Here is a 115,343-nt window from a genome sequence, read left to right on the forward strand (position 1 = left end):
GAGCAATAACAGCAGCAGTGATATCAATGAACAGGTTTATTTTGCCCTATCTCAAGCGGGAATAGACAGTCTAGCGATTATAGAAGGATTGGCGACCAGCCCTGATGGCCAATTGTGGCAAGTCACGGGTAGCGATGTGGTGTCAGCGCTAGCACATAGTGCAAAAAACACCACAATCTCAAGTGCCAGTTTAACCTCATCGACCATCGATTTAAGCCAGCTGCTTAATGGTCAGCCCACCATTATGATGAGCCAAAGCCAAGCTAAGCGCATCGCCCCTAATGGCGACTTCACGCTTAATAACATTAAGCTTAATGTGCTACAGGTCGACGACAAATTGGGGTTGGGTAGCGCCTTATTAATGGATATGTCTCTGGCGCAGCCCCTGCTGAACATGCAGGGAAAATTAAGTTATATCGCGGTATTTGCTCCTACGACAACGGCCACTGAGGTACTTTCGCCCGATAACCCTCCTTCGTTTGAGCAATCTATTAAGCAAACGTTATTAGCCGCCGGTATCGATACCAACCGAATCAATATCACTACAGTAGACACAGGTGAGGCACTAGGCGCTTTGACCGAGAGCTTTCATTTAAATTTAAATGCCATGAGCATGTTAGCATTTGTTGTTGGGTTATTTATTGCCTATAACGGGGTTCGTTATAGCTTAATGAAACGGCAAAAGTTATTTGTCCAATTAATGCAGCAAGGTATTGATAAATTCAGCTTAATGATCGCGCTTTTGTGCGAATTACTCATATTGGTACTGATTGGCTGCATCATTGGCTTTATTACTGGTTTACAACTTTCACAATGGCTGCAGCCCATGGTTGCGCTGACATTAGAACAACTTTACGACGCTCGATTAATGCCTGGAATATGGCAATGGTCATGGTTTTTACAAGCTTTTGGCTTAACCTTGGCTTCGGCAATGGGCGCCTGCATCCCCATGTTAACCAACTTGATAAACACTCCTTTAGCCCAAGGCACCCATAAACAAGAGCGCCACTACCGTCGTTTACATCGTAAACAATTCTACCTTGGTGTCGTCATGTTACTTGGCGCGTATCTGCTATTTAATCTGACTGAAAATTACCGATATAGTTTAGCTTTACTCGGTGTCGTCACTATTGCGATTCCTTTATTACTGCCCCAATTATTGGGTAGCATGCTCACTCTTATTACGCCCTTATTTCCTAAAGGCCTATGGCAATATGGGGTTGCTGAAACTAAAGATATCATTGCTCCATTATCGTTAGCTATGATGGCGATGTTGTTGGCTATTTGTGCCAATATCTCTATGAACACCTTAGTAGGTAGCTTTGAAATCACCTTAAAACAATGGTTAAACGCCCGTTTACATGCCGATTTATACATCATACCTAATCCAAGCGACATGAGTAAACTGGAGGGTTTTTTACAACAACAACCCAAAGTCACCGGGGTTTATCAGCAATGGAAAACCTCAGCAATAATAAGTTCTGCAGCTCTGAGCTCATCAAGGACGCCTACTGCAGAAATTGAGCCGACATCGACCAATACTCCTATTTCGCTGATTAGCCGTGATATATACTCGCTCAAAAACACCACTATTTTTAAAGGCCAAATACCACAATTCTGGCAAGATTTTGGCGCGAACAACAGCATAATGATAAGCGAACCATTAGCCATTAAATTGAACCTACAACTTGGCAGTAAGGTACAAATTGACCGTTTAACCGCCTCATCTATGACAGTGGGAGCCATTTATTATGACTATGGTAATCCCATGGGCGAAGCCATTATCCATCACCTCACTTGGCAAACGAATAAGCTACCTATCAAGCCTATCAGCTTAGCGATAATTTATGCTGGCGAGCTAAACGAGATACAGCAACAACTCACTCAAACCTTGGGGATTTCATCCGCTCAAATGTATAGCCAGCAAGGCATAAAATCACAAGCCATCGAGATTTTCAAGCGCACCTTTTCAATTACTGTGGTGTTGAATAGCCTCACATTACTGGTCGCAGCTATTGGTTTGTTTAGCGCGTGCATCATGTTAACTCAAGCACGGCTGGCGCCATTAGCCCGCTTATACGCTTTAGGTGTCAACCGCCAGCAACTGCGGGTAATGGTGTTATCCCAAATGCTGATCATTGTATTTTTAACCTGTTTACTAGCCATGCCCACAGGTGCACTATTGGGCTATTTGTTGATCAACAAAGTGACCCTACAAGCCTTTGGTTGGACGATAGCCATGGTATGGGATTGGCAAGCTTATGCTCAAGTAGTGCTGATTGCACTAGCCAGCAGTGTCATTGCCGTGTGCCTGCCTTTGTATTGGCAAACCCGCAAACCATTGATATCAAGCCTGCAGCAGGAAGTCTTATGAATAACGCCAAGCAGATCACCTTATATGCCAAGCTTAGCACACTGCTGATCGGCTTAATGATACTGATAAGTGGCTGTTCAGACCCGTCATCTGAGCACACGTCATCCACCATAGCCAATATGACCGCAAGCCAAAGTACGGGATATCAACAAGTATTACCCGATCACAATTTAGTGTTTCCAGCGGATCATCTAGCCCATGATGGCTTTAAAATTGAATGGTGGTATTTAACGGCCAATTTAACCACCACTAAAGGCGAGGACGTAGGGGTACAATGGACCCAGTTCCGTATCGCGCTGGCACCAAAAACACCATCGTCTACTGCGCAATCACCTGCGCTGCCATCCCCCGAGTTATCAATGAATCGTCCTCCTGCATGGGCAACGGATCAGCTGTATATGGCCCACGCCGCAGTCACATCTGCAGCTGAACATTTAATCGCCGAGAAATGGTCGCGCGCTCACCCTCAACTTGCTGGTGTTGAACCGCAACCATTTCAAGTGCATTTACAAAACTGGCAATGGCAGAGTCAATCTAACGACCTATTCCCAGCCACGCTCAAGGTAAACAATGATCAATTTAGCTACCAATTACAGCTAAACAGTCAACAACCTCTGCAATTACAAGGCAAGCAAGGTTATAGCAGTAAAAGTGCCGACCAAAGTGTCGCGTCTTACTACTACAGCCAGCCCTTTATCGATGTCACAGGCCAAATTACCCGTCATGGTGTTACCGAAAAAGTCAGCGGTAAAGCTTGGCTTGACCGCGAATGGAGCTCACAATTTTTAACCAAAGCCCAACAGGGCTGGGACTGGTTTTCACTGCGTTTAGACGATGATTCAACACTGATGGTGTTTAGGCTGCGCGGACAAACTAACAAGGATAACTTTTACAGTGCCAGAAGAATGTTTGCCGATGGCAGTGGTCGCAATATCAACAGTAAAGATAATCCCAATGATATCTCAATGGAACCGACTCAGTGGCAACAAACAGCATTAGGCTATCATCCTATTGCGTGGCGTATTGGCATCAAGAGTGAAGCAATAGACATTACCGCCCAAGCACTCAACCCTAACAGTGACATGTTAGTGTCGACCTCATATTGGGAAGGCCCTATTACCATTGCCGGCAGTCACCAAGGAAAGGGATATATGGAGTTGACTGGTTATCGCTAACGCCACGCAGCGTCCTAGCAACTAGGTTCTAGTGTCGCTTTGCTGCTAGAGACCGCTTCGCTGCTAAGATTTTATAGGCTCTATGCTTCAGCTTTTTCGTTTATTCGCTTGTTATCGTATGTCATCACTTGCTATCTCTAGACATCGCTCGTTATCGTATGTCATCGCTTGCTATCTCTGGACATCGCTCGTTATCGTATGTCATCGCTTGCTATCTCTGGACATCGCTCGTTATCGCATGTCATCGCTTGTTATCCCTGAACATCGCTCGTTATCGCTCGTTATCGCTTGTTATCCCTGGACGTCGCTTGTTATCGTATGTCATCGCTCGATATCGCTTGCTACCTAGATGTTATAGGATCTAGCCACGCAGCGTCCTAGAATCTAGGCTTTTAGTCGCTTAATACCTATTAAGAGCATAACCTTTACTGCTGTAAAGCCATATAATATACCCACTCCCTTTTTATCTCCTCGCATATATTAGCTTTCATCACCTAAAAACCCTGCATTTCAAGCATGAGAAGCTTTACAAGCAAACTCTAAAACAGCATATCCCTAATTATAGAAATGAGATTTACATCACGCTGAAAAATGTGACCTTGCACAACTATTAACCACTATACCCATTCGGAGGTATACCCATGTCGTTAGTAAGGTCTAGACTCACTCTATCACGTCACCTCCAATGACTATCACGAAACAAGAACAACATTCTAAGAGTGAGGAACACCATGAGCATCAGTCGTCGCGAGTTTTTAAAAGCCAACGCCGCTGCCGCAGCAGCGTCGGCCGTGGGTATCGCTATTCCAATTAATATCGTTCAAGCAGCTGAAGGTAAAAGTGAAATAAAATGGGATAAAGCCCCATGTCGCTTTTGCGGTGTAGGCTGTAGCGTTTTAGTGGGAACACGAAATGGTAAAATTGTTGCCACCCAAGGTGACCCAGAAAGCCCTGTTAACAAAGGCTTAAATTGTATTAAAGGTTATTTCTTATCCAAAATTATGTATGGCAAGGACAGATTAACCTCGCCATTACTCAGAATGAAAGATGGTAAGTATGATAAAGAAGGCGATTTTACCCCTGTAAGTTGGGATGTTGCTTTTGATACGATGGCCGAAAAATGGAAAGCCAGTATTGCCAAAAAAGGCCCTACATCAGTCGGCATGTTTGGTTCGGGTCAATGGACTATTTGGGAAGGCTACGCGGCATCTAAGCTCCACAAAGCGGGCTTTTTAACCAACAATATTGACCCTAATGCACGCCATTGTATGGCATCTGCTGTGGGTGGCTTTATGCGTACCTTTGGTATTGATGAACCTATGGGTTGCTATGATGACTTAGAAGCGGCTGATCACTTTGTATTGTGGGGCGCCAACATGGCAGAAATGCACCCCATCTTATGGGCGCGCCTAACTGATCGTCGATTAAGCCATAAAGATGCCCGCGTACATGTGCTTTCTACCTATGAAAACCGCAGCTTTGACTTAGCAGACAATGCCATGGTGTTTAAGCCGCAGACAGACTTAGTCATCTTAAACTATATTGCCAACTACATTATTCAAAACAAAGCAGTGAACAAAGACTTTGTCAGCAAACACACTAAATTTGCTTTAGGTACCACTGACATTGGTTACGGCCTGCGCCCAGAACACCCGTTGGAAAAGAAAGCCAAAAATTCAGGTAACGGGAGCTCTACACCCATTAGCTTTGAAGACTATGCCAAGTTTGTCAGTACTTATACAGCTGAATACGCGTCAGAAATGAGCGGCGTTCCGGTTGAAAATCTAGAAATTATGGCAAAAGCCTATGCCGATCCTGACATTAAAATAATGAGCTTATGGACCATGGGTATTAACCAACATACTCGTGGTGTGTGGGCCAACAATATGCTCTACAACATTCACTTGTTAACCGGAAAAATAGCCACTCCAGGCAACAGTCCATTTTCACTAACAGGTCAACCATCAGCGTGTGGTACTGCCCGTGAAGTAGGGACGTTCTCGCATCGTCTACCTGCTGATATGGTAGTAAAAAATCCTAAACATCGTGAAATCACTGAAAAACTATGGCAAGTCCCAGCGGGTACCATTCCCGCCAAACCTGGGTACCATGCAGTACAGCAAAGTCGCATGCTCAAAGATGGTAAATTAAACTGTTATTGGACCATGTGTACAAATAATATGCAGGCAGGCCCTAACATTAATGATGAAATTTACCCTGGTTTTCGTAACCCAGAAAACTTCATTGTGGTCTCAGATCCCTACCCGACCATCACCGCAATGGCTGCTGACTTAATTCTGCCAACCGCAATGTGGGTTGAAAAAGAAGGCTCATATGGTAATGCGGAACGTCGCACTCATTTTTGGCATCAGCTCGTACCAACACCTGAAGGGTCTAAGTCAGATTTATGGCAGCTGGTTGAATTCTCTAAACGCTTTAAAGTTAGTGAAGTCTGGCCAGCAGAGTTAATCGCTAAGCAACCTGAGCTAGCCGATAAAACCTTGTATGAAGTACTATTTGCCAATGGCGTAATCAATAAGTTCCCAGTAAGCGATTGTAAAGGTACTTATAACGATGAAAATGAACACTTTGGCTTTTATCTACAGAAAGGTATTTTCGAAGAATATGCTCAATTTGGCCGCGGACATGCACACGATTTAGCCGACTTTGACACTTATCACCAAACACGAGGATTACGTTGGCCGGTCGTCAATGGTAAAGAAACCACTCGTCGCTTTGTTGAAGGCAGCGATCCCTACGTTAAAAAAGGTGAAGGCTTCAATTTTTACGGTAAACCAGATGGTAAAGCCGTTATATTTGCATTGCCTTATGAACCCGCTGCAGAAGAGCCTAATGAAGAGTTTGATCTGTGGATGTCCACCGGGCGAGTACTAGAGCATTGGCACACAGGGTCAATGACCGCTCGAGTACCGGAACTGCATAAAGCCATGCCAAGTGCTCAGGTCTTTATGCATCCAGCAGACGCTAAGGCGCGCGGTTTAGCCCAAGGAGATGAAGTTACCGTTGCCTCTCCGCGCGGTGAAATCAACACCAGAGTGGAAACCAAAGGCCGTAATAAGCCGCCAAGAGGCGTGGTATTCATGCCATTCTTCGACGCCAAGCAATTAGTGAACAAGCTGCTGTTAGATGCAACGGATCCCTTATCAAAAGAAACTGACTTCAAGAAGTGTCCAGTGAAAATATTTAAAGCTTAATACGCCTTTTATATTCACTGCTGCTGTCATTGGGTGATTCAGCCATGACAGCTATGATGCTCAATTTCTACATTCATTAGGATGTAACGGAGATGAAAATGAAAAAACTACTTAGCGTCGCGGCCATACTATTAAGCCTTAACGCCTATTCTGGACAGCAAGCTTTAGCAGACAGCACCCCTGTTCAAGTAGAGTCTCGTGCAGGTAACGTCGCCATAAACGACAATTCGCCAGCCGATGCTATGGCAACTTATCCTACTCGAGGAAAAGCTATCCCACGCAGCTTTGCTCAGCAACCGCCGCTGATCCCTCATAAAGACAGCTATCGTATCACCACAGATAAAAACGGCTGTTTGACATGCCATGCTTGGGACAAAGCCAAAAGAATGAAAGCAACGCCAGTGGCAAAATCACACGTAGTCGATGACAAAGGCACATTAAATGGCATGAACTACTTCTGTGTACAGTGCCATGTTGCCCAAGCAAACAATAAACAGGAACTAGTGGAAAACACATTTACAACCAAGTAAGCCGCGAGGACATTACGTCCTTCTAGCCTCAATTTAAAAAAGCCACTTCTATTGAAGTCAATGCCGATCGTTTAAGAGCACTTGACCGATCCTGCAGATGAAAGATAATCCCTACCAGTATTCTGGTGGGGATTTTTTATGTTTGTGCAAGAGCTTGAGTTAGTTCATGAGTCTGTTGAAGAAAGCGGGTCTTACGGTTCTGTAATGGAGGCGATTGATTCAGATTGGATCGAACAATCACTCCTTTCAGCTAACAAGGCGAGTATCCGTAATCGCCGTCTGCCTGCCCAGCAGGCAGTCTGGCTAGTACTCTGGATGGGGTTAATTCGTAACCAGTCCATCAAAGAAGTCTGTAGCTCGATGGATATTGCACTTCAATCTGGAGACTCAACTTGGTCTCGCGTAGCGCCGAGTGTATTGACGGATTGCCGACGACGCTTAGGTGAAGCGCCTATGTCGTACTTATTTAAATCCACTGTCTCAGCTTGGCTTGAGCAAGCGTTGGGGGAGAATAACGCGCTAGGGCTTACCACCCTTGCCGTTGATGGAACCGTGTTTCGTTGCCAAGATTCTGAAGAAAATGCCAATGAGTTTGGTTTTATTTCAAACACACACAAACCCTATCCTCAACTTCGATTAGTCAGCCTTATATCGACTGAAACCAGAATGGTATTAGGTGCTGCCTTTGATGGCTGCCACGTAGGAGAGGTCACGCTCGCACAGCGTTTAGTTCAAGATACCCCTGATAATTCCTTAACCCTATTTGACCGTTGTTATTTCTCTGCTGACTTATTAGGGGCTGTTGATCTTTGTTTGAATTTTGTGCGAAGAAGGTAATCTCGTATAATTCACTTCGCCAAAAACAAATACAACGAGATTACCATGCCCCGATTAATGCTCACTGATGAGATGTGGTCGAAGCTAAAAGCTATTCTGCTTGATGATAGAGTTTATAACAAGCAAGAGCATCGATTTACGATGGAAGGTATCCTTTACCGATTGCGTGTTGGCTGCCCTTGGCGAGATTTACCTGAATATTTTGGCTTATGGAATACCATTTACCGTCGATTTTTACTGTGGTCAAGAAAAGGTATTTTACTTAGGCTGTTCAAAACATTATCGACTAATAGTGATACTGAATGGGAATTTATTGATGGAAGTTATGTAAAAGCCCATCAACACAGTTCAGGTGCATCATCTGATGAAAATCAAGCAATTGGGTTAAGTCGTGGTGGTAATACAAGCAAAATCCATCTCGCGGTAGATAGCTATGGTTTACCGATAGAATTCATTGTTACAGGTGGAGAAGTTCATGATAGCAAAGCAGCTAATGCCCTTATTGAACTATTGCCACAAAGTCATTTTATTATTGCAGACAAAGGCTACGACAGTGAAGCGATTAGAGATAAAGTGCGTGAATGTGGTTCAAAGCCAGTGATCCCTAGAAGACAAAATTCGAAGCAAGGAAATGGCGATATCGATTGGTGTTTATACAAATATCGGCATTTAGTTGAAAATGCTTTTGCTCGGCTCAAGCATTTTAGAGCGATAGCTACCCGCTATGATAAATTGAAAATTAATTTTGAAAGCCTGCTGGCTCTAGCTTGCTCTATAATTTGGCTGCCAATGTGAAAGATCAACAGCCCCTAGTAAACTGGCAAAGCTCTGGAGTACAGCGACATTGGCTGACACCCGTAAAGTCAAAGATGCGCTACGAGGTAGTCGAAGAGTTTGCGAATAATGACTTGCTCATTGATATGCCCGTCTCCCCACAGGCGAGAAAGAAAAATCCGGAGCTCCCTGAAACATGGCGCGCCCGTTTTATCGCTTATCAAGAGCCAAAAGGTGAAATAAAAGGATTTGTCACCTCATTGATTGACCCTGTTCAGTATCCGCTGGACAAGCTGCTAAATATCTACTGGCAACGCTGGGAAATAGAAGAAGGATATGGCGAACTTAAGCAAACCCAGCTGCAAAGCAAGGTGACGTTACGGAGCAAATTTGTTGAAGGTGTTAAGCAAGAATTGTGGGGAGTGCTTATCGCTTATAATCTGGTTCGTTTAGAAATGACAGCGATAGCAAAGGAAGCTAAGGTCGCGCCAACCCGTATCAGTTTTACCGCTGCAATAAGCTTGATAGATACACAATTAAGGTGGCTTGCTTTATCACCAGATGGAAAGCTGCCAGCGAAACTGAAGCAAATGCGAGCCGATATAAAACACTTTATCCTGCCAGATAAAAGAAAGCACCGAACGTATCCACGCTCAGTGCTCTACATACCCAGTCGCTATCCACTTAGATATAAACAATAGTGCTTATCCGAATAGCATTACTTCTATTGAAGTGGCTTTTTTATCTATTCAAAATGTGCAGATAATGCTGTCAACCCGCATAGCAAAAAGTGCTAAAAAAAAACCAGCCTAAGCTGGGTTTATTGTTTGAGATTTGTGCTGGGCAGACTGCGCACTCGGTTCTGCTGCAGTTTGTGATACATTATATGATTGGATCTCATCTTTCTCAGGCATCGCCGCTTGCCATAATGCGCCGACCCATAAACTTGAAGTTGATTTCATTGCCATTCCTCATTTTTGTTAACGAGTTCAAAGTAATCTTTTATGCTTCATAGGTAAAATGAATAATTATCATAGAGTGGATTCTATTTAAGCATGAATACTCCAATCAAGAACTTGCAGAGTTTTCTGACTTTAGTTGAAACTGAAACTTTACCCGTGCGGCAGAAAAAGGCTTTATAACCCAACCGACACCGATCAAAATCATCCAGCTTTTAGAAAACAATTTTGGTGAGTAATTACTTATTAGAAACAATCAACAGGTTGAGCTAACTCAGGCAGGGCAATGACTTAAGCAATGCCACGGCTGTTGAAGTGGCATTGTTACTGATTCAGCATTAGCCGCTAATACGGTTAACCAGCATCACAAAAAAGCTAAAAAAAACCAGCCTAGGCTGGTTTTTTTATTTTGATGTTTTGTGAAATGGGGTTTCTGGCACCGTTCGAGCTGTCTGCGTAACCGGTAATGCTTGGGCTTCATTTTCAAGCGGCATGGCGGCTTGCCACAACGCACCGACCCATAAATTAGAAATTGATTTCATTGGTTGTTCTCCGTGTCAGTTAACAAGTCCAAAGTAATCTTTTATGCTTCATCCGTAAAATGAATTAATACTATAATATGGATTCAATTTAAGCATGAACTTTTTAATCAGTAGCTTACAGAGCTTTATGACGCTAATTGAAACTGAAAACTTTACCCAGGCGGCAGAAAAAGGCTTTATGACTAACCCGACACTCACAAAAATCATCCAGCGTTTAGAAAACAATTTGGGTGAGAAATTGCTGATTAGGAACAATCAAAAGGTTGAGCTAACTCAGGCAGGGCAATGACTTGAGCAATGCCACTTCTGTTGAAGTGGCATGGTTAACCGATCCAGCATTGGCCGCTAACACGGTTAACTAGTATCACAAAAAAGCTAAAAAAAACCAGCCTAGGCTGGTTTTTTATTTTGATGTTTTGTGAAATGGCGTTTCTGGCACAGTTCGAGCTGTCTGCGTAACCGGTAATGCTTGCGCTTCATTTTCAAGCGGCATGGCGGCTTGCCACAACGCACCGACCCATAAATTAGAAATTGATTTCATTGGTATTCCTCCGTTTTGTTAACTAGTTCAAAGTAATCGTTTATGCTTTATCCGTAAAATGAATTAATAACATAATATGGATTCCATTTAAGCATGAATATTCCAATCAAGAACTTGCAGAGTTTTCTGACCTTAGTTGAAACTGAAAACTTTACCCGAGCGGCAGAAAAATGTTTTATGACTCAACCGACACTCACAAAAATCATCCAGCGTTTAGAAGACAATATGGGTGAGAAATTGCTGATTAGGAACAATCAAAAGGTTGAGTTAACTCAAGCAGGGCAATTGTTTGAAAAAAGTGCCAAGGAGATTTTGGGTCATTGGCATCGACTTCAAGAAGATATTAACAACCTCAATGGCTTAAAAACAGGACTATTACGGCTTGGCGTCTGCCCTATGATGAGCAGTTTAATTACCAGCTTGTTGACCAATTATCGGCAGCAATATCCTGGGATTGAAATACAGATGTACGAGTATGGCGGCTTTGGTTGCGAACAAGCACTATTGAACAACAGTCTAGATATTGCGTTTACCGCACTGCCGACAACCCATAAAACAGAGTTATCGAACCAACCACTGACTAAATATCCCTTACTTGCATGCTTACCCGAAGGACATCCACTCACAGATAAAGTGGAGATACGCTGGCAAGACTTTGAATCTTATCCATTCATTCTTTATAACGAAGATTTTTCATTAGCAAAGTTAATTAACCGTTTAAGCCGTGAAGCTGGGGTGCAACTCAATATAGCCTTTAGAACGGGTCAATGGGATTTTTTAGCCGCGATGGTTGAAGCAAACTTGGGCGTCGCGATTTTACCCGAACCCATTTGCCAACGATTAAGTAATAGCAGACTGGTATTTAAACCGATGCATCCCGCAATGACTTGGGATCTCGCATTAATATGGCGAGAAAACTTACCCTTAACCCCGCCAGCAAAAGCGCTATTAGCGCTCAGCAGAAACAGTTATGAATAACATCTACTCTTATATCATAACTGTTTTTATATCGTAGCAAGGGCATAAAAAAAACATAAAAAAACCGCTGCCTAGGCAACGGTTTTTTTTAGTCAATTGAAACGAGAATTACTTCTTAGTTTCAGCAGCCTTACGCTCTTTAACTTGAGCAACAACTTTCTCAGAAACGCTGTTTGGACATGGTGCGTAATGAGCAAATTCCATAGAGAATTGACCACGACCAGAAGTCATTGTCCGTAATGAACCAATATAACCGAACATTTCTGATAACGGTACGTCAGCTTTAATACGAACACCTGTAACACCAGCATTTTGATCTTTGATCATACCGCGACGACGGTTAAGGTCACCAATAACGTCACCAACGTTGTCCTCTGGGCTGAATACGTCAACATTCATGATAGGCTCAAGAAGTTGTGCACCCGCTTTAGGCATAGATTGACGGAATGCGCCTTTAGCGGCGATTTCAAACGCGATAGCTGACGAGTCAACTGCGTGGAAAGCACCATCTTGAAGTTCAAGTTCAACGTCTAACACAGGGAAACCAGCGATAGTACCTGTATTCATCATGCTTTTGAAACCTTTCTCAACAGCAGGCCAGAATTCTTTAGGTACGTTACCACCAACAACTTTAGAGGTGAACGTGAAGCCAGTGTTTTGCTCGCCAGGGCGAATAACGTAATCAATTTTACCAAACTGACCAGAACCACCAGACTGTTTCTTGTGCGTGTAGCTATCTTCGATTTCACGAGTAATAGTTTCACGGTAAGCAACTTGAGGCTCGCCTACAATTAGGTCTACACCGTAAGTACGTCTAAGAATATCAACCTTAATGTCTAAGTGAAGTTCACCCATACCTTTAAGGATAGTTTCACCAGAATCAATGTCAGTTTCAACACGGAAAGATGGATCTTCTGCAATCATTTTACCAATAGCGATACCCATTTTCTCAGAACCGCCTTTATCTTTTGGCGTTACAGAGATAGAAATAACAGGCTCAGGGAATACCATGGCTTCAAGCGTACAAGGGTGCTTAGGATCACATAACGTGTGACCCGTTTGTACGTTCTTCATACCAACAATAGCGATAATGTCACCCGCTTGAGCTGAATCTAATTCGTTACGCTCATCGGCTTGCATCTCAACCATACGGCCAACACGTTCTGTTTTACCAGTAAACGAGTTAAGGATGTTGTCACCCTTCTTGATTCGGCCAGAGTAGATACGTACGAAGGTTAATGCACCAAAACGGTCATCCATAATCTTGAACGCTAACGCTTTAAATGGCGCATCAACATCAACAATGGCGAACTCACCATTTTCGTTACCGTCTTCGTCAGTTAGAGGCTGTGGATCAACTTCAACTGGATCAGGAAGATAATCAATAACTGCATCTAATAATAACTGCATACCTTTGTTTTTGAATGCGCTACCACAGTATGTTGGGAACACAGACATTGTACGAGTACCCGCACGGATACAGCGCTTAACGTCTTCAATAGATGGTTGAACACCATCCATGTAAGCTTCTAATAGAGCATCATCCTGCTCAAGAGCTGTTTCGATTAACATTTCACGGTATTCTTCAACTAGGTCAACCATATCAGCTGGAACAGGTTGAATTTCGTAGTTTTCTGGTAAACCAGATTCATCCCAAACGTGAGCTTCACGAGTCAGTAGGTCAACAACACCAATGAATTCGTCTTCAATACCGATTGGTAAAACCATAACCAATGGGTTAGCCGCTAATACGTCTTTAGTTTGCTTAACAACACGTAAGAAGTCAGCACCCATACGGTCTAACTTGTTTACGAAGATGATACGCGCAACTTCAGAATCGTTAGCATAACGCCAGTTTGTTTCTGACTGAGGCTCAACACCGCCTGAACCACAGAATACACCGATACCGCCGTCAAGCACTTTTAGCGAACGATAAACTTCAACAGTGAAGTCAACGTGGCCTGGAGTGTCGATAACATTAAAACGGTGGTCTTTCCAGAAACAGCTTACTGCTGCTGACTGAATGGTGATACCGCGCTCAGCTTCCTGTTCCATGAAGTCTGTGGTTGATTCACCATCATGTACTTCACCGATCTTATGGATCTTACCGGTTAGCTTAAGGATACGCTCGGTGGTCGTGGTTTTACCCGCGTCAACGTGAGCGAAGATACCAATGTTTCTGCATTTGGATAATTCGGTCATGATTCAACTTTAATGATTAGTTTAAGAAGTAGACGGAGCATGCGAAAAAGGACCTACACACCGCACATCAGGTTATTAAGGCGCATATTGTAAATTGGAACCTTGCTGGGCGCAAATAGCTGGTGCAATATTTATTTGTTTTTAGCAAAAAAAAACTCAATAAATGCCAGTAATAAGATATAAAACAAACGATTAAAAAATAATAGTTTATTTTTTAATCGCCTCAGTAATTTCAACTAAAAATGTAAAATTGTAGCCTAAATGGGTAAATCGACATTTTTAGGCCAATATTATGCTGACAATGAACATACCACGACAACAAATAAGTATTTATTAACCCATAAAATGAGTTTCGCTAAGGCCACAAACATCAATCAATAGGGTATTTTTATCTAGGCACTACAATATTGATTACGTCCAGACTGCTTCGCTTTGAATAACGCCGCATCGGCTCGTTCAAAGCAAGCTTGGATCGGTTCATTATCACCCAGCAAGGCAATCCCGAAACTGCAGGTCACGTTAATATTGTTATAAAAATGAAAATAAGTAAGCTCATCGGTAATTCGTTGGCAAAGCTCTGCGGCATCGTGCAACTGTACATGCTGACAAACGACCACAAACTCTTCACCGCCCCACCTTGCCACAACATCAAGTTCTCTTACTGAAGCTTGTAGCACTTGTGCTACTTGAACCAAAATTTTGTCGCCGATAGCATGTCCATGCATGTCATTTATCGCTTTAAAAAAATCGATATCCATGATGATCAAACTGATATTGTTGTTCTGAGGTGTTTTTTCCTGAGGTTGCCTCGCATCCTCTAAAAAAGTTTGGTTAAAATATTGACGATTATACAATTTTGTCAGTGGATCATGTTGAGCCAAAAAATCGAGATCACTATTTTTTTCCTCAAGTTCTAATTGTAATTTTTGTAATTGCTTGTTGTTTACTTCTAAATGAACATTGTACTTGCTGACACACATGGTTCGGTAAAGTAGAAATAAAATAAACATCCCCAGAGCAGTCACCACTTGGATCACTAGGCTGTAATCAATGTCTTCAATAACAGTAATATTATGCCATTTCTTATAAATTGAAATATGCTCAGCTTGGGAAATTTTTGCCAGTCCAGCGTTAATTCGTGGCAGCAAATCTTGCTTTGCATGAGTAACGCCAATGCGTAACTCATCTTCAGGACCACCCCAGCCCGCTATTTTTAGCGAGGTTAACTCGTGTTGTTGAATATAGGCGTTAACAGAAAACATCGATCCTACAAAAACATCCGCCTCACCGTTAGCAACTCTCTCCAATCCTTGTCGCTCATTATCAGTCAATATGGTGTTGATAGTGGGGTAAAATCGTTGGATATATTCCACTAGACGATAATCTTTGGGTATAGCCAATAAGCGATCACCAATATTTTCAAATCCTTGTAAAAAAGGTTGGGATTTTAATGACACCAAGACATTTGGCGATTTAAAAAAAATATCGCTAAAAGAAAGATATGCGTCGCGTTTGGGTGTTTGATTTAAAATGGGGGTTAACTCGCATGCACCTTTTTTAAGTAATTCTAAACTCTGTCGCCAAGACGAGGTAGGCACTAACACAAAAGTGAAATCGGTATAATCTGTTAATAATGCTAAATAATCAGATGAAATACCAGTATGACGGCCATCGATAATGGCTTCATAAGGTAACCAATCTGGATCAACACAATAGCGGATGATATTACGGTTTTTTGAGTTGGTAAAAGACTGGCTCTCGGGCACCGAAGCACTGGCATGCTTAGTGTTAATCAAATTAATGAATATCAACAGCGTTACCAATAATACGCTAGAGAACTCAAGCCAGCTCAATCTTCTCAATAGTATGATCCAACAATTATGGCTCAACAATATAGTTGAACAGGAAAGTGAATATGCTATTTAGTGTAATACAACATACAAAAGTATGACAAAAAAATACCCGCTAAATAGCGGGTATTTTACTCAACAATCAATCGTACGTATTACGCTTCGATAGGCGATATCACAAACAGGAGATCACCTTGTGAAACTTGCTGGCCATTGCTATTCAGAATACGTTCAATGCGATACTTTTGATCTTCAGGATATAACACACCCGTTTGACGATTAAAGCCCGCTAGGGTCAATTGAGAGAACATTTTCATTGCTTCCATCAATGCCAATGTTTGCTCAACCGTGACAATGTCACCTTCTTTAACAAAGTCTGCTTCACCAGGTGCTGGGGAGGTATAGAAAATTCCCGCACCTTGTGCCAATACTTTCAATTCGTTGCTTTCGCCAACACGTAATGATTCAGAATCAACCTTAATCGCTTCTGCAGCCGCTTCCATTTCAGCAATCAGTGCTGGAATGTCCAACTCTGCCATTAAACGTGGCAAGTAGTTAGTGTCATACACCCCTTCATTGAAGGTGGGATCTTTAAGGATAAGCTTCAGCAATGGAATGTTAGTCGCAATCCCTTTAATCACTACGCTATCAAGATACGCATACATCTTAGCCACCACATCAGCACGGTCAGTACCTCGGATAATGATCTGTGCGATTAAGCTATCATAGTATGGCGATACTTCTTTGCCAGCTGCTGCAATCGAAATAATTTCAACATCATCACGCTCAGGCAATACACATTCAGTGATGTTACCCGGATTAGGAATAAGCTGAAGAATACCATGGCTATCGAGTGCCGCTTTTTCCGCCGTCACACGCACTTCCATAGCGTAACCTTGGTCAACTGGCTGTAGTTTTTCAATTGAACGACCCGCAGCAATATCAAACTGCGCGCTAACAATATCAATACCCGATGTCGCTTCCGTCACCGGATGCTCAACTTGAAGACGAGTATTCATCTCCATAAAGTACACTTCGTTTGCATCTAAGTTATAGATAAACTCAACAGTACCAGCGCCCATGTAATCGGTAGCATCACCTAACGCACGAGTGTATTCCATCACGCGTTGTTTCAGCTCCTCAGGCAACATGGTTGATCCTGATTCTTCAATCACTTTTTGGTTGTTACGTTGTACTGAACAGTCACGAATACCTAATACTTTGCTATTACCAAACTGATCACGCAGTAGTTGGACTTCAATGTGGCGCAATGAGGTAACGTATTTTTCTAAATACAAGTCACCATTACCAAACGCAGCAGCGGCTTCCGTCGCGGTTTTCTGGAAGAAACCAATCATGTCCTCAGGACGTTTAACGACCTGAATACCTTTACCGCCTCCACCTTGGACCGCTTTTAACAGCACTGGATAACCAATTTCAGACGCCACGTTGACCGCTTGTTCTGCGTTACTCAAAATACCATGACTACCTGGCACAACAGGGACATTTTGCGCTTGCGAAGTATGAATAGCGTTAGACTTGTTACCCATAGTGGTCATTGAATGCACGCTAGGACCGACAAAGTTAACCCCATTGTTGACACATAACGCCGCAAACTGTGGACTTTCTGATAAGAAGCCAATACCTGGGTGCAACGCGTCAACGTTTTCATACTCAGCAACTTTTAATACTGAGTAAGCATTTAAGTAACTTTCATCTGAGGTATTACCGCCAATACATACAAGCTTATCAGTGTCTTTAAGCATATCTGCTGGAACAGATGTCATGTCCGGATCTGAGGCCACCAACACCACATTAATGTTGTTGTCGTGTGCTTTACGGATTAATTTAACGGCCGTACAACCACGCGCATGCACCAGCACTTTATTAATAGGCTTCATCAATGCACGAGGATCGTCTTGTTCAATGACTTTTTCTAACTCAATCACTTCAGGCACTAAGGTAGACAATGCTTTGCTGATCACTTCGTCTATTTTCATCGTCGGTAATGGCATGAGTGGATCAATACCATACAACTGGGTGTCTAAGGTATCACTAAATGGATTATGGACTAACCCCGTCATTGCACCTGGCACTTTAGATAAATAGTTCGACAATGTTGCCGTTGATGGTAAGTACGCAGGTACCACCATTTGACCAGCAAACGGCATATTGGTACCAGATAAATAGTACGTCTGCACTAAAGGATGGGTGACAAAACTGGCTTGAGCACCACCGGTACAATCACCAAAACCAAACATCAATACCGGTAATTCGTTATCACGAATAAAGCGCGTAATACGGTCATTCACTACCGCCATAGAGAACAATGCCGCAGCACCTTCTTTCGTTTGCATGCCACCAGAGCTGATAAAACAAATGACCGGTAATTTACGTTTCGCACATTCAATTAATAGTGAACTGAATTTTTCAGCACTGGCCATATCAAATGCACCCGCTTGGAATGCTGTATTTGAAACCGCAACACCTACACGTAACTTACTGCCGTTATTTTTAAAATCAGCCAGACCGGTAATTAAACCACAAGGGCGGATCTTTCTATCAATAGCATCTTCAATCGATAACCGGAAACCGGGGAAATTAAGTAAGTTAGCTGACATTTTGTCGGCATCAATTTCATCAAACTGAGTAAAGAACTGTTTGATAATATTTTCCCAGCCCATCTTGCCTTGCTTTTTCTCTTCACGAAGTACTTTTTGGATAAGTAAGTCTTGGTAACCCATGGTTAAACGGTTCCAAAAATCCTTACGACGACCAATACGTACAGGGTTAATCGTCCCCGTGTATTTATCGTGCTCGTCTTCACTGTCAAAGTACTCTGGTAATAAGCGCTCGAAGAAATAAGTTAAGATAACGAAAAGCGAATCGTTTAATTGTGGGAAACCGACACTCTTCCATTGCTCTACACGCGTTAACAATTCAGCACGATTCGATTGATCCATAAAGTATTTTAACCACTTATAGAACTTGCTCTTGTCGTTAGCGTTATCACTATTAGATAAGGCATTATCAATCGATTTATGGAGTAACTTGTCCACTGATTCACGAGACAAACTTTTTGACATCATGGCTTCTTTGGAAATTGACGCCAAACTGCCGACCACATTGTCATAAAGTGCATTGAAGATAAGCACGTTATGACACTGCCAAATAAAGTCTTCACGTAATTCGTCATTAACGACAATGTCCAGCACAGTAAGCTGACTAAGTTCAGGCCATGGAGCTTGTGTTGTAGACTTAGGCAATGACTCTAAATGCTTAATTAAACCATTGAAATTGTTAGCCGCGTTACTTTTCCAACGATGGTATAATGACCAACCAATATTAAATAACAGTGCTTTACGTGCTTTTTTGTAGTTCTCTTTTGGTTCACCCAAAATAAAACGTGTAATTACGTTACGTTCGGCAGAAATATCTTTACGTTTAGCGCTAAACGTACCCCATAATTTATTCAGTTCTTCATCGTAAACTAACTTGTCAGGGTTGGTTAACCACGCTTGGAACACGCGTTCCTGTTCTTGCTTAATACGCGCTAACAAATCACCTTCTGGCACGCTCACTTTTGACAAGCGACCATACTGTTCTTGTGAGATTGAATGAATACGGCTACGTAAAGTCAAATAACGCAGATATCGATATGCACTACCAAAAATATTGTGATACATAGTCGGATTATTGGCGACAGACAAGCGGGTATTATTTTCAAGCGTAAGTAAATTAGCCGACGGCGCTAAGAAACGCTGTAAACTTCGACCATAATGTTCTTTTAAATCAGCAGACTCGCGTACAAAATCCATCGCAGCACGTTCAACGGCTTCAATAGCACTGATAATCGCACGACGGAAATTATGCTGGCGCTCATCTTTATCTGATGGCGTAAAGTCGATAATACCGTCAATACAGCCCGCGGTATAAAGCTCTTCTGGCGATACCCCGACAGACTTAGCACATTCTTGCCATGACAAGTTGTACTTACGCGCAATGCTTTGTAAGCCTTGCGGCTGGATAGTATTAAAAATACCGTCGCGTACAGATAATAAAATATTGGCTGCAGCTAATGGAATCGCACCACCTGAATAGCCCGCACCAATCACAATACCGACTGTCGGTACACCAACGTTAGCACTTTCAGCGATGGCTTTTGAAATGGTATGAGCTTGATTTTGGCTGTTGGCAACTTCACCAGCATCGGCACCAGGAGTATCAATTAAATATACTATTGGCATCGACAATTCTGCAAAATGACGGATCGCCTTACATGCTGCAAGATGATGTTCTGGCATCCACGCACCGTTTGCGGTCGTGCGCTCTTGGGCAATAAAACCGATACGACGAGTACGAGTGCCAAAGTTTAATTCCACTTCAGCACGATAAAACGGTCCAATATGACTTTCAGCAATAATCTTGCCTTTTAAGTCCGCGATCATACGCTTCGCGCCAGGGCGGTTTTTATCCAAAGTGGGTTGGATAACTTTATTGACATAACCATCAACATCTAAAGATGCCAAACTTTTTAAGTTTGATTGAATTGCATCTTCAGTTAATAATCCTTTTACTTCTTGAGATACACTCTGCTTGTTATGAGCAGGAAATAATGAAAAATCTTTAGCCAAGTGTTCTGCTTGTAAGAAAAGTGGGTCAGCCGATAGTGCTTGAGTCTTGTTAGCGGGCTGCTTTTTGCTGGTCATCCTTAGATCCTCTGCTTATATAGCCTCTGAAAATTTTTTTTAGCTCGTAAATATAACTTTGTTAATGGGTAAATTACCATATAAACTAGCTTGGACGCTTTGTTCCATAATTGAGACAGTGAGGTTTGAATGCCCGATTTGAACGGTATGATGCTGTTTGCAGCCGTTGTTAGAGCAAAAGGATTCTCTCAAGCAGCCCGAGAGATCGGACAACCTAAATCAACCATTAGTCGAAAAGTTGCTCAATTAGAAGAACAACTCGGAGTGCGACTACTCCAAAGAGACACCCGAAATTTAAGTCTGACCCAAGTTGGCGCATTATTTTTTCAACACTGTGATTCCATTAGCCATGAAATTGAAGCCGCCAAAGCCACTATTGAAAACACCCATAATGATATTTCTGGATCGTTACGGATAGCAATTCCGGTGTCATTTTCACAAGATGTCATTGGCCATTTATGCTCAAGTTTTATGCGTCTTTACCCCAATATAGAACTGGATATTCAATTTACTGACAGTGATGTCGGTCTTGTGGGTGAAGGTTACGATATTGCCATTAAATATGGTCCATTACAGTCGTCAGATCTTGTTGCTCGATTGTTATTTGAACGCCAACCTATTCTGGTCGCTAGCCCTGGTTATATAAAAGAATTCAGTAGCCCTGCTACACCGCAAGAATTAACCCAGCACAACGGTATTTTACTTGGCACCACCTTATCGGCCCCCATTTGGCCATTAGGAAAAGGCAATCGTAAAATAATGGCGACCTTTAAACGAAAAGTACGAGTCAACAGCGCCAGTATGGTAAAACGCTTAGCGTTGGATAATTATGGCATTGCCATGCTATCTAACACGAGCTGCAAGCAAGAACTCGCAACGGGGAGCTTAGTGCCTATTTTACAAGAATGGCCAATGGAAACCTTTAAAGTTTATGGGGTTTATTCAAGTCGGCGCCAATTAGCCAGCAACATTAGTGCTTTTTTAGACTTTTTCACCAAACGTTATACCAGCCAAGAATCATTGCATTCAATGATGAGTTAAGGATATATAATGGTGACGCCTTACCGAGAGCGTCGCTTCGCGACTGATAGGTTCTAGGAACTCGCAAGCTCGCCAGAGGGCGGTGCTTCGCTCCTTCTAGATGCTAGGTTTTAGGTCCTAGGATCTAGCAGCCGTAGGCGCCCTATTCCTAGCACCTTGAACGCTGTCACTTCTGGACATGCTCAATCCTGCATTTCGAAATCGTTTAGGTATATCACCTCAAACGGCTTAAAATAGGCTGCTTGAGGTGATACCGATTGACTGATAAAGAATGCCAATTCCTTTTACTAAATTAAAAACGATAAGGAAATCGCACGCTAATTTGATAATCTGGGGAGTCTTCAGTTAACCCGGAGCCTATTGAGGTCACCATGGATAAATTAGGTGACAAGGCTAAGGTAGCGCCAATACCCAAATTCGCGGTATTGGTGTCAGTTCGAGGGATTTTCTGCCATTCTCCACCTTCTGGTCTTTGTTTAGTTTTACTGTAAAACCGTTGATTAAAGCTCATACTCAAACTCATTCGCTCGGAAACAGCAAAAGCTAATCCCACGCTGTAATCAAGATAATTACCTAAATCAATTTCACCAGGGCTTAACCCTGTCGCACCGGACAAGTCATCAAATTCCTCTGTAAAGCTAACACCATAATTTAAATTAAAAAATACAATCGCAGGATCAAAGGTTTTTGCTAAGCTAAACCCTGTAGACACGCCCCAAACACCAGAACCCGTTGCCATTTCAGTTGGGTAGGTCAAATTGCCAGAGTCTGATGTTTCAAGCGGGATCCCAAAAGGATCTTTTCCGGTTGGAGCGCGAACCCTGACGTTCCACACCCAATCGGGCCAGTCTACTGATTCAGCATTCATTCGATAATAAACTGCGCCACTGATATCACCAATTTGACCACCACTAATTTTAGCGGTTTCATATCGTTGACTCGAGTTGCCCTCCCCCACAGAGTCATACTGAGTCCAGCGATACAGGTACGGTAAACCGAGCTCAAACTGCCAGTTTTCATTTAAAGTATAGCGGGTGGTGAGATCAAGTTGCGTAGTATTAGTGCGAATACGATCTAAATTTAAATTACCCAAAAAAATGGCATCAAGTGCTAAAAACCCTCTAAGAATTAGATCTTTACGACTGTAGTAGCTATAGGTAAATGAGGGCTCGACGGTAAATTTTCGAGAGAAAACATTATGCGCTTCTTGTAATACGTCATCAGTACTTCTTGCTCTGTCTGGCGTTTTTTTTCGCTTTGCAGTGCTACTGGCGACTACAGCTTGTTGACTTGATTGAGCGCTTGGTCGTTCAACTGATGGGGGGGGATGAGGCGTTTGCTGTGTCGTAGAGGTGACATTTGTATTGCTGGCTTGGCGGCTTAATGCCTCTTGCTTGAGCACCTGTTGTGCCATCTGATTAATGGCTTGTTGCTGTAACTTAATTTGTTGATTTAACTGAATCAGTTTTTGTTTAAGTGCTGCAATATCTTGTTCAGATAAGGTCGATTGCGAGACAGGTTGAGGATGAGTATCTGCAGCATACGCAGGTACGGCCCATATTCCAGGCAGTATCACTGCGATAGCTGAGGTCCATTTCTTATTCATATATACGTCCTTGGCTTGTACAGAGTAAATCAAAATCCCATAGATGTTAAATCACTGATTTGCCTACCAAGTATATTCGACTCTATCGGTCCAACAGGCATACCATCGTACCTTAGTGTAGACTGATTTATCACTCCGTGATTGAGTCCATTAATAAAAATGCTCTGCACTAACTGGCCGTTGCCATCTTGATAGCTAATTCCTTGGCTCGCATTACCCGAAACCAAGTCAACTTGATAACCAATCGTATTAGCATTAGCCGAAAAAGTAGTGCTGCCATTATGGCTAACAAGCGTTGTCCCCACTGCAACATTGATCCCCTGCAACAAGGGCGTCAAATGACCTTGGGCCATGTCGAATTCATTAACTGCTAGGTTTTCATCGCCGGCGATTTGAATTCGTTGTTGTAACCCTGCCGTTTGCCCCAAGGTATCTAACTGAAACCCATTTTGACTATTAATAGCATTTGGGTCGCTAATAGTAATACTTATCGAGGGTTGATTATCAACTTGAGCAATTTCGATTTGCATACCTACTTGCTGTTGAATACCATTGTCTTGGATAAACTGCGTTTGCATTTGTAAGCCGAAATAATAATCTTGACCACTATTGATGTATTTGCCTTTCATTGAATCAAGTTCAAAGTCTGTTAGCACTTGGCTATGTTTAAACACTGACAGCGAAGGTGAACTGGCCATCACTGGTGCAGCGACAGTCAGTAGTAGCATCATGCATAATTTCATATCTTCCTCCTTAAAGCATATCTGAATAAGAAAAACCAAATTCGAGCAACTCTGCGTCCGTCAGTGGCGACAGAGGGTCGAGTGCTTTAAACGTTAATTTTGCTCTTGGGTGCAGCAAAGGATTATCACGTTGATAATCTTCTCCAATAACCACAAACACAACACCATTCCACTTCTGATTAAACTCTGCCATTGTCATGATCCGATTACCTAAAGCAGGATCGCCTAAATAGACATCTCCGCCATCATAACGTCGAAAAACCACAAAGTGGCTGTAACCACTATCATTAAGTAACACAATGGCAGGGATTTTGAGTAACGACATTTCAGCTTCACCGACTTTATATCCACGCCCTCTTAAACCTTGAGATTGCAGATACCGTTTCATATTAAGCAGTGAAAATCCTTGCTCTTGAACCAATGCCAGATCAGCATGCTCTAACATGCCAATTAACACTTTTTGCTCAGTAATCTCTTGACGATCATAGGCATATTTCAACAGGCTAGCTAGGCTGGCTGCACCGCAAGAGAAATCGGTTCTTTGTTGTATTACATGTTCAAACTTGCGCTCACGTATACTTTGAATAGGTTTAGAATAGGTTCCCATTCCTGGCACGACACCCGTTAATGGAACCTCTGCGGCATAATTGTAGTTAGTCAGACTCAAGCTGAAAATGATCAACAGTGCGATCATCAATTGGGTTATATTGCGCATAAGATGAATCAGGGGGTTGCCCCCCTGCCTTATTCATACCGTTTCATTTAGCATTATTCAGCCGAAATAACGGTTGACGGTCCAGTAATACTTGTCAAGGCTAAGTTGTTTGACTGTAAGTTTCCTGTACCACTCGCCAAGTTAACACCAATGTTACCGGATGCATTTTGGAAAGCACTGCCCCCTAGTAATGAAGTGTTATTAGACTTCTGCACGATAGTTTGGACAAAGAAAGGTAATTGGCCACTAACCGTACCATTTAGAGCAATATCACCCGCTTCGTCAAAGGTCATTACCTCTGAACCGGTTGGATTTTCAGTATCAAAATCAATATGGCCCACTACAGTTCCAGGAGGCACATTATGTGAACCAGCATCTGGACCTTCTTCTAGGATTATTTGAGGATAATAAGGCGTATTGAGCTCCGAAGTTCCCACGTATGTTCCAGAAGCACCTAAGGCAAGATTAACGGTGGCATATTCCACGCTATCCTGAACAACCCCGATGTTCATAGTGCCGTTATGCCCAGTGCTTTGCACATTAGACACGCTGGCTTCACCTAAACGTCCATTATAAGTCGACGCGGCCATATTATTGGCTTGAATATTGTTGTTACCAGCAGCAACGTTGACGCCAATATTACCTGTGGCATTCATAAACGAAGAACCCGCGATGGTTGATGTGTTAGTTGAGGCTTCATTCCAGACACCATTAAAACCACCCATTTGCGTATTAAAAATTTCAGCATCACCAGAGCCAAAAGCAAAACCTGCATCAATAGAAGCTAACGCAGCTGAATTACTTTGCGCATTAAAATCACCAGCTGCTTGGTTAACACCAATATTACCGCTGGCGCCTTCAAATGAACTGCCTGTTATTTTAGCATCATTATCATGATAGTAATTTTCAACCATATTTGCGCTAGTTTCTTGCACGTTTTCAACCACTGCCATGCCTAAACCGTTGGCTTTAATGGTACCTTCAATTTTAACTTTTCCTTCGTATTTAAGGTCTTTAGTTACATTGACGGCTTTATTTAATTCAACACTGCTGTCAGTATCTGTCATTCCGTTAGCGTATGCAGAACCACTCATTATGGCTGCAATACTTAATACTAGAGTGAGTTTTTTCATCTTCCATTCCTCCGATCGATGATTATTAATTCCCGCTTGGTAACTGCAACGAGAACTGGTTAATGGCAACATTATTATTGCCAGAAATTTGATTAACTTGCATCACGCCTTGCGCATCCAAAAAACTGTCTGGAGCAATTTCGGCCTGATAATATGATAATTGATAAGATGAAGGTGCCAATTGGCTCGACACTTGGGTTAGCGCGTCATCGTTTAACCCTTGACCCATGATGGTTTCAAGGGTTGAATCCATGGCAATACTGCCTATATTGGCTTGCATATTTTGCTCACCACTCACTTGATTAATACTTGCTAACCCTTGAAATAATGCAAAAGCTTGGCTGTCTATTACCGTAATGCGTTGCTTGTTGGGTTCTGATTGCGAAGTTAATTGCGGTGATAGGATGTAATTAATCGTTTGAATGGATGCACTGTGGCCTATAGCGTGGCTATTAGACTGAATATTAAAATCGCCAGCGGCTTGATTAATACTTGCCCGACCTGCACCTTGCATCACGTGTGAGCCAATGACACTTGAGTCATCAGCGTAAGATTGCGCAGCTAGCAATAACACACCAAGCGGTATTCCTCGCGTCAATGACAACGGCAATATATTGCGATGTAGTCTGCTAATAATATCCATAAAATATTCCTTCCATACTTGATACAAGGTTATAGCAACCCTTGTGCCAAAGATAAAAGTTTATATATTTCATGTAGATAGTAATTTTAAAATGAAGGGGAATTCTTAATATTAAGAATGTAAATAGCTAGATTATTGATATCTATATTAATTTTATTTTTAGCCTGAATCTTATTCTTAAGATTCGATAAGCAAACAATATGATTATCGCAATGTTAACAAGACTAGATCAGTTCTAAGTCATGCTTGTCCATGAGTCGATAAAAGGTCGCTCTAGAAATATCTAAATAACTTGCTGCTAGTTCAACATGACCATCTGCAATCAAGATTGCTTGTTGCAATGCTTGTTTTTCAGCATTGTCTTTTAAGGTTTTAAGCGAGAGCGCGATATGACGCTTTTTTTCGATATTGATTAACTCTAAGTTTTGAGCAGTGATCTGCTGCGTGTCGCTCAATACAACCGCACGACGAACACGATTAATTAACTCGCGGACATTACCAGGCCATGGATAATTTAATAATGCATGGCAAGCGGACTGCGACAATGGCTTAGTCGCAAGCCCATATTCATCCGAATACACCCGAATAAATCGATTGGCTAAACCGATGATATCATCACGTCTTTCTTTTAATCTTGGAGTTTCAATGGTAATGCCATTTAAACGATAGTAAAGATCTAAGCGAAACTTACCTTGATCAATAGCATTTTCTAAATTGACATGAGTAGCGGCTAAAATACGCACGTCAGCCGATTGCGGCATACTACCGCCAACGGAGTCATACAAGCCTTCTTGTAAAAAACGCAGTAAATTGACTTGTAGTTCAGCGGGTAAATCGCCAATTTCATCTAAAAATAATGTTCCGCCATTAGCCAGTGCAATTTTGCCCTTTCGGGAACTTGTGGCCCCCGTAAAGGCGCCTTTTTCATGACCAAATAACTCAGACTGAATTAATCCTGCCGCCATAGCGCCACAATTAACCGTAACAAAAGGTCCGTCTTTTCTGGCAGATAATTGATGTAACTGGGTCGCCACTAATTCTTTGCCCGTGCCAGATTCACCTCTAATAAGCACGGGGATATCGGTCGGGGCCACTCGCCCAACTTGACGGAATAACTGTCGCATGACGTCTGATTGATACGCAAATTGCTCGTTATCTTTACACTGTGATTCAAGCTGCGGAGCATGCTGCTGCTTTAATTTAGACAGACCGAGACCATGACCCAAGCACTTCGCTAATCTTTCAGGATCAATTGGACTGGTGTAAAAATCCCAAGCAAATTGGGCAATAAAAGTGGTAATTTCTGCAATGTCGAGTTGTGGTTTATTTATGAGTACAATGATATGGATCCTGGGATCTAACTCTCTCACCAGGTTAGTGATTTCATTTATAGTATTTTCTGTTCGAAGATCGATTAAGCACAGAGCACAATTAATAGGTATTTTATTTTTATTATACTTATCAATATAGTGAAGTTGAAAGTGTAATCCACAAAGCACCTCGTTTAGCTCATTACACCGAAAACCTGCCATTAATAATGGTTCCATGTTGATATCCTTCCGATACAGTGAACACAAAAGTGCTAACACAAGGTTAGCCAGTGCATTTTATCTATAGATATAACTGGATAATGTAACGTCTTAATCTCAGTTCGGGATAATAAACGTTTATCAAACAGTCCTTTGCTCCGCTAACTGTGTTGCATTGACTTGCAATAGACCGGCTATTGACGCGCCAATGCGCCTTGTTAGCAAAACAAATGACAGGTTTGATAAGAAATAGGCCAAACATTCTGATTTGGACTTACTTATCCCATCTATTAATCCGAGTTGAGGTTACTTAAATATAAACTCAGAGTAATCACTCATCGCTTATATCATCGGTAACGCAATAGATAACAAAGATAATCACTCATAAAAACTATCTTCATCTGACTCAATATTCATCCATGAGCAGAACGACACTTTGCCCGCTTTTAATCACCTTTGTAACGGTTTCTCACCCCAGATTAACCGCAACGATGACTATCTTCAGTGTCTCTGCTATATCCAGCCACATCTTTTTTATGATCTAAGTATGGTATAGATGCATCAATAGTATAGAAAAAATCAGTAATTATATTGATATCACGGTAAGTTTAACGGCCAGACAAATTATCAACATAAATCCATCACTCAAAAATGACCTACACGTGTACAAGTATTCAAAGTGCTATTAAATAGCCGAAACAACTGTGTTATAACTGTCACTTAGAATAAACGTTACCTAGCCTAGCGGGCAGTAACATCGTTAAACATAACCCCAATATGGATATCTAGGGCCCTAAAGGAACCATCATGATTAAACACAGCGCTTTTATAATGTTAAGTTCATTGGTATTAGCCACGCTATCGAATGCAGTTAATGCAGGACAACTCCAAAAAAACATTGAAGAGATGCGTGTATCAAAGGCTGGGCAAACAATGCCGCAGGTGGTTAATCGTTATCAAGCTATCAGTGATACTTTAGAGGTCAAGTTAGCCCAATCCAATGATGAGTTAGCCGTTACCGAAATGGCGGCGCATCAAGGACACAGGTTATGGCAGCAAGCCGTACGCGATGTACAATCGGGGCACAGTGACGATCGCTCGTTGTACTGGAGCCGTCTAAGTATGCGTAACGTTCTAAAGCAAGAAAGAGTCGGATTTAATGTTGCCGACTGGCAACGTGATATTTTGGTCAAAGCGGTTGAGAAATCGTCTCGCGGTTTTAGCGATATTGAATTTTTACCCGATACCCAAATTAATATTTTAGTGACCGGTTTCGATCCCTTTTTTCTTGATAGAAATATTGGCCAAAGTAATCCATCAGGCTTAGCGGCTTTAGCATTTGATGGCTATCGTTTTGAGATTAATGGTAAAAAAGCACAGATAGAAACCGTGATGATCCCTGTGAGATTTAGCGATTTCGACAATGGTATTATCGAATCGTTACTCACGCCCTTTTATCGTGAAAACAGTGTCGACATGGTCTTTACCATTAGCATGGGCCGGGAAAATTTCGATATCGAACGTTTTCCTGGACGTAACCGCAGTGCAGAGGCACCAGACAATTTAAATGTATTAACCGGCGCCAGTCACAGCAATCCTAAAGCGCCGTTATTTAACGGTGGCACTTCTTCCGATGGAAAATTAAATGGCCCTGAGTTTGTGCAATTTTCTCTGCCCGTTGAAGCAATGGCAGCGGTTAAAGGTCATTGGAGCGTCAATGACAATCATCAAATTAACACCTTATCTAGGGGGCAATTTAAGGCATCATCACTGGCTGAATTACAAAATGAAATTTCAGTTGAAGGTTCTGGTGGGGGCTATTTATCTAATGAAATTTCCTATCGCAGTATTTTACTTCGAGACCAATTTAACTTGAACTTACCCGTAGGACACATTCATACTCCACGTATTAAAGGCTACGACTCACAAGTAGAGTCAGACATCGTCGAGCAAATTCGTGCCATGATAGCCGCAGCGGCGAGCACTCTGTAATGTCAAAAGACTAATATAAAATGTCTATGCTTTGCTTGCTTGAGTCTCTCATTGAATATTCGTGTAGGTAAGTGAAGCATTTCATCATGTTTAAAAATATCTTCAATCTCACCCAGCGCGCGCACCAAGCGCTAACGCAAGACATCCATACAAAGGGGTCTTCGTTATCAGTAGGGCCTCGAACCCACCAATCGCCAAACACTGCCGTTAGCGATCCGTTACAACAGCAGATATTGGCCAAAGTCGAAGCAGACTACCAATTAGCAGAGCAATATTTCAAACGTCAATTTCCTCGTCCGAGCGTACATTTTAGCTTACGCGGAAAAAGCGCGGGGACGGCGCATTTACAAACCAATAAACTGCGCTTCAATCCTGTTTTACTAACTGAAAATCCAAATATTTTTATTAACGAAGTGGTACCACATGAAATTAGCCATTTGGTGTGTTTCCATCTATTTGGTAAAGTAAAACCTCACGGTAAAGAATGGCAAAGCGTCATGATGACAACATTTAGTATTACGCCAAAGACCACTCACCAACTCAATATCCAGTCCGTCAGTGGTCAACAATTTGAATATTTTTGCGGTTGTGGCAGTGTGCAATTAACCATAAGACGTCACAACAGAATTGTGCGAGGCCAGACTCAATATCGCTGTCGCCGTTGCCAACAAACATTAACCCCTTTTAGCACCTAACATTATCAATTGCGTCATCGCATGCGATGGATTAACATCAGCCAAAATGACAGGCTAAGCCTGCACTGTAATGATGTTTTTTGTTAATTTTAGGGTTTATTTTGCGCTTATCATCCACACTCTCTTGGTTCTTTTGGGTGTCGCTTCTGTGCGGCATTTTTTCATCCACACTTATCGCGGCAGAACATTCCAGCAGTTTCGGTCAAGCCAAAAAAATGGCTAAAAAGATTTACCAACAACACTTACCACTCAGCACCTTCTATTGCGGCTGCGATATCGCCATCGCAGGAAAATTATGGCAAGCGGATCATGCTAGCTGTGGTTATAAAGTTAGAAAACAAATCATTAGAGCCAACCGTATCGAATGGGAGCATGTGGTTCCCGCATGGGAATTTGGTCATCAACTGCAATGCTGGCAAGACGGTGGTCGAAAAAACTGCAATAAAAATAATGCTGCATTTAAAAAAATGGCAGCCGATTTACACAATCTTGTTCCTGCTGTAGGTGAGGTGAATGGCGATCGCAGCAATTTCCGTTTTAGTGATTGGGGCGGAAAAGCGGATCAATACGGGCAGTGTAAAATGATTATCGACTTTAAAGGCCGCAAAGCACAACCCCCCAAACAAGCAAGAGGGCCTATCGCTCGAACTTACCTTTATACCCGTGATCATTAAAAATGCTTGATTTTGTCCCAAATGGGATCATCATAGCCCCATGAAACAAATTACACTCTCGCCAGAACAAAAAGTAGCATTGGAAACTCGACATAAAAGCTCGAGTGATAGGCGTGAGTGTGATCGCATTAAAGCCATTTTACTACGCGATGAAAATTGGCCAACGCCAATGATTGCCCAAGCGTTACGTATTCACGAAACGACCGTAGTTCGATACATTGATGCCTATGCTCACGACCAAAAACTCACGTGTAATAGTGGCGGCTCCTTAAGTTATCTGAGTCAAGAGCAAACTGAACTATTGATTGCACACCTGTGTGAGGTGACCTACTTGCATAGCCATCAAATAGTCGCTTATATCTCAGAACAATTTCAGATTAAGTACACAGTGTCAGGCCTCAATAAATGGCTGCATAAACATCAGTTCAGCTATAAAAACCCTAAAGGGGTTCCTCACAAATTTGATGAAGACAAACAAACGGCTTTCATTGAATATTATGAGCAACTAAAATCCTCGTTAACCCCTGATGAACCGTTATTATTTATGGATGCGGTTCATCCGACCCAAGCCACAAAAATCACCGCTGGCTGGATAAAAAAAGGCGTTGATAAACCGATAGAAACGACGGGAAGCCGAACCCGTATTAACGTGGTTGGTGCAATCCGACTTGGTCACTTAACAGAAGCGGTCATTGAGCAATATAGCAAAACGGTTAACGGTGCATCCATCATCGATTTTTTAAACCAAATTAGAGCGCGTTACTCAACAAGTGGTGTTATCCATTTGGTGCTTGATGGCGCTGGATACCATCGAAATGCCTTAGTGGTTAAAGAGGCTAAAAATCTGAATATAACATTGCATTACCTGCCACCTTATAGTCCAAATTTAAACCCAATAGAACGATTGTGGAAGGTGATGAATAAACATGCGAGGAATGGGCAATACTTCGCAACGACAAAAGAATTCCGACGAAAAATCAATGACTTTTTTAGCATCACCCTCCCCGATATTGCCGATACACTCGGTGATACAATTAATGATAACTTTCAGAAATTAAAAACTGCAGTTTGAATTCACTTGAGTATATATGCAACAAACCTATGGTCTGCAAATCAGTAATAGCCAACAAAAGTTGTTTAACGCATGGAACAAAATGCAACCAATCAGCGCCACGGAATGCCAACGTGATACCTTAATCGCTGCTAACCAAGGTAATCATAATGATTTTGTATTCAAACAATGCCAAAATAACGGCTTAGTTCGTTAATTGACGATCAAGCTCCCCCTTGAACAATTGGTTAAATAAGGTCAACACTGATGAGAGTCCCACGCATTTTTCAGCCCCTAGACAATTTACAACAAGGGCAAACGCTTCAATTAGATGAGGATGGTGTCGCCCATATCGGCCGAGTATTGCGAATGGGCATAGGGGACCACATCAGCTTGTTTAACGGTGATGGTAATGATTACTTAGCTGAAATTATTGAAATAAGTAAAAAATCCATCACTGTCAACGTCTTAAGTTGTCAAGCTAACAACAACGAATCAACATTAGACTTGCACTTAGGTCAGGTAATTTCTCGTGGTGACCGAATGGAATTTACGATCCAAAAATCGGTTGAGCTAGGCGTAACAAGGATTACACCCTTATTTTCAGATCGTTGTGGTGTCAAACTTAATGGTGATCGCTTAGAGAAAAAACAACAACAATGGCAAAAAATTGTCGTCAGTGCTTGTGAACAATCTGGCCGCAGTATCGTACCGGTTGTTCGCCCTGCAATGACATTGGCGCAATGGTGTGAAGAATCTACCGAAGCCTTAAAACTGAATTTACACCCAAGAGCTTCACACGGCATTAATGGCTTACAGTTAACCGATCAACACCACAAAGTAAGATTATTAATTGGCCCAGAAGGCGGCTTATCTGACGAAGAAATTGCCATGACCGAAACTGAGCATTTTACCGATATTTTATTGGGGCCAAGAGTGCTGCGTACAGAAACCGCATCATTGACTGCTATTACTGCATTACAAGTTAAATTTGGCGATATTGGTTAACCCAAACCGATATCATCTTGGATATTATTAAGGATAAACACATGATTAAGCTCGGCATTGTTATGGACCCTATTAGCGACATTAACATCAAAAAAGATACCAGCTTCGCGATGTTATTAGCCGCACAGGCACGTGGCTACCAATTGTTTTATATGGAAATGCATGATCTTGCGATGGTCAACGGCAAAGCCATGGCCAACATGCGTGAATTATCGGTAAAGCAAGATGCTAACCAATGGTTTACATTAGGCGAGTCAATTGATACCCCGTTGGCAGATCTTGATGTGATCTTAATGCGCAAAGATCCACCATTTGATACCGAATTCATCTACGCCACTTATATGCTGGAACGGGCGGAAGAAGAAGGCGTATTAATCGTTAACAAGCCTCAAAGCTTACGTGATGCCAATGAAAAACTGTTTACAGCATGGTTTTCTGAGTTTACGCCAGACACTCTTGTGACCCGTGATGCTAAACGTATTCGAGCGTTCCACCAATTGAAGCAAGATATTATTTTAAAACCATTAGATGGCATGGGCGGCACGTCTATTTTTAGAGTGAAAAAAGATGACCCTAACGTCGGGGTCATTATCGAAACGCTCACCAGTTATGGCCAGCAGTTCGCAATGGCTCAAGCCTTTATCCCTGAGATAACTCAAGGTGACAAGCGTATTTTAGTGGTTGACGGTGAACCGGTTCCATACGCATTAGCGCGTATCCCGATGAAAGGTGAAACCCGTGGCAACCTAGCGGCTGGCGGCAGTGGAGTAGCCCAGCCATTATCAGAAAGTGATTGGAAAATAGCCCGCGCCATTGGTCCAGAATTGAAAAAACGAGGCCTTATTTTTGTTGGTTTAGACATCATTGGTGATAAGTTAACTGAAATCAATGTCACCAGCCCAACCTGCATTAGAGAAATTGAAGCCGCATATGACGTTGACATTACCGGCATGCTTATGGATGCCATCGAAGCCCGTATCAATCAGCAGAAATAGGATTAATCATGCATTTTCTATCTACCTACCAACGAATAATTAGCAGATTATTATTGGTCTCTAGCTTGGTCGTAACGGGTGCAATGGCTGATGAAGTCGTTATTTCGCCTATTGAGGCCAACACAACCAGTAATAATGTGCCGACTGTCGGTCCTTCAAGACCGACAAATATTGTTATTATGATTGGCGATGGTATGGGACCTGCTTACACCACGGCCTATCGTTACTATAAAGATAACCCTGAGACAGAAGAGATTGAACAAACGGTTTTTGATCGCTTACTCGTTGGTATGGCAAGCACTTACCCTGCTTCTGTCAGTGGTTATGTAACCGACTCGGCGGCATCGGCAACCGCATTATCTACTGGGGTCAAAAGTTATAATGGTGCTATTGCCGTTGATACCGAAAAACGCCCACTGACAACCTTAATGGAAAGAGCAAAAGCATTAGGCTTGTCAACTGGCGTAGCGGTTACCTCCCAAGTAAACCATGCTACACCTGCGGCATTTCTTGCTCACAATGAAAGTCGTAGTAATTATATTGATATCGCACAGGCTTATTTAACCACCGATGCTGATGTCATCCTTGGCGGTGGCCAGCAATATTTCACCCCAACATTGCTTGAGCAGTTCACCGCTAAAGGTTACCAACACATTAGTGAACTCTCCCAACTTGAGTCGGTTCATCACCCGAAAGTATTAGGGCTATTTGCCGATGTACAGTTACCTTGGGGGATTAATGATAAAAAAGCGCATAAACTCAGTCATATGACGCAAAAGGCACTCGATTTACTGTCGCAAAATAAGCAAGGTTTTGTGTTATTAGTAGAAGGCAGCTTAATTGATTGGGCGGGTCACAGTAACGATATTGCTACCGCGATGGGTGAAATGGATGAGTTTGCAGCCGCAATTGAAGTGGTTGAACAATTTGTTCGTCAAAGTAAAGACACCCTGATGGTTGTGACAGCCGATCATAATACCGGTGGGTTGTCAGTGGGCGCACACGACAAATACGAATGGCATCCTGAAGTACTGCATAAGGTTCAAGCTAGCCCAGATGTGATTGCCACGCGTGCTATTGCCGCAGAGGATTGGCAGACCATAACCGCAACACTATTGGGGTTTACCCCAAGCGAAGTAGAATACAGTCAATTGCAAACTGCACGTATGCAAGGTAATGAGCCACTTGCTATTGCACTGCGAAAATTAATTGATATTCAATCTAATACCGGTTGGACAAGTGGCGGCCATACCGCCATGGATGTTCAGGTATTCGCAGCGGGCCCCGGCGCCAGATTGTTTAGTGGCCATCAAGACAATGTTGATATAGCCAATAAAATGTTTAGCTTATTACCACAATCGGTACAAACGCCTTAATTGCTGCCTAACACAATCCCCGCTATCAAAGTGGGGATTGTGTTAATATCAGCAGGTATTTTATCACTAGCATTATGAGCAACCGACGTGTTAACAAATCCTTCTCAAGCCTTAATTAGAAACAGCAAATATTTTCATAAACATAATGTGTTAGTGCTCAACTATGAAGCTGATACTTTTGCGCATCAATGTCTTGAGTTTGCAGAGAATGTCACTGCCCTAGCGCTGGATTTTAATCATCACCTAACATTGTCATCCTATGCTAATAATAAATTGCAGTGCTATTTTGGCCATCAGCTGCCTGACTCATTAGTTGATACAAAATTTGACACGGTTATTATTTACTTTGCAAAAGCTAAACCGTTAATGGGTTACTTACTGCAACTTGCGGCGCAGCATTTACGTATCGACGGCCAATTAATGATTGTGGGTGAGAATAAAGGTGGGATTAAATCAATTGATAAACTCACGCCTGATTATTACTCCCCCCCCATCAAACAAGATAATGCCCGTCATTGTTTAGTGTATGTCAGTTATTTAACTCAAGTAGCACCCAGGCTATCAATCAGTGATTGGGTAAGCCAATATTCATTAGATACACCACAAGGTAAACTGCAAATTTGCAATGTGGTAGGGGTCTTCAGTGAAAAGCGTCTCGATCAGGGCACCGAACTATTACTGTTGCATTTACCAAACAACTTACACGGCAGAGTCCTCGATTTTGGTTGTGGTGCAGGGGTCATTACGGCGGCATTGCTAAAAGCCAATCCAAAGCTAGCCATGGAATGTATTGATATCAATGCGATGGCATTGCTGTCATGTGAATTAACCCTTGCAGCCAATAATATGCACGCAAAAATCTATCCTTCTGACGGATTTAATCAAATTACCGGTAAATTTGATGGCATTATTTCCAACCCACCGTTTCATGATGGGTTAACCAGCACCACCGACATTGCGACCCAGTTTGTTAAATCCAGCGCAATCAGTTTGGCGCCTAAAGGCGTCTGGCAAATTGTTGCTAATCGCCACCTGCCCTATGCTGATACCATTGCGACTCATTTTGGTAAAGTGAATGTGTTGGCTGAAAACAATAAGTACAAATTATATCTCCATCAACGTTAATCCCAAGATCGAACCTCCCGTGACACAGCTTCAGTTATGGACAACAAAGCGAGCTTACTGCTGGAAATGGAGATTAAAATCGGCTAAATTTACTGCAAGGTAAAATAGTAAACATTTTTGAATTTATGTCGTTACTATTTTATTTCCAGTATTGATCTGATATAAAAATAACAACAAAGGATGCTATGTTAGAGCCTTCACTAATCGCACTAAGCGCAGATAAAAGTAAAGCCGAATTACGCATAATTCCCAATACTCATGGTCCCGTGCTAGAAGAGGATATCAACGCCTTACTAACACAGGCAACTTTTGCAATGTTGTTTCCCATTGCCCCTGCCATTAATAAAGCGGTCACTGAAGTCAATGCGCTTTGCGGCCAAAATCTAGGGGATCACGAACTGTTTTTTGCGATAGCTGAACGTAAAGATGGTGCAGTGGACATCAATATCAATGACGATAAAATGCAAGCTAGTATGAAAATCACCTCAGCTTGGGGCGGTAAAGACATCACCCTATCAGACGTACTTAATACCCTCAAAAATCAAAAAATTAAAATGGGCTTAAGTAAACCTAACATTATGGGGTTAATGCAACGCTTATCGATTTTACCACCAGGGGAATGCTGTGAGGGCGTTATCGCCTGCGGTAAAGCGGCAGTGAATGGCGAAAATGCCACATTAACCCGTAAGGTAGCTCTGGCGCGAGAACGTTTATTACAACCTCAAGAACGTGAAGACGGCTCGGTCGATATGCGTAATTTAGGCGCATTAATTACCGTTAAGCCCACCGATATATTAATGATTAAGACCCCAGCAACCACTGGTAGCCCAGGATTCAATATCCATGGTGATGTACTGCAACAAATCACAGGTCAAGACAAACCCATGGAGCCCGGTACAGGCACCGGCTTACACCCTAAGGATCCAAACAAACTCATCGCCACAGTTCCAGGCCAACCGGTTGAAAACCGTCAAGGCATGCAAGTCGACGATATACTGCAAATTAAAGATGTTGATGTTCGCTTTGGCCATGTGAATTTTAAAGGTAGTATTTTAATTACCGGCGATGTGCATGAAGGGATGGAAGTCAAAGCCAGTGGTGATGTTACCGTCATGGGGTTTGTTGACTCAGCCACCATTGAAGCGCAAGGTGACGTTATTGTCAGCAAAGGCATCATTGGTCGGTTAATTAAAGACCAAGAGCTCAGTACCAAGATTACCGCCACCGGCCAAATTTGTGCCCAATTTGTACAATATTCTCATCTAGAAGCACAGGGCAATATTTTAGTCACTAAACAGTTGTTACACAGTCATTCAACGTCAGGAGGCTGCATTACCGTCAGTGATGCTCAATCACGACGCGGTGACTTAGTCGGCGGTAAAGCCACCGCGGCAAAGGGGATTAGGGCTATTGTGCTTGGCGCTAAAGCCAGTACCAAAACCGAACTATTTTGTGCTATGCATCAAGGTGAACTAAAGCTACAACTCAAAGAACTGGATGCCGGCATCAAAGGCATGGTTGTCGCCGGATTAGAACTCGAGGCCAGACTGCGTAAATTGCCCCCCAAAGCTGAATGGCAAAGTGATGCGGGTATGGTAGAGCAAGTCAAAATGATGCTTGACCAAAAGAAGCAGATGACCGAGGAGCAAACAAAGGAAGAAGTAGAATATAATCAAAATCTTATTGAAGTAGAAAATTACTATAATAATTACTTTATCAAAGCAGAAAAATACATTTTTAATAACGTGGAAATTCATATTGGCAATGCGTTTAATCGCACCCAACGCGAACATGCCTCATGTGTTGTTAAAAATGTGAATCAAGAAATTTCATACGATTACAGCAACCGTTAGCAGATTAAACCAACCCACATTGATTTACAGGTAACTATGCAACACATACATTGGCCCGCCATACTGCAATTTGATCAAGATGATGAATTAATGTATCTGGCAAACCACCAAGACTGGTTAAGCTTTATTTGCGCCAATCAATTTACCGTCTGCTTGCACGATAAACTGATCGACACCGCAGGTTGCATTTACCACATTGAAACCGCTGAACAAGTCGACGTTGCCAACAATAATGTGGCACAACTCCCCTACTTGGTGAAACAAGACCAGCAAATGAACGTACTGCAAATGTTGCCTCTTGTCCGTCAATTTGGCCAGTTTCAAGGCCATTGTTGCAGTGCAAAGATAATCTTTACGACCGTTGAACAAGGTATCGCCACCGTTGCCGAATTAGAACAGCTTTATTAAAAGCGTGACTTCCGCTTTAGATAACAGCCCATATCACAGCGTTTTTACTGTTATCAACCTTAACCTTACCGACGTAATGCTTAGCTTAATCACTCAGTCATAAACCTAAGATTAAAATTAAGATTAACGAATATAATTGTCGAACCCATTGAGCTAGTGACATCGCTCTGGCAAAATGCCCGATGCTCAACGTCCATAACCCCAGAGAATCCTTAATGGAATTATTAAATATTGAATGTCTAGGTAAACGTCTGCGATTAGAAGGCTCGATTGCGGGTTGGCAGCAACTTTATTGGGACAATCAACTGGTATCGCAAAAGTCTGCGAGTGCTTCCGACCAAGCCTTTCATATCCATTCATTTGAACTGACAACGCACACATCCGTCCCGACTGAAACCAATACTAACGATGACGAAACCGTTAAGCCAAGTATTGGTTCACTTCCAGTACGATTAGAAATCGATGTTAACTGGCAGCCATTCCAGCTTGATTACTGCTTATTAATTGATGATGAAACCATCACCCAAGGGCAAAGAACCGTTGAAGAGATTGAACGTCAAACCCCTGAAGTCGCCGCGGTAAAAACTCAAAAAATCAGTGTTGTTGGACTTGCATCATTAGGTTTTAAACTGTTAAAAAGTGCCAAAGTGGTTAAAGTCCTTTTTGCTGGAGCTAGTGTTGCAGCCTATTCTTGGCTATTTTCATTTCAATTTGCCTTAGCACTCATCGGTTGCTTAATGTTCCATGAATACGGTCATATTCGAGCAATGAAGCATTTCGGTATGAAAACAAAAGGTATCTATTTAATCCCTTTTGTTGGTGGCTTAGCGTTAAGTGATGAGCGGATCAACACCCGTTGGCAAGACGTGTATATTTCAATTATGGGCCCCACTTTTGGGCTGATTTTATCAATTATTTGTGTCGGACTTTATTGGATAACAGGTAACATATTCTTTGCTGGGTTAGCGGCATTCAATGCCCTGCTAAATCTATTTAATTTACTGCCCATTTTACCGCTTGATGGCGGCCATATTCTGAAAAGTATTAGCTTCTCCATGAACAGCTTAATTGGCCTGGTCGCCTGTGCCGCGGGTGCCGCTATAGGGGTCTTTATCAGCTATAGCTTAGGCTTAGCGCTTCTCGGCTTTTTGCTGCTTATTGGCAGTATCGAAATCATTGTCGAATGGCGTGGACGCCACCAAAGCCATTTATTACCCTTAGATCGTTACGGACAAATTTTCTCTACCGTATGGTATTTGCTCACAGTGGCAAGCTTAGTAGGTATTATTTGGTACTTTGCCGCTTCAGGCGACGAGATGTTGGCCATTCCACTGCAGATTTTAGGCAGCTAATTAACCGCCCATATAATGAGTTCCTATTACAACGTTTCTATTTCAGAGAACTCAAAACGGATAATAATAATGCCTGCAATATGCAGGCATTATTATAGCTGTTTTACAAAGCAACACCGAGAGGATTTAGTATCAAAACGGGGGGTTGATAACATCACATTAGTGGGTTATCGAAAACACCTTGGTCATCACCTTATACAGTTCAGTCCCTTGGTGAACTGACGCTGAAGCAAAGTGTAAAATTGGCACGCAATCCATGGGTAAACTAATGGCTTGATAAGCCTGTTCAGTGCCATAAAGATCAATGCGTAAAATATTCACCAATGGTTGCCCTGCTGCTAACGGCTCACCCAGTACCGCGCGATATTCGATTAAACCAGCTTTAGGTGCATGAAACTTTTTGTAGTCACATAAGTAACAACCAAATCGAGGCATATCTGCTGGAGTGACTTTTTCAGCAATCACACCACGATAACTTAAATAAGCCAATATGCCTTTGGCATCTTCTAACGCGTCGGCTAAATCAATTCGTTCTTGACTGGCGAGCTCTAAGGTAAATGCAGACACGGGTACCGAAAACTCACGACCTTGGCTCGCGGCATATTCGGTTAACTGCCACCATGGACAAAACGTGGCTTCATCCATCGCTCCGCCAAAACTATTAGGCATAATCAGCGTGTATGGGATCGAAAAAAATCTCGCCGCATCCGCATCATACTCAGGGCAATACAAATGCTTGCACGACTTAGGCCCAGTATGTAAATCAAGCACTATATCTGCTTGATGTGCCATGGTTTGTAAACTCACAGCCAACCGATGACCGGTAGAGAGCCCAAAAGGGAGCTCCAATCGAGCCTGACAAGCTCCAACCAACATTGAACGATAAGCCTGAAACAGTTCATTATCGTTTAAATGTTGATGCTCGGTATACCAAGCTTGCACCTTGATGTTGTGATCAAAATACTCTCGGTTCCAATTCACCCCAGTTATCGGATCAAACCGTCCTAAGGTAAACTCACCACTCTTTTGATTAATCCCTAATGGATTGGCCAATGGCGCAAGCGTAATATCACCTAGTACTTGATAACCTTCTAACAAGGTCATCAGTTGATAAATCACTGCATTTCCCTGCACTTCGGCACCATGAACATTGGCCTGAATATAAACGCTGGGCGAAAACAACTCACTGCCAGAGAATGTATATAACGGCACGGTCAATGCTTGCCCCGTCGCCAGTTCTCCGACCTGCACTGACGATTGTATTGCTTTAGTCATATGATGATACCAATCTCATTAAATATCTGGTCAGTTCAGAGTCTCTCAGGTTTTTCAATTCAAGGCGCATTGATGTAGAAATGGTTGTTCCCTTTTAAATCGATGCAACACAGAAGTGGAATACCTGAGAGACTCCATTCTGGCGGGTTTCAAAGTACTTTATGCTTCGTTAGATATTTTCAAAATACGACGGCATGGATGCTGGAGGTAGAGTAACGCAGGAGCTTGTTACCGAGAATAACTATTCGCTTCAATCATCTGCCTTGCCTACAGCACTTTGAACTCCCGCTGAAAGATCGCATATTTAATAGGATTGGTATTACTCAAACAGATTTTGATGCAAGGCATTAACCACTTGCGCCGCTTCCGACTCTGCCACTAGGACACATAAATTATGTGGGCTGGCGCCTTGGCAAATCATCCTTACATTATGGTTTTCCAGCACCTTAAATACGCGACTACAAACACCCGCAGTCGATGCAATACGATTACCTATAATGGCGATTAAGGCTAAGTTCTCTTCGACGCGAACACCACAATGCTGCGATAACTCTTGCAATAATGACTCACTTAACAAGCCGTGTCCGCTCGAATCAGAACCGGTTTTATCTAAGGTCAATGCCACGTTAACTTCAGAGGTGGTAATGAGATCCACCGAAATTTTATGTCGAGCTAAAGTCGCAAACGTTTCTGCTAAAAAACCCTGAGCATGTAACATTTGTAAGCTATGCAAGTTAAGTAATGTTTGATCGCGGCGCAATGCCACAGCTCTAAATACTGGGGTATCGTCTACTTGATGGCGGATCCAAGTTCCGCCCATTTCAGGGGCTTTACTTGATCCCACAAACACCTGAATTTTTTGTCTCACAGCCGGTAAAATGGTGGCGGGATGCAATACTTTAGCGCCAAAGGTGGCCATCTCAGCCGCCTCATTAAAGCTAATTTCGGCAATGGGACGCGCATTAGGGGCAAGCCGTGGATCAGTGGTATAAATACCGGCGACATCGGTCCAAATTTCAACCGCTGTGGCACGGAGCGCTTCAGCCAGTAATGCCGCCGAATAATCACTGCCACCACGGCCTAATGTTGTGGTTCGGCCACTGTCATCAGCTCCAATAAATCCTTGGGTGACAATGATATAACGAGCAAGTAAGGGTTTTAAAAAATCACCAGCAAGCGTTGAAATGACTTCAATCTGTGGTTCTGCACGGCCAAAATAGCTGTCGGTACGCAGCACCTGACGCACATCGAAATGATTTGAAGCGGTGCCTTTTTCCCGAATAACCGCTGAAAATAAAATCGATGAACATTGCTCACCCGTTGACAGCAATTCGTCCATAATCGCTTTGCTGCGATCAAGTTCTAACGATTCACTTAATACTGACATTCGGCTCAGAATTTTATCAATACTGGCCGCCACGTCTTGTGGACGGCCTAATTCATCGAGAATCGCATATTGAATTTGAGCAATTTGCTTAAGGAGTACTAGTCGTCGTTCATCGTTGACATTAGCTTGAGTCAGCTCAACTAATAAATTGGTGACACCACTGGAGGCACTCACCACCACGAGACGAGTGGCTTGGTTAGCCAAGACAATATTGGCACAACGACTCATAGAGGCGTAATCAGCAACCGACGTACCGCCAAATTTGGCTACGACTAATTCTGATGTGGCTATTTCAGGCACCACGGTTTCAAGAACAACAGTTTCAGAGATAATGCTCATACTGATGCCTCCGCAGTTTGCCAAAGACTAGAAAATAAGACGTGATTTACTAACATGATATACGCTCCGAACACACTACGTTCGAAGAGCCTGGTGCTAAGATAACGCACCCTTATAGAAGGGAAACAGCAATCATCACCAGAAGCTCTCCACCAAAAAAAGGTGACAATCGTTAGGATTCAGCCTAAACGACCGATATCAATGTTCGCCAAACAAACTGATACCTCGGCGCTAATCTCCATCATAAGTTGTCATCGGACTGGCATCCTCTCACTTACTACCTAGTTAACGCTCCTCTTCTGTTTCTCCCGAAGGAGAGCTGTTGAAAATAGCAACAAATGCCCTAACAAGTCAATCAACAAACCCAGTAAAAAAACACTGTTTTGATAAAAATATCTTTGTTGTTAGATAATCTGTCGTAGCGATAGCGGATCTGTCATTGTTCTATATTAGAAAAAAGCCAATATATACGCAAAAAAAACCAAATAACGCAATTAATCGAGACAATATATATTTTATTGTCTCGATTAATGACTCAAAACATTCAGTAGCGATTAAGCGCTCTAAATTAACCCAGCGCTCATCCAGTATAGAAACTAATCTCTGGCAGTTCATTAACCAGCCGTAATCGCTGATTAAATGCGCCCATTTCAACGTCAGGTTTGATGGTATCAAGACACGCAACCAGAGATATCAAACCTTGATTAACGTAATAAATTGCATGTTGATTAAACTCTCTTCCTAGCTCAACAGCCTGTTCTTTATCAATAAAAACTGCCCAGCTTTTTTCCATATGTGACCAATCAGCGGCCGCACCGATTAAGGCACGATAGGGCCGATTATACTGTTGGATTTTAGATTGAAGCTGATGATCAAGTAAACGATTTTGACTCGGTGAGAGGCTAGTCCCCCGGGGGTTATGAGCGGTAACTATAGCAAATGGGAAATCATTAGAAAGGCGTTGGGTGAACAAAAAATGAGTCGTTTGATATTCATACCACAATGTATCGATAACATTTTCCATAATATTTTTTCGTTAATTAAGCCAAAATGAGTCTAACAATTAGGTTAGATATCGAAAAGATTTGCGATCTAATCACCAGTTTAATACTTAAAAATCATTTATTATTATCAACTTAGTAATATTAATCTTTTATATACTTGACTGTTATATTAATTTTTTAACATTTAATTTGTTAACAAATGCCTAAAACGAGTACAATAGCATCACGCACTATTAAATCATTGTAGCAAAGTTGGCTACATACACCTGAAAATCTCAGCATATATTGTTGTGAGCGTGAAGATTTATTGATGTAAAGTTTACAGTCGTACTAAATTTGTTCTACATTTGATAACACATTAATACGATTAAATAAGTTTGCGACAGGAAGGAACTATCTTTCTAAATGGCATTCATAGTAAGTAAGCCTAGGTGCAACAAATTTTACACCACTTTTTACACCATCATGCATAAGTGTAAACGCGTACCTTAGCGTAATGGCAATTAGTTAACGCAAGCAGACTCAGTAACCCGCATTAAGCGTTACGTCATCGAGTTTATAGAGAGTGTTTAATTCAGGGTAGACATAGATAAACACCCAAAAATATCGGAATAATAGCGCATATGTTAACGCGCTATTGCAATCTATTAGCACACCGTGGCTAGAATCGAATTTTATAAAATCAGGTATATATTATGCAAAATCCGCACATTTTAATTGTTGAAGATGAAGCAGTAACTCGTAATACATTGCGCAGTATTTTTGAAGCTGAAGGCTATGTTGTCACCGAAGCCAATGACGGCGCAGAAATGCATAGAGCCATGCAAGAAAACAAGATAAACCTTGTTGTTATGGACATTAACTTACCAGGTAAAAACGGCTTATTATTAGCACGTGAACTACGTGAAATTAATAACATCGGTCTTATTTTCTTGACCGGTCGAGATAATGAAGTTGATAAAATTTTAGGGCTTGAAATTGGTGCCGATGACTATATCACTAAACCATTCAACCCTCGCGAATTAACGATCCGTGCCCGTAACCTGTTAACTCGCGTTAATAATGCGGCGGCAGAGACCGAAGAAAAAGGTTCTGTTGAGTTTTACCGCTTTAACGGCTGGAGCCTAGAAATTAATAGCCGCTCTTTGGTTACTCCACAAGGTGAATCTTACAAGTTACCACGCAGCGAATTTCGTGCGATGCTTCATTTTGTTGAAAATCCAGGCAAGATTTTAACTCGTGCTGATTTACTGCTAAAAATGACCGGCCGTGAGTTAAAACCCCACGACCGCACTGTTGATGTAACGATCCGTCGTATCCGTAAGCACTTTGAAAGCTTACCTGACACGCCAGAAATCATCGCGACTATTCACGGTGAAGGCTATCGTTTTTGTGGCGACTTAGAAGCTTAATCCGCTTAAGTTAACCGTTTAAGTTAACCGTTTAAGTTAACCGCAATAAAAAACCAGGTGGGTCTCACCTGGTTTTTTTATGTCTGCTTTTTAACTAATCATTTAAAAAGATATCGCTTATTTCAACTGTTGATCTAAAAATGCCGCTAATGATTTATACAAATAATTACGGACTTTCTCACCGCGCATTGAATGCTTAGACCCCGGGTAATCCATCATCTGGAACAATTTACCTTCATCTTGTAATGCCTTATACACTCGAGTGCTGTTTTCAAACAGTACATTGTCATCAGCCATGCCGTGATACATCAATAAGCCCGACTGATAATCTTTGACGTAAGGTAAAATACTGCTGGCGTCGTAACCTTGTTTATTGGTTTCTGGGTTGCCCATATAACGTTCAGTGTAATGGGTATCGTACAAACGCCAATCGGTTACTGGCGCCCCTGCTATAGCGGCTTTAAAATAACCTGGCGCCTTAAACTGACTCATTAACGCCATGTAGCCGCCATAACTGTGGCCATAAATGGCAATGTTATCACCATCAACGAAAGGTAAACTGCGTAAATAATCTACCCCGACCTTTTGGTCACTCACTTCCGCATCACCCATATTTTGATAAATTACATGCTCAAATTGAGTACCTCGATGAGCCGAACCCCGATTATCTAACTGGAATACAACATAACCTTGCTGCAGTAAATACTGAGTAAAATAATCCGCTTCGCTCCAGCTATTGACCACTAACTGCGCATGCGGCCCACCGTATACCCTAACCACAACCGGATACTGTTTAGCTGCATCAAAAGGAACCGGTTTAAATAATCGATACTGCAGTGCTTGGTTATCTTCAGCGGTTACTTGACCAAACTCAGGCATTTGCCATAAACCCGCATAATCATTCAGAGGATGGTTGTTATCAATTTCATTTTGCTCAACCCAAGCTAAATGCTTGCCAGTATCATTGTGTAAACTTATTTGTGGCGGTTGCTGTAAGCTACTAAAGTAATCTAAATAAACCGGCTTTTTATCCGCAAATACTGCCTCATGCATACCTGATGCTTGGCTAATTCGCTCAATGGAGTCCATACCTTGTTTCAAGTTAACCCGATACAAATGACGCTCGACCACGCTGTTTTTACGACCGCTAAAATATACCCAGCCCGTGGCTTCATCGACAAATTCAAGCGCATCGACCGTCCAATCACCTTGGGTTAACTGTTTAAGTTGCTTACCTTGTAAGTCAAATAAGTACAGGTGATGAAAACCATCACGTTCAGAGCCCCAAATAAAGGCCGATTGTTGCTTGAGAAAGTGCAAGTCATTGTTTAGGTTAACCCAAGCGTTACTGTGTTCTTCGATCACCGTTGTTACTTGTTTCGGTTTGGTTATCGAAACTATGCGTAAGTCCAATGTTTGTTGATCGCGGCTTTGCCATTGAAATGACACCCGTTGACTGTCTGGCAACCAATCAACACGAGGTAAATACATGTCTTTTTGTTTGCCTAAATCAATCCAGTTTATGCTTCGATCTTTTAAGCTAACCACTCCCAACTCAATCTCAACGTTAGCTTTGCCAGCATAAGGGTAACGCTGCTCGGTTAATTTAATACCGTCGGCATAAATTTCATTACGGGTCACTAACTCAACACCCGTTTCATCGATTCGAGTAAAGGCAATAGCAGACTCATCGGGCGCCCACCAATATCCTGTCATGCGATCCATTTCTTCTTGGGCGACAAACTCTGCCATGGCATTTTTAATCGGCCCTTTACCATCGGTCGTTAACGCACTGACTTTGTGTGTGTCCAAGGCTAATATAAATAAATTTTGATCGCGTACAAACGACACAAAGTGGCCTTTAGGTGACAAACGCGCATCGGTGGCAAAGCCTGCTCCAATCGCTAATTCAACCACGTTATTCGTTGGAACATCAAATAAGTACAATTTACCCGCAGCCGGAATTAAAATATGTTGGCTGTCTTCAGACCAAAAATACTCCATGATCCCTTGGCCATAAATACGTTGGCGCTCACGGCGAGCTTTCTCTTCATCAGACAATTCCCCTGCGTCTAATTGTTCCGCATTAATCAACACGCTGCGCTTACCTGTCGCGATATCCATTTGCCATAAATCATAGAAATGCTGGTTATCAGCTCGACTCGATAAATAAGTCACCCGCTTACCATTAGGTGACAAGGCTAATCCACGAGGACTTGAACCTGCTAATGCCGGTGACGCATTAATACGCTCAATGGTCAGTGGCATATTATTACCTGGTATAGCAGTCAATGTCGCGGTGGTAGATGAGTTCATAATGCTGCCTTTAACGTTTGCTGTTACTGAAAAAACCGGGCTGGAAAAAAGAAGTGGCACGACAGATACTGCCGCTAAAGCATGATGCTTCCATGTTGTTGTCATTATTATTAATCCTTGGGCAATTCAATCCGCCCACATTTTGCCTTAATTTGCTCTAAAACCAAAACCCGACACAACAATCGCTGAAATTAGCGCTATTGTGGGGTATGATTTGCTGCATAATAATGTACAAAATCGACCTTAAACCTCACACATGTCATAGGAAATACCATGCAGACTTTGGCACAAACCCTTAGCGCACAATCCGTAAACTCGTCTTTAACCCAATTATTATTCACCTTAGCGGACACCTCAAAAGCCATTAGTGTTGCGGTTCGGCGCGGCGCCTTAGCAGGCGTTTTAGGCGCAACCGATCAAGAAAACGTTCAAGGCGAAACCCAGAAAAAACTGGATGTGATCACCAATGACATGCTTAAAAATGCTCTCAAAACCGATGGCCATGTTCGCGGTTTAGCCTCAGAAGAAGAGGATTACGTGGTTGAAGTTAATACTCAAGGTGAGTACCTAGTGTGTTTTGACCCGCTCGATGGCTCATCAAATATTGATATTAACTCATTAGTGGGCACCATTTTTTCAATCTTGCCAGCACCTACCGGTGCGCTAAATGAGCAAAGCTTTTTACAAGCTGGCCGTCAACAAGTGGCGGCGGGTTATGTATTATATGGCCCATCAACCATGATGGCGTTAACCACTGGCCAAGGCACCCAGTTTTATACTCTTGATCCCGACAGCCAAGAATTTTTACTCACCGATGATAACGTTCAAATCACCCCAGACACGGCTGAGTTTGCCATTAACATGTCAAACCAACGTTTTTGGGAAGCGCCAGTGCAAACCTACATTGCCGATTTATTACTCGGGGAAATAGGCCCACGCGAGCAATCATTTAACATGCGTTGGATTGCTGCAATGGTAGGTGATGTGCATCGTGTATTGTGCCGTGGTGGTATTTTTACCTATCCTACCGATAATAAAAATCCAGCCAGACCATTCAAATTGCGCTTAATGTACGAAGCTAACCCAATGGCATTGCTGGTTGAGCAAGCTGGCGGAAAAGCTTCAACGGGTTATGAAACGATTTTGGATATTCAGCCAACGGCAATCCACCAGCGTGTTGCGGTAATTTTAGGCAGCGCCAACGAAGTGGACACCTGCTTGAGCTACCACGGTATTGATTACAGCGAAGAGCCATCAATTGATTAATTAAGTATGTTATAGAAAAACCGCCTGTTGGCGGTTTTTTCATTTCTGCGCTGCAGTTGAACTCATTGATGATCTGACTGAAGCGAATAAACACAGTTAACCAAAATACAAATTTGAATCATTAGGCAAGAGTAAAGAAGCATTTCTTTACAATAACTTAAATACCCACTACGTTATTGAAAGGATATTAATAAAGGACTATAACGATGCCGCCCGCCAGATCATCGAATAAAAATAAATATATTGCGGCGTTTTTACTTTTACTGCTTATTAGCATGAGTGCTTATGCTTATCTGATGCCCACTAAAGCCCCAGCAATAGAAACTGGCACTATTTTAGTGCTTCCAGTGCAACTGGCAACAGGCAGCACAGACTCGCAATGGAATCCCTATGCCGCGATGGATGTGCTTATCAATCAGCTAAATGTCGGTGTTAGTTACCCATTACTGCAAACCGAAGATATTATCAATATCATCTCGCTTATCTCTAATGATCACTTGAGCCAAGCTGTCGATATTAAGCAATTAATGGCCGTCTCCGGCGCGGGATTAGTGATTGAATCCCGTATTACCAGCGCCAATAATCAATATCAATTAGCGTTTACATTACATCAGCAGCATAATACAGAAGCGGGCGTCGTTAACGCTTCAAGTATCGAGCAAGCTATATTAGCAACATCAAGCTTGATTACTCAGCAGCTCAATCCACAACACAATCCACAACACAACCCACAACACAATAAGACAGCAACTCAATACCATTCACGCTATAGTACACCGCTGTTGTTCAGTGCAATGACACAGCTACAACTTGGTGACACTAAGGCTGCTGAGCAGCACTTATCCAAGCTCATACACTCCACACCCGACAACTTAGTTGCCATGCGTCTACTGGCCAGCATCCAATTGCAGCAACATCAATATGAACAGCTTAATACCACATTGATAGCAGCAATCGACCAAGCTACACATCAGCAAGATGAGCGAGAGCTAGCCAGACTCAGATTGTTATTAGCGCAAAGCTACACCGAAACCGACAGGATAGAACAAGCATTAGGCGTACTTACCATTGCAAAAACCAATGCTGCTAAAGTGAAAGACTGGCTAACATTGGGCTATATTTCACAGCTTGCAGGCATGATAAACCAGCGCATAGGTCGTAATGATAAAGCCAGGGAGCAGTTTAAAAAAGCCATTGAATATCATCAAATGATGAACTATCCCATCGGGCAAACACAGGCGTTGAATGAATTGGCAGAACTTGAGGTGATTGAGTTCAACTACCCACAAGCTTACCGCTATATTAATCGCTCTTATGAACAAGTTGCTCATCGCGGTTTAGATCATTTAGAAAAGTCTACATTCAAGATTATGACCAAGATAGAAAATAAAATGCAGCATAGATAGCATCTACTATATTCGACACAACAGGTTCGTAAACATAAGACCTTAAACATAACACTTTAAACATAACACCTTAGACATAAAAATGGCCTGCTATGCAGGCCATTTTATTAATACAGCTAAACGAATCTTATACTTTCTCAGCTGCAATTTTTGCAGTCTCAAGCTGATGCGCTTGTTCAGTTTGATCGACAATGGTTAATACCGCAGTATCACCAACCACGTTACATGAGGTTAATACCATATCGATAATACGGTCTAGTGCAGCCACAATGACAAATGCCTCTACTGGTAAGCCTAATTGGTAAATCAGTACCCCAATCATCACCATACCACCACCAGGCACACCACCTGCACCCACTGACAATAAAAACACACTAAACAGTAACGACGGGATTTGATCATTGCTGATTGGCATACCAAAGGCGTTAGCCACAAAGAATATCGCAATAGTAATGTAAATCGACACCCCGCCCATGTTCATGGTTGCACCCAGTGGCACACCAAAACCAGCCACCGCTTGACTCACACCTAGCTTGTCAGTAAGGGTACGCATGGTTACCGGAATAGTGGCGTTTGAGCTAGCGGTAGACAATGAGAATAGTATTTGTTCTTGGGTTTTTTCTCTGAACGTTTTCGCTGAAATAGGGGTGAATAGGCTGACAGCAAATGGATATACGATAAAAATCCAAATCAATAATAGGGCTAAAATAAGCACTAAATATTCAACAACACTGACAAAAATTTCAGGTTCTAAGGTTGCACCTAATTTAAACATCAAGGCAAATACCCCGTATGGCGCTAAACTCATTACCACCGAAATTAAGCGCATCATGATTTTATTGGCAGTTTGAAACCCTTTTACCGCCCCCTCAACGGAATGCCCCAATGATTTGATCACGCCGCCTATTAATAGCGCCATAAAAATCACTTGCAGCATATTGCCAGAGGTGAAGGCTGAAAAAGGATTATTTGGCACTATACTGACAATTAACGACATTAAATCTGGCAGTTCTGTCGCGGTAATATCCAGCGAACCGCTGCTCGACATATCCACCCCTTTACCGGGTTCAAATACCATCGCGACGGTAAATGCAGCTAAAATGGCTATCATGGTATTGATAATATAAAAGCCAAAGGTTTTACCACCTAAACGGCCAAAGCTTTTTAAATCTTGTAACTCACACACACCGCAGACAATACTCACAAACACCAGTGGGACCACTAGCATCATGATCATATTGACAAACATAGTGCCGACACCACTTGCCAGACTCACTAATGTGCCACCAAAAAAAGCATTATCGGCTAATAAAAACTGCACAATACTGCCAAGCACAACCCCTAGAAATAGACCGATAAAGATCCGTGCTGAAAGTGATTTTGTCATTTTTTTTCCCTTCGAAATGCAACATCGGTTGCTATTTATTATTATTGCACCCAATCCTAGGTGTGTTTTATTATTCGAGCGCAGTGATATTGAGACATTGACACCGATAATTCAATCATCATTAGAACAAAGCTGACCACTTATACTCTGTATTAATTGAACACACCCACAAAGAGCATAATAAACAGAATGTTGACTATGATAAAACCTTGAATGATGAGTGTTGAACTGTGGTAAAAACCCACTTAACACAAGTTCAATGGTGCTTAATTAGTGGTGAGTACTTAATGGCTGATGGTCAACAATGATCATAGCGGCTAAAAGTGCAGTAACGACAATACGAGCTTTTTTGCTTGCATGTGCTGTTGCTTAATACTGACGTGATAACGCACAACCCAAGCTACTAGCTGGTCCCAATCCGCTGATAAACCTATGGCGTTGGCAGTATCATCATAGGTCAATGAGCCAAGCGAATGTTGATGTGATAAAGGCGGTTGATGAGTATGTGTCATCGGCGCCACATTGTTGTTAGCGGCCAATATCTTGGTCAGATAAGCTAACTGACGATGCTGCTTATGAAAGTCTGCCGTTGAATTAATTTGCGGCAACGCCAATAGTGTCGCCGGTGCACGGAGGGCTAATTGAGGCACAATGAGACGTTGGCAATGATCTAGGGTGTTGGCGATCATTAACCCAGCGGGATCCAAGTCGGTAAAGGCAATCACCTGTATTTTTGTCGGGTTAATTAAGTGTAAAAAGCGCTTTCGCCCTGCGGGAGAATAGTGATGGCTACCACGATATAACACCATACTATTGTCGATGATTGTCTGTAAATCTGGCGCAAATGAATAGCCAAACAGGTTATCAAAGCTGTCGAGGTTTTCGACCACAATTAGATTAGCGATATTCAGTCGCTGGCAAAGTGCTAGTGCACTATCGACTTTTAATCGCAGTGAACAATTATGCATCATCATTAAGTCGACCGCTGGATCAGCCACTAGGGCTTGAGCAATCCTAGAGGAAAGTTTGATTAATACGTAATCGGCTTCTGGGCTGATATTTGCGTATTTTTCATTGGCACTGTGGTGTGACATCTGCTGGCGGGCCATATCAAAATCAAGCGAGAGAATATCTAAACCCGAATCAATTTGAGCCATTTCACGCAGTAAAATATAATCGCTAGAGGTTAAATATAGGTGTTTTTCAGCGCCATCTGGCTCACCTATTTGCCACAGATGATATAACGTCTTCCAACTAGCATTGAAAGGCACACGCGGCAAACGTTGCTTTGCAGCGCGGGCCATTATGTGTAACTGACTTTTAGTTATGCTAGCCAAAGTTCAACATCATGAATAATGAAGTTACCGTTATACACAGGATCGGGATTACCTATGGGTTCGAGCTCAAAATAATTTTTATGCTCTTCAGCTAAACCGTCATAACCACCAATAACTTGATACAGCCAGCTTTCGGCGTCCCATTCGAGTTGTTTTTCAGTCAAATAACTTAAGGCTGATTGACGTAATCCTGAATCAATCACTTCACAGAAATATTCATCTACGGCTATTTTAAGTGGGTTTTCTGGGATATCAAAATCCTCACTGTCGCCCATCTCAAAGGTAACATTGTGTTCACGCAGCTCGGCGGGCAAGGCGTCACGGCGAATGGCTTTAACTTGTGCCACCAAACTCATCATTTCAAGTTCATGATGTGGATTAGCAACATCAACACTAGCAGGGGCTATGAGCGCTTCAGCACAATTAAATAAAACCGGAACAGCTTTATGAACCACATGGTTTTCGGGTTGGTAATCAGGATGCATGCTGGTGTGTAGTAACCAGCCTTTTAGTAATAGTGTGCGCCCTTGTATTTGCCTAAATCGCCCAAGTAACTCATACAATCTCGCTTGGACAATACTCAACTCTTGGGTGCATTGGCTTAAGGTTTCTTGCAAACTGATCATCAGTAAGCGGCGCAGTTCGCGAATATCACCAGCGATTTCGCCTAACTCGCTAAATTGAAACATCTCTAAGCCGTTTAGCAACTCTGAAACTTGGCTTTGGGCTAATTCGTTTTCACGGATTTTCGCAGTAATGGTGCCAACATAACCAAATTCGTTGTTAATTCGACTCCACAAGACCCGGATCGAATAACGTAGACTGTCGGTAAAGCTGTACACATGTTCATTTAAATCAGCTAAATAGGCTTCCGCAGCACTGAAATCCACATCACGGCGGGCTTCTTTATAATGATCGGCTAAGGTTTTTATTGTCGCCAGTGCTGAGCCAACGTTGGCATCAATCTGCCGATTACGTTCATCGCTTAAGGCTTCTTCTAATAATGCCCGCACCGAACGCTTTAAGCGCAGTTCTTGATCGGGTTCTGGGCGCCATAAAATGCCATTTTTTTTCAGTTTATCGATAACATTTGCATCATGAGCGGTGTCATTAATCGATCCCGCTAAATATGCGTCCATGATGACATCGGCATGCCGCCCGAGTTGTTTGAGCAGCTTTACCCCAGCTTGGTGTAAGTTGCTGCTCATATTAACTCCCTTTGGGTCGAGGTTTCGGCCTGAGATTCAAGACTTAAGCCTTCTGTTTCATCAATAAAGCGGATCACTTCGTATAAATAATCTAACTTGCCAGTGGCAATATAAATCTGCTTTTCACTATTGGGTTTGGTTAAATAACCTAGCTCCACTAACCGTTTAAACACCAATTTAATTTGACCATCAACGTTAGTGCTTATTGAGCCAAATAAACGATAATGGCTCAATTTAGTTAACTGCTCTCTAAAGGCTGGCGTATCCTCGATACGCGCTTGTAAATCGGTTAAGCGAATAGGCGCGCCTTCGCTCAGCGGTGCATCTTGGCCACTGGCTTCTTGCACTAATACTAGCCATTCCACTAAGGGAATAAGTCCTGAGCAAATGTCTTTAAATTGCGATGAAATAACTTTGCGCTCAGCCTCTCCTAACTGCAAATAGCCGCAAAAAAATACCTCACCTTCGCCAGCACTGCCAATGGTACGATTAATTTGGTTAAGGTAGGTTTCCACTCGGTCACGAGTACTATTGTTTTTAAGCGCACGCCAGCCATCTTCATTGGTTACTCGGCAAATAAATTCACCTCGTAATAATTGTTCTATTAACGCACCCGTCCCTACTAAGGTAGTTTCAGTCGATTCAGACATTAGATGTGCTCCTTGGCAGTGTCGGCACTATTGGTGTCAGTACTGTTCATTTCAATGCGAGTTCTGTCAGCATTCGCGCTACGCTGCGACAAACGCGCAGCTAATGGGTTGGCTTTGGGTTTAACTACTTGCAGTTTTTTAGTTTGTTTATTAATGATGTAACGGTTGGCAAACAGGTTTAGCACTTCGGACTCTGGGTTAGGGAACGCACCCAATACACTGATGTTATTGTTTTCACAGGCATCGAAGATTTTTTTCACGTTGGTGTGATGCAAAGTCCCTAACTCATCGATTGGCCAATGAATGGTCACATTGGCTTTGCCACGCAATAAACGAGTAAACGCCAATAAGAATTTACATAAAATCAAGTATGCCATACCGTGGCTAGACGACTCGTTTAATTGGCGATCGGTGCGAATAATTAAGTCGCTGTTACCTTCTTTTAAACGCAATTCAATTTCTAACAGTTTAGCAATGCCGCCGGTTAACGCTGCGCGGCCAATAATCTCTAACGCACGGCGCATTGAGTTAGTGTAGTGCTCGTCCGGTAGTTGGCTAAAACCATCTGCTTTCCACGCTTTAAAGGCTTTAACAAACACTTCAAGTTCAGGCCAAAACTCAAGTTCACTAATACGTGAGCGAATGCGTACCGCCGATTCAGAGATCCCATCAAGGAACAATTCTTCACCCACTTCACGGGTAATACGCGCACTTTGGCTGGCAATACGGCGATCGATATCCGTTAATACATCATAAAAAGCAGCAAGACTAATACCGAAGTTACGCCCTTGATCGCGGATAGTCCTTAATGACTGTGGCACCATTACATTCAATAATTGTCCGAGTTGGGGTACCAACTTACGGTAGTCGAGCAGGCGAATACCTTTGTCGTTGACAAAACTAGACTCATCACGGGCACGTTCCCAAAACTCCGCTAAACTTGAGCCTGATTTACTGGCAATGACCGAGTCAAAGTGATCAACATACTGTTTCACAGAGCCCATTAAGTAATCACGTTTTAGCAATAAATCCTCGCCTTGGCGTAAACGTTCACCAATACTGCCAGTAGCGTCATCATTATTGGCGGGTAATTTGAGCTCAGCTAACTTGCGCATTACCGCACGCAGCTTGGTGAGATTTTCAGACGCCTCAACTTGGGCGGCATCACAGGCTTTACGTTCGGTTTCTAAGCTGTCACGACGGTGTTTGATTTCAGTCGTTTTCGCTTTTAGCAGTTGCTCCAATTCCAGCGTTGCTCGCTTAACATCGGCTAATTGAGTTTGCACTTTAGGCTTTCGAACTAGCCAGGTATGTTGATACCAATCATCAAAACGCAGTACATCACTGCGACGCTGTTCGGCGTGACTAATATTGGCTTCAAGATCGCGAATTTGTTTTTTCAACGCCAAAATGGTGCCTTCATCAACACCACGAGACTTAAGCTCATTTTTATACCAGGTTTCACCGGCTTTTTGTTCGGTTTTAGCATTCGCACGGCGTTGTTCAATATTGGCTTTAATTTGCCCTAATTGATTATCAATGGCGCCGACAACCTCTTGCCAATAAGCATTTTTTTCCATTCGCGCTTCAAGCGCCTGCTCTTTTTGCTCACTTAACCAACCAAGATGTTGATTGCTAAGTAGCTTGAGTTCGTTATCAAGTTGCACTAATCTTTTGTTCGAATCGATTTTACGATCTGCAACAGCTTGATTGATTTTTTGTTGTTCGTTGCGTTTTTCATCAAACAGGCGGCGTAAGTCTTCACGGCTATTTTTGTAGGCCGTGCGGGCAAAGGTGAGCTCGCGAGTGATGCTATCAAGTGCCGCATTCATGGCAACCAGTTGATCTTCCGCTTCGGCATGCATTTCTTTTGCACTTTGCAGTGCTTCTTCAGCCTTGGCTAGGCGAATACGTAAGTCTTGCTCTGTGGCAGCGTACTCTGGCACATCAATGGCTTTAAGATCGAGATTGACCCCAAATAGCGCTTCACTGCTGTCTTTGGTTAAACTTGGGTGTAGGTCACTACGATGTAACAGCTCTGGCGCGATAACTTTACCAAAGGTGTGCTCCCAACCGTGGGCTTCTTTGCGCAAAAACTCCAACAAGGTATGCGACTGCGGGAACAACATATGGTGCAGTTCTTCTTTGGCATTTTCTCTATCACTGACGCGAATACTGGAGATGCGCAGTGCTTCGTTGGCTTGGTCGCGTTTGGCCCGTTGTTTACGTTCTTCTGTGGTTAAGCGGTCGACTTTTTGGTTACAGGTTTCTTGTTCTTCATCGGCTAAACTAATGCGCTCATCGAAAATTGCTAAGCGCATTTTTTCATCTTCAGTGTAGGTAACCCCAGCCACTTGATGTTTCAACTCTGCTGCCGTTAATTTGAGTTGATATTCTTGTTCGCTAAACTTAGCTTTACCCGCATCGGTTTGCTCACGCCATTGCAGTTCTAACTTAGCAAGATAGTCATTAGCAAGCTCGCGCTGCTTATCTCGCGCTTCACGTTGAGTGTCTTGTTCAAGATGTAACACTTCAAGTTCACGATGCAATTGTTCAGCTATTTTGCTACGACGCGCATTAAAGGCGGCTTCAATATCTTGGTGTTTTTCGGTTTGTAATTTATGACGCTCATTAAGGTTTTCAACATCACTGCGCCAATTAGGCAGATTATCTAAATCAGCTTTGGCTTGTTCAATGTCAGCATCTAAAAAAGCGCCATGCTGGTCTTCAATAGTATTGAGTTCATCTTCAAACTTGCCAGCGTCGCCTTTTGCTGCCGATAACTCTTGGTTTAACTCATCACGAACCTCTTTCCACTCTTCATCTAATAAACGTAACTTGAGGTTTAATTCTTTGCCATGAGATTGGTTGCCTTCTTGACGCTCAGCTTCAAGGGTTTCATCACTTCGATAGCCGCGGGATAAACTGGCTAAGCGTAATTCGGTACTTAATAGCTGATCAAATTCTTGTTCGAGCTTGTCGTATTCTGGACGGATTTGTTCAAACCCTTGCACCAGTTGGCTTTCACGGATCCAGATTTCAACATGCTGAGGATTAAGATGTGACGTGGGTGGATTAACGCCATCTTCTTCTAAAATGGCGGCGATCATTGATTTAACCGTTTCCATTTTACCCTCTTTCGAGTGCACGGCTTTGGCTAATTTTTCAATATGACGCAAGCTATGATCGCCGTCACACAGCGAAAATTGACGTGCGTAAGTCCGCAGCTCATTGCGGTTACTGCCGGTATTTAACAAGCTACGATCGTTTTGAATGATCGCGCGGAACTCTCGGGTATTTAATAGGTTAGTATGAGCAATGCCATCACGTTTTACTTCGCGACCTAACTCAGCCATTGAGTGACAAATAACAGTATCGCCATTACGTGACTTAATGTAATGCTCTAGTTCAAATCCTCGCGCAATAAAGCGGTAATTGACCCCTTTACCATCGCCAGCAGAAGCTAAAACAGCTTGATAAAGTAAACCGTCATCTTTTTGATATTCATAGATAATGTAGCTTGAGTCATGGGGTAAATACCAACGTTCAAAACTGTCACGCGTTGACGGCACCACACGGCTTGGATACTCGCCATAAAATACCGGCACCAAGCGTTGTAAGGTTGTTTTACCTGAGGCATTGGTACCACATATATTGGTGTGACCCTTTAATAACAGTTCGACAATACCCGGTAGGTGGGTATTAATTAACACGATTCTAATCAAGCTTGGCATGATAATCCTTTTCCAAACAGCTCACATTGCAGTGACGAAGAAGCAAAATAGGGCTGAAAAAAATAACGTCTATTTATTCAATTTACGTAAAGTAAAACAAACGCAGGCTGGAGGCAATTTTCAACGACAGAAATTGGCTTTATAATACGCTAAATAATTCAAAAATGACGGCTAACAATTCAGCAAATAGCCAGAAACTGTCGATGGATAATAACTGTATTCTCTAGGGTAACAGCAACAGCGCTGAGCAGAAGACTTTTGGGGCAAGGAATAAACACAAATACGCACAGATTTCTCCCCGGGTATTATCTATGCTACTGCGCTAGAAACCAGATATTTGATGTTCGATATTTGAAGTTTGAAGTTTGAAGTTTGATATTAGCCGTTAGATATTAGCCGTTAGATATTAGCGCTTATACAAGATTATTTATAAGCTTGTAAATTGTGAGCTTGCATGGCTCTGCTCATTAGCAACCATCAAGTCCTTGCCGCCCTATACTTCGGCCAAAAATACCAAGTTATTGGTAACATGTGCAGCAACCAAAAACGCTACTTTGTGGCAGAAGTTATATTGAGTATTAGTAATAATAGTAGTAATAGTACTACTACTGTCAATCTTAGGCTGGATAAAGCATAGCACTGCGCCGGGATCTTGAGCATAGCGCTCATTTTCTGATGATGTATTAATGGCCGCATATATGGTGCTAACCGATAATTAAGCCGCGACTTTTGGCTTTTGTATTACGTCACGAATGGCCTTGGTCGCGTCTGCGGTTTTAAAGGCTAATCCAGGTACTTGATCACAACGACGGCAAAATCTTATCGATGTTCACCGGCTCGAACGATTTCAATCACGGCGTTTGAGGCCTATAAACATGAAAAAAATAGCCCGTAAATGTGGGCTATTTTTTATTGGCTGAGATAACAAAGACCTCATATTACTCAATCAACAAAACCCTATGCGGCTTTAACCTCTACTTCTTCAGAATGTCTGATAAGGTAATCAAATGCACCTAGAGATGCTGATGCACCACTTCCCATAGCGATAATAATTTGCTTATAAGGGGTATCCGTCACATCACCTGCGGCAAATACACCAGGGATAGATGTTTGACCACGGCCATCAACAATGATTTCACCACGAGGAGTCATTTCAACCACCCCTTTTAACCACTCGGTGTTAGGTACTAAGCCAATTTGGACAAAGATACCTGCTAATGTGACTTGATTGCTTTCACCTGTAGTGCGATCTGTGTAAATCAAACTGGTTACGCGAGTGCCATCACCTTTGACTTCTGTGGTCATGGCCTGAGTAATAATGCTGATATTACCCATTGATTTGGCTTTACGCTGCAGTACGTCATCGGCACGTAACTTACTGTCAAACTCAAGCACGGTAACGTGTTCAACAATGTTTGCAAGGTCGATAGCCGCTTCAATACCTGAGTTACCACCGCCAATCACCGCAACACGCTTACCTTTATATAACGGGCCATCACAGTGTGGGCAATAGGCTACGCCTTTATTACGGTACTCTTTCTCACCGGGCACATTCATTTCTCGCCAACGTGCACCAGTAGCCAATACTATCGTTTTACTGCTTAGGATTGCGCCACTTTCTAGGGTTACATCAAACAAACCGTTTTGCGCTAAACTCAGCGCGCGTTGGTTTTGCATAATGTCGACATCATAATCCTTAACATGGGCTTCAAGGTTAGCCACCAGTTTAGGGCCTTCGGTTTTAGACACTGAAATAAAGTTTTCAATACCGACGGTTTCGGCGACTTGACCACCAAATTTATCAGCAACTATGCCGGTATTTAAGCCTTTACGAGCAGAGTAAATTGCCGCTGCTGCACCAGCAGGGCCACCGCCTACGACTAACATGTCAAAGACTGATTTTTGATTAAGTTGCTCTGCTTGTCTGCCTGCGGCATTTTTATCTAACTTGTTTAGTACTTCAACGATGCTAATCGCGCCGACAGAGAAGGCTTCGCCGTTTAAAAATACTGATGGAACCGACATGATATTGCGATCGCTCACTTCCTGTTGGAAAAGCGCTCCGTCAATCATCACGTTAGTAATATTGGGGTTAATTGCTGCCATCATATTGAGTGCTTGGATCACTTCAGGACAAGTTTGGCAACTTAACGAAACATAGGTTTCAAAATGATATTCACCAGGTAGCATACGGATTTGTTCAATGATCTCCGCATCCAACTTAATAGGATGTCCGCCGCTGTGTAATAACGCTAGCACCAATGAAGTAAATTCATGGCCCATTGGCAATCCTGCAAAGGTAATATTGGTTGCAGCTTGCGGGTTGATCACGCTCATGCTCGGTGTACGCTTACCTTGCTGATAAGTGACTGAGACTAAATCCGCTGAGTCAACAATATCTTGGGCTAAGCTGGTTAATTCTTGTGCTTTGTTTGAGTCATCTGCAGATACGACAAGTTCAACTGGGCGCTTGAGGTTTTGCAGATAGGTTTTCAGTTGACTTTTTACATTCGCATCTAACATAACAACTCCTAAAAATGGGCAATAATCGATGAATTAAAAAGTGCTAGTCAGTGCCGGGGGAACACCGACTAGCTGGAGATGATATTACTAACCTAAGGGTGAACTGAGCAGTTAGATTTTACCGACAAGATCAATTGAAGGAGCTAATGTTGCTTCGCCTGGCTGCCATTTAGCTGGACATACTTCGCCATCATGAGTAGCAACATACTGTGCGGCTTGAATTTTACGAAGCAGTTCTGCAGCGCTACGGCCAATACCTAGGTCATGAATTTCAGCTACTTTCACTTCGCCTTCTGGGTTGATGACAAAAGTACCACGTAGTGCTAAACCATCGTCTTCAATCATTACACCGAAGTTACGAGTGATAGCGCCTGTTGGGTCACCGATCATTGGATAAGTAATTTTGCCAATGGTGTCTGAACTTGAATGCCAAGCTTTGTGAGTAAAATGGGTGTCAGTTGATACTGAATACACTTCAACGCCCATAGCTTGTAGCTGCTCATAATGATCAGCCATGTCGCCTAATTCAGTTGGACAAACGAATGTGAAGTCAGCTGGGTAGAAAAACACTACCGCCCACTTGCCTAATAAATCTTGCTCTGTAACGTCAACGAAAGCACCATTATGAAATGCTGTAGCTTTAAAAGGTTTGATAGTGCTATTGATGATAGATTGTGTCATGTCATGCTCCATTTAGATTTACATTAAACCCGATACCAATATGGTTTCGGTGATGATAAGCAAACTGTGCTCGTCATCTGATGTAGCCATAATAGCGATGGAGAATCATTAAGTATAACGAATAAAAACTATCACCTTAATCGGTTTTTTGCATTAGACTATTTTTTTGAAAGCATATGTTTTGAGAGCATATCTTGGGCGAGATATATTAATCGTCAAAACCGACTAACGTCATAGGGCGATAGTCGGTTAATAATGTCGATTAATGATATTTTCAGGTGAGACTTATTCCCAGGGGCCGAATCGAGTTAGCACTCGGCTAATATTGATATCGAGCTTTTGTGAAAGCGCTTGCAGCTCTTGCTTATTATTGGCGGCAGCAAAACAATTGGCTTTATTGGTGGCAAACACCACCCAATTTCCACCGCCGGTTAAACAGGCAAAGACCTGGTTAAAATGCTCATGAAGAGTGTCACGCAATTGTAAATCTCGGCTGTGCTCTTTCCAACAATTTAACACTAAAAAACCATCGGTTTTAAGTAGCGATTTTGTTTGCTCAATAAATTGGCTGGTCAGTTGTTGCTTATCGACACCTTTGTCACTGTAGATATCGGCAAAAATCACATCGACTTTTTTGTGATCTGCTTGGGCTAAAAACACATAAGCATCTTGATGCACGACAGTGAGTTTTTTACTCAATGGCAGCTGAAAAAAACGCTTAGCGACTTCAATCACTTGTTGGCGCAATTCAACCGCGGTAATTTTAATCGCCGCATCAAAATGCCTGAGTGAATGCACTAATGCCCCACCCCCTAGACCTAAAATAATCACACTTTTGGGTTGTGAGAATAACAGCACAGCCAACATGGCCTGAACATAAGTATGTTGCGGTACATGAGGTTGACTCTTATCCATTTTACTTTGTTCATCATTATCACCAAATGACAACACCCGATAGTCACCATCATCGAGTACACAAAAATCACCCAATCTATCACCGTCGACGTGCAATACTTTATAATCAGACATACTTCACTCTGTGAGGAGTCTTGCCTATATACCCGTTCCACTTGAAGATGCTCGTTTCAGGAAACCTGAGCGAATCATAATCAAGGCACATTTTTTTGTTAAGGGTTGTTCCCTTAAAAACAAATGTAACGATGAGTATGTTTTGCTCAGGTTTCCCCAAAGGGCTGGTTTATAAACGCTTTATGCTACGTTATTGATTTCGACAATAGAATAACTATTCTCTTCAATCAATGCCTTGCCTAAAAGCGTTTATAATTCCAGCTGAATCCTGCATTTTCAGGTGGAACGGGTATACATGGCAGCAAGATTTTTCTACTTTAAAACCTTATTATACCCCAGAACGCACTAGGACGTGGCGGCGAAATTGTGCCTTCGCCACTCCATTTTAATCACCATAACCAGATAGGAAATCGACATGCTTAATCATTTATTGATGATCATTGTTTATTTGGCAGTGTTCTTTGTTGCCCAACGTCAGCTCAACAAATGGATCCATCTGCAAGCAGAAAAGAAACAAGTCAGCGAAGTTCGTAGTCGGCTCATTTCTCGTTTAATTTCGTATTTATTATTTTTTGTGACCTTGTCGATCATGGCGGTGTCACTGGGTTTAGGTTATCAAGAGGTATCGCTCTTTGTGTCGTCGGCCTTTGCAGTATTAGGCGTGGCCCTATTTGCCCAATGGTCGATATTGAGCAATATCACCGCTGGCGTATTGATCTTTTTTGCGTTTCCTTACCGTATCGGCGATCGAATAAAAATAGTCGATAAAGAAGAAAATATGAGTGGCATTATTGTCGAAATGTAAGCGCTCAATTAACCGCACATACCAATAATCTTCAAATGTGACATGATTATTTCCTAACTAAATCTAGGAAAATAATCATGTCAAAAAACGATAAAATACAATACTGGCAACGCATTTTTCAGCAGCAAACTGAAAGTAAATTAACCAAAGCTGAATTTTGTAAAACCAATGACTTAACCCTATCTACATTTTATGCGTGGACTAAAAAACTTAACCCGCATTCGTCATCAACTAAGCAAAAAGTGGTGCCGCTGATTTTTCTTGAAATTAAACCTGACCAGCCACTCACGCTGGCATTGCCCAACGGCTATCTGTTTTCTTTTCCAGCCTCATTAGCGCCAAGCAAATTACAACAATTTTTACGCGTGCTATCAGCATGACACCACATAAGCAGATTTATCTTGTTACCGGCCATACCGACATGCGTAAAGCCATTGATGGCTTATCTTTAATCGTCAGTGATGTATTGGAAATGGATCCGTTGAATCAAGCCTGGTTTATTTTTTGTAATCGCCACCGGGACAAAATTAAGATTTTATTTTGGGATACTAATGGTTTTTGGCTTTACTATCGGCGGCTAGAAAAAGGTCGCTTTAAGTGGCCTGGCGCTAACGACGAACAAGACGCGCTGACAATCAACCAGCATCAGCTAAATTGGTTACTATCAGGCTTATCGTTAGAAGTATCCCATGGGCATAAACCCTTAAATGGCCTGACAGTGAGGTGATCATCACTGGATCGCTAAATAGCGGTTGCATGATCAAATACAGCAGGCAAACTAGCGCTATCTATTGGTCTTGAACGCTAATTAATGACAACTGAACAGCCTGATAATATTGAACAACTAAAAAAAATGCTGGCAATGTTGCAGCATGAAAATCAGGTGCTCAATGCTAAAAATAAAGACTTGGAAAACCGCCTTAATATCGCTTTGGAACAATTGCAACTCAACCGCAATAAGCAGTTTGGTCAACGCAGTGAGAAAATGCCGAAAGGCACATTCAATGAAGCTGAGCAGGATCAATCCACAAATAAAAATGAAAATAAACAACAAGGTAAAACGGGTCGAAAACGATTACCTGAGCACCTTGAACGTGAAGAAAGATCTTATACTCTTGACAGCCCTATGTGCGATTGCTGTGGTCATGTGATGCGTGAATGCGGTGTGCAAGAAAGCGAACAAGTCAACATTATTCCAGAGAAGATCAGCGTCATTAAGCACAGGCAAACCAAGTATGCTTGCCGTGAATGTGAAACAACATCAACCAGTACCTCTGTCATTACCGCGCCTAAGCCTGCACAGCCGATCCCCCAGAGTATCGCCAGCCCTGAAGCGCTTGCGGCTGTGGTGACCGCCAAATACTGTGATGCCCTACCGCTTTATCGGTTAACCGACATATTTGCCCGTGGCGGTTTAAATATTAGCCGCGCTACACTGGCCAATTGGTGCATAGCCAGTGCCGAATTAGTTAGGCCGTTAATTGCTGCGATGAAAGCTAATCTACTCGCTCAATCAACGCTGTGCGCAGATGAAACAACGGTGCAAGTATTGGATGAACCAGATAGAAAAGCAGCAACTAAATCCTATATGTGGGTCTATCGCAGCAATGAATTTAGCGATAACCCTGTTGTTATTTATGATTATCAACCGAGTCGTGCACGCAGTTGCCCAGAAGCATTTCTAGCAGATTATGCCGGATATTTACAATGTGATGGTTACAGTGTTTACGACAATATAGAAGGAATAATGCCAGTCGGGTGCTGGGCACACGCCAGACGCAAATTCCACGATGCCTTAGCGGTGCAACCGAAGAAAACCGGCAAAGCAACAGTCGGTATCAATTATATTCAAAAACTGTATGCAATAGAAAAGCGGGCAAAAACATTACCGCCCGATAAGCGAAAATCACTCCGGCAGGAAAAGGCTGAGCCAATCTTAACATCGTTGCATGAATGGTTAGAAAAAAGCGAGAAAACAGTCCTGCCCAAAAGTAAAATTGGGGTAGCAATCAAGTACACATTGAATCAGTGGGAAAAACTGAGGCGTTACCTTGAATCAGGTGAATTAGGCATTGATAATAATGTCACTGAACGCGATATCAGGCCGTTTACGACGGGGCGGAAAAACTGGATGTTCTGCCAATCGGTAAATGGTGCAAAAGCCAGTGCTGCACTTTATAGCTTGGTGATGACTTGCCGTGCCAACGATATTAACCCGTACTTTTACTTCCAAAAACTTTTCACGGAACTGCCACAACGGGATAAATTTGCTGATTTAAGTGATTTATTACCTTGGCATGCCGATCTAAAAGCTTGATGATATCGGGCTCCACCGCTTAATTGACCGCTTACGTCGAAATAAGTTTGTTTCACGTATTGATCAAACGCGATGTCGGCGATGTAATGACTTACCCTAATAGCTTAATGCTCCAAAAAGCAGTGATTAAATTGCCCGAACCTCGAACGGCTAATACGTTTTCAACAAGCAACAAAACCAAAGCAAAGATTAATGCGAACCGGGCCAAATGGCTTAAGTAATCCCGAGGCCGCCACTTGATGATCTATACCCAAACGACCTCGATATGCTAGATCCAACATGTCGAGAAGTGACAAAATTCAAGGTTCTAGGAATAGCGCGCCTACGGCTGCTAGAGCGACCTTCGGCCGGCTAGGTTCGGGCTGTTTCAGACAAGATAGCAAGCGATAACAAGCGAACGCTGCGCTCAGGGATGGGACAGCTTCGCTGCTAAGATTTTATAGCATCTAGCCGCGAAGCGTCCTAGCAGCGCAGCGATCTAGGCTCTTGCTATAAGATTTTATAGCATCTAGCAGCGAAGCGACCTAGCACCTAGAAATAGTGATCTTAAACAGAGCGACGCCATTGTGTTCAATCACTGCCTTGTTCCGTTATCCTACGGGAGCTCTGAAACGAGCATGTTGAAGTGGCTTGGCTATATGTGTACTTAAGCTCAACGCAGACATGCAATAAGACTAGTTTAATACTCGATGAAAAAACGCCACGGCTTGTAAGTACATTTGCAAGGCTAAAGCGGCATCAAAACGTTCACCTTCATCGCGCATAAAAGCATGCTGGGCATTGACTTCAAGCCAAGTAAAGTTTGCATTCACCTGTTCAAGTTTTTGGTAAATAAGCTTACGGCCTTCTTTACTGACATGGGGATCTTGTTTACCAAAGACCATCACTAATTCGCCTTTGATGTCATCGGTACGGGTGAGTGAATCATTACCGACTGCACAAGGTAAGGTGTTTGAGTGGATATCGGTTGGGTACAAACAAAAAGCGCCACTGATGTCTGGATTTAATGCCGTACGATAAGCCAAATGGCCGCCAAGACAGACCCCCATCGCGCCCACTTTGTCACTGCAAAATGACTGAGCTCGGGCAAAATCGACTAGTGCTTGGGTGTCGCTGTCATGTTGCTCTAAGGGTTTAGCCCACTTATCTTGATTACCCTTATCTTTTCCGGCTTCATCATAAGCCAGTACCGTCCCAATAGGATTGAGCTCATGAAAGACTTCTGGTACCAGCACCACAAAACCATGCCCAGCCATAATTGTGGCAGAACGGGCTATCGGCGCAGTTTGCTGGAATATTTCTGAGTAGAAAATAATTGTCGCGAATTGGCCTTTAGTATCCGGGCGATAAAGCGTAGTGCGCATTAGGCCTGTGGCGGTTTTAATATCGTGAATTTCAGTGGTTGTAATCATAATATTCCAGTTATTTTACACTATCCCTAATACTGATTATGGCTGCTAAATGTTAAAATTGCCTATGTATTCACAGCCATTTCAGTTAACTCGAACAAATTAAAACAGCTCGTTATTACAAACTTGCCCAGCCGTCAACTGAGTCACATTGGTTAATGTTGTTGAAGCAATCGCGTTGAGAGCTTCTTCCGTTAAAAAGGCTTGGTGGCCAGTAAAGATCACATTATGACAAGCAGATAAGCGACGGAAGATATCATCTTGAATGATTTCATTTGATTTATCTTCGAAAAACAGGCCTTTTTCATTTTCATATACATCAAGCCCTAATGAACCAATCTGGCCATCCTTTAACGCTTCCATCGCGTCAAGTGCATCCAATAAGCCGCCTCGACTGGTATTAATCACCATCACGCCTGGCTTCATTTGACTAAAACTGACTTTGTTAAGTAAATGATGGTTATCTTTGGTTAACGGGCAATGCAAACTGATAATGTCGCATTGTGGGTACAGCGTATCTAAATCAACATATTCAACACCAAGGTCGACTATGACTTGATTAGGGTATGGATCATGGGCAATCACTTTACAGCCAAAGCCTAATAATATTTTAATGGTGGCTAAGCCAATTTTGCCCGTGCCTATGACTCCAACTGTTTTGCCAAACATATTAAAACCAACTAAACCCGATAAGGCAAAGTTAGCGTCACGAGTACGTTGATAAGCTTTATGAATTTTACGGTTTAATGTCAACATCAGGGCCACTGAATGCTCAGCGACTGATTCAGGTGAATAAGCAGGCACATTGACCACTTTCATCCCTAAGCGCTCTGCTGCCACTAAGTCGACATTATTAAACCCCGCACAACGCATGGCGATTATTTTTGTACCCCCTTTTGCAAGCTCAACTAATACCTCTTCGCATAAGGAGTCGTTGACGAATGCGCACACGACTTCATAGCCTTCGGCTAATTTTACGTTTTGCATGCAAAGTCGATAATCAAAGTATTCAATATCAAGATTAAAGGTGTCGTTAATACTATTAAAGTGACGAATGTCATAAGGCTTTGCGCTAAAAAATCCAATTCTCATAAGGTTCCAAATGCGTTAATGGCGCTACCGCGATCGTTTATAACAATTTACCGCAATAGTCGCGCTCAAAACAGGGGTTAATTGTATGTGAATTAACGGTTATTGTCGTCAATATCACAGTGGATAAAGATGAAATTGTGATCCACATTACCCCTTATGGATAGCACCGACAATAATAACGCGGCGATATTGTTTGCGTGATTAACGCCAATGAAAAAGCCTATCGATTGGATTGGATCGCGTCTGTCATTGCAATATCTAACCGCAACGCTTTTTCCGACTGGAGGTAACGGATGATACTTAATGCTCTTTAGCAAACATAACCGCTTGTTCACCTGCAATACGTCCAAAGATCGCAATATCATAAATGGCATTACCAACTAACCGATTCGCGCCACAAACAGCTCACATCATGTCAGCCATTTAGGATAAAACTCAGCCCCCGTTTTCTGGCGCCGCATTGGCTATCCCCATGACACAACCGGACACTAAAAAAGCCAGCACGGATGTGGACCATTGGTTCATCAACCTATTCTCAGTTCACTCTATTTGCAATGATTAAACTAGCGCCGATCTAAAGAGGTATGCCGTTGGCAAGAACACACCACAAAAGCCATCCTCTGCGGAGAGTTAATGCTATCAAGACTGAATAAAATGAGTAATGACACTGATATTGGAAAGAACTGCTGCTCATATCACTGTTTTTATGCATTGAAATTGTTAATGTTAGCGTAATGTTAATACTCTAGCGAAACTATGAATCATAAAAAAGATTTGCCTGTATCAAGCCTTCGATTTTGGATTGAACGAATAAGTAAAACCTCACTCAGGGCTTTACATATTATTGGGGTCGTGGGCAGTGGTGGTGGCATGATCTTCAATCTTGAACTATCTCTGTGGTTTAATTATTGGCTTATCGCAATCACATCTGGCGTATTATTAGTGAGTTGGGAGATCATTAGAGATTGGCGGTGGCTAATTCAACTCAAAGGAGTGTTAACCTTACTAAAAGTTATACTGTTAGGATTGTTTATTCAACTAAGCGAATGTAAATCGGAATTAGTCATCTTTATTATTCTATTATCTGTTATTGTATCCCATGGACCGGCTGGATTACGCCACTACTCGATAGTGCATCGGAAAGTGATTCAGAGCAAAAAAGAAATAAAAGGCTAACTTGCCACAATAGATGACTTTAAGGACATGGGATGTTCCCTTACCCAGATCAATATCGCGTTGCAATGCCGCCAATGACTACCGCTTTTATGGTGGTTTGGGCACTGACTAGTCACGCCATTTTTGTCGATGCTAGTCCGTTTTCACTCTATCCACTGCTGGTGCTATTTCCCGCAGTCATAGGCGCGCACCTGCATTTAATTTGGCTAGCAAAAGGCATGAGTCGTCTTGATCAATGTTTTTATGCATTGGTGCATATTCCGCTCGCGTTCGTAGTGTGGACATTCACCATCATGCACGTCAACGGCCATGCATTCTCTTAAATCGACGCTTTCGCCTTATCAGTAGTATATAATTCAATGCTTACACATCATAAGCCCTAACGGTCTCTCTGCCGCGAATTGAATCACGAGAACAACTATGGACGATTTCATTTACAACCCTCCAACCACTCCATGGCTAGATATTGTATATCAAGACAAAGATATTCTTGTCGCAAATAAGCCCTCAGGACTGCTATCGGTTCCAGGAAGGGAAGCCATTTACCATGACAGTATTTATTCTCGTGTTTTAGCACAACATCCTAATGCCCACATTGTGCACAGGTTAGACATGGCAACCTCAGGGGTCATTGTCGTCGCACTTCGGCGCAATGCTGAGCGTGAATTAAAACGTCAATTTCGGGATAGAGAAACTGCCAAAACCTATTTTGCTCGCGTTGCTGGCCATATGAAGCCTAATATTACTCAAGTCAATCTGCCTCTGATTTGCGATTGGCCCAATAGACCCAAACAAAAAGTTGACCATACTATTGGTAAGGCTTCTGTGACGTTAGTTGAAGTCGTAAGCTATGGCGCTAAATCAACACTAGTGAAACTCACTCCTATTACTGGACGTTCACATCAACTTCGCGTCCACATGATGGCATTAGGCCACCCGATCCTTGGTGATGGATTTTATGCCGATCCTTTAGCAAAAAGATTATCACCTCGACTACTTCTGCATGCGGCAGCATTATCAATCACTCACCCTTACTCACAACAAGCAATGCATTTTGAATCCGCCGTCACGTTCATGGCCCCTACGGCAGATCAATAGTAAAATTAAACATTGTTAATACCCATGCGAATTTTAGTAGCTATTGTGCATTGAAAGTCGTAAATTTATGGCCAATTAATGGTTTGTAAGGCTTAATACCGTGGATAGCTCATTTCAACGTGACGAATTAGACAATCGGATTCTTACCGCACTTATGCAAGACGCCAGAACACCTTTTGCGGAACTGGCAAAACGTTTTAATGTCAGTGCAGGAACGATTCATGTTCGCGTTGAAAAAATGAAACAAGCTGGCATTATTACTGGCGCACAAATCACCGTCAATCCAAAGGCACTCGGTTATGATGTTTGCTGCTTTATCGGCATCAATTTAAAGAGTGCTGGCGATTATCCAGCTGCGATTGCCAAGCTAAATGAATTAGAAGAAGTAGTGGAAGCCTATTACACCACCGGAAATTACTCGGTATTTGTAAAGGTAATGTGCCAATCTATCGATGGATTGCAGCATGTATTGATTAATCGTATTCAATCTATTGATGAAATCCAGTCAACCGAAACACTTATTAGCTTACAAAATCCCATCGTAAGATCAGTAAAGCCATAGACTATGGAGGGCTTTACTGTCCTCCAGCACCACACCCCCTCCAATAATTGTCAAACCTCACAAATCAGTATCAGACCTACATCACAAATTTACACACATATGTTAACAACTATTTACTGCATTATTGGGTTTTGGTATTACTTTTGTTATTTTTTTGTGCTACAAATACTTCCGATGCGCCACAGAGTGCAACACAAAAGCGAAAATAATCTAAACATCATCACTGAATATTCATCGTGTTACAGCGATACCCCACCCCCCACATTGAGTGATGTCTAAAAACAAGGAAGAAGTTGTGAAGACAAAATTAGCCCTAGCCATTTCAGCTGCACTGATATCAAGTGCTACTTATGCGAATACACAATATAGCTCTAACCAAGCAGGCATTGAACTTCTGTCAGCTGAAAAAAACAACAAACCAGTGGTCAAATATAACAGCGTCGTAGCTCCTCAACGTTATATTGTCGAATTAGCGTCGCCTGCAATTGCAAAATATCAAGGTGGAATTTCCACTTTAGTCTCAACAGCGGTTAAAGACAAAAACAGCAAACTAGACATTCAATCAGCTCCAGTTAAAAGCTATGCATCTCATCTGAAGGCCGAACAAGCTGCATTTACAAAAGCCCTTTCAAAGGTTGCTTCAAATGCTAAAGTTGAGCGTCAATTTAAGACATTATTTAACGGTGTAACTATTGTTGGTCAAGGATTAACCGTTGAACAGATTATGGCTATTCCAGGGGTTATATCTGTCTATCCTGAAGCTATGTACAGCACTAACATGGATGCTTCACATGAAATAATTAACAGCGAAGCGATGTGGAATGCTGTTGAGGGCATGGAAAATGCTGGTAAAGGTATTCGTGTTGCCATTATTGATGGTGGTATTCGTCCTGAAAACCCAATGTTCTCAGGAGAAGGTTTTGCCGCTCCTACAGCTATGATGCCAACTGATGACTACTGCTCAACTGTGGATAGTTCATTTTGTAACGATAAACTCATTGTTGCACGTTGGTCACAGCCTACATTCCCTGTATGTGCAGATGAATACATGAGCCCATTAGGGTTTGGTGGTCACGGAACTCACGTTGCAGGTACTGCTGTTGGTAATAAAGTAGAAACAACATTTAAAGGCATTGACGTTACATTATCGGGCGTCGCTCCAGCCGCGTATTTAATGGCATACAAAGCACTTTATTCTACAGAAGACTGTAGTGGTGGCAGTGGTTCTAACATCATGCTGATGGAAGCATTAGAACATGCCGTTAATGATGGCGCTGATGTTATTAACAATTCATGGGGTGGTGGCGCTGGCGCAGATCCTTCAAGTAGCCCATACAAAACAATGTTTGAAGCTGCAGAAGCTGCAGGTGTTGTGGTTGTAAGTGCCGCTGGCAATGATGGTAGCGCCCCTAAAACGGTAGGTTGCCCTGGTTGTATTGAGTCAGGTATTACAGTTGCTAACAGCACGACAGGCCGTTACTTTGCTAACAGCTTTAATACTGGTGGTGATGATTTATTAGCGATTCCTGGATCAGATACCATCATTGATATGGACATCTCTGGACCAGTTATTGCTGCATTTAATATTGATGCTGAAAACGCTGAAGGTTGTGATGTATTTGCTGCAGACTCATTTAAAGATGGTATTGCACTAATTTCACGTGGCATTTGTAACTTTAGTGACAAAGTGACTAACGCTGAAGCTGCTGGCGCAACTGCCGTTGTTGTTTATAACAACCGTACTGGTGCACCTATCCCAATGTCAGTACCGGGTATTACCTTCCCATCAGTTATGATTTCCCAAGATGACGGCATGGCGATTCTAGATTCAATGGGAGACAGTGCGACTCAAGGTACTATTGGCGCTGAAATTAAGCGTATTATGGTTAGTGGTCTTGCCGATACAATCAATCAGTCTAGCTCTCGTGGTCCAAATGGCAATGAGAACATTCTTAAGCCTGATCTAGCGGCTCCAGGAACTAACATTTTATCGGCTTTCTCACCTGATGACGGTGGAGAAGACTTTAATATGATTACTGGTACGAGTATGGCTAGCCCACATGTTGCAGGTGCTGCTGCACTTTTAAGTCAACTACATCCTACATGGTCAGCAATTGATATTAAAACAGCGCTGACATCAACATCTAAAATAGATGGGATTTTAGATGACGACGCATCTACACCGGCAACACCTTTTGCCATGGGTGCAGGTCGTATGGATCTCGATGCAGCAGCAAAAGCAGTATTAACGTTTGATAAGCCTTCTATCGCTGCTGACTCGTGTGTAGGTATCTGTACATTTACTCGTACGGTTTACAATAAAAGTGATGAAAAATCATCTTGGGCACTTTCTGCAAGTTCTGATGCTGCAGGCCTAATGATTTCACCAACAACGCTTGAACTTGAAGCCGGTGCATCTGCAACCTTCACCGTCACTGTTGATTCAACATTCAGTGAATATGGTGAGTGGATATTCGGTAATGTCATGATCTCTAGCACTGAAGGTAAGCAGAATGCTCATCTTCCATTGGCGGTACTCGCTAAAGAGTCAAGTGATTCATCATTAATCTCAGCGTTTACAACTGACACTGATATTTCTGTTGCTGATCCTTTCACAATAAAATCTGTTGTGAATAACACTATGTTTGAAAACACGGTAACTCTGACGGCTACGACTCCTAAAGGCACTAAGCTTACATCAAAAGATGATGTATCTGTGGTCCTGAACGGCGCCTCGCAAAATGGTCTATCTGTTGATGAAAAAACTGGCGTAGTCACTTGGGTTGGTTCAATGGACTTACCTGAAATGGTCACGACTAGTGGCACAGGTACATATCCTAATATTACCGCTCTTGGCTTAAGTCAAACACCTGCTTGTTTAGACGGTTGTGATGAAACTTCATTTGTATTTAACGTACCGGCATTTAAATACAATGGACAAACTTATACCGCAATTACTATTTCGGATAACGGCATAGTCATTCCTGGTAATAGTTCAACAGCAGGCACTTATGCTAATAAAGAACTACCTGATAGCTCAAATCCAAATAATATCCTTGCACCATTCTGGTCAGATTTTGATTTAAGTGATGGTACAGTTGGCGATACTGGTGGTGGAGCAATATCTCTTGGTGTCGTGAGCACTGGAACAGCTTCATTCTTAGTTGTTGAATGGAATGATGCGCAACTTTGGAACGATGCTTCTGGAGATAAATACAGCTTCAGCGTGTGGTTAAAAACGGGCGATACTGAAGAAGTCACGTTTAACTACTTCGATATTCCTGGTATGCCAGCTAACGTAACCATTGGCGCTGAAAACATCAGTGGTAGCATAGGTACAACTCATTACTTTAACGGTGTAGGCACATCTGTTACCAATGATGACTGGGTTGAAGTAAGATCAACTACTGCAGGTAGTGTTGAGCTTGCTTATAAAGCAATGGTTACTGAGTTTAGCTTCGGCCAAGCTGACGCCCCTTCACTTGATGAAGATACTTCTATGGAAGGTAATGTATTAGATAATGATACTAAGCCAGACCAAAAGGTCGCTCGTACTCAAGTAACCGGTGATGGCATGACAGCTAAGGCTCAACGCTTAATCGATGTGTCTCCTGTTGGACAATTAGACACTGTTGTTCTTGTTGATGAAGTGACTAATGGTGAACTCACCTTAGCAGCAGATGGTGCATTCACTTATACACCAACAGCAGACTTTACTGGCACGGATACATTCTCTTATACATCAACTGATGAAGAAGGGAATTTGAGCACGCCTACACAAGTTGTTATTACGGTAAATAACGTTAATGATGCTCCAACGGTTGCGCCTTCAGGAATGAATAGCGCTGGTGGATTCGTAGTAACAGCAAAAGCAAATGGTAAAGACATCGATGGTGATGCTTTAACTTATAATTGGGTTCAAACTGGTGGTAAGAGTGTTAGCTTTACCAACGGTGGTCCATCAATTCTGTTTACTGCTCCAGTTGGTGATGACACCTTCACGTTTACCGTAACCGCATCAGACGGTGAAATGACAAGTGCACCGGGTACAGCAACCATTAATATCAACGAGGAAGTAGAGCAATCTTCTGGTGGTTCTATGGGTTGGTTAACGGCACTATTACTACCATTAGCTGCATTACGTCGTCGTAAGCACTAATAATAGTAATCATTAATTTGGCCTTGCCAAAATGATGTAAAAAAACCAGCTGTTAACAGCTGGTTTTTTTATTGGCTAAAGCAATAGACTTTATAAGGTTAGTTATTCATTTTCATCCGATTCATCAGCATGAGCTGAGGCTTCAAACTGCTCTACATTCGCAAATTTACCGAACCAAAAATCTGAGCTGATCATCTTAAACTGACGGGATAAGTCTTCACTTGATACTGATTCTAATTGCCACAATATCCCAGGAGCTTCTGGGAAATGGGTACCCGTGATTTGATCTTCATATAATCGATGTAATAACGCATCGGGAGATAATCCGGATGCCAGAAGGCGGACCATAGCAGCATGCAATGACTCATCAAAAATATTCAAATCTTCGGCATCTGTTGCAGTAACATTAACCATAAACTCAACACCAGAAGGCTCGGCAAATACACCATTAAATGCTTCTCTCAATAATGAATAAGCACTAAAAAAACCTTCATGAAGCAAGCAGTCAGAATATTCCTCCCACATTCTGTCACCCATCATGTCATTACTTAACTGATCAATTTTACCTTCAGGCAATTCACTGAATAAATGAGTCAAGACGATTTTAGCGGCTTCATTTGGCTCTAAATCATTTAGAGACATCATGCACATTTCTCTAAGTTCAGTAGCCTCCATTCCTTCTAAATCATCATTTAAGCCCATAATAGCCATCAATTGAAGGTATTCTTCATTTGACCAGGCATTAGGGATCTTATTGATTTTACGAAAAGAACCAATTTGAACATTAAATTGTGCTGGCATGGAAACTCCTTCTTATCAGCGTCAAAAAGTGACGCACATAGGACAAACTAAAGCCCCGCATGTACGATCGCAAGACTGTATGAGAGGGAAAACAACGCACATCAGATCACACAATACCTAAAAACATATAAGATACTGATAAAAAAGGGTTTATTTAAAATATAAAATATCCATAATTATATTAAACTTTGTTTATATGACCTTAGTTTAGCGCATAAATACAACAAATCATTTCTAGGTCATTTATATTTAGTATGTAAATTGGATTACAAAGAACAGAATTCACCTGTGATGATTTACCATTAATGTCGCGTCTTATAATCAGTCACTCGCGACATTGTTAACTTTATCAGCAATACAACCGCGGGCATCATCCCTACGGCATAAAGACGCATACTCTGTAGGGTCGGCTCAAAGGAGTTTTCAAGATACACCCATATGGGTTCGTACTCTGACGGTGCTTTGGGTGCGGCACAAAGGGAGCAACATGTAAAAAACGACTGACGTTAACATGGTATATTGGGCCATTGATGTGGATCGACTCTTGCTCATTCAAATACTGATGCTTGGTATACCCCTTGGTCACACCCTGCCGCCAGCTTGTACTTGATAGAAACGCATTACCAGGAACGATTTACGCAGGTTGGCCAAATACATTATAGTCACGAGGCTGCAATACCGCCCCCCATTATGGCATCTATTAAGGTATCGACACTGGCCAAGTGGTTACGTAACTCATGCTAAAACAGTAATTGATTTCCCAAGCAGCCCACATAGGCTTGCATGTTAATAGTCTAGTTACCAATATAGGTTTTTTCAACGATCCTACCAAGCGTCACTTCAGGCTCAAAACGACCGACATAGTAATGTAGAGCCACCGTATCATCTTGTTTTTTAATTTACTTAAAGCGATTACCATTTACATCATAACTAAACAAACTACTGAGACTATTACGCGCAACACTTGGCCGTTTACCTTGGTATTTATAGCTTAACGTAACCCCATCATCTGTTAGCGTCAATGGTAGAAGAAAATAGTGTTTACAAGGATATTAGTCATAAAATCAATAAATTAAGAGCATTAAAAAGCCCCGTTCAATTAAGAACGGGGCTTTTTAAATAATGGTACCTGAGGTCGGACTCGAACCGACACGCCGCGAAGCAGGGGATTTTGAATCCCCCATGTATACCAATTTCATCACTCAGGCAAAGATTTTAAGCTATTTTAGCTTTGCAAAGTAATCTGATTAGTCCAAATATCTTTGCAAAACAATTTTAGTGAATTGACTCTTTATGACCAACACTCAAGTATTATACTTACTCAAATATCGATACTCAATGCGATTATATTTATCTGAGTATAGCCATGTCTTTAGGCTGCTACTGAGTTACTGTGCAACTCAAACCACGTATCAACAAAGTTTGTCACAATTAAGTGTTGGCGATTATACCTTTGCATTTAATAATCGCAAGCCCTTTACCTATTCTTTTCTATAAAAAACACTCAACTGCTCAAAAGTCATTCATAGTCCTAACTGAGATGAAACAGAGGTGTTTTGTGAGTTAAGAAGCAATTTTACAAAAAAATAACATCACGACGACTAAAAATTGATCAAGATCAGTATTGCGGTGTAATTTTGACTTTATGATGATCATGATTTCACATTCCGAGGATAAATATCATGGCATTTTGGTTAGATTTAATGTTTGGTAACGCTATAGGATTTCTTTCTATGATGGTGATCTTCTGTACCTTCGGAATAATGTCTTATCTAATGTGGATGTTTGTTGTGAAGTCTGCACCGACTAAGTGAGTAGCTTACTAGGCTAAGTTTTTTACTGCTTATTATTCATAATCATTATGGATACTTCCTTGCGAATGATAAATTGGCGACAAAACACATGAAGTGTTTTTATGCCAGATTGGGGGCTTTATAGGCCCCCATTTTTTTATCCACTCAGACCGACTTCTAACCGCAACTAACCACAACTAACCACAACTAACCACGATATTAGGCTGCATGCTTGCGCGATTGAACCAAGCCATTAATAAAATGTGGTCGCGTTTTGATCAGATAATTCATTTCATCTGCACTCGGCTCACCAGCAGGTAAACGTAATACATCACGATTTAAATAATTACGTGCTTGCATAGAAATTTTGTATTCCGCCGTTGGGCCTTGTATAGCATAGTGACGTTCATTGCCTAGCATTTCGAGTATGCTAGTGTTAACTAAATTTTTAACCGCCAACTCATTTTGCGGCAAGGTTAAAATAGTCTGCCCTTGTAAAAAAAATTCACGTAGCAAGGCTCTTTCTGCAGGATCAAGTAGTTTTACTTTTACTTCAATAGTCTCTACTGTACGTTTTTGACGTAAATATACGATGGACTCATCGACAACAAAGGCAAAAATTTGGCTTAAAAAATAGGCCACACCAATAATTAAGCCTAAGCCAATAAACTGACCATATTCGCTAACGAGTTTGTCTAACGATAAACTCGCCAATAAATATTTAGGCGCAAACAGTAAGCTGGTGCAGGTTACGATAATCCAAGACATTACACTTACGAACAAACGTTTACTGTTCAACATCTTAATTGTTCCTGTTTTCATTTTCATCAGTGATCACCCGCAGTGTCATATTTTTGAACTTATAGAGTTAAAGCAAAATATATGCCATAAATTAGTAGGTAGCCTGGTATTTATGTATGTTTTCCACACTAGATTTGGCCTATCCGACTACGCTTTGAGTAAAAGTATCCCATTGAAATTAACACCATCGAAATTCACTGTAAAATCAGTATTTTGGCAGGTAAATCATCTCCATGATTTTTCATATTGAAGAAAATAGACTGATCGTTATACGATAATGAAGACAAAGCTCTATGACTCGAAAATTAACGCTTTCTATCGTATATTGAGTTGTTTTATGACTATGGTGACAACGGCTTATTAGCTCGGGAGTGATGAGTAAAGTGACCTAGGCGGAATGGACCGGGAGTTTTGGATATAGAAGTAGTACATATAGACCTGCTAGCAGTCGGTATATATGTCATTGATGAACGTTTTTATCAACACCCAACGCCATAGATTAAGCCAATAAGCACACATAACCTACATGTCTATCCGTGATGATAGTAATCAAGAATGGCACTTTGATGAATATAAGAAAACGGCCATCATCGAGAGGCCATTGCCCTCAATTTATACCAATAATGAAAATATTCCTGTTGCAACGCTCATCGAACAAGCCGATCTCAATGTCATTTACGATCATTTGGAGAATAAAGCACGCAAACACTCTTTTTACTCTTCGTTATTCTACTCTTCGTTATTCTACTCTTCGTTATTCTACTCTTCGTTATTCTACTCTTCGTCATTCTACTCTTCGTTATTCTACTCTTCGTCATTCAATATCTGCCATTACTGACGCCCTAATTTGGCCTAAACGATAGTGATATTTCTACCACTATATGTCGAAGTAACCATAAATGTTGATCAGGGGTTACCGTTATACCCGTTTGCTCACCCAAGCGATCAGTAACCTTATATCAATGTGTATTCTCGTGCTGTTAAACATGCTGCGCACGCGAAAACTCACATTAATGTGGTGACTGAACCCGATAGTATTCATCTGAAAATTTAAACGTAATAGCGCCGTCATTGCCAATGATATCGCCAAAGATATTTTTGAACACATCTTCACTGCCGCTTGGCGGACTAATGTTGGTGGTTAGCGACCTACTGATATTGGTAGAAACTGAAATAGAAGCCTTAAAGGTTTAATAAGCATATTAAGCGGACTTAGCGGCTAATTTAGTCAGCACACGACTAACAGCAACAAAGGCAAACGTTCCCGTTACCATGGTTATGGCGCCAAAACCAGAAGCGCAGTCCATTCGCATACTGCCTTCGGCATTTGCCTTAGTATTGCAAACCGTACCATCAGCTTGGGGATAGACTAAATGTTGGCTCGAAAATACCGCATCAACAGCAAAACGACGTTGGAGGTTTTTAGTAAAATTATAATCTCGGCGTAACAAATTACGCACTTTGGCCAATAAAGGGTCTTGTACTGTCTTAGCGAGATCGGTCACTTGTATGAGCGTCGGATCCGTTTGTCCACCCGCCCCACCGATGGTCACTAAAGGTATTTTATTGCGCTTACACCAAGCAATTAAACCTGCTTTGGGTTTGACGGCATCAATACAGTCAACCACATAATCAATATTGCCCTCTTGTGAGGCGGGCTTAAAATACTCAGCGAGATTTTCTAAACTAATAAAGTCTTCTACTTCATTAACCACACACTCTGGGTTAATTTCACGAATGCGCTTTGCCATAACCTCAACCTTTGACTGGCCAATAGTCGAGGTTAATGCGTGTATTTGACGGTTGGTATTAGTGACACAAATATCATCTAAATCAATGAGGGTGATCTGTCCTATACCACTTCTTGCTAACGCTTCTGCGACCCAGGTTCCGACACCACCGATACCCACAACGACTACATGAGCTTTCGAAAAAGTCGTCAGTGCTGCTTGGCCATATAAACGGCCGACACCCGCAAAACGATGAGTATAAGATTCTGACAACATGAGTTACGCCCTAATTAACAACTATTTTTCGCGGCCAATTTTATACGATTTATCCTCAAAGCTAAATGCTTGTCACGATTAGCTCAATATTAATCTTGTTATTGTCAGTTTGGGCTCCATGAAGAACACCAAATAGTCACATTTTTGAATAATCGATATTGATGATAAAAAATGATTAACTAAAATCTCCAAGTAAAAATCATTTATCAAAAAAAGTTTTAAACCCGTTCAATTAATGATCCGATTAAAATCAATATGTAAAATTTATGATTAAATATTCATAATATGTAAATTAATACGCCAAAAAATTACACTCTCGCAACCTTTGCGGTTGAGCGACAGCCTGTTTATAACCCAATAGAAAATCTCTTAAAGATCTAGATTAAAACAATTCAGTGACTTACATATACCAATGCCCGTGGTGGTCACAGATTTACATACCTATTTTCATCTGGTGCCAGTTTTTTGATCCAGGCCACACTTTGAAAGGAGTAAATCTGAAAAAATGTGCCCCAGATTGTTACAGAGTATAATCTGCAACAAACTTCACTAACTAAAACCATGAAAAATGGATATAGAACATAACGTTCTAGGGAGCATGAATGATGAAAAAGACTTTAATCTCTGCATCGGTAGCATCTGTACTTACATTAGTTTCTTTCGCTACACTTGCTGAAGGCCCAAGTTTCTATGGTCGTTTAGATTTGGCTGTGAGCAACTCTGATCAAGGCGCGACAACTCAAAACACTAAAGAAGGCACTGTATTAGAAAGCAACTTTTCTAACTTAGGTGTTAAAGGTAGTGAGCGCATCAATAACGATATTGAATTGTTATACAAAATGGAATTCCAAGTTGAAAACACTACTCAAACTAAAGACAAGAGTGGTGATAATGTTGTATTTAAAGCGCGTAATACCTATTTAGGTCTTAAAACTAATGCTGGTACAGTGTTAGTCGGCCGTAACGACACCGTATTCAAACAGATTGAAGGTGGTTTCGATGCATTTGGTAACACAAATGCCGATATTGATCGCATGATTGACGATCAAGATCGTGTCGCCGATGCTATTTGGTATTATTCTCCAATGGTCGGTGGTTTAGTCACATTAAATGCAACCTATTTAATGGAAGACAACTACACCGATGACGCCGGTAAAGATTCTTATGATGACCAGTATGCATTGAGTGCTACTGTTGGTGATAAGAAATTCAAAGCACACCATTTCTACTTAGCTGCTGGGTATAACACGATTAACGGAACTGATTCTTACCGTGGTGTGGCCCAAGTTAAATTAGGCGACTTTAAAGTTGGTGGTTTATTTCAAAATACAGAAAGCCAAACAAATGACCAAGAAGGTGATTCATTCTTAGTTAATGTCTCTTACAACCTAAACGGCGTAAATCTAAAAGCTGAATACGGTCAAGACGATGCAGGTTATGGTAAATACTTCAAAAACAGCGTTTCTAATGCTGGATCGGTTACTGGCACTGACATTAATGTAACCCAAATAACTGTGGGTGCAGATTATCGTGTATCTAAGTCAACTTTGCTTTATGGTCACTATGCAATGTATGAAGGCGATCATAAAGTTGCCTTAGCAAAAATTGATTTAGAAGATGACAACATCTTTACTGTTGGCGTACGTTACGACTTCTAATCATTCTGGTACTAGCTTCGGCTTAACACCTAAATGAGTTAAAAAATGCCAGTCTGTGAAGACTGGCATTTTTGTGTATGCAATATTGGTGTTTGCAATACCGTTTTGGCAATCTCAACTGATTGTCGATGTTAAACGGGGATAATAAACTGCGCAGTAAAAGAGTCCGGTTAAGCGATCACTTGATTAAACACTTCAACATGATGTGACTCAACCAGTTCTGGCATTACATGGTGAAAATAATGTTGAATAGCCTCTTTGGCGCAATGTTGATCAAATGCTGCACGATCAACAAACTTTTCAACAAAGGCGACTTTATTGTCGTCATCAATACTGACATTCAGTTCATAACGAATACAGCCTACCTCACGTCGAGTATCAGGCACTAAACTCGCCAATGCCGCCACTAAGGCGTCACGTTTGCCCGCTTTAGCCACAAATTGGGCCACACAAACAATTTGCTGGGTGTTAATTGCAGGGCGACCGCATGAGTGTTCATTATTTAGTCGGCACGCATAATCCAGCGATTAATACTTTCTCTAGAAATTCAGGATTCATTAAACAACGCTTTCGTTTACCAACAATGCTCAACTTTGTCGGTTCTTTTTGCAGCATGTTTAGAGACATGTGCCTTAAGTAAGCGAGATTTTCAGCGCCGTTATTTTTGTAGATCTGGCATGAATCTTCATTCATGCTGACATCCAGAACCCAGTGCATTGACTCGATCCCCCAATGTTCGCGAGTCGCACTTAAAGCTTGCTCTGCTGATAACACTTTCGAACTAATATAGTAACGATACTCAAGGCTCGCCGCCTTACCTTTAACAGCCCTAAAGCTTTCAACCATAACGATGGATTTTAGTGCTTCCCAATGTGTAAAATCACCGTCAAGTGCAGCTGAACTCAGCACATAGCAGGTTCGGTTTTCAATACGACCATGACCAGTTTCTATATTGACATGGTCATCACTTAAGCCAGCTGAACGGTGCGAACTAAACGCTTTATTTACCGCTTTAGCTAAGTTGCCTTGATTGTTTTTTACCGCCAATAGGTAATCGCCACCTTTGTCGACAATCGTTGTAGCAATAGCCGTTTGACAGCCCATAGCATCGATTGTCACTAGTGCTCCGCGCAGGTCTAGCATTTTCAATAAGGTTGGAATGGCTGTGATTTCATTACTTTTTTGCTCTGCTTTTAATTGACCCAGTACCAGCTTATTCGCTGAGGCATAAGCGCTTATCATGTGGATAGTGCTGCTTCGATCATCACGATTATATGACCCACGTAGCGTCTTTCCATCAATCGCAATGACTTCTCCATTAGTCAGCTGGTGAACTGATTTCATCCATGCGAGAAAACATGCATTAAAGCTATCAGGATCAATCATAGAAACTATCCTAGCAATGGTATCGTCAGCAGGGATCCCATCGATGAACATTTTTTGTTTTTTGAACCAAGAATGGTGACCAAGAATGTATTCTCGGATCTCGAACCAGCCATTGGAACTCGCAATAACAGCGCACAGCGAACCGAACAGTATATCGAACAGGGGATAGGTGACTTTTGCACTTTGGCGGTGGTCGTCAATGGCACTAAAATGCTGCTTGAATGATTCGATATACATAATCTGACTCCTGAAAAAGGAGTATAAGATCACAAGCACGTGATCAGGTCAATATCCTTCTAAAATCGCTCAAATAACGTTCACGATCTGGCCCTGGTGTTAATTGCGTAATCTGACATTATTTTTCCTTACATTAATAAATTAATAACATATCAAGATGCTCAATGCCGTCTTCAAGGTACACATCTGAATTCACAACAAAACCATGTTGTTGATAAAAATGACGTAAATAATCTTGCGCCCCAATCTGGATATTGTCATTGGGCCAATGTTGTTTTGCAATGGCAATAGCAGCTTGCATTAATTGATTAGCGGCGCCATGGCCTCGTGCCGATTTAGCGACAGCAACACGGCCGATACTGGCCTGAGGATAACTGATGCTAGGCGCTAACACGCGGCTATAAGCCACTATATTGCCGAGTTCATCTTGCCCCAGTAAGTGCCTTGTTTGCGGATGTTTATCTTTACCGTCTAACTCAGGATAAGGGCAATTTTGTTCCACCACAAACACATCGACTCGTAATTGTAATAAGCCGTAAAGCTGTTCAAGCGTCAATTCAGAAAAACCAAGGTCTAACCATTCTAATGTCATCACAAACCTTATTTATCTCTGCTCTACTCTCGTCATACTCGCACGCCATATTAGCATGATTAATGCACCTCGCTGGGCTCATCTGACTGGCTTTTTTCTGGTGGTTTACGGATAAATAGTACGGCTAATACGGCGATAAAAAGAAAACATGCCATAATAAAAAACACATCATTATAGGCTTGAATATACGCTTGTTGTGACATGTTTTTAGCAAGCAAAGCATAAGCCTGTGAATTAGCGCTCACCACATCAGACCCCGCCGTTTGCAGTATCGAACTGGTATGGGCTATATAGTTATAGGCTTGCGCGCTGACGGCAGGTAACGTCTCTTTAATATGCGCTAAATGAACCCTTGCGAGGTTATCGGTTAAGGTTGCTACCAACGCAATACCAAACGCCCCGCCTAAGTTACGCATCACATTGAGCACCGTCGATGCCGAGGCATTTTCATGTGCTTGAAGATGCATTGTCGCCAAAATACTAATAGGTACCAAAATAAACGGTTGGCCTATAGCTCGCACTATTTGCGAGGCAATCATCTGATCGCCAGCATAATCAATAGTCATATGGCTATTCATATAATAACTGGTCGCAAATAAAGCAAACCCAAACGCCGCTAAATAACGCGGATCAAATTTTTGCATTAATTTTGGCACTAATGGCAGCACCAACAGCTGTGGGAAGCCCATCCACATAATCACTTCACCTATTTCTAACGGGGTGTAATCATGAATTTGTGATAGATACAGGGGGATCATGTAAATCGCCCCAAATAGCGCCATACCCAGTAAAAAGTACGCCACAGTCGATAAGGCAAAGTCTCGCTGAGCAAGAAGACGAATATTAACTAATGGTTGCGCTTTACGCAGCTGGATCCAAATAAATAAACTGATATTAACCGCTGCAATAATAGCGAGATTACGAATAAGATCAGATCCAAACCAGTCTTTACGATTGCCTTCTTCTAAAACAACTTCTAGGCAGCCCATACCCAATGCCATGGTCACAATGCCAGCATAATCTGCGTTTTTTAACTTATCCCAAATAATCGGTTTTCGCTCTAAACCATAAGCTAACATCGCCATCACTAATAAACCTGGCGGGACATTGATATAGAATAAATAATGCCAGCTAAATTGTTCAGTTAACCAACCACCCAACGTCGGCCCGATGGAGGGCGCAAATGTGGCTGTCACCCCAAATAGCGCCATGCCTATAGCACGCTTATTATCGGGTAAATACTCAAGAATGAGTCGAAATGCTAACGGAATTAATGCCCCGCCAAAAAAGCCCTGTAAAGCGCGAAAAGCAATCATAGCTTCGAGGTTCCAAGAGAAGGAACATAATATAGAAGCGACAATAAACGCAGCGGTAGTCCACAGTAAATAGCGACGAGTCGATAACCCAGTGCTCAGCCAACCCGACAGCGGAATGGCGATCATCTCCGCCACTAAATAAGCGGTAGCAATCCAGCTACCTTCCTCTAAAGTGGCCCCTAAACTGCCTTGAATTTCTTTCATCGACGCATTGGTGATTTGAATATCCAAAATCGCCATAAATGCGCCAATTAATCCACCAGCAACGGCCACCCAAGATCGCAAACTACCACGCTGATAACCTATCGGTTTGTTATCCACTGTACTCACAGGACTGACTTCAGAAGTATTGACCTCAAAAGCTGATTGGCACATATCAATGCCCTGCAGTCGCAGATATAGCTTGGCCAACCAGCGCCTTAGCAAGTGCATGTGATTGTGCTGCAGACTCTGTATCGACTTCAACCACCGCACTCAAACCAGGTAGAATACGCCCTATAGCGAATGACGGTTGATCATGCTCAAGACGAATGCGCACCGAAATACGCTGGACAATCTTAGTAAAATTACCGGTAGCATTTTCAGTGGGTAACAAGCTAAATTTAGAACCCGATGCGGGTGCCAAACTGTCGATGAATCCGCTGAACTCATCATCAGGATAGGCATCTAAACTTACCTTAACGGTTTGTCCTGCTTGCATGTGCTCAATTTGAGTTTCTTTAAAGTTAGCCGTTATCCATACTTGGGTATCTGGCACTAAGCTAAACAATGCTTGACCAGGCTGAACATACTGACCGACCATTGCACCGCGCTTACCTATAATCCCTGAAAATGGCGCAGTAACGCGCGTATCGACCAGTTGAATATTAGCTAACTCGACACTGGCCATAGCCTGTTCTACATCCGCTTGCACTTGCAATAACTGAGCATTCAACACCGATAACTCACGTTGTTTAGCGACTAACGCAGCTTGCGCTTCATCAACATGCGCCGATGCAGAGTCGAAACCCGCCTGCAGTTGGTCAACATCATTTTGTGAACTGTAATTACTGACTTTTAATTTCTGTGAACGTTGTAATTGTTGCTGGGCAATTAATTGCTCAGATTGTGAGGCCACTACAGCAGCCTTAGCTTGATTAATTAACGCTTGCTGCAAGTCAACTTTCGCCGCTAAGGTTTGTAGGTTAGCTTGCCAGCTGGCTAACACCGCCTTACCTTGGGCTAGCTTGGCCACAAATTGGCTGTCTTCAAGTTGAGCCAGTAGCTCACCTTTGCTGACATGTTGATTGTCAACCACCGCAGACTGGACAATATAACCTGGCACTTTGACACTAATATTAGAAATATCCGCCTCAACATAGGCATTATCCGTTGACTCGATAAATCGAACTTGTAACCACCAATAAACACCTGCGACAACTAACACAGCGATAATACTTGGCACTAACACTAACCGCTTATTGATAGACATGTTTGACTCCTAATTTATTCTGCTCTAGTTTACTACTGTTTCCTTTAGTTTATTAGATAGTAAAAATTCAACCCACTGTTTCACAGGTGTAACAATATGGACCTCAATCGCGTTCAAATTTTCTCCCAAGTAGTAGAACAAGGCAGTTTTACCGGTGCAGCCAAAGCCCTGGGAATAACCAAAGCCACTGTGAGTCGCAAGGTTGCTGAACTTGAAGTTGATGCCGGGGTGCAACTACTGTTTCGCACCACAAGATCATTAAAACTGACTGAAGCAGGTTCGAGTTATTACCATCGCATCAGTAAAATTCTGCAAGATTTACAAAATGCCGAAGATCTCCTCAGCGCCAGCCAGCAAGAGATTAAAGGCAACTTAAAAGTGATTTGCCCTATCGAGCTCGGTCAATTATATCTAGGTCGTATTCTTGCGCAGTTTCTGGCGACTTATCCTAGTATCACCATTGATGCAGAACTCACTAATCGGAAAGTGGATGTGATAGAAGAAGGCGTCGATTTTCTCTTTCAAATTACCGAACAGCACGACCCTAAGCTGCAAAGTTACGCACTCGTCACCGCCAGTAGACTCTTAATGGCAAGCCCAAATTATCTCAAGCGTCATGGCACACCACAACAACCGCAAGATTTAATGAACCACACCGCGATTAAATTACAGTCTGCCCACATTGATGGTAGTTGGCGGATTTTTGATGGTAACCAATGGGTCGAACTCGATCCTCCAGCACAGCTAAAGGTTAATAATGTCACCTTTGCCCGCGAAGCGGCAATTGAAGGCTTAGGGATCACTGCAGTGCCGGTTTTTATTGCGCAAGAAGCCATCGATAGTCAACAACTGATCCCGATATTAGAAGATTTCCCGATGATGCAAACCAAGGTCACACTCAGCTTCCCACAGCGTGTTTATCTGCCGCGTAAATACCGCGTTTTCGTTGAATTTTTATATGCGGCCTTATTTGAACGCTGGGGTGAGGGTGTACTTGAAATTCCCGATTTTGTCCTGCAAAACAATCATAATTAAAGATGGCATTTTTAGCACAAAATAATCTATAGGATATATAGCTATTTTTAACTGGCTAGGTGCTAATATCAACTTACTAGGTGATTAATTTCGATTATAGAGGTAAGTTCTTTCACACAATTATTTGCAATATCAATGTTAAGTTTGGTTCAGTAAATTGTTAAAAGGCTAAGTGAGTATCTGGTGACTGATTAATAGGCACATTCGATACTGGCACAGAAATTACTATTTATTAGTCACGCATGATGCGTACTAGGAGTCATACCAATGAGCAAAGAACGTAATAATTCAAAAGAAGCGAAGAAAAAACCGGCATTGTCATTAAAAGAAAAACGCGCGGTTAAGCACGCTAAAAATGAACCTGAAAATTTTGCCAGTAAAATCAAATAACCTGTAACTGGTTTTACGTGTAAATAGCGGTTGTTACAGGCTATTTTGCGAGTCGCTTTTTTATAATCCCTATTTGCTTATAAAAAGCTTCATGTACAAATATTATCAGCAACATAAAAATACCGAACCAATGGCTCGGTATTTTTGTTAGTAGCTTATGTTAGTAGCTTATTTCACCGACATTAACACTTGTACTTCACTGCCACTTTAAACTGCCAAACAGATTTGTTGATGTCATAAGTATGGAAACTATAGGTCTCGATACTATCTTGCCCAAATGGAATAGAATAAATCCCTCCCCCCTTCGTAGCATGGTCGCATCGTAGTCATTAGCCACTACCTGAGCGCTGTTAAATCGTCGAGATTCAATTCCCCCCACATTGTTAGGTTAAGGTTCGCTCACTAAAAAAGCCAGTGACGTTATCACTGGCTTTCTGATTTTGGTTAACTCATGTTGGCAAACCGATTGAGATTAACTGATTATGAACAACAGCTTTTCTCTTTATTGCCTTTAGGGATCTTATCCCACAACACTTTTGCCATTAACACCGCAAGTACAATCCCAGCCACAGCGACAACACCTTCTGGTAATAAAGCGTGTTCTTCACCAATTTGCGGCATAACTTCAAAGCCAAAGGTGGCAACAAGATAATTAACGAGTACTCCAAATACCAAAGAGACGCCAATCACCCCGCCTAAATAGCCAAATAATGCCCGTTTACCTAACTCCTTGGTTACCACACCTAAGGTCGCAATATTAGTTGCCGGCCCTGCCATCATAAACACCAATACGGCACCTGGAGACACCCCAGCTAATAGTAGACCAGCAGCAATAGGTGTTGAGGCGGTGGCGCAGATATACATTGGGATCGACACTAATACCATCACTAGCATGGCTAAAATACCATCGCCCCATTTAACTAAAAAGTCAGCAGGCACGTAAGTCTGTACTAGCGCCGCAAAAAATAATCCCACCAGTAACCACAAGGTAGTGTCTCTGACTAAATCGGTGGCCGCATAATGCAGCCCAGACAAGACTCGACTGAACACGCTATTTTGCTTCAACTGCGTTGCTATGTCTTGAGTCGATGCGCAGCAGCTGGCTTCATCGGCGCTTTCGCTAGGTGGTTGGCTTGCTGTTGATGCGCAACAACTGCTTGCTGGTGCAGTGTCAACTTGTGACACGGTTTTACTACTGCAACAGCTTGATTTAATAGTTTCAACACTCGGTTCAGCTTTTTGTTTAGTGCTGCAACACGTTCCAGCAGGTTTAGGTTCTGCGGCCTGGTCAGCGGCTTTACTACCGCAACAACTACTTTGCTTTGCTCCTGTCACATTGCCAGCAAGTGGACGAGCTGGCGCCATTGGAGTCAAGAGCGACTTTGGCATAACTGCTTCGGATTTAATCGCAGTCATTTTTACACTGGCATTTTGCATTGTGCTAGTGGTTGTTTTAGATGGTGATGTTGATTCAGATGTAGTTGGTGATTTAGATCCACAGCATGACGAAACAGGCTTGGCACTAGCAGGTGAATCATTGGATGCTGTTCCGTTAGATGAAGCTGACGCGGCAATACCATCATCGTCATCACGACCCACTAATAAACCGGCCACAATTGCACTGGTAATGGCTGCAATAGGTCGCACAATGGCCATAAAAGGCCCAAGTAGCACATAAGATACGGTTATCGAATCAACCCCGGTTTCTGGGGTTGACACTAAAAAAGAGGTGGTCGCGGCTTTTGAAGCGCCAGAACGACGCAAACCCACCGCTGCGGGAATGACGCCACACGAACACAAAGGTAAAGGCGCACCTAATAATGCTGCTTTTACAACGGTTTTAATCCCGTGTCCACCAAGTTGCTTTTGCATCCATGCCATTGGCACAAATACCTTTAACAACCCAGCAAGCACCAAACCAAGTAACAACCAAGGCGCTGATTCTAAAAATAAGTGGATAAAATTGGTCAATAACATTGTTAATCCTTACGACCTGATTGGGCAAAGTGATGATGTTCTTTTTCAGCAATAATGTCTTTATCAGAGGACTCTAACGCTTCGAGTATTGAGCAATGTTCGGCACTATCATGGCCACCACAGCAAGTATTTGATAAACTTTTTAGTGAGGTTGCAAAATGCTGTAACTCGGCTAATTTGGCTTCCACTTGCTCAAGCTTGGTATCCACTAAGCCTTTAACATCAGCACAAGCGCGGTTGGTTTTATCGACTTCGATAGACAATAATTCTGCAATGTCATTGAGCGAAAAACCGACGGCTTTGGCTCGTAAAATAAATTTAAGTTGCTCGGAATCGCTATGGTTATACAATCGATATCCAGCATCAGACCGGCTTGATGGCGACAGCAAACCGTGCTTTTCGTAAAACCGTAATGTGTCAGCCTTAATGTCATACAAGGCAGAAAGTTCGCCTATTCGATACATAATATGTTCAACCATTGATTGCATAATTAACGTAAGTATAAACCTTAGAGTTTAATCCAAGGTCAAGGGTTTTTGAATGATTATTCTTACGTATCTTTGTTCTTATTTCAATATTGTGAAATTACACAGAAAAAACACCTAATAGAAGCTCTTTACGATAAAATACGCCCGCCTGATCACGATACAGATAACCTAGAAGGTGTAACCACAATAAGAATTCACGGTGAGGGACTTTGGTAAAGCAGACTTTTTGATGATTCTATTTTACGAAAGATCCTTTAAATCAAACTAGTGGACCCTGTACCTAAATGAATAATGTCAGACCAATTCGTCGCGCGCTATTAAGCGTATCAGATAAAACTGGGATCCTTGAGTTTGCACAAGCGCTGCATGCACAAGGTGTTGAACTCCTGTCTACGGGTGGTACTGCAAAATTACTTGCGGCCAATAACATTCCGGTCATTGAAGTTTCTGACTACACAGGTCACCCAGAAATTATGGATGGTCGTGTTAAAACACTGCACCCAAAAATTCACGGCGGCATTTTAGCCCGTCGCGGCATTGACGAAATCGTCATGGAACAAAACGCTATTAAGCCTATTGATTTAGTTGTGGTTAACTTATACCCATTCGCAGAAACCGTTGATAAGCCAGGTTGCACCTTAGCGGACGCGGTCGAAAACATCGACATTGGCGGCCCAACAATGGTTCGCTCAACCGCTAAAAACCACAAAGACACCACCATAGTGGTCAATGCCAAAGATTACCCCCGTGTGATCACTGAAATGCAAGCTAACAATGGCAGCACAACATTAGCAACGCGTTTTGACTTAGCCATTGCCGCCTTTGAACACACCGCCGCTTATGACGGTATGATAGCCAATTACTTCGGCACTATGGTTCCCGCACACAGCACCGATGAATGCCATGATGATTCAACGTTTCCACGCACGTTTAATTCTCAGTTTGTTAAGAAGCAAGACTTACGCTACGGTGAAAATAGTCACCAGAAAGCAGCTTTTTATGTAAACACCAATATAGATGAAGCCTCTGTTGCTAGCGCAATTCAGTTACAAGGCAAGGCACTGTCTTACAATAATATTGCTGACACAGATTCTGCCCTTGAATGCGTAAAAGAGTTTGAAGGCCCTGCGTGCGTTATCGTTAAACATGCTAACCCTTGTGGTGTAGCATTAGGTGCTAACCTGTTAGAAGCCTATAATCGTGCATTTAAAACCGACCCAACCTCAGCGTTTGGTGGCATCATCGCCTTTAACCAAGAATTAGACGCAGACACAGCGCAAGCCATTGTTGACCGTCAGTTTGTTGAAGTGATCATCGCCCCTAAAGTGAGCCAAGCCGCGCGCGACATCATTGCCGCTAAAGCTAATGTGCGATTACTTGAATGTGGCCAGTGGAATACTAAGACAACCAGCTTAGACTACAAGCGCGTTAACGGTGGATTGTTAGTGCAAGACCGCGACCAAGGCATGGTGAACTTAGCCGACGTTAAAGTGGTGTCTAAGCGTCAACCGACTGCAAGCGAACTAAAAGACTTAATGTTCTGCTGGAAAGTGGCCAAGTTTGTTAAATCTAACGCCATTGTTTACGCCAAAGACGGTATGACCATAGGTGTGGGCGCAGGCCAAATGAGCCGCGTTTACTCAGCCAAAATAGCGGGTATTAAAGCCGCAGATGAAGGCCTAGTGGTTGAAAATTCAGTAATGGCATCTGATGCCTTCTTCCCCTTCCGTGATGGTATCGATGCAGCCGCGGCTGCAGGTATTAGCTGTATCATCCAACCAGGTGGCTCAATTCGTGATGAAGAAATCATCGCTGCTGCCGACGAGCATGGTATGGCGATGGTATTGACTGGCATGCGTCACTTCCGTCATTAATAAACTCTGATATCAAATATGGGTATCGCTTTTCTATCGTGCTTTTAGCTAAATGATGTTTGCCAACGATATGACAAGCGATACTGTTTACATTTTGTGTTAAACGAATGAGAGCATAGCCATTTTTTCTGGTTCAATGAAAGCACATGCAGCTTATCAGTATAGGTGAGCATGCTTGAAGCAGAAATTGACACAATAACGCAGCGATAAAAGGATTAAAAATGAGAGTACTTGTTATTGGCGGCGGCGGACGTGAACATGCGTTGGCGTGGAAAGCAGCCCAATCAGCACAAGTTGACACTGTATTTGTTGCTCCAGGTAATGCCGGCACAGCCTTAGAACCCAAATTAGAAAACCTTGCCATTGATGTTGAGCAAATTGACGAATTGGTTGCATTTGCCAAAGACAATGCCATTGCGATTACGATTGTCGGCCCTGAAGTGCCATTAGCGTTAGGCGTAGTCGATGCCTTTAATGCGGCTGGTTTAGCTATTTTTGGTCCAACAAAAGGCGCGGCGCAGCTTGAATCTTCAAAAGCGTTCACTAAAGATTTTTTAGCTCGTCATCATATTCCAACGGCAGCGTATTCAAACTTCACTGATATTGCGCCAGCAAAAGCTTACGTTACTGAACTCACGACTAAAACCGGTTTTCCTATCGTCATTAAAGCCGACGGTTTAGCGGCTGGTAAAGGGGTGATCATCGCAGCTGACCAAACCCAAGCCAATGAAGCCATTGACGATATGCTTGCGGGCAATAAGTTTGGTGATGCCGGTTCACGCGTAGTGATTGAAGAGTTTTTATCCGGCGAAGAAGCCAGTTTTATCGTCATGGTAGACGGCAAAAACATTCTTGCTATGGCCACCAGCCAAGACCATAAAGCCCGCGATAATGCTGACCAAGGCCCGAATACTGGCGGAATGGGCGCATACTCTCCCGCGCCTGTCGTCACCCAAGCCGTTCACGATTGGACTATCGCCAATGTTATCCGCCCAACGATAGACGGTATGGCAGCAGAAGGTAACGTTTACACCGGTTTCTTATACGCTGGGCTGATGATTTCGCCTGATGGTAGCGCTAAAGTACTTGAATATAACTGCCGCTTTGGTGACCCAGAAACCCAACCGATCATGATGCGTTTACAGTCTGATATTGTTGAGCTTTGCTTAGCCGCGACCCGTGGTGAATTAGACCAAGTCACCGCAGAGTTTGACCCTCGCGCTGCAGTTGGTGTCGTCATGGCAGCCGGTGGTTATCCTGACGCTTATAACAAAGGCGATGTGATTGACGGGTTAACCCTTGGCGATACTCACGCTAAAGTATTCCATGCTGGTACTCGCATCAAAGATGGCCATGTTGTCACTAACGGTGGCCGCGTTTTATGTGCCACCGCATTAGGAAACACAGTGACAGAAGCGCAACAAGCGGCTTATGCGTTAGTCGATACCATCCATTGGGATGATGTGTACTTTCGCACCGATATTGCCTATCGCGCAATCGCACGTGAAAACGCATAAACTGATAAGCGCTCATCTGCAATACCCCAAATCAGCCCTGTGAACAACGCAGGGTTTTTTATTGCATGTCCCATAAATGAGTCATCAATACAAAGTGGTGAATACTTTCAAATCAAGGCTTATTAATCTCAACAGGGATAAGAGAAGCGGCAATCGATTCCATTAACGCCAACGCGTAAACTGATTGAGTTTTGTCTGATACCAAATAACGTGCCGTTATAATTATAGATGCTTCATTAGTATTCAATAATCAATTATTTTGTGATACGCATCACAAAAATACCTTCATCCATGGCGCATCCTATAATCAATAGTCACTGCGATCAAATATGATGGTTGAGACTAACATGATGTAAAAATTGATTATTTTTGGAGGATAAAATGAAATACTCTACCAGCGACCTGATTTATGAAGGTGAAAAGTCAGGGGTTCATAATTGGAACACGGTATCAGGTACCTCTTTCTATTGGCATCCTGATTGGTTACATATCGCAGAAGATATGACCGGCCATAATGCTATGGCTCATATTACCCCAAGCAAAGATAAAGCTGATAAGTCAGATGCGGAAAACGCTATTGTAAAACACTTAAATAATACCACGCCAAAGTAAGCACTCTGCGGGAGCCTTGCTGTTATAAACCTTGGTATAGACCTAAAACATCAAGGATCTCGCGAGCATCAGTTTTAATCTGAATAATCCTATGTTCAATTCTCAGGAATTCTTTAGCCAAAAAGATAATCAAGCCCATCGCCTTCAAGCCTAGTTTTATTACCTTGTCTCTTATCTCTTGTCTATAATCATACACATCAAGATCAAGCATTTGACCTTGATATATCTTTTCTACCAATCCGTTGGCAACGGGCCTGTGCGGTCTATTTTTTTGCGATCTTGGCGGTCAACTATCATGCTTACTTTGTTTTTATTCATTTGCCTATAGGCTTAAAAAGCGGGTAACGCTATAGCAGGTGTCATAAACCCTCATCATCAATAACTTTTCAACGATATAACTTAAATGACAGTATGGAAAAACTAGCAGACTTAGTCTCAACTTGATGATGGTATTGTAACAAGGGGATGGTGATAGAAAGGAGCTTGAGTGACCCAATAGGCCAACAAATGTCAGTCGATAATGATTTTTTCTGTTGAGATAATCACAGAAATAACATCAAAAAATGCAGTAAAGATAAAAGTAGATGTTAGTATCACCAGACAACAAACTCAAATACTTATGCAAACCCTAGCAGCCAATTAGCATATTTAGCCACATAAAGTAATTAACCAAGCACATCGCTCAATAATGGCAACAATATCTCTGGCAAAAAAATATTACTTAAGCCTAATAATCTTCGACTTGTGGCGGGTTTTTATGTCAGGATATAACCTTGTTACAAATAAGTTGCTAATTTATTACAATAACACTTAGCCAGCTCACACGAATGAGATATTGGTCAAAAATAATAACAACAAAGGAAGTAATATGTCTCAAGCGGCGCCATCTAACCCGTCTCCTCCCGAGCACAAGCAACCCAGCTTGCTTGATGCTCTTATCCCCGTTTTTTCCCTTATTATTATGCTTGCAGCGGCGGTTTATCTATTTTCGTCAGACAGCTCATCTGGCGCGAACCAAATCGCATTAGTGTTAGCGGCGTGTATTGCGATGATTATCGGTTATAAAAATGGTTATAGCTGGAACCAAATGGAACGCGGTATCGTCAAAAGTATTGGGGTTGCCACTGGCGCATTATTAATTTTATTTAGTGTGGGTTCACTGATTGGTACGTGGATTTTAGCCGGTACAGTGCCGACGATGATTTATTACGGTATGCAAATTCTTAACCCAGACTATTTTTATGCTGCTTGCTGCTTATTATGCGCCGTTGTCGCACTTAGTATTGGTAGCTCTTGGACGGTGGCCGGTACATTGGGTATTGCCTTAGTGGGTATTTCCTCTGCCATGGGGTTAGACGTCAATATCACCGCGGGCGCTATCATCAGTGGCGCTTATTTTGGTGACAAAATGTCGCCAATGTCTGATACCACCAACCTTGCACCCGCAGTCGCGGGCACTGATATTTTTAGCCATATCCGCCACATGACCTGGACCACGGTACCGAGCATTATTATTGCCCTCATTGGATTTATCTTTTTAGGTCTTACCGCAGACGCTGCGCCCATTGAAAATCAACTCGTAGATACTTTGGCTTTATTGGATAAGACCTACAATCCAGGAATACATTTGCTGATCCCGTTGTTAGTGGTGTTGTACTTAGCTAACCGCAGAATGCCAGCATTCCCAACGGTAATACTAGGCACCTTGGCTGGCGCAGTTTGCGCGGCATTATTTCAGTTTGATAACGTCATTGATTTTGTCCATGACGACACCCTATTGCCGATGGTGGCGTTGGTAAAAGGCTTATGGATTGCCATGTTTGACGGTTATGTGGCCAATACCGGTGATGAAGTATTAGATAATTTATTAAGCCGCGGCGGCATGAGCAGCATGGTGACCACTGTGTGGCTAATTCTTTGTGCAATGGCCTTTGGCGGCGTGATGGAAGTCACTGGGTTATTAAACCGTATTTTAGAAAGTATTCTTACCGTGGTGACAGGGACCACCAGCTTGATCATTACCACCCTTGGGGTATGTATTGGCGCTAATATTATTACTGCCGATCAATATATTGCCATCGTGCTGCCCGGTAGAATGCTAAAAGTAGAGTACACTCGCCGTAAGTTGGCGGCGGTTAATTTAAGCCGCACCTTAGAAGACTCAGCCACAGTGACTAGTCCACTGGTTCCGTGGAATACCTGTGGTGCCTTTATGGCCAGTACGCTTGGCGTCGCTACAATAGCTTACCTGCCGTACGCCTTCTTTAACTTAGTCTGTCCTCTTATCAGTGCCTCTTATGCCTATTTTAATTTTAAAATTGAGCCATTAGACGAAACTAGGATCAGCACTGGCGAAGTAGTCGGTTAACTAAAAAGTAGTCGGTTAACTAAGAAGTGGTCGGTTAACTAAGAAGTGGTCGGTTAACCAAAGCGGTCTTTTAACCAACCATAATGATAGTAACCCCATTGCCCAAGGCGCCTTGCTTGGGTAAAGGGAAATTGGGGTAGCGGTTGTTGATATAAAGGCAGGTTAGGTAAGGTTTCACCGGCAATACTTTGCGCTAAACGAAACGCCGCTTGGCTACTAAAAGACACTCCAGCACCGCAATATCCTAAGCTATAACCCACGCCCCCTTTGCTGTACACATGAGGCATATCATCCATTGCCGCAGCAATCCATCCGGTCCAGTTATAGGCAATCGCTTTACTCGTTAAGCTGGGGAAACACTTATTTAACGCCATCTTTAAGCGCTCAGCGTAAATAGGCTTATCTGCATCTTTACCCCATACCGCGCCGCGACCACCAAACAACAAGCGGTTGTCGGGTAATAATCGGTAATAGTATTTTAAAATGCGGGTATCCATGGTCACCTGATGAGTATGCAAACCGGCTGCCACGCTTTCTTGCTCACTCAATGGTTCAGTTACAATGACATTGCTTAATATCGGTAAAAACTTATCGTCTACACCTTGATTAAAACGTTTGGGGGTATAAGCGTTACCCGCCATAATCACCTTGTTGGCAGTCAGCTCGCCTTTATCGGTGATTAAACGGTGCTTGCCGCCCTCCTCAATCCAATCTACTACACACGATTGCTCAGAAATCGTCACGCCTTGGTTTTGTACCATCGACTTATAACCCAGTAGTAATTTAAGCGGATTTAAGCCAAAGCCATCTTTTAAGCGCAGAGCACCATAGGCTTGATGATGATCTAAATACTGCGCCCGAAAGTCTTGGCTTGAGATAAATTCAGCACCTGAGTCTTGGCTGTCGGCTAAATGTTGTTGAATATAGTTAGCGGCGTTTTGCAGTGACACCAGCGCCTTGGGATTATGCGCCACTTTTAAATATCCCGTTTCTTGAGGCTCACAGGCGATATTATGTTGTTTGATTAACCCATCAACTCGGGCGACCGCTTGGGTGAATTCATCAAAAATACCTTTGGTGGTGGCTAAGTCCCAGCGCTGAGTCATGGCCGCATAACCTAAACGACCCGAACCTTTTAACACAAAACCGGCATTGCGAGCGCTAGCACCAAACCCCACCTGATTAGCCTCTAACACCTGACAATCAATATTAAACTCGGTGGCTAAATAGTATGCGGTTAACAAGCCGGTGTAGCCACCGCCGACAATAGCCACATCGGTTTGTTGGCGGCCAGACAATGCAGCTGTTGGTGCGGGTAATGCTTGGGTGCTCGCCCAATAGCTAGGAGCAAACGTTTGATTGTTGGGATGGGTGTTAATCAGCGGATCGTACATATTCATCTTCTTGTTATTATTGATTATTAGGGTCTGTTGATCTTTCAAGGTTGGTTTTGCAGCGAATTGTTGTTCATTTGTACAAGGCAGAGACTTTGTGGTGTAGTTATTCTACACAAAAAGTCGATAACGCAGTAAAAATGACCAACAAACGCTGCCCGTAGGGTTCGGCTAAAAACATTTTACTCTTTGTTGAGTCACTCTTCGTTAAGTAAAAGTAGCTTAGATTGCTAGGCAGCAATCCACTCGCCTCGATTAAAACGTTTTTATCTCGAACAAAATTCAACCAGCAAAGATCAACAGACCCTAGAATGTCGTTAAAAAACCAGTAGCATTTCACAGGCAACACAGTGGCAATCTTCACCACACAATACACAGATATAATCTTCGCCCATATAACGTTGATGCCAGCGCTGTGGGTGTTGCGCAATTAACTGCCCGCCCGCCTTAGTAAAATAGCGTACCGCGGCATTGTTAGGGCTTTGCTGCCATAAATGGCTCACGCCAGCCTTAGCACCCTGAGCAATAACTGCCGCTTTAGACGCCGCTAATAATTTACCACCAAGCCCTTGGCCTCGGCCAGATTCAGCAATAGTGTTTGATTTGAAATAACACACATCGTCAAAATCAACACCCCACTTATCCACCGAACACCATTGGTCTTGCGGCCATTGTCCTGCAGCATAGGTTAACCGAAAGCCGATAAGTTGCTCATTTTCAAGCGCGACAAAATTGGCATTAATGCCATTTTTAATGCCTTTGTGATAAATAGCTGTCAGTTCAGCGATATCCATATAACCACTGCCGTGAACTATTTCCCCCAAGGCTATCACTGCATCAAAGTCGGCGGCAGTCAGTTGTCTAATCATTGTTAACCTATTTTCTTCAGCTGTTAACGCCACGCTTAACATTAGTGGATATGAGCTATTGTTGGTTTTAGCACACCATATCACACGTCATTATCGGTAAGTTAACGATGTTAACCTTTTGTGATAATTTGGCGATAAGTAGGTGAGATCCTTTGTTCATACTGGTTGCAATTAAACAAAGGAGCTCGGTTATGAAACGTACACTAGTGACTGCAAGTCTTATGGCTGCTGGATTATTCAGCCTACCCACGTTCGCTGCTGACATTGAAGTTAGCGTGACAAACTTAACTCACGGAAATCACTTCACCCCACTGTTAATTGCAGCCCACGACGCTGACAGCCATTTGTTTCAAGTCGGTACCCAAGCCTCTGCAGCATTACAAAAAATGGCTGAAGGCGGTGATATTGGCGACTTAGATGCTGCTGTAACCGGTAATGCAGGTGTGACATCAGCTAACCCGGCAATGGGTTTGCTTGCTGCTGGCGCCAATGTCAGTGACGTAATGCTTGATACTGGCGACAACACCCATTTATCTATCGTAGCCATGGTGTTGCCCACTAACGATGCCTTTATGGGCTTAGATGCTTGGGAAATCCCTACCGAAGCGGGTACGTACACTATGTATGTCAATGCTTATGATGCGGGCACAGAAGCCAATGATGAAATCATTAATGGCGGCGGCATGTCAGGCGTACCGGGTATTCCTGCGGCACCTAGTGGTGACGGTGGAGCCAATGGCACTGGCGTGATGGACAATTCTGACAACATCAATGTGCATACTCACCCTGGCATTTTAGGTGACATGGACCCTGCTGGCGGTATGAGTGACCTAGACAGTCGCGTTCATCGCTGGTTGAACCCTGTAGCCAAAGTTGTGGTGACAGTAAAATAAGGAGGTAGCCCATGAAACGCACTGACTTTACACTTAAGCCCAGCTTAATCGCCATGCTGGCTGCTGCAACACTGCTTACTGCCTGTGGTGATGACGATGATGATACTGTTGTTGTCACCCCGCCAGCTCCAGTGATGCAAACCTTCACTGTGACCGTGACTAACCTGACGGCTAACCAACCAATGTCGCCGGTTATTCTGGCCTCTCATGCTAGTGATGCCATGTTATGGAACGCCGGTGAAATGGCTAGCGAAGCACTCGAGAAAATGGCTGAAGCTGGTGATACTGCCGACATAGCTGCACTAAGCGTGATCGAAAGCAGCGTTAACGGCACCGGTTTATTAATGCCTGGCATGTCAGAAACGCTGACTTTAGATGAAGCCGACGTAGCGAGCATTAGTTTGGCCACCATGTTGGTTAACACTAACGATGCCTTTACCGGTATTAATAATTACACCATTGCCGGTATGGAAGTGGATGCAACAACCGCGATGAAGTTTATGGCTTATGATGCTGGCACTGAAGCCAACAGCGAAGCCAAAGGCACTATGCCAGGTCCTGCTGATGGCGGCGAAGGTTTTAACGCCAGCCGTGATGATGTCGACTTTGTCCATATTCATCCTGGTGTTATTTCAATGTACGATGGCTTAGCCGATTCAGTACTGGGGGCATCGCATCGTTTTGATAACCCGGTATTAGCCGTCACCATTATGCGTACTGAATAATCTTAATCGGTCGTATCGACTGAATGAATTTCAACCACATTGAAATTTATTCTCCTCAAAGCGGGTCTAAGTATTAATGCAATTAATGGATTTGCTTTGAGGAAGTCACCATGAATGGAACCGCGAAACATAATGGCCATGTTTGTCCGCAACATATTTTGTTAGTAGAAGACGAACAAGACTTGGCTAAGTTAATCATACTTAACCTCAAAACACTCAACTACAGCGTCGATCACGCCACCACCTTGAAGCAAGCCATGCACATTATCGAACATAAAAAACTCGACCTCATTTTAATGGATCGCATGCTCCCCGATGGTGATGGCATTATATTGTGTGAGCAACTACGCCAAGCCGGTAAGGAAGTCCCGTTGATGCTATTAACCGCCAAAGATTCAGAAGCAGATGTGGTACTGGGCCTTGAAGCAGGAGCAGATGATTACCTGGTCAAACCCTTTAGCGTATTAGAGCTGCGGGCACGGGTAAAAGCACTATTAAGACGCGGTAAAGCCCAACATGAACAAACCCAACAAATTGAATTTAACAGTGTAACCATTAACGCCAGTACCCGTGAAGTCACCGCGTTTAATAAAGCATTAACCCTCACCGCCCGCGAGTTTGATTTACTGCTTTTTTTAGCCAAACACCCGCAACAAGTCTTTAGCCGCATGCAATTGTTAGAAGCGGTATGGGGTTATCACTACGACGGCTATGAGCACACAGTAAACAGCCATATTAATCGCTTACGCAATAAGCTTTCTGTGTGCTCACCTGAACATGATCTCGTCAAAACAGTGTGGGGCGTAGGCTACAAATTTTCACCACCAGAGGTGCAAGCCCACTAATGAATCGTTTATTTAATCGATTGTTTTTAGCATCAACGATAATAGTGTTATTACTGTTTGTAGCGTTATGGCAATGGTTGCAACTTAACCATGAATTTAACCGTAACCAAATTCAGCAATCACTGCATCTACAACTTGCTGAACACATGGCACACATCAACCCTTTACTATCACAAGGGATAACGTCAGACGCCGCGCTTAAAGAAGCCTTTCATGATTTTATGCTGTTAGGTCCAAGCTTTGAAATTTACACCTTAGACCCAGATGGCAAAGTGATAGCCTATGACGCCAAAGAAGAAAAAATTAAAATTCACCGGGTCGATACTGCAATCATTCAACAGTTTTTAAATGGCGACAACCTGCCAGTACTTGGCACAGATCCGCGCAGCGAAGATACCCACAAGATTTTTTCCGCCAGTAAACTCATCACCGAAGATGGACTGCACAGTGGTTATTTGTATGTCATCATTGGCGGTGAAGATTATGACAGTTGGCAAACACTCATAAATGCCGAAAACCAACCTAAAATCTGGGGCGCCACTATTGGATTTTGGATCATTTTTGCTTTAGTGCTATTTGTAATTTTACTGCGCTATTTTACCCGCCCAATCCAAAAACTCGCTCAAGACTTAACAGAACTTAAAAACACCCCGATGTCAGACAAACTGATACTCCCCCAGCGCTATCGTGGCAGCTTAGAAATAAGCCTGCTGAGCCATCATATCAATCATTTATTGCAAGAAATCCAATTGCAACAACAGCAAGTTAAACGCCAACAACAGGCCAAACACGACTTTTTACTGCATTTGTCACATGACTTAAAAACCCCGCTTACTGCACTATTAGGCTATATCGATACTTGGTTAATATTGCCCGAAAACGAACGTGACCAAGCACTGATCCAATACGCGGCAAACTCAGGCCAAACCTTACAGCAGCTACTGGCTCAACTGTTAGAATTAGCCGCCCTCGAAAATGGCCAAATCGATGCGCAACTGCAACAAGTCAACTTAAGTGAACTGCTTTGCGATATTGAACAAACCTTTACCCCACGAGCGAAAAAACTCGGGGTTCAGTTAGATTTTGACATCAACCATGCCAGCCAAATCTATACCGACCCTGCACTGATGCGCCGCATACTCAACAACTTGGTCGATAACGCCCTGCGTTACACTCCCGCAGGCGGCAAGATACAAATCATCAATGCGCTCCACAACGGCCAACAATGGTTAACCGTGCGCGACACAGGCGCTGGCATGCACCAGCATGAAGTTGACGCCCTGAAACAATTATCGATGACCACATTGTCGTTTGAAGCGAATCAAAGTCTGCCACAACTCGGCGTCGGACTCGCCATCGTCAGGCAGTTATTGGGATTATTGAAATGCCGAATTGAAATAGACAGCCAACCAGGGGTAGGGAGTGAGTTTAAGATAGAGCTGGTAAGTAAAAGTTAATCTCATTTTTGAAGCGCAAATGATCAGCGATTTGATTCATGGCTTCAATAGTACTAACTCAGTTTGGTTTATTATTAAACTTCATGATAAACAAAAAATTATATCTAAACAGAAGAATTAGAACTAAGTTCTTACAAAAATTTGAGCTACTGTGAGTTAACAATATGGCCTGCGGCCACTAACATCGTGACGCTTCGCCCACACCAGATTAACATCGCAAGGTTCCACCCTGCACGGGTTAAATACTGCGTCATTCCGGCAATGCTTTTGAGCCGGAATCCAGGTGTTTATTTTGCTTTGTACTTTTTGTACTTTATGGCCTGCGGCCACTAACGTCGTGGCGCTTCACCCACACCAGACCAAGAGGAAACCAACGGCTGTTCCCTCTTGGAACTCCCAGCCGCCCCGCAACATTTTCAAACAGCGAAAAGGTCGCCATGGGGATTGATCCAGCTTTTAACTTTATTGGGTAACTGCCTCAGCCTTATTCGAAAATGCTAACGCTTCAGATGGGGCGTCCCTTCCCCTCTAAAGCTAGCTCGCCATCCATGGCTAGCTCACGTCATTTTCTTCAACGGCCTCAAGTTCAGAGTTGAGTTTGGACTGTTGCAAGCAAGATATGTATCTCATTTATGCCCCATTCCTTGTTAGCTTCGTTTGTGAACTCATCTTTATTACACCACTTTTGCCATGGATTTGTTAATGTATGCCAAAAGTTTAAAAGGATATTTTAGATGGCTCTAGACAAGGTATTTATGCTTAGAGCATTGAAGATATCTCAGGCTGCTTTGCCTGAATGCCAACCAAACGTAAGCGCTCAATTAACCGCACATACCAATAACCTTCAAATGTGACATGATTATTTCCTAACTAAATCTAGGAAAACAATCATGTCAAAAAACGATAAAATACAATACTGGCAACGCATTTTTCAGCAGCAAACTGAAAGTAAATTAACCAAAGCTGAATTTTGTAAAACCAATGACTTAACCCTATCTACATTTTATGCGTGGACTAAAAAACTTAACCCGCATTCGTCATCAACTAAGCAAAAAGTGGTGCCGCTGATTTTTCCTGAAATTAAACCTGACCAGCCACTCACGCTGGCATTGCCCAACGGCTATCTGTTTTCTTTTCCAGCCTCATTAGCGCCAAGCAAATTACAACAATTTTTACGCGTGCTATCAGCATGACACCACATAAGCAGATCTATCTTGTTACCGGCCATACCGACATGCGTAAAGCCATTGATGGCTTATCTTTAATCGTCAGTGATGTATTGGAAATGGATCCGTTGAATCAAGCCTGGTTTATTTTTTGTAATCGCCACCGGGACAAAATTAAGATTTTATTTTGGGATACTAATGGTTTTTGGCTTTACTATCGGCGGCTAGAAAAAGGTCGCTTTAAGTGGCCTGGCGCTAACGACGAACAAGACGCGCTGACAATCAACCAGCATCAGCTAAATTGGTTACTATCAGGCTTATCGTTAGAAGTATCCCATGGGCATAAACCCTTAAATGGCCTGACAGTGAGGTGATCATCACTGGATCGCTAAATAGCGGTTGCATGATCAAATACAGCAGGCAAACTAGCGCTATCTATTGGTCTTGAACGCTAATTAATGACAACTGAACAGCCTGATAATATTGAACAACTAAAAAAAATGCTGGCAATGTTGCAGCATGAAAATCAGGTGCTCAATGCTAAAAATAAAGACTTGGAAAACCGCCTTAATATCGCTTTGGAACAATTGCAACTCAACCGCAATAAGCAGTTTGGTCAACGCAGTGAGAAAATGCCGAAAGGCACATTCAATGAAGCTGAGCAGGATCAATCCACAAATAAAAATGAAAATAAACAACAAGGTAAAACGGGTCGAAAACGATTACCTGAGCACCTTGAACGTGAAGAAAGATCTTATACTCTTGACAGCCCTATGTGCGATTGCTGTGGTCATGTGATGCGTGAATGCGGTGTGCAAGAAAGCGAACAAGTCAACATTATTCCAGAGAAGATCAGCGTCATTAAGCACAGGCAAACCAAGTATGCTTGCCGTGAATGTGAAACAACATCAACCAGTACCTCTGTCATTACCGCGCCTAAGCCTGCACAGCCGATCCCCCAGAGTATCGCCAGCCCTGAAGCGCTTGCGGCTGTGGTGACCGCCAAATACTGTGATGCCCTACCGCTTTATCGGTTAACCGACATATTTGCCCGTGGCGGTTTAAATATTAGCCGCGCTACACTGGCCAATTGGTGCATAGCCAGTGCCGAATTAGTTAGGCCGTTAATTGCTGCGATGAAAGCTAATCTACTCGCTCAATCAACGCTGTGCGCAGATGAAACAACGGTGCAAGTATTGGATGAACCAGATAGAAAAGCAGCAACTAAATCCTATATGTGGGTCTATCGCAGCAATGAATTTAGCGATAACCCTGTTGTTATTTATGATTATCAACCGAGTCGTGCACGCAGTTGCCCAGAAGCATTTCTAGCAGATTATGCCGGATATTTACAATGTGATGGTTACAGTGTTTACGACAATATAGAAGGAATAATGCCAGTCGGGTGCTGGGCACACGCCAGACGCAAATTCCACGATGCCTTAGCGGTGCAACCGAAGAAAACCGGCAAAGCAACAGTCGGTATCAATTATATTCAAAAACTGTATGCAATAGAAAAGCGGGCAAAAACATTACCGCCCGATAAGCGAAAATCACTCCGGCAGGAAAAGGCTGAGCCAATCTTAACATCGTTGCATGAATGGTTAGAAAAAAGCGAGAAAACAGTCCTGCCCAAAAGTAAAATTGGGGTAGCAATCAAGTACACATTGAATCAGTGGGAAAAACTGAGGCGTTACCTTGAATCAGGTGAATTAGGCATTGATAATAATGTCACTGAACGCGATATCAGGCCGTTTACGACGGGGCGGAAAAACTGGATGTTCTGCCAATCGGTAAATGGTGCAAAAGCCAGTGCTGCACTTTATAGCTTGGTGATGACTTGCCGTGCCAACGATATTAACCCGTACTTTTACTTCCAAAAACTTTTCACGGAACTGCCACAACGGGATAAATTTGCTGATTTAAGTGATTTATTACCTTGGCATGCCGATCTAAAAGCTTGATGATATCGGGCTCCACCGCTTAATTGACCGCTTACAACCAAACCCTCCTGTAGGTTGCGTTCTCGTGCTAGGCGGGCAAGTCATTGCTGAAGGATGCACACAAAAAATTGGTGGCAACCATGCTGAGATTGAAGCTATTAGTGCTTATGATGGATCTATGGAAGAAGTTACTGCATATGTAACTCTTGAGCCATGTTCATTTGCTGGAAGAACTCCAGCATGTTCTTCTGCAATCATTAAATCAGGAATAAAGAGAGTTGTAGTTGCTATTCTAGACCCTGATGAGAGGAACAATGGAAAGGGTCTTTATGCTCTAGAGAAAGAGGGCATAAAAGTAGATATTGGTGTCGCTTCAAGAGACGTTAGTGAATTTTTGTATCCTTATCTTGGAAAATCATAATTAACCTCGCATCAAATTCTATGCGAGGATGGTGATGTATTATACGATTTTTGCCCCTTTATTATTTAGCTGAAAAATTTGACCTCTCAATGGAGAAACTCTGGCAACCACGCCAGCGGAACTAATCACACTTGTTGCTGATTAACTACCAACACTAGCCCTCAGAAAAGCCTCAATAGCGGATCTGTTGAGGCTTTTTTCATCGTTTGTATCAACTAGAACTGTGGAGATAGGTTGCCATTCCGATTGATACATCCTTTATAGGCTGGGAATAGTTCGCTTTTCTTTAACCAACTATCACTTGAATAACCCGGTAATTTAGCATTCAAGGCAATATGTACCATTGGACCTTTGATTTCAATAATAGGACCACAAAAAGTATCATCACCAGGCTCAACCGAGTTTCGCCATGCAACCAAATCTTCTAGCTCTTTACGCTGTTGCTCTCGGCGAACCTTTTCGCGCGCTATACGCTGTTGTTCCTCCTGTGCGCGCTGCTTAGATAATTTAACCTTTGCTGTCGCAACTAGCGAAAGCATATCATTAGTTTGATACTTATTGATGAATGCAACTAGACTTTGCTCTGTGCCTAAGTTGTCAAATTCTGCTCTCTGACGAGCCATGTACTGTACGACAGCGTCTTTTTCTACATCAACGTAATAGCCTTCCATGCTATTTCTTTCATTTGCATAAAAATTAGCTATTTTTGAAGCATTGTCGCTGTATAGCTGAGCAGCATTTATCGGCAACTGATAACTATCAGATAGTTCGAAACTCTTGATTTCATACTTAGGTACATCAATTGGAGAATCATAGAGCTTCTGCAAAGACGTCATTTTCTGCAATCTCAATTGTTCCGCTTGCTGAATTTGCTTTTTTTTCTCTGTTTTCAATGTAACAAGTAGCTTATCTAAGCTCGCAACTTGAGCCAATAAAATGTCCTTACTCTCGTATTTCGAGTTTTCAATAGCTACCACCACAGCACCATTGAAATCCCCATGATGAAATTCAACCCAGTTATTTCGAGTGAACGTATCTTCCGGATTGGCAGCGGCAGCAACAGCCATTATTGGAGCAACTATTACAGCCCCAGCAGCAAAACCAGCCACAGCTCCAACAGCCGCAAATGGAGAAAGCAATACTCCAACAACATCATTTGCTGTAATTCCATCTTCAGCTTCTTTTTTTTCCTTTAAACGCTTCGCAGCTTGCTCTGATGGTGTATCTCCATAATCGGAACTAGTGAAGCTTACATGAATAAATTTATCTTCCTGATCTTCCCACTGTTCACATCCGTTATGGCTAGGTGACTTCTGACATTCCCAACGCTCTGTCCTAAATCCAGGATCGAGAGTTAACAAATCAAAGCGCCACTCATTGTTAGAGCTTTTGATTTGATACTCTGTATCTCGCTGTGTATAAAGGGTAGATAACAGTTTATATTTATCTCCATCCCAAACAATGGAACCGTAATAGTTACCTGACAGGTTCACGTTGTCATCTGAAGAAGAGTTTTCTGGTGTGCTCGAGCAACCATTTAACATTAGAACAGAACAAACCACCGCTGAACGGATTGTATTCTTCATCGTTATATCATCCTGATTTCTATGAATTATTATTTTTTAACCACACTACTTTATTGCGTAAATCACTAATAATAAAATATAAAGCTCAGTTTTGAGCCGTAGATCACTCTGTTTGCTTGCATATTAATTAGCCAAGTTTAGAGTTTGGGATATGTTGGGGCAGTGTAAACTTTTTTAATTAGCATACATTACTTAATGCTACGATTTGCCTTTAGACCTTTTGCACAAACTGATTTCTGTCCAAAAGCTGGTTAAGGGGCACAACACGTTTATGCCCCAAAGTCAGTTAGAGTTGATACTTCATGTCGACAACTCACTCTCCATTTTCCATACTTTACCTAATCTGACAGAAACGCTTTAGATCATCAGGTCCAACATGCCAATTCTGTCTAGTTACCGCAATTTTCTTGCAAAAGTCTTTACCTTCTGTTTGAATGTGTTTTCTGTTCGCGAACAGAAAACACAGCGGAGCAGGATTATGCTTAAACCACAAGATCTATTAGTTACTTTTAAAATTCTGAGTTATGAAATTGGTTGCTCATCTGTAGAGAGTAGAAGTCACAACTCAAGGAAGGCTCCATGGGTAATATTTGAACCAATAAGTGTGTACGACAGGGAAAAGGATGAGATTATCGTTTCTGATGAACCAGATGACTTTGAAGCTGCAGATCTAGCATTGATTGAACAGTTCATCCTAGAAGGGGAGTCGGAAGAACAACGAGCTAGTTGGAATTATAGAAAGTTGGCGCAACAGCTTTTTATGTCCCTCAGTGAAGTAAGTCAAGCAATCAAAAGAGCGAGTAAAGCAGGGTTATTGATAAAAAGAGGGGCCAAAGGCGTCCGAGTCAATAAGACCGTACTAATTGACTATATCCGCTTCGGTGCAGGAGTTAGCTTTTTTGTCGAGCGTGGGAAAGTTGTCCGAGGTATCCCAACCGCTAGTGCTGCTTCATCATTTAAGGATATATTCGTCTCTTCAGCTGAGCTTCCTACCGTCTGGCCTTGCGCCCGAGGGACTGTTAAGGGGATCGCCATAGCCCCTATTTACAAATCAGTGCCAAAAGCAGTTATGATTGATCCGTGGCTCTATAAGCAATTGGCATTATTAGATATTTTTAGAGTGGGTAGTGCTAGGGAGAAAGAGGAAGCAATGCCTTACCTAGCCAAGTTGAAAGGTAATGTATGACAGAACATGAAGCATTAATACTGCCCATAGCTCATGCTTTGGGTAAAGACTTATTGGAGCAGGTGGCGTTTGTTGGAGGCGCCACGGTGTCCCTTCACTTAGATGATGCTCAACCCATTGATATCAGTAGTACTAAGGACGTGGACTTTATTGTCTCAGTGTCGAGTTATAATGGTTATCAGGTGTTGGCAGAACAGCTGCGTAGTCGAGGATTCAAACCGTCTATACCCGAAAAAGGCGAAGAAGCACCAATGTGCCGATTCGAATGTGAGGGTATTTTAGTTGATGTGATGCCTGATAAAGAAGACATTCTTGGTTTTTCAAACCCCTGGTTTCAGGTCGGGCTTCAAGAGTCTGTCACATACACTCTGCCAGACGGGTTAGCAATAAAAATAGCCCAAGCTAAACATCTATTGGCCACAAAGCTTGTGGCGTTCGCTACTCGTGGTAGGGATATGCTGAGTAGCAAAGATGCTGAGGATATTGTCGTGTTAGTCAATGGCAGGGATGCTTTGCTTGACGAAGTAAAAGAATCTCCCATTGAACTTAGGCAGTTCGTTCAAGAGGCAATGTCCAAATTCATCGCTAACTCTGATTTTGACTACTTGTTAAGAAATGCTCTGAATGGCGAAGAGGAAGAAAGGTTTGAAATGATTGAAGAGCGCTTTAATGAGCTTTCATCAAAGGAGTTTCTTCTTTGACCCCTAGCATTTTAGCTTGTGAAGTAGGAGGTTGTGAGCAAGTAAACGCCGATTACGCAGATCACTGGGCTGTTCAAGGTGGGCACTTCTATGTTGTTTGCGATGGCATTGGTCACAATGAGAACACTGCAGCAGCCGTTAGTGAGTTTTGTGAGCGGTTAAAAGGTGAGTTATCAGGGGGCATTATTAGTGATGAAACAACCCTCGGTGATGCAATCATCAATGCTGTAAGGTCCCTAGAGCAACGGAGAGGCAGCTTTGCATTTTGTATGACTGCCGCATTGAAGTTGAACGATAGCTTGGTAGTTGCGCATTGTGGAGATTGTCGGTTGGGGTTCTTAACTCCTAAAGGCGTTGATTGGAAAACAGTGGATGACGTTCCTCACTATAAACTGCATCGTGACGGGGTGTTGGACAGGGACAGTTACTTGAAAGCTCGACATTTGGTTTCTTGTAAGATTAAACCTGGTGTTATAAGAGAGAGTCTAAAGGTTTACTCTTTGGACAATCCAGAACCCCAGTGCATGTTGCTATGTAGTGACGGCTTTTGGTCATATGTAGAGGTGGATCTTGAAGGGACTCCGGTTCTCAGTATGGAAGTGATTGACAGAATGCTGCCAGAATTGGCAAGCAGTGCATCTGATAATTTCAGTGTTATCTTGGTCTAGCAACTGGACGGAATTGCACTTCCTAATAAAAAACTAATTTGATTTGGCTTGGTTAAATAGCATGGCGAAACTAATAGTTGTCCAAAAGCTGGTTAGGGTGCATAACACGTTTATGCCCGTGCGACCTGAGGTCGTATGAAGCGCTGTTCACCGCGATAAGAGTGAACCATCTGTATCACCAGATGCCCCTAAGACTCTGAATAAAGCAGCGAGTCTGACAATGTAACGAAATTCGGTTTTATACCGAATGGGAACAAAATCGTGAGAGGACGTTCCTCCTGATAACCACAATCGGGTAAGTGCTAGGGTGTCAGTACGATGAACATAAGTGAATCCATATAAGGTGCGTTATACGTGAATCAGCGGAAGTGGTTAATACGCTGTGGCCAAAAAGGCACGAGAGTTGGAAAGAGATTGGGCAGTGCTCTTTCGTGATCAAATAACTCTCCGCACTAGAGTGGGCATCTAACCTGACGTTGCGCGACATACGGAACAGGGTAAGCCTGTATCACTCCCTTTGGGGAAAGTGACCTGTGAAGGCTACCGATAGTAATGCAGGTAAAGGAGGCTAGAAAAAGCGAATGCCGCATTGTAATAATGCGGATACTGATTTTATCTGGCGCGAAAGCGAGCTGACTTCTAGCTGGTCTCCCGTTGCAAGATGATTTGAAGAACTTTATTCAAGGATAAACGCAAATGATGGCTTCAAACGAAGTTAGTGCATCTCCTGACAATGCTCAATGGCAATCCATTAACTGGAGAGTGGTTAAGCAACATGTATTAAAGCTTCAAATGCGCATTGCAAAAGCAACCCGAGAAGGTAAACACGGCAAGGCGAAAGCGTTGCAGTGGATACTCACCCACTCTACATCAGCAAAATTGCTTGCTGTTAAAAGAGTTTCTCAAAATAAAGGCAGCAAAACACCAGGAATTGACGGCATCATTTGGAACAGTGATGCTCGTTGTATGACTGCGGTCAATCAACTGAGTCGAAAAGGCTATCATGCCAAACCGCTCAGGCGTATCTACATCCCCAAGAAAAACGGCAAACTCAGACCTTTAGGCATTCCCTGCATGATAGACAGAGCGCAGCAAGCGCTTCATCTTCTCGCTTTGGAGCCTATTTCGGAAACGGTAGCCGACCTTAATAGCTATGGCTTTCGACCTAATCGAAGCGCAGCAGATGCAATTGCACAGTGCTTCAAATGTTTATGTATGAAGCGCTCTAGCCAATGGGTTCTTGAGGGTGACATCAAAGCCTGTTTCGATAAGATTGGTCATCAATGGCTTATCGACAACATTCAATTAGATAAACGAATGCTGAAACAATGGCTTGGATGTGGTTATATTGATAAAGGATTGTTCTATAAAACAGCTGAAGGAACACCACAAGGTGGGATCATATCGCCTACGCTTATGTTGCTCACGCTGGCTGGGTTAGAACAGTTGGTTAAGTCTATTGCCCGTAAAACAGGGAATAGAGTCAACTTTATCGGATACGCAGACGATTTTGTCATCACAGGTTCTTCGCAAGAAGTCCTAGTTAATGAAATCAAGCCGCAACTCATTGGCTTTCTACAGGAAAGGGGCTTAACACTCTCTGATGAGAAAACACACATTACTCATATCAATGATGGTTTTGACTTTCTGGGATTCAATATCAGGAAGTACAACGGCAAACTGCTCATTAAACCGAGCAAGAGCAACGTTCTGTCATTTCTGAGCAACTTACGTGAATTCATCAGAAAACATCCAACAATACCCGTTAACGATTTAATCAAAATACTGAATCCGAAACTGAGGGGGTGGGCGAACTATTATCGCCATTGTGTTGCTAAGCAAGTTTTCGGTTATGTAGGCCATCAACTTTTCTGGTTGTTATGGCGTTGGGCAGTTAGGCGTCATCCGTCTAAAAGTAAAGACTGGGTGAGGCGTAAATATTATTTGGATGGTAAGGGACAGTGGCAATTTCATGGTTGGCAGAAAATAGCGAACATGGATTGTCGGTTTAACCTTGTCCAAATAGCTCAAACGCTAATACAAAGACATGTGAAAATCAGGAGTGCAGCGACACCTTACGACCCCGAATATGCAGCTTACTTAGGTACGCGCAAGCGGGCAAAGGAAGGTAGAAACTCATGGTTCGAACCCGTCTTGGCTGCGATATAGGGTGCTGGGTAACAGAACACGCCTTAGCGGAGGCTTGAGCCGTATGCAGTGAAAGTTGCACGTACGGTTCTTAGGAGGGCGGCACTTGGTAACAGGTGTCGCCTATCCGACCAAAGCCATTTAGCGAATAAACCTATAAACATATTGGTGGATCACTTTTTCCATATATTTTCTCATGTGAAAGGTTGCCATCTCTGTATCAGTGAAACTGAAATCTAAATTGTCTTTTTACTGGGAAATCCAGATATGCATTTATTCTAATAATTAAATTTTTTCACCGACTAAACTTAGTAAGGGCAATCTTGTTGTTACTAAGGAGGTGCGTTATGTTGACGCAAACAGGCCACTCAACAGGACAGAAAAAACCATTCAAACTGGAAGATATCTGGAGAATTAGGACAAGATTAGAAATTGAAAAAAATATTAAAGAGCTCGCTTTGTTAAATCTAGCGATAGATTGTAAGTTACGCTCTTGTGATTTACTTAGAATGAAAGTTAGAGATATTAGCAGTGGTGGCGTTATCCATACACGTGTCATTTACAGGCAGAGTAAAACTGACCGCGATGTTCAATTTGAAATCACTTCTCGAACAGCCCAATCTCTGTCTAAATGGATTAATGAAAAGGTACTTACCCCAGCAGATTATATATTTCCAAGTCCTAGAAAGAGCGGTTATCCAATGAGTTACAGCTACTACTCTAGTATTATTCATCGATGGGCAAGAGAGTTAGGGTATGACGAATACCGTTATGGCACTCACTCCATGAGAAGAACCAAGGCAACATTAATTTATGCAAAAA

90 protein-coding genes, 1 tRNA gene, 7 pseudogenes and 1 riboswitch (2 of these 99 cut by a window edge) are annotated in these 115,343 nt (G+C 42.5%); of the genes and pseudogenes, 58 read left to right on the plus strand and 40 right to left on the minus strand.

All coding sequences use genetic code 11. The features are described from left to right. The 7 genes and pseudogenes from EGC80_RS01430 to EGC80_RS01460 form a co-directional block, all read left to right on the plus strand. On the plus strand, positions 1-2,374 hold the 3' portion of the coding sequence (locus EGC80_RS01430; protein ID WP_124014001.1) for an ABC transporter permease. Its footprint begins 200 nt before the window's first position; only the last 2,374 of its 2,574 coding nucleotides appear in the window; its start codon lies off the left edge, out of view; its stop codon occupies positions 2,372-2,374. Further along, entirely contained in the window at positions 2,371-3,549 is a 1,179-nt protein-coding gene (locus EGC80_RS01435) for a lipocalin-like domain-containing protein (protein WP_124014000.1), read from the plus strand. The genes EGC80_RS01430 and EGC80_RS01435 overlap by 4 nt, the downstream gene beginning before the upstream one ends. A 731-nt stretch (positions 3,550-4,280) precedes the next feature. Then, positions 4,281-6,764: a nitrate reductase catalytic subunit NapA gene (gene napA / locus EGC80_RS01440; RefSeq protein ID WP_101032888.1), complete on the plus strand. Its 2,484-nt coding sequence runs from the start codon at positions 4,281-4,283 to the stop codon at positions 6,762-6,764. 98 nt (positions 6,765-6,862) lie between these two features. After that, positions 6,863-7,294, plus strand: a complete 432-nt coding sequence (locus EGC80_RS01445; protein ID WP_124013999.1) for a nitrate reductase cytochrome c-type subunit — start codon at positions 6,863-6,865, stop codon at positions 7,292-7,294. Between the two features lie 138 nt (positions 7,295-7,432). Next, a pseudogene (locus EGC80_RS01450) lies at positions 7,433-8,089 on the plus strand (IS4 family transposase); the annotation flags it as partial. Positions 8,090-8,176: 87 nt separating this feature from the next. Beyond that, positions 8,177-8,926: an IS5 family transposase gene (locus EGC80_RS01455; protein WP_124011573.1), complete on the plus strand. Its 750-nt coding sequence runs from the start codon at positions 8,177-8,179 to the stop codon at positions 8,924-8,926. A gap of 14 nt (positions 8,927-8,940) precedes the next feature. Next, a pseudogene (locus tag EGC80_RS01460) lies at positions 8,941-9,606 on the plus strand (transposase); the annotation flags it as partial. A 108-nt stretch (positions 9,607-9,714) separates the two neighbouring features. Here EGC80_RS01460 and EGC80_RS22325 read toward each other — a convergent pair. Then, positions 9,715-9,867, minus strand: coding sequence for a hypothetical protein (locus EGC80_RS22325; RefSeq protein WP_164839408.1), 153 nt, complete (start codon positions 9,865-9,867; stop codon positions 9,715-9,717). A 93-nt stretch (positions 9,868-9,960) separates the two neighbouring features. On the opposite strand from EGC80_RS22325, the pseudogene EGC80_RS22860 reads away from it, so the two are divergent. Then, positions 9,961-10,100: pseudogene (locus EGC80_RS22860) on the plus strand (helix-turn-helix domain-containing protein); the annotation flags it as partial. 168 nt (positions 10,101-10,268) lie between these two features. Here the strand turns inward: EGC80_RS22860 and EGC80_RS22330 are convergent. After that, positions 10,269-10,406, minus strand: coding sequence for a hypothetical protein (locus EGC80_RS22330; RefSeq protein WP_164839409.1), 138 nt, complete (start codon positions 10,404-10,406; stop codon positions 10,269-10,271). Positions 10,407-10,500: 94 nt separating this feature from the next. Here EGC80_RS22330 and EGC80_RS01470 point away from each other — a divergent pair. After that, positions 10,501-10,692: pseudogene (locus EGC80_RS01470) on the plus strand (helix-turn-helix domain-containing protein); the annotation flags it as partial. A 117-nt stretch (positions 10,693-10,809) separates the two neighbouring features. Here EGC80_RS01470 and EGC80_RS22335 read toward each other — a convergent pair. After that, positions 10,810-10,947 (minus strand): hypothetical protein, encoded by a 138-nt coding sequence (locus EGC80_RS22335; RefSeq protein WP_164839409.1) that lies wholly within the window; start codon positions 10,945-10,947, stop codon positions 10,810-10,812. A gap of 93 nt (positions 10,948-11,040) precedes the next feature. On the opposite strand from EGC80_RS22335, the gene EGC80_RS01475 reads away from it, so the two are divergent. Beyond that, a complete protein-coding gene (locus EGC80_RS01475; RefSeq protein ID WP_124014220.1) occupies positions 11,041-11,925 on the plus strand; it encodes a LysR family transcriptional regulator in 885 nt (294 codons plus the stop codon). A 108-nt stretch (positions 11,926-12,033) separates the two neighbouring features. Here the strand turns inward: EGC80_RS01475 and fusA are convergent, their stop codons facing one another. The 3 genes from fusA to EGC80_RS01490 all read right to left on the minus strand — a co-directional run bounded on the left by fusA (position 12,034) and on the right by EGC80_RS01490 (position 20,686). Beyond that, positions 12,034-14,127, minus strand: a complete 2,094-nt coding sequence (gene fusA / locus EGC80_RS01480) for an elongation factor G (protein ID WP_124693448.1) — start codon at positions 14,125-14,127, stop codon at positions 12,034-12,036. Between the two features lie 392 nt (positions 14,128-14,519). Continuing rightward, positions 14,520-15,989: a diguanylate cyclase gene (locus tag EGC80_RS01485; protein ID WP_124014219.1), complete on the minus strand. Its 1,470-nt coding sequence runs from the start codon at positions 15,987-15,989 to the stop codon at positions 14,520-14,522. Between the two features lie 143 nt (positions 15,990-16,132). After that, positions 16,133-20,686, minus strand: a complete 4,554-nt coding sequence (locus EGC80_RS01490) for an ATP-binding protein (protein WP_124014218.1) — start codon at positions 20,684-20,686, stop codon at positions 16,133-16,135. 129 nt (positions 20,687-20,815) lie between these two features. Between EGC80_RS01490 and EGC80_RS01495 the strand changes: the two genes are divergently transcribed. Beyond that, the gene (locus EGC80_RS01495) at positions 20,816-21,727 is read left to right on the plus strand and encodes a LysR family transcriptional regulator (RefSeq protein WP_101032893.1); all 912 of its coding nucleotides are present in this window, start codon (positions 20,816-20,818) and stop codon (positions 21,725-21,727) included. A gap of 292 nt (positions 21,728-22,019) precedes the next feature. On the opposite strand, the gene EGC80_RS01500 is transcribed toward EGC80_RS01495, so the two are convergent. The 6 genes from EGC80_RS01500 to EGC80_RS01525 form a co-directional block, all read right to left on the minus strand. Next, positions 22,020-23,333 carry a transporter gene (locus EGC80_RS01500; RefSeq protein WP_206191889.1) on the minus strand — a complete coding sequence of 438 codons (1,314 nt, stop codon included), beginning with the start codon at positions 23,331-23,333 and terminating at the stop codon, positions 22,020-22,022. A gap of 29 nt (positions 23,334-23,362) precedes the next feature. Next, positions 23,363-24,076 carry a hypothetical protein gene (locus EGC80_RS01505; protein ID WP_124014217.1) on the minus strand — a complete coding sequence of 238 codons (714 nt, stop codon included), beginning with the start codon at positions 24,074-24,076 and terminating at the stop codon, positions 23,363-23,365. Positions 24,077-24,086: 10 nt separating this feature from the next. After that, complete coding sequence (locus tag EGC80_RS01510) at positions 24,087-24,791, minus strand: C39 family peptidase (RefSeq protein WP_233768580.1); 705 nt, start codon at positions 24,789-24,791, stop codon at positions 24,087-24,089. A gap of 53 nt (positions 24,792-24,844) precedes the next feature. Continuing rightward, positions 24,845-25,924: a hypothetical protein gene (locus EGC80_RS01515; RefSeq protein WP_124014216.1), complete on the minus strand. Its 1,080-nt coding sequence runs from the start codon at positions 25,922-25,924 to the stop codon at positions 24,845-24,847. A gap of 25 nt (positions 25,925-25,949) precedes the next feature. Next, positions 25,950-26,567 (minus strand): hypothetical protein, encoded by a 618-nt coding sequence (locus EGC80_RS01520; protein WP_124014215.1) that lies wholly within the window; start codon positions 26,565-26,567, stop codon positions 25,950-25,952. 224 nt (positions 26,568-26,791) lie between these two features. Further along, positions 26,792-28,114, minus strand: a complete 1,323-nt coding sequence (locus EGC80_RS01525) for a sigma-54 dependent transcriptional regulator (protein WP_124014214.1) — start codon at positions 28,112-28,114, stop codon at positions 26,792-26,794. Between the two features lie 789 nt (positions 28,115-28,903). Here EGC80_RS01525 and EGC80_RS01530 point away from each other — a divergent pair. The 12 genes and pseudogenes from EGC80_RS01530 (at position 28,904) to EGC80_RS01585 (ending at position 40,625) form a co-directional block, all read left to right on the plus strand. Beyond that, positions 28,904-30,088, plus strand: coding sequence for a hypothetical protein (locus EGC80_RS01530; RefSeq protein WP_124014213.1), 1,185 nt, complete (start codon positions 28,904-28,906; stop codon positions 30,086-30,088). 86 nt (positions 30,089-30,174) lie between these two features. After that, entirely contained in the window at positions 30,175-30,783 is a 609-nt protein-coding gene (locus EGC80_RS01535) for a SprT family zinc-dependent metalloprotease (RefSeq protein ID WP_101032899.1), read from the plus strand. Positions 30,784-30,920: 137 nt separating this feature from the next. Next, positions 30,921-31,442: pseudogene (locus tag EGC80_RS01540) on the plus strand (endonuclease); the annotation flags it as partial. Between the two features lie 55 nt (positions 31,443-31,497). Further along, positions 31,498-32,529: an IS630 family transposase gene (locus EGC80_RS01545; protein ID WP_124014150.1), complete on the plus strand. Its 1,032-nt coding sequence runs from the start codon at positions 31,498-31,500 to the stop codon at positions 32,527-32,529. A gap of 16 nt (positions 32,530-32,545) precedes the next feature. Continuing rightward, a complete protein-coding gene (locus tag EGC80_RS01550; protein ID WP_283107475.1) occupies positions 32,546-32,725 on the plus strand; it encodes an endonuclease in 180 nt (59 codons plus the stop codon). 50 nt (positions 32,726-32,775) lie between these two features. After that, positions 32,776-33,516 (plus strand): 16S rRNA (uracil(1498)-N(3))-methyltransferase, encoded by a 741-nt coding sequence (gene rsmE, locus EGC80_RS01555; protein ID WP_124014149.1) that lies wholly within the window; start codon positions 32,776-32,778, stop codon positions 33,514-33,516. A 41-nt stretch (positions 33,517-33,557) separates the two neighbouring features. Further along, positions 33,558-34,511, plus strand: coding sequence for a glutathione synthase (gene gshB / locus EGC80_RS01560; RefSeq protein ID WP_124014148.1), 954 nt, complete (start codon positions 33,558-33,560; stop codon positions 34,509-34,511). Positions 34,512-34,594: 83 nt separating this feature from the next. Then, positions 34,595-35,887, plus strand: a complete 1,293-nt coding sequence (locus EGC80_RS01565) for an alkaline phosphatase (protein WP_372491495.1) — start codon at positions 34,595-34,597, stop codon at positions 35,885-35,887. Positions 35,888-35,974: 87 nt separating this feature from the next. After that, complete coding sequence (locus tag EGC80_RS01570) at positions 35,975-37,012, plus strand: methyltransferase (protein WP_124014146.1); 1,038 nt, start codon at positions 35,975-35,977, stop codon at positions 37,010-37,012. Positions 37,013-37,197: 185 nt separating this feature from the next. Further along, positions 37,198-38,865 carry a DUF342 domain-containing protein gene (locus EGC80_RS01575; protein ID WP_124014145.1) on the plus strand — a complete coding sequence of 556 codons (1,668 nt, stop codon included), beginning with the start codon at positions 37,198-37,200 and terminating at the stop codon, positions 38,863-38,865. A gap of 36 nt (positions 38,866-38,901) precedes the next feature. Continuing rightward, on the plus strand, positions 38,902-39,273 hold the full coding sequence (locus EGC80_RS01580) for a DUF4144 family protein (protein ID WP_124014144.1): 372 nt from the start codon (positions 38,902-38,904) through the stop codon (positions 39,271-39,273). Positions 39,274-39,488: 215 nt separating this feature from the next. Continuing rightward, positions 39,489-40,625 (plus strand): site-2 protease family protein, encoded by a 1,137-nt coding sequence (locus tag EGC80_RS01585; protein WP_101032906.1) that lies wholly within the window; start codon positions 39,489-39,491, stop codon positions 40,623-40,625. Positions 40,626-40,784: 159 nt separating this feature from the next. Here the strand turns inward: EGC80_RS01585 and EGC80_RS01590 are convergent, their stop codons facing one another. From EGC80_RS01590 to EGC80_RS01600, 3 genes are all read right to left on the minus strand, one after another. After that, positions 40,785-41,900, minus strand: coding sequence for a succinylglutamate desuccinylase/aspartoacylase family protein (locus tag EGC80_RS01590; protein ID WP_124014143.1), 1,116 nt, complete (start codon positions 41,898-41,900; stop codon positions 40,785-40,787). Between the two features lie 319 nt (positions 41,901-42,219). Beyond that, complete coding sequence (gene lysC, locus EGC80_RS01595) at positions 42,220-43,626, minus strand: lysine-sensitive aspartokinase 3 (protein ID WP_267898630.1); 1,407 nt, start codon at positions 43,624-43,626, stop codon at positions 42,220-42,222. 134 nt (positions 43,627-43,760) lie between these two features. Then, a riboswitch (Lysine riboswitch) is annotated at positions 43,761-43,933 on the minus strand. A 273-nt stretch (positions 43,934-44,206) separates the two neighbouring features. Continuing rightward, complete coding sequence (locus tag EGC80_RS01600; protein WP_101032908.1) at positions 44,207-44,650, minus strand: DUF3293 domain-containing protein; 444 nt, start codon at positions 44,648-44,650, stop codon at positions 44,207-44,209. Between the two features lie 675 nt (positions 44,651-45,325). Here EGC80_RS01600 and arcA point away from each other — a divergent pair. Then, on the plus strand, positions 45,326-46,042 hold the full coding sequence (gene arcA / locus EGC80_RS01605) for a two-component system response regulator ArcA (protein ID WP_101032909.1): 717 nt from the start codon (positions 45,326-45,328) through the stop codon (positions 46,040-46,042). A 117-nt stretch (positions 46,043-46,159) separates the two neighbouring features. Here the strand turns inward: arcA and EGC80_RS01610 are convergent, their stop codons facing one another. Then, on the minus strand, positions 46,160-48,463 hold the full coding sequence (locus EGC80_RS01610) for a S9 family peptidase (RefSeq protein WP_124014142.1): 2,304 nt from the start codon (positions 48,461-48,463) through the stop codon (positions 46,160-46,162). A gap of 168 nt (positions 48,464-48,631) precedes the next feature. Here EGC80_RS01610 and EGC80_RS01615 point away from each other — a divergent pair, with 168 nt between their 5' ends. Both EGC80_RS01615 and EGC80_RS01620 read left to right on the plus strand, forming a co-directional pair. Beyond that, complete coding sequence (locus EGC80_RS01615) at positions 48,632-49,624, plus strand: class 1 fructose-bisphosphatase (RefSeq protein WP_101032911.1); 993 nt, start codon at positions 48,632-48,634, stop codon at positions 49,622-49,624. 206 nt (positions 49,625-49,830) lie between these two features. Continuing rightward, a complete protein-coding gene (locus EGC80_RS01620; protein ID WP_124014141.1) occupies positions 49,831-51,030 on the plus strand; it encodes a tetratricopeptide repeat protein in 1,200 nt (399 codons plus the stop codon). Between the two features lie 127 nt (positions 51,031-51,157). Here the strand turns inward: EGC80_RS01620 and EGC80_RS01625 are convergent, their stop codons facing one another. The 8 genes from EGC80_RS01625 to EGC80_RS01660 form a co-directional block, all read right to left on the minus strand. Beyond that, positions 51,158-52,417: a dicarboxylate/amino acid:cation symporter gene (locus EGC80_RS01625; RefSeq protein ID WP_124014140.1), complete on the minus strand. Its 1,260-nt coding sequence runs from the start codon at positions 52,415-52,417 to the stop codon at positions 51,158-51,160. Between the two features lie 317 nt (positions 52,418-52,734). Further along, the gene (locus tag EGC80_RS01630) at positions 52,735-53,721 is read right to left on the minus strand and encodes a DUF7281 domain-containing protein (protein ID WP_124014139.1); all 987 of its coding nucleotides are present in this window, start codon (positions 53,719-53,721) and stop codon (positions 52,735-52,737) included. A gap of 20 nt (positions 53,722-53,741) precedes the next feature. Next, positions 53,742-54,962 carry a phosphoenolpyruvate carboxylase gene (locus EGC80_RS01635; RefSeq protein ID WP_124014138.1) on the minus strand — a complete coding sequence of 407 codons (1,221 nt, stop codon included), beginning with the start codon at positions 54,960-54,962 and terminating at the stop codon, positions 53,742-53,744. Beyond that, positions 54,959-55,612, minus strand: coding sequence for a hypothetical protein (locus tag EGC80_RS01640; RefSeq protein ID WP_124014137.1), 654 nt, complete (start codon positions 55,610-55,612; stop codon positions 54,959-54,961). The genes EGC80_RS01635 and EGC80_RS01640 overlap by 4 nt, the downstream gene beginning before the upstream one ends. Further along, positions 55,612-59,346, minus strand: a complete 3,735-nt coding sequence (locus EGC80_RS01645; protein ID WP_124014136.1) for an ATP-binding protein — start codon at positions 59,344-59,346, stop codon at positions 55,612-55,614. Before EGC80_RS01645 ends, EGC80_RS01640 begins: the two co-directional genes overlap by 1 nt. Positions 59,347-60,303: 957 nt before the next feature. Next, on the minus strand, positions 60,304-61,869 hold the full coding sequence (gene ahpF / locus EGC80_RS01650; RefSeq protein ID WP_124014135.1) for an alkyl hydroperoxide reductase subunit F: 1,566 nt from the start codon (positions 61,867-61,869) through the stop codon (positions 60,304-60,306). Between the two features lie 111 nt (positions 61,870-61,980). After that, the gene (gene ahpC, locus EGC80_RS01655; protein WP_101032920.1) at positions 61,981-62,550 is read right to left on the minus strand and encodes an alkyl hydroperoxide reductase subunit C; all 570 of its coding nucleotides are present in this window, start codon (positions 62,548-62,550) and stop codon (positions 61,981-61,983) included. A 285-nt stretch (positions 62,551-62,835) separates the two neighbouring features. After that, entirely contained in the window at positions 62,836-63,579 is a 744-nt protein-coding gene (locus EGC80_RS01660; RefSeq protein WP_124014134.1) for a spermidine synthase, read from the minus strand. 415 nt (positions 63,580-63,994) lie between these two features. Between EGC80_RS01660 and EGC80_RS01665 the strand changes: the two are divergent. The 5 genes and pseudogenes from EGC80_RS01665 to EGC80_RS22610 all read left to right on the plus strand — a co-directional run. Next, positions 63,995-64,381: pseudogene (locus EGC80_RS01665) on the plus strand (mechanosensitive ion channel domain-containing protein); the annotation flags it as partial. Between the two features lie 80 nt (positions 64,382-64,461). Continuing rightward, complete coding sequence (gene tnpA / locus EGC80_RS01670) at positions 64,462-64,764, plus strand: IS66 family insertion sequence element accessory protein TnpA (RefSeq protein ID WP_124693449.1); 303 nt, start codon at positions 64,462-64,464, stop codon at positions 64,762-64,764. Then, complete coding sequence (gene tnpB, locus EGC80_RS01675) at positions 64,761-65,111, plus strand: IS66 family insertion sequence element accessory protein TnpB (protein ID WP_124011564.1); 351 nt, start codon at positions 64,761-64,763, stop codon at positions 65,109-65,111. The genes tnpA (EGC80_RS01670) and tnpB (EGC80_RS01675) overlap by 4 nt, the downstream gene beginning before the upstream one ends. 84 nt (positions 65,112-65,195) lie before the next feature. Continuing rightward, positions 65,196-66,701 carry an IS66 family transposase gene (gene tnpC / locus EGC80_RS01680; RefSeq protein WP_124011563.1) on the plus strand — a complete coding sequence of 502 codons (1,506 nt, stop codon included), beginning with the start codon at positions 65,196-65,198 and terminating at the stop codon, positions 66,699-66,701. A 35-nt stretch (positions 66,702-66,736) separates the two neighbouring features. Then, positions 66,737-66,922: pseudogene (locus EGC80_RS22610) on the plus strand (hypothetical protein); the annotation flags it as partial. Positions 66,923-67,375: 453 nt separating this feature from the next. On the opposite strand, the gene EGC80_RS01690 reads toward EGC80_RS22610, so the two are convergent. Both EGC80_RS01690 and EGC80_RS01695 read right to left on the minus strand, forming a co-directional pair. Then, a complete protein-coding gene (locus EGC80_RS01690; RefSeq protein WP_101032923.1) occupies positions 67,376-68,113 on the minus strand; it encodes a dienelactone hydrolase family protein in 738 nt (245 codons plus the stop codon). A 99-nt stretch (positions 68,114-68,212) separates the two neighbouring features. After that, a complete protein-coding gene (locus EGC80_RS01695) occupies positions 68,213-69,202 on the minus strand; it encodes a 2-hydroxyacid dehydrogenase (protein ID WP_101032924.1) in 990 nt (329 codons plus the stop codon). Between the two features lie 756 nt (positions 69,203-69,958). On the opposite strand from EGC80_RS01695, the gene EGC80_RS01700 reads away from it, so the two are divergent. The 5 genes from EGC80_RS01700 to EGC80_RS01720 all read left to right on the plus strand — a co-directional run bounded on the left by EGC80_RS01700 (position 69,959) and on the right by EGC80_RS01720 (position 76,197). Continuing rightward, positions 69,959-70,378, plus strand: coding sequence for a hypothetical protein (locus EGC80_RS01700; protein ID WP_101032925.1), 420 nt, complete (start codon positions 69,959-69,961; stop codon positions 70,376-70,378). A 32-nt stretch (positions 70,379-70,410) separates the two neighbouring features. Then, positions 70,411-70,701, plus strand: coding sequence for a hypothetical protein (locus EGC80_RS01705; RefSeq protein WP_124014268.1), 291 nt, complete (start codon positions 70,411-70,413; stop codon positions 70,699-70,701). Positions 70,702-70,798: 97 nt separating this feature from the next. Continuing rightward, positions 70,799-71,476, plus strand: coding sequence for a bifunctional tRNA pseudouridine(32) synthase/23S rRNA pseudouridine(746) synthase RluA (gene rluA / locus EGC80_RS01710; RefSeq protein ID WP_101032927.1), 678 nt, complete (start codon positions 70,799-70,801; stop codon positions 71,474-71,476). Between the two features lie 100 nt (positions 71,477-71,576). Further along, the gene (asnC, locus tag EGC80_RS01715; RefSeq protein ID WP_101032928.1) at positions 71,577-72,038 is read left to right on the plus strand and encodes a transcriptional regulator AsnC; all 462 of its coding nucleotides are present in this window, start codon (positions 71,577-71,579) and stop codon (positions 72,036-72,038) included. A 295-nt stretch (positions 72,039-72,333) separates the two neighbouring features. Next, a complete protein-coding gene (locus tag EGC80_RS01720) occupies positions 72,334-76,197 on the plus strand; it encodes a S8 family serine peptidase (RefSeq protein WP_124693450.1) in 3,864 nt (1,287 codons plus the stop codon). Positions 76,198-76,299: 102 nt separating this feature from the next. Here EGC80_RS01720 and EGC80_RS01725 read toward each other — a convergent pair whose 3' ends face one another. Together EGC80_RS01725 and EGC80_RS01730 are read right to left on the minus strand one after the other, a co-directional pair. Further along, a complete protein-coding gene (locus tag EGC80_RS01725; protein ID WP_101032930.1) occupies positions 76,300-76,998 on the minus strand; it encodes a hypothetical protein in 699 nt (232 codons plus the stop codon). A gap of 1,123 nt (positions 76,999-78,121) precedes the next feature. Next, positions 78,122-78,206, minus strand: a tRNA-Leu gene (locus EGC80_RS01730). Between the two features lie 474 nt (positions 78,207-78,680). On the opposite strand from EGC80_RS01730, the gene EGC80_RS01735 reads away from it, so the two are divergent. After that, a complete protein-coding gene (locus tag EGC80_RS01735; RefSeq protein ID WP_124014266.1) occupies positions 78,681-78,812 on the plus strand; it encodes a DUF3149 domain-containing protein in 132 nt (43 codons plus the stop codon). 198 nt (positions 78,813-79,010) lie between these two features. On the opposite strand, the gene EGC80_RS01740 is transcribed toward EGC80_RS01735, so the two are convergent. Continuing rightward, positions 79,011-79,619 carry a superinfection exclusion B family protein gene (locus tag EGC80_RS01740; RefSeq protein WP_407695561.1) on the minus strand — a complete coding sequence of 203 codons (609 nt, stop codon included), beginning with the start codon at positions 79,617-79,619 and terminating at the stop codon, positions 79,011-79,013. Between the two features lie 499 nt (positions 79,620-80,118). Here EGC80_RS01740 and EGC80_RS01745 point away from each other — a divergent pair, with 499 nt between their 5' ends. After that, positions 80,119-80,430, plus strand: coding sequence for a hypothetical protein (locus EGC80_RS01745; protein WP_124014265.1), 312 nt, complete (start codon positions 80,119-80,121; stop codon positions 80,428-80,430). Between the two features lie 364 nt (positions 80,431-80,794). On the opposite strand, the gene tcdA is transcribed toward EGC80_RS01745, so the two are convergent. Further along, complete coding sequence (gene tcdA, locus EGC80_RS01750) at positions 80,795-81,598, minus strand: tRNA cyclic N6-threonylcarbamoyladenosine(37) synthase TcdA (RefSeq protein ID WP_198554758.1); 804 nt, start codon at positions 81,596-81,598, stop codon at positions 80,795-80,797. 605 nt (positions 81,599-82,203) lie between these two features. Between tcdA and EGC80_RS01755 the strand changes: the two genes are divergently transcribed. Then, positions 82,204-83,256: a porin gene (locus tag EGC80_RS01755; protein WP_124014269.1), complete on the plus strand. Its 1,053-nt coding sequence runs from the start codon at positions 82,204-82,206 to the stop codon at positions 83,254-83,256. A 170-nt stretch (positions 83,257-83,426) separates the two neighbouring features. On the opposite strand, the gene EGC80_RS01760 is transcribed toward EGC80_RS01755, so the two are convergent. The 5 genes from EGC80_RS01760 to EGC80_RS01780 form a co-directional block, all read right to left on the minus strand. Continuing rightward, a complete protein-coding gene (locus EGC80_RS01760; protein ID WP_124014264.1) occupies positions 83,427-83,729 on the minus strand; it encodes a putative quinol monooxygenase in 303 nt (100 codons plus the stop codon). Between the two features lie 25 nt (positions 83,730-83,754). Then, positions 83,755-84,879, minus strand: coding sequence for an ISAs1 family transposase (locus EGC80_RS01765; RefSeq protein ID WP_124011585.1), 1,125 nt, complete (start codon positions 84,877-84,879; stop codon positions 83,755-83,757). A gap of 133 nt (positions 84,880-85,012) precedes the next feature. Next, complete coding sequence (locus EGC80_RS01770) at positions 85,013-85,471, minus strand: GNAT family N-acetyltransferase (RefSeq protein WP_124014249.1); 459 nt, start codon at positions 85,469-85,471, stop codon at positions 85,013-85,015. 59 nt (positions 85,472-85,530) lie between these two features. Then, the gene (locus tag EGC80_RS01775) at positions 85,531-87,162 is read right to left on the minus strand and encodes a DHA2 family efflux MFS transporter permease subunit (protein ID WP_124014248.1); all 1,632 of its coding nucleotides are present in this window, start codon (positions 87,160-87,162) and stop codon (positions 85,531-85,533) included. 1 nt (position 87,163) lies between these two features. After that, positions 87,164-88,258 carry an HlyD family secretion protein gene (locus tag EGC80_RS01780; RefSeq protein WP_124014247.1) on the minus strand — a complete coding sequence of 365 codons (1,095 nt, stop codon included), beginning with the start codon at positions 88,256-88,258 and terminating at the stop codon, positions 87,164-87,166. A 96-nt stretch (positions 88,259-88,354) separates the two neighbouring features. Between EGC80_RS01780 and EGC80_RS01785 the strand changes: the two genes are divergently transcribed. Together EGC80_RS01785 and EGC80_RS22810 are read left to right on the plus strand one after the other, a co-directional pair. Further along, on the plus strand, positions 88,355-89,293 hold the full coding sequence (locus EGC80_RS01785; RefSeq protein WP_124014246.1) for a LysR family transcriptional regulator: 939 nt from the start codon (positions 88,355-88,357) through the stop codon (positions 89,291-89,293). Positions 89,294-89,560: 267 nt separating this feature from the next. Continuing rightward, the gene (locus EGC80_RS22810) at positions 89,561-89,683 is read left to right on the plus strand and encodes a hypothetical protein (protein ID WP_267898631.1); all 123 of its coding nucleotides are present in this window, start codon (positions 89,561-89,563) and stop codon (positions 89,681-89,683) included. Positions 89,684-90,163: 480 nt separating this feature from the next. Here the strand turns inward: EGC80_RS22810 and EGC80_RS01790 are convergent, their stop codons facing one another. Continuing rightward, positions 90,164-91,660 (minus strand): SO_0444 family Cu/Zn efflux transporter, encoded by a 1,497-nt coding sequence (locus EGC80_RS01790; RefSeq protein ID WP_124014245.1) that lies wholly within the window; start codon positions 91,658-91,660, stop codon positions 90,164-90,166. A 2-nt stretch (positions 91,661-91,662) separates the two neighbouring features. Beyond that, entirely contained in the window at positions 91,663-92,124 is a 462-nt protein-coding gene (zntR, locus tag EGC80_RS01795; RefSeq protein ID WP_101034756.1) for a Zn(2+)-responsive transcriptional regulator, read from the minus strand. Between the two features lie 308 nt (positions 92,125-92,432). Here zntR and purH point away from each other — a divergent pair, with 308 nt between their 5' ends. From purH to nhaC, 4 genes are all read left to right on the plus strand, one after another. Further along, positions 92,433-94,022 (plus strand): bifunctional phosphoribosylaminoimidazolecarboxamide formyltransferase/IMP cyclohydrolase, encoded by a 1,590-nt coding sequence (purH, locus tag EGC80_RS01800; RefSeq protein WP_124014244.1) that lies wholly within the window; start codon positions 92,433-92,435, stop codon positions 94,020-94,022. Positions 94,023-94,243: 221 nt separating this feature from the next. Continuing rightward, complete coding sequence (gene purD / locus EGC80_RS01805) at positions 94,244-95,539, plus strand: phosphoribosylamine--glycine ligase (protein ID WP_101032937.1); 1,296 nt, start codon at positions 94,244-94,246, stop codon at positions 95,537-95,539. Positions 95,540-95,920: 381 nt separating this feature from the next. Next, positions 95,921-96,151, plus strand: a complete 231-nt coding sequence (locus EGC80_RS01810) for a hypothetical protein (RefSeq protein ID WP_124014243.1) — start codon at positions 95,921-95,923, stop codon at positions 96,149-96,151. Between the two features lie 868 nt (positions 96,152-97,019). After that, a complete protein-coding gene (gene nhaC / locus EGC80_RS01815; protein WP_101032939.1) occupies positions 97,020-98,519 on the plus strand; it encodes a Na+/H+ antiporter NhaC in 1,500 nt (499 codons plus the stop codon). A gap of 53 nt (positions 98,520-98,572) precedes the next feature. On the opposite strand, the gene EGC80_RS01820 is transcribed toward nhaC, so the two are convergent. Both EGC80_RS01820 and EGC80_RS01825 read right to left on the minus strand, forming a co-directional pair. After that, positions 98,573-99,913 (minus strand): NAD(P)/FAD-dependent oxidoreductase, encoded by a 1,341-nt coding sequence (locus tag EGC80_RS01820; RefSeq protein WP_124014242.1) that lies wholly within the window; start codon positions 99,911-99,913, stop codon positions 98,573-98,575. Positions 99,914-100,230: 317 nt separating this feature from the next. Continuing rightward, positions 100,231-100,782: a GNAT family N-acetyltransferase gene (locus tag EGC80_RS01825; RefSeq protein ID WP_124014241.1), complete on the minus strand. Its 552-nt coding sequence runs from the start codon at positions 100,780-100,782 to the stop codon at positions 100,231-100,233. A 191-nt stretch (positions 100,783-100,973) separates the two neighbouring features. Here EGC80_RS01825 and EGC80_RS01830 point away from each other — a divergent pair, with 191 nt between their 5' ends. From EGC80_RS01830 to EGC80_RS01870, 8 genes are all read left to right on the plus strand, one after another. Beyond that, a complete protein-coding gene (locus EGC80_RS01830; protein ID WP_124014240.1) occupies positions 100,974-101,675 on the plus strand; it encodes a spondin domain-containing protein in 702 nt (233 codons plus the stop codon). 11 nt (positions 101,676-101,686) lie between these two features. After that, positions 101,687-102,400 carry a spondin domain-containing protein gene (locus EGC80_RS01835; RefSeq protein ID WP_124014239.1) on the plus strand — a complete coding sequence of 238 codons (714 nt, stop codon included), beginning with the start codon at positions 101,687-101,689 and terminating at the stop codon, positions 102,398-102,400. Positions 102,401-102,510: 110 nt separating this feature from the next. Further along, a complete protein-coding gene (locus EGC80_RS01840) occupies positions 102,511-103,245 on the plus strand; it encodes a response regulator transcription factor (protein WP_124014238.1) in 735 nt (244 codons plus the stop codon). Beyond that, entirely contained in the window at positions 103,245-104,702 is a 1,458-nt protein-coding gene (locus EGC80_RS01845; RefSeq protein WP_124014237.1) for a sensor histidine kinase, read from the plus strand. The genes EGC80_RS01840 and EGC80_RS01845 overlap by 1 nt, the downstream gene beginning before the upstream one ends. An 890-nt stretch (positions 104,703-105,592) precedes the next feature. Then, positions 105,593-105,895 (plus strand): IS66 family insertion sequence element accessory protein TnpA, encoded by a 303-nt coding sequence (tnpA, locus tag EGC80_RS01855; RefSeq protein WP_124011565.1) that lies wholly within the window; start codon positions 105,593-105,595, stop codon positions 105,893-105,895. Then, a complete protein-coding gene (tnpB, locus tag EGC80_RS01860) occupies positions 105,892-106,242 on the plus strand; it encodes an IS66 family insertion sequence element accessory protein TnpB (protein WP_124011564.1) in 351 nt (116 codons plus the stop codon). The genes tnpA (EGC80_RS01855) and tnpB (EGC80_RS01860) overlap by 4 nt, the downstream gene beginning before the upstream one ends. A gap of 84 nt (positions 106,243-106,326) precedes the next feature. Continuing rightward, positions 106,327-107,832 carry an IS66 family transposase gene (gene tnpC / locus EGC80_RS01865; RefSeq protein ID WP_124011563.1) on the plus strand — a complete coding sequence of 502 codons (1,506 nt, stop codon included), beginning with the start codon at positions 106,327-106,329 and terminating at the stop codon, positions 107,830-107,832. A 22-nt stretch (positions 107,833-107,854) separates the two neighbouring features. Then, on the plus strand, positions 107,855-108,232 hold the full coding sequence (locus EGC80_RS01870; protein WP_267898639.1) for a bifunctional diaminohydroxyphosphoribosylaminopyrimidine deaminase/5-amino-6-(5-phosphoribosylamino)uracil reductase RibD: 378 nt from the start codon (positions 107,855-107,857) through the stop codon (positions 108,230-108,232). A gap of 215 nt (positions 108,233-108,447) precedes the next feature. Here the strand turns inward: EGC80_RS01870 and EGC80_RS01875 are convergent, their stop codons facing one another. Next, positions 108,448-109,818, minus strand: a complete 1,371-nt coding sequence (locus EGC80_RS01875) for a hypothetical protein (RefSeq protein WP_124014328.1) — start codon at positions 109,816-109,818, stop codon at positions 108,448-108,450. Between the two features lie 478 nt (positions 109,819-110,296). On the opposite strand from EGC80_RS01875, the gene EGC80_RS01880 reads away from it, so the two are divergent. The 5 genes from EGC80_RS01880 to EGC80_RS01900 form a co-directional block, all read left to right on the plus strand. After that, entirely contained in the window at positions 110,297-111,004 is a 708-nt protein-coding gene (locus EGC80_RS01880; RefSeq protein WP_124014327.1) for a hypothetical protein, read from the plus strand. Beyond that, entirely contained in the window at positions 111,001-111,705 is a 705-nt protein-coding gene (locus tag EGC80_RS01885; RefSeq protein ID WP_124014326.1) for a hypothetical protein, read from the plus strand. Before EGC80_RS01880 ends, EGC80_RS01885 begins: the two co-directional genes overlap by 4 nt. Continuing rightward, entirely contained in the window at positions 111,702-112,373 is a 672-nt protein-coding gene (locus EGC80_RS01890) for a PP2C family protein-serine/threonine phosphatase (protein WP_124014325.1), read from the plus strand. Before EGC80_RS01885 ends, EGC80_RS01890 begins: the two co-directional genes overlap by 4 nt. A gap of 696 nt (positions 112,374-113,069) precedes the next feature. After that, entirely contained in the window at positions 113,070-114,542 is a 1,473-nt protein-coding gene (gene ltrA / locus EGC80_RS01895) for a group II intron reverse transcriptase/maturase (protein ID WP_124012858.1), read from the plus strand. Between the two features lie 326 nt (positions 114,543-114,868). Further along, a protein-coding gene (locus tag EGC80_RS01900; protein ID WP_124014335.1) for a tyrosine-type recombinase/integrase crosses the window boundary here: on the plus strand, positions 114,869-115,343 show its 5' portion. 119 nt of this gene lie beyond the right edge of the window; the window shows 475 of its 594 coding nt (coding positions 1-475); the start codon lies at positions 114,869-114,871; the stop codon falls past the right edge of the window.

The sequence above is a fragment of the Shewanella psychromarinicola genome (assembly GCF_003855155.1).
GTDB lineage: Bacteria > Pseudomonadota > Gammaproteobacteria > Enterobacterales > Shewanellaceae > Shewanella > Shewanella psychromarinicola.

What these genes read in the sequence shown, in the direction of transcription:
- EGC80_RS01435 (WP_124014000.1), top strand. Translation starts at nt 2,371, where the DNA reads ATGAATAACGCCAAGCAGATCACCTTATATGCCAAGCTTAGCACACTG.
- napA (WP_101032888.1), top strand. Translation starts at nt 4,281, where the DNA reads ATGAGCATCAGTCGTCGCGAGTTTTTAAAAGCCAACGCCGCTGCCGCA.
- EGC80_RS01445 (WP_124013999.1), top strand. Translation starts at nt 6,863, where the DNA reads ATGAAAAAACTACTTAGCGTCGCGGCCATACTATTAAGCCTTAACGCC.
- EGC80_RS01455 (WP_124011573.1), top strand. Translation starts at nt 8,177, where the DNA reads ATGCCCCGATTAATGCTCACTGATGAGATGTGGTCGAAGCTAAAAGCT.
- EGC80_RS22325 (WP_164839408.1), bottom strand. Translation starts at nt 9,867, where the DNA reads ATGAAATCAACTTCAAGTTTATGGGTCGGCGCATTATGGCAAGCGGCG.
- EGC80_RS22330 (WP_164839409.1), bottom strand. Translation starts at nt 10,406, where the DNA reads ATGAAATCAATTTCTAATTTATGGGTCGGTGCGTTGTGGCAAGCCGCC.
- EGC80_RS22335 (WP_164839409.1), bottom strand. Translation starts at nt 10,947, where the DNA reads ATGAAATCAATTTCTAATTTATGGGTCGGTGCGTTGTGGCAAGCCGCC.
- EGC80_RS01475 (WP_124014220.1), top strand. Translation starts at nt 11,041, where the DNA reads ATGAATATTCCAATCAAGAACTTGCAGAGTTTTCTGACCTTAGTTGAA.
- fusA (WP_124693448.1), bottom strand. Translation starts at nt 14,127, where the DNA reads ATGACCGAATTATCCAAATGCAGAAACATTGGTATCTTCGCTCACGTT.
- EGC80_RS01490 (WP_124014218.1), bottom strand. Translation starts at nt 20,686, where the DNA reads ATGACCAGCAAAAAGCAGCCCGCTAACAAGACTCAAGCACTATCGGCT.
- EGC80_RS01495 (WP_101032893.1), top strand. Translation starts at nt 20,816, where the DNA reads ATGCCCGATTTGAACGGTATGATGCTGTTTGCAGCCGTTGTTAGAGCA.
- EGC80_RS01500 (WP_206191889.1), bottom strand. Translation starts at nt 23,333, where the DNA reads ATGAATAAGAAATGGACCTCAGCTATCGCAGTGATACTGCCTGGAATA.
- EGC80_RS01505 (WP_124014217.1), bottom strand. Translation starts at nt 24,076, where the DNA reads ATGAAATTATGCATGATGCTACTACTGACTGTCGCTGCACCAGTGATG.
- EGC80_RS01510 (WP_233768580.1), bottom strand. Translation starts at nt 24,791, where the DNA reads ATGCGCAATATAACCCAATTGATGATCGCACTGTTGATCATTTTCAGC.
- EGC80_RS01515 (WP_124014216.1), bottom strand. Translation starts at nt 25,924, where the DNA reads ATGAAAAAACTCACTCTAGTATTAAGTATTGCAGCCATAATGAGTGGT.
- EGC80_RS01520 (WP_124014215.1), bottom strand. Translation starts at nt 26,567, where the DNA reads ATGGATATTATTAGCAGACTACATCGCAATATATTGCCGTTGTCATTG.
- EGC80_RS01525 (WP_124014214.1), bottom strand. Translation starts at nt 28,114, where the DNA reads ATGGAACCATTATTAATGGCAGGTTTTCGGTGTAATGAGCTAAACGAG.
- EGC80_RS01530 (WP_124014213.1), top strand. Translation starts at nt 28,904, where the DNA reads ATGATTAAACACAGCGCTTTTATAATGTTAAGTTCATTGGTATTAGCC.
- EGC80_RS01535 (WP_101032899.1), top strand. Translation starts at nt 30,175, where the DNA reads ATGTTTAAAAATATCTTCAATCTCACCCAGCGCGCGCACCAAGCGCTA.
- EGC80_RS01545 (WP_124014150.1), top strand. Translation starts at nt 31,498, where the DNA reads ATGAAACAAATTACACTCTCGCCAGAACAAAAAGTAGCATTGGAAACT.
- EGC80_RS01550 (WP_283107475.1), top strand. Translation starts at nt 32,546, where the DNA reads ATGCAACAAACCTATGGTCTGCAAATCAGTAATAGCCAACAAAAGTTG.
- rsmE (WP_124014149.1), top strand. Translation starts at nt 32,776, where the DNA reads ATGAGAGTCCCACGCATTTTTCAGCCCCTAGACAATTTACAACAAGGG.
- gshB (WP_124014148.1), top strand. Translation starts at nt 33,558, where the DNA reads ATGATTAAGCTCGGCATTGTTATGGACCCTATTAGCGACATTAACATC.
- EGC80_RS01565 (WP_372491495.1), top strand. Translation starts at nt 34,595, where the DNA reads ATGGCTGATGAAGTCGTTATTTCGCCTATTGAGGCCAACACAACCAGT.
- EGC80_RS01575 (WP_124014145.1), top strand. Translation starts at nt 37,198, where the DNA reads ATGTTAGAGCCTTCACTAATCGCACTAAGCGCAGATAAAAGTAAAGCC.
- EGC80_RS01580 (WP_124014144.1), top strand. Translation starts at nt 38,902, where the DNA reads ATGCAACACATACATTGGCCCGCCATACTGCAATTTGATCAAGATGAT.
- EGC80_RS01585 (WP_101032906.1), top strand. Translation starts at nt 39,489, where the DNA reads ATGGAATTATTAAATATTGAATGTCTAGGTAAACGTCTGCGATTAGAA.
- EGC80_RS01590 (WP_124014143.1), bottom strand. Translation starts at nt 41,900, where the DNA reads ATGACTAAAGCAATACAATCGTCAGTGCAGGTCGGAGAACTGGCGACG.
- lysC (WP_267898630.1), bottom strand. Translation starts at nt 43,626, where the DNA reads ATGAGCATTATCTCTGAAACTGTTGTTCTTGAAACCGTGGTGCCTGAA.
- EGC80_RS01600 (WP_101032908.1), bottom strand. Translation starts at nt 44,650, where the DNA reads ATGGAAAATGTTATCGATACATTGTGGTATGAATATCAAACGACTCAT.
- arcA (WP_101032909.1), top strand. Translation starts at nt 45,326, where the DNA reads ATGCAAAATCCGCACATTTTAATTGTTGAAGATGAAGCAGTAACTCGT.
- EGC80_RS01610 (WP_124014142.1), bottom strand. Translation starts at nt 48,463, where the DNA reads ATGACAACAACATGGAAGCATCATGCTTTAGCGGCAGTATCTGTCGTG.
- EGC80_RS01615 (WP_101032911.1), top strand. Translation starts at nt 48,632, where the DNA reads ATGCAGACTTTGGCACAAACCCTTAGCGCACAATCCGTAAACTCGTCT.
- EGC80_RS01620 (WP_124014141.1), top strand. Translation starts at nt 49,831, where the DNA reads ATGCCGCCCGCCAGATCATCGAATAAAAATAAATATATTGCGGCGTTT.
- EGC80_RS01625 (WP_124014140.1), bottom strand. Translation starts at nt 52,417, where the DNA reads ATGACAAAATCACTTTCAGCACGGATCTTTATCGGTCTATTTCTAGGG.
- EGC80_RS01630 (WP_124014139.1), bottom strand. Translation starts at nt 53,721, where the DNA reads ATGGCCCGCGCTGCAAAGCAACGTTTGCCGCGTGTGCCTTTCAATGCT.
- EGC80_RS01635 (WP_124014138.1), bottom strand. Translation starts at nt 54,962, where the DNA reads ATGAGCAGCAACTTACACCAAGCTGGGGTAAAGCTGCTCAAACAACTC.
- EGC80_RS01640 (WP_124014137.1), bottom strand. Translation starts at nt 55,612, where the DNA reads ATGTCTGAATCGACTGAAACTACCTTAGTAGGGACGGGTGCGTTAATA.
- EGC80_RS01645 (WP_124014136.1), bottom strand. Translation starts at nt 59,346, where the DNA reads ATGCCAAGCTTGATTAGAATCGTGTTAATTAATACCCACCTACCGGGT.
- ahpF (WP_124014135.1), bottom strand. Translation starts at nt 61,869, where the DNA reads ATGTTAGATGCGAATGTAAAAAGTCAACTGAAAACCTATCTGCAAAAC.
- ahpC (WP_101032920.1), bottom strand. Translation starts at nt 62,550, where the DNA reads ATGACACAATCTATCATCAATAGCACTATCAAACCTTTTAAAGCTACA.
- EGC80_RS01660 (WP_124014134.1), bottom strand. Translation starts at nt 63,579, where the DNA reads ATGTCTGATTATAAAGTATTGCACGTCGACGGTGATAGATTGGGTGAT.
- tnpA (WP_124693449.1), top strand. Translation starts at nt 64,462, where the DNA reads ATGTCAAAAAACGATAAAATACAATACTGGCAACGCATTTTTCAGCAG.
- tnpB (WP_124011564.1), top strand. Translation starts at nt 64,761, where the DNA reads ATGACACCACATAAGCAGATTTATCTTGTTACCGGCCATACCGACATG.
- tnpC (WP_124011563.1), top strand. Translation starts at nt 65,196, where the DNA reads ATGACAACTGAACAGCCTGATAATATTGAACAACTAAAAAAAATGCTG.
- EGC80_RS01690 (WP_101032923.1), bottom strand. Translation starts at nt 68,113, where the DNA reads ATGATTACAACCACTGAAATTCACGATATTAAAACCGCCACAGGCCTA.
- EGC80_RS01695 (WP_101032924.1), bottom strand. Translation starts at nt 69,202, where the DNA reads ATGAGAATTGGATTTTTTAGCGCAAAGCCTTATGACATTCGTCACTTT.
- EGC80_RS01700 (WP_101032925.1), top strand. Translation starts at nt 69,959, where the DNA reads ATGAATCATAAAAAAGATTTGCCTGTATCAAGCCTTCGATTTTGGATT.
- EGC80_RS01705 (WP_124014268.1), top strand. Translation starts at nt 70,411, where the DNA reads ATGTTCCCTTACCCAGATCAATATCGCGTTGCAATGCCGCCAATGACT.
- rluA (WP_101032927.1), top strand. Translation starts at nt 70,799, where the DNA reads ATGGACGATTTCATTTACAACCCTCCAACCACTCCATGGCTAGATATT.
- EGC80_RS01725 (WP_101032930.1), bottom strand. Translation starts at nt 76,998, where the DNA reads ATGCCAGCACAATTTAATGTTCAAATTGGTTCTTTTCGTAAAATCAAT.
- EGC80_RS01735 (WP_124014266.1), top strand. Translation starts at nt 78,681, where the DNA reads ATGGCATTTTGGTTAGATTTAATGTTTGGTAACGCTATAGGATTTCTT.
- EGC80_RS01740 (WP_407695561.1), bottom strand. Translation starts at nt 79,619, where the DNA reads ATGAAAATGAAAACAGGAACAATTAAGATGTTGAACAGTAAACGTTTG.
- EGC80_RS01745 (WP_124014265.1), top strand. Translation starts at nt 80,119, where the DNA reads ATGTCTATCCGTGATGATAGTAATCAAGAATGGCACTTTGATGAATAT.
- tcdA (WP_198554758.1), bottom strand. Translation starts at nt 81,598, where the DNA reads ATGTTGTCAGAATCTTATACTCATCGTTTTGCGGGTGTCGGCCGTTTA.
- EGC80_RS01755 (WP_124014269.1), top strand. Translation starts at nt 82,204, where the DNA reads ATGAAAAAGACTTTAATCTCTGCATCGGTAGCATCTGTACTTACATTA.
- EGC80_RS01765 (WP_124011585.1), bottom strand. Translation starts at nt 84,879, where the DNA reads ATGTATATCGAATCATTCAAGCAGCATTTTAGTGCCATTGACGACCAC.
- EGC80_RS01770 (WP_124014249.1), bottom strand. Translation starts at nt 85,471, where the DNA reads ATGACATTAGAATGGTTAGACCTTGGTTTTTCTGAATTGACGCTTGAA.
- EGC80_RS01775 (WP_124014248.1), bottom strand. Translation starts at nt 87,162, where the DNA reads ATGTGCCAATCAGCTTTTGAGGTCAATACTTCTGAAGTCAGTCCTGTG.
- EGC80_RS01780 (WP_124014247.1), bottom strand. Translation starts at nt 88,258, where the DNA reads ATGTCTATCAATAAGCGGTTAGTGTTAGTGCCAAGTATTATCGCTGTG.
- EGC80_RS01785 (WP_124014246.1), top strand. Translation starts at nt 88,355, where the DNA reads ATGGACCTCAATCGCGTTCAAATTTTCTCCCAAGTAGTAGAACAAGGC.
- EGC80_RS22810 (WP_267898631.1), top strand. Translation starts at nt 89,561, where the DNA reads ATGAGCAAAGAACGTAATAATTCAAAAGAAGCGAAGAAAAAACCGGCA.
- EGC80_RS01790 (WP_124014245.1), bottom strand. Translation starts at nt 91,660, where the DNA reads ATGTTATTGACCAATTTTATCCACTTATTTTTAGAATCAGCGCCTTGG.
- zntR (WP_101034756.1), bottom strand. Translation starts at nt 92,124, where the DNA reads ATGTATCGAATAGGCGAACTTTCTGCCTTGTATGACATTAAGGCTGAC.
- purH (WP_124014244.1), top strand. Translation starts at nt 92,433, where the DNA reads ATGAATAATGTCAGACCAATTCGTCGCGCGCTATTAAGCGTATCAGAT.
- purD (WP_101032937.1), top strand. Translation starts at nt 94,244, where the DNA reads ATGAGAGTACTTGTTATTGGCGGCGGCGGACGTGAACATGCGTTGGCG.
- EGC80_RS01810 (WP_124014243.1), top strand. Translation starts at nt 95,921, where the DNA reads ATGAAATACTCTACCAGCGACCTGATTTATGAAGGTGAAAAGTCAGGG.
- nhaC (WP_101032939.1), top strand. Translation starts at nt 97,020, where the DNA reads ATGTCTCAAGCGGCGCCATCTAACCCGTCTCCTCCCGAGCACAAGCAA.
- EGC80_RS01820 (WP_124014242.1), bottom strand. Translation starts at nt 99,913, where the DNA reads ATGTACGATCCGCTGATTAACACCCATCCCAACAATCAAACGTTTGCT.
- EGC80_RS01825 (WP_124014241.1), bottom strand. Translation starts at nt 100,782, where the DNA reads ATGATTAGACAACTGACTGCCGCCGACTTTGATGCAGTGATAGCCTTG.
- EGC80_RS01830 (WP_124014240.1), top strand. Translation starts at nt 100,974, where the DNA reads ATGAAACGTACACTAGTGACTGCAAGTCTTATGGCTGCTGGATTATTC.
- EGC80_RS01835 (WP_124014239.1), top strand. Translation starts at nt 101,687, where the DNA reads ATGAAACGCACTGACTTTACACTTAAGCCCAGCTTAATCGCCATGCTG.
- EGC80_RS01840 (WP_124014238.1), top strand. Translation starts at nt 102,511, where the DNA reads ATGAATGGAACCGCGAAACATAATGGCCATGTTTGTCCGCAACATATT.
- EGC80_RS01845 (WP_124014237.1), top strand. Translation starts at nt 103,245, where the DNA reads ATGAATCGTTTATTTAATCGATTGTTTTTAGCATCAACGATAATAGTG.
- tnpA (WP_124011565.1), top strand. Translation starts at nt 105,593, where the DNA reads ATGTCAAAAAACGATAAAATACAATACTGGCAACGCATTTTTCAGCAG.
- tnpB (WP_124011564.1), top strand. Translation starts at nt 105,892, where the DNA reads ATGACACCACATAAGCAGATCTATCTTGTTACCGGCCATACCGACATG.
- tnpC (WP_124011563.1), top strand. Translation starts at nt 106,327, where the DNA reads ATGACAACTGAACAGCCTGATAATATTGAACAACTAAAAAAAATGCTG.
- EGC80_RS01875 (WP_124014328.1), bottom strand. Translation starts at nt 109,818, where the DNA reads ATGAAGAATACAATCCGTTCAGCGGTGGTTTGTTCTGTTCTAATGTTA.
- EGC80_RS01880 (WP_124014327.1), top strand. Translation starts at nt 110,297, where the DNA reads ATGCTTAAACCACAAGATCTATTAGTTACTTTTAAAATTCTGAGTTAT.
- EGC80_RS01885 (WP_124014326.1), top strand. Translation starts at nt 111,001, where the DNA reads ATGACAGAACATGAAGCATTAATACTGCCCATAGCTCATGCTTTGGGT.
- ltrA (WP_124012858.1), top strand. Translation starts at nt 113,070, where the DNA reads ATGATGGCTTCAAACGAAGTTAGTGCATCTCCTGACAATGCTCAATGG.